The sequence below is a fragment of the Mycobacterium paraffinicum genome (genome assembly GCF_001907675.1).
GTDB lineage: Bacteria > Actinomycetota > Actinomycetes > Mycobacteriales > Mycobacteriaceae > Mycobacterium > Mycobacterium paraffinicum_A.
On the sequence record NZ_MPNT01000010.1, the window covers coordinates 57,263 to 172,605 of the forward strand.

Genomic DNA, 115,343 nt, shown 5'->3' on the forward strand with positions numbered 1-115,343 from the left:
TCGACTACGTGCGACCACGGGGCATCATCTACCACCGCTCGCTCGGCGCGCGGTTCGCCGACGTATTGCCCCCGATCGGTACGGAGTTGCTGATATCGATCGACGACGGCAGCACCGCTCCCCAACTGCCGAACGCGATCTCGCTCGACGCTGTCCTGGCGTCCGCCGGCCCCAACCGCGAAGATGCGGGCTCCCCGGATGACCTCGTCATGATGTGCACGGGCGGGACGACGGGACGCCCGAAGGGTGTGCTGTGGCGACAAAGCGACATGTACGTCTCGTCGATGGTGGGCGCCGACCATGCCAGCGTGACCGAGATCCACGACAAGGTCGCCGGGGGTGGGCAGCCGTGGTTCGCCGTCTCTCCGCTCATGCACGCGGCCGGCATGTGGACGGCCTTCGCCGCGCTCTGCGCCGGCCTGCCCGTGGTGCTCTACGACGACCGCAACAAGCTCGACGTACGGTCGGTGTGGGAAACCGCCGAGCGCGAGAAGGTGGCCATGATGACCATGGTGGGTGACGCGTACGCCGGGCCGCTGATCGAGGAGCTGCGCGCGCGTTCCTACGACCTATCCTCGTTGCAGGCGATCGGCACCGGAGGGGCCGCCACCAACGCGAAACACAAACGCGCACTGATGGAATGCCTGCCACACATCACCATTATCGAGGGTTACGGGTCCTCGGAGAGCGGGAACATGGCGTTCGGTCACAGCCGCGAAGGCCACGCCAGCGAGACGTTCCAGCCCAGGGAAGGGGCCACCGTCGTGTCGGCCGACCGCAGCCGGTTCTTGCGGCCGGGTGAGCGCGAGGTCGGCTGGGCCGCCAGGACCGGCCGCATCCCGCTCGGCTACTTCGGCGACCCCGAGGCCACGCAGCGGACCTTTCCGGAGATCGACGGCCGGCGGGTGGTGTTACCCGGTGATCGCGCATCGCTGGAACCAGACGGCACAATCCGCCTATTCGGCCGCGATTCGCTGGTCGTGAACACCGGCGGCGAAAAGGTTTTCGTCGAGGAGGTCGAGGAGGTGCTGCGCGCGCATCCGGGCGTCGTCGACGCCCTGGTGGTGGGGCGGCCAAGCGAGCGGTGGGGAGAGGAGGTCATCGCGCTCGTCGCGACCCGCCCAGATGCCCACCTGAGCGGGGACGCTCTGCACGCCGCGTGCACGACGCAGCTGGCTCACTTCAAGGCGCCCAAGGACTTCATCTTCGTCGACCAGATCGAACGCCTGGGCAATGGCAAGCCCAACTACCGATGGGCCAAAGAACGAGCCACTCAACAGGTTCCGGTGAAGCCATGAACACCAAAGCGATTGACTGCCTGGTGAACGTCCACTTCGGGGAAGCCGAATCCCAGCCGACGTGGATGCTCAAGGTCAGGGACGACTACTTCAAGGGCGCCGAGTCGATGTTCGCCCCGGTCGACCTCTCCGAGCTGCTCGCCGAGATGGACGAACAGGGCGTACAGAAGGCGATCCTGATGGACTCGCTCGCCAACCCGTCCACGACCGCGCGCAAATTCGTCGAGGCCAGGCCCGAGCGGTTCGCATTGGCGATGGGCGGGGTCAACCTGCTGCGCCCGGTGCGGTCGCTGCGTGAGTTGACCGCCGTCGCGGCCGACCTCCCCGTTGCGTATGCCGTGGTGGGGCCGAGCTTTTGGGGTGACGGTCAGTACCCGCCCAGCGACGCCGTGTACTACCCGCTCTACGCCAAGTGCGCGGAATTGGACCTGCCGCTCTGCGTCAACACCGGGATCCCGGGACCGCCCATACCCGGCGAGGTCCAGCACCCCATGCACCTGGACCGGGTCTGCGTGCGCTTTCCCGAGCTGCGACTGTGCATGATTCACGGTGCGGACCCGTGGTGGGACGTCGCGATCCGGTTGTTGCTCAAGTACGCGAACCTGCGGCTGATGACGTCGGCGTGGTCACCCAAGCGGCTGCCGGAGAGCCTGCTGCACTACATGCGGACCCGGGGCCCCAACAAGGTGATCTACGCGTCGGACTGGCCGGTGCTGCCCATGCGTCGGGTCATCCCCGAAGCGCGCGCGCTGGATCTACCCGCCGAGGTACTGGACAACTACCTTTACAACAACGCGCGAGACTTCTTCTTCGGGAAGGACGAGTAACGATGGACCGCTTCGAACTGCGCAGGCTTGATTACAGCCTGTCCGAGGACCACGTCGCCCTGCAGGCGGCCTACAAGCAGTTCTTCAAAACCCATTGTTCGATCGAAACGGTCCGTGCCGCAGAGCAATCCGGTTTCGACAAGAGCCTCTGGGAGAGGTTGTGCGGGATGGGCGGCACCACGATGGCGTTGCCGGAGTCGTGCGGCGGTGACGGCGCCACCCTGGTCGATCTCACCCTGGTGGCAGAGGAGATCGGCCGGTCGCTGGCGCCGGTCCCGTGGATCGACCACGTCTGCACCGCGCGGCTCCTTGGACGGCTCGGCGCGCTGGGTGCGGGCGTCGCCGGGGTAGCCGGGGGGGAACAGCTCGCCGCTCTCGACGCGCGAGTCGCCGACGGACCGGGCCCGCGGTTGATCCCTTCAGGGTCGATCGCCGATCACATCGTCGTCCGCGACGGCGACCAAGTCGTGCGCATGACCTTCGGCACCCGTCCGGCGAAGGTCGATAACATCGGCCGGCTGCCGATGGCCTGGGTGGATCCCGCCGCGGCTGACACCCGTGAGGTCGTCGCGGAGGGGCCTGAAGCGGTGGCCGGTTACCGGCTGGCCCTGGACGAGTGGCGGCTGCTGACCGCTGCGGCGCTCGTCGGGCTGGTGGAGGAGACCATGACCATCGCGGCCGAGTTCGCCAAGACGCGCTACACGTTGGGGGTGCCCATCTCCACGTTGCAGGCGATCTCGCACCCGCTTGCGAACATGGCGATCACCGTGCAAGGGGGCCGGAATCTGGCTCGACGCGCCGCCTGGTTCCTGGACAACGAACCCGACGAGCGACCCGAATTGGCGCCCTCCGCATTTGTATTCATGGCCGAGGAGGCCGCCAGGGCGGCGACGATGGCGGTCCACATTCAAGGCGGGCTAGGCGTTTCGGCCGAAGCCGCGGCGACGGCGTATCTGGTGCGCGCCCGGGGCTGGCCGCTGGCCGGCGGTGATCCGGGGGCGACGGCACAACGGGTGGCGGAGATCGTGGCCGCCCGCGAGGGCGCGGCGCAGCCGGCGTAGGAAGGGGCGACACAGTGGATTTCTCGCGCGTCGAACTGTCCGACGAGGACGAGGCGTTCCGCGACGAAGCGCGGAACTTTCTGGCCACCCACATGACCGAAGAGATCAGACGCCGGGACCGGGAAACAGGCGACAACTTCGACGAAGGCCTGCACCTGAAGTTCGGCGCCGCAGGCTATTTGGCGGCGGAGTGGAAACCGGAATCCGACGGCGGGTTCAGCCGGGTGCGGCGCCGCATCTGGGAGCTGGAGAAGCGGCGCGCACACGTTCCCTGGGTGACCTGGGGGACCACCGCAATGGTGGCCCGCTCGGTGGACAAGTTCGGTTCACCGCAGGTGCGCGACGAGGTGTTGCCTAAGGTCTTCAGCGGTGAAGTGAGGCTGTGTCTCGGCTACACCGAGCCCGAAGGCGGCTCCGACATCGCGACCTGTAAGACCCGCGCGGTCCGCGACGGCGACGAGTGGATCATCAACGGCTCCAAGATGTTCACGACCGGTGCGCATAACTGTCAGTACGTCTTCCTGATCACCAACACCGCCCCCGACGCGCCGAAGCACAAGAGCCTGACCATGTTCCTGGTGCCGCTGGATTCACCCGGCATTGAGATCCAGGGCATCCGGACGGTGGACGGCGACCGGACCAACATCGTCTACTACAGCGACGTCCGCGTGGACGACAAGTACCGGCTGGGCGAGGTAAACGGCGGCTGGACGGTGCTGCGGGAACCGCTCAACGTCGAGCACGGCGCCGTCGCCGCCGCCCCCGATGGGCTGCAGGACACGTCAATCATGATGCACCAGGCCGGGTTTCTGTCTCAGGCGGTCGACAACGCGGCGGCGAGCGTGACGCGGCCCGACGGCGACGGGCGCCGGCTCATCGACGACAAGTCGGTTGCGTACCGGCTGGGCCGCTGCGTCGCCCGACTGGAGACGGCGCTGGCCACCCCGGGCATCTTCGGCCGGGTCGCGATCGCACAAACCATGCGCGACATCTCCCCGGAACTCATGGACCTCCTCGGCGCCGCCTCGACGCTGCCCTTCGGGACCGATGGGGCCGCCGACGACGGCAGCGCCGAATACGCCTACCGATTCGCGCCGCTGGTCGGCATTTATGGCGGCACGCTGGAGGTATTCCGCAACATGATCGCGCAGTACATGCTGGGTCTGGGTAAGCCGGCGTATGCGCCGCTGGCGAAGAAGGTGGGTTGATAGCGCGCCGAACGTGGACTCAGGGCGAGAAATCGGCCAATTCTTCGCCCTGAGTGCACGTTCGGCGAAGTTTCGGATCGTCACGGTGGCGGTCGCCGACGCGGTTCACGCGATGGCGCCCGACTCCTTCAGTTCCTCGATGCGGTCCCAATCCATACCCAGCTCCATCAGCACGATCTCGGTGTGCTCGGAGGCCTGTGGTGCCCGCGTGGTCTCCAGCGGCTCGTGGTTGAACTGCACCGGTCCGCGCACGACGCGGAAAGGCTTTCCGCCGCTGGCGAGCTCGACCTCGCTGACCATGTCGTTGGCCAGGGCCTGTTCGTCTTCGACCAGGTCGAGCAGACTCTGAAACGGCGCCCATTGGCCCTTCATCGTCTTCAGGTGCTGCCGCCAATAGTCGAAGGGCTTGCCGGCGAAGGCCTTCGCGATCAGTTCGGCGGCCGCGCTGGCGTTTTGAATCAGGGGGAGCACCTCGGAGAACCGGGGATCGTCGGCGGCCTCGGGGATGCCGAGGTGCTCGAATGTGTCTCGGATCAAGCCGGTCGGGCTGATGATGCACAGGTTGATGGTGCCGCCGTCGGAGGTTTCGTAGTTGCCCATGAAGGGGTTAACCGACATCGCGCCCGCGGCGCCCGGCATCGGGGTGCGCATCACCTGTCCGGTCTCCATGCCCTGCGTCACGCTCGCTCCCGCCGCCCACCAGGCGGTGCTCAGCAATGACACGTCGAGCTCGACGGCTTCACCGGTGCGCTCGCGATGCAGCAGCGCCGCCGAGATGCCGCCGGCGATGAACATGCCGCCGATGGAGTCACCGAACGCTGGAATGCCCTGCCCCAGTGCGCCGCCCAGCTCCTCGGGGGTCAGCGCGTACCCGATGCCGCTGCGGGTCCAGAACGCCGTCCCGTCGTAGCCACCCACGTCACGCTCGGCGCCCTTGTCGCCGTACGCCGAACCTCGCGCGTAGACGATGTTCGGGTTCACCGCGCGAATGTGCTCCACGTCGAACTTGTGCTTCTGCCGCTGCGCCGGTTTGTAGTTGGTGAGGAACACGTCGGAGGTCTTGGCCAGTTCGTAGATCACCTCCTGACCGCCGGGCGACGAGACGTCGATGCCGACGCTGCGCTTGCCCCGGTTGGGGTGTTCCATCAGCGGGTGCCGCTCCGGATCGAGTTGGATGCCACCCATGTTGATGAACCCGCGTTGGGTGTCGCCGCGCAGCGGGTGTTCGACCTTGATGACGTCCGCGCCCCAGTCTGCGAGGATGGCGCCCGCCGCCGGGACGAACGTGAATTGCGCGAGTTCCAGGACCCGGAAGCCCGACATAACTTTGACCATTTTCGCGACCCTACTTGGCGTCGAACGTCACGGGAAGCGAAGTCGGTGAACGGAAGGGCTGGCCGTGGATGTGGGGGTCGTCGTCGGTCAGCAACCTGAGGTTGGTCACCCGATCCAGCAGGCACTCGACCGCGACGCGGGTCTCCAACCGCGCCAGGTGCAGACCCAGACACGTGTGCTCGCCGGCGGCGAAGGAGATGTGTGGCAGATGCTTGCGGAAGATGTCGAACTCCTCCGAACGCTCCCAGCGCCGCTCGTCGCGGTTCGCGGACCCGATGCACACGCCGATCACCGACCGCGCCGGAATCTCGACGCCTTCGAGTTCGGTGTCCTCGGTGGTGAAGCGTTGCACGGTGGTCAGCGGTGTCTCGAAACGCAACCCCTCCTCGATCGCCTGCGGCAGCAGCCCGCAATCGACCTGCACCGCGGCGAACTGGTCCGGATGGGTGAGCAGCAGGTAGAGCAGGTTGCCCGACGAGCGGTAGGTGGTCTCCAGCCCGGCCGGCAGCAGCAGCCGCAGGAAGGAGTAAATGGCTTCGTCGCTTAGCTTTTCGCCGTCGATCTCCGCGGTGACCAGGTCGCCGATGATGTCCTCGGTGGGTTTGGACTTGCGCTGTTCGATCTGCTCGACGAAGTAGTCCTTGAGCGCGGCCGACGCCTCGAAGGCGCGTTCGTAGTCGACGTGGTAGCTGATCAATTGCACCGCGCGCTTACGGAATGTCGGCAGGTCGTCGGCGGGCAATCCGAGCAGTTGGGCGATGACCCGGGTGGGAAATTCGAAGGTGAAGTTGCGGACCAGGTCGGCTTCGCCGGTAGCGATGAAGTCGTCGATCAGCGCATTGCAGATCGGCCGGACAATGGTGTTCTCCCAGCGGGCCAGCGCCTTGGACTTGAAAGCGGCGGAGACGAGGTTGCGATGCTCGCGGTGCTTCTTGCCTTCCATGGCCAGGATGGTCGGCCCCATGAATAAGCCGATCGTCTTGTCATACGGCGCGGAGCTGAAAATCCGGCCGTCGCGAAACACCGTGTTCACCGCATCAAAGGACACCGCGGAGTACTCGCGCTTGGGCATCAGTGACTCGGGCGTCTTGGAGTAATCCATCACCGTCCCGCGGAACACCCCGGATTCGTGACGCTTGCGGGCGAAGAACGGGTAGGGATCACGCAGGCTGACGGTGTGCCGGTCGGCGCCGGCGTGAACGTTGGTCGTCACCTTGGATCTCCAGCATCGTCAGCAAGAACGGCAAGCCATTGCGTAAGATCCTACTGTAATTCTTACAGTAGGCAATATGGGCGGCCGCGCGGGAAGCGATTGCCAGGCGGCCGGGTCAGAAGTCGGCGGGGCCGGTCAGCCGTTCATCGCCTGCTCGCGCGCCCATCGGTAGTCGGCCTTGCCCGATGGGCTGCGCTCGATTGCCGCGCGGAACACGATCGCCTTGGGGAGCTTGTAGCGGGCCAGCGATTGCCCGGCGTGGGCGACCAATTCTTCGGCTTCCGCACGAGCACCCTCGGCCAGCGCGACGACGGCGACGACCTCCTGGCCCCACCGCTCGCTGGGCCGTCCGGCGACCACCACGTCGGCCACCGCCGGGTGCGACGCGATCGCCGTCTCGACTTCCTCGACGAAGATCTTTTCGCCGCCCGAGTTGATCGTCACCGAATCGCGGCCGAGCAGTTCGATCCTGCCGTCGGCGCCGTGGCGGGCGCGGTCGCCGGGGATCGCGTAGCGCACGCTGTCGATCACGGGGAATGTCTTGGCGGTCTTGGCCGCATCGCCCTTGTAGCCGAGTGGGACGTAACCGCGTTGCGCCAGCCAGCCAATGCCGGCGTGGCCCGGCTCCAAGATGGTGGCTAGATCCTCGGCCGCCACGAACGTGTCCGGTCCGGCGTTGAAGGTGCCCGTCGACACCGCCCCCGACGTGGACATGTGGTGCATCTGCGCGCCGGTCTCCGAGGATCCGACGCCGTCGACCACCACAGCGTTCGGCAGGACTTCGATCAACCGTTGCTTGACGAACGGGGTGAGCAACGCGCCCCCATTGGCCACCACGGCCAGCGACGACACGTCCGCGATCCCCTTCTCGATGGCGGCGACCAACGGGCGAGCCATCGCGTCTCCGACCACCGTCACCGCGCTCACGCGTTCGCGCTCGATGGTGCGGACCACCTCGTCGGCATCGAGACGATCGACGACGGACGGGAAGACGACGGATTGCCCGGTCGTGATCGCCGTCATCACACTCCACTGGGCCGCGCCGTGCATCAGCGGCGGCAGGATCATCAGTTTGGTGCCGGGGCCCGCGAGTACGCCGGCCGTAATCTCCTCGACGGACCCGAACGGCTCGCCGGTCATCAGGTTGCGGCCGCCGAAGGAGGTCATGAAGATGTCGTGTTGGCGCCACAGCACGCCCTTGGGCATTCCCGTCGTGCCGCCGGTGTACAGGACGTAGAGGTCGTCCGGCGAGTGCTGCACCGGTGGTGGCTCAGGTGCGCAAGACGCGAGGGCTTTCTCGTAATCCACTGCGCCGTAGATCAAGTCGTTGCCGGAGTCGTCGGCGATCTGAATCAGCACCCGAAGCTGCGGGAGCTCCGGCAGGATTTCGGCGACCCTCGGAGCGAATGCGGCGTGATAGATCAGCGCGGTTGCCCCCGAATCCGCCAGCAGGTACTGCAGCTCGCTTTTGACGTACCGGAAGTTGACGTTGAAGGGGGCGACTCGGGCCTGGAACGAGCCCAGCAACGCCTCGACGAATTCGTTTCCGTTGTAGGCGTAGATGCCGAGCAGGTCTTGACCGACCTCATGGCCCGCCAGCCCGGAGCGTTCGGTGTGGCACCCGAGCCCACGGGAATGCAGGTAAGCGGCGAGGCGGTGCGACCGCTCGATTACCTGTTCGTAGCTGTACCGCCGTCCACCCTGGATCAGCAGCTCCCGATCGGGTATCGCGGCCGCGACGGCCGCCGCGACGGCGGGCACCGTGAATTGCGTTGCTGTGTCGGACATCAGGCCTCTCAAGGCTGGTGGGGGAGCAGTCGGACCATCAGGCCGTTGGCTTCGGTGAGCAGTGTGCCATCAGCGGCCGTCATCGTAGCGTCAATGAAAACCTTCCTGCCTTCGATCCGTGAGATTCGTCCCTGAGCTGTCAACGGCTCGTCGATGGGGGTGATGTTGCGGTAATCGACGTGGAGAAACGCGGTGCGGGTCGGCGGGATCTGCGCGGTGGTCACGACCATCCCGAACAGCCAGTCGTAAAAGAGCGGGATCATGCCGCCGTGGACGGCGTTGTTGCCGCCTATGTGTGCGGTGGTGAAATGACCGGTCATCCTCACACCGTCGGGGCCCGTCTCGGTGACCATCCACGGCGGCATCAAGGGATGGGCCAACCCGGGAAGGCTCAACACTCGGCCGGCTACTGCCTCCGTCTCCGGAACCTGGTGGCCGTCCAGCAGAGCGCACGCGTTCTCCAGGTACACGGTCGCGTCGGCCCAAAGCGCGGAGTCCGGCCTGGTGGATACGGTCAGATCCTGCAGGCGGCGCAGCGCGGCGACGAACGGACCCAGTTCCTCGGGGGCGTCCTCGACGGGCTTCATGTCGGGGAATCCGCCGCGAACCCCGGGCGCGGTGTCGGTCATCGCCGCGTCCATGCGCCGAGCAACTCGTCGGTGGTGGTGATGGTCGCGAGCAGCGACAGGGTGTTGTCGATGATGGCCTCTCCGTACTCGGTGGGTATCCCGGCAAGGGCGTTCCGGGGAACGATGACGCGATAGGCGGCATTGACCGCGTCCATCACGACGTTGGGGATGGCGATGTTCAGCGAGACCCCGACGACGACGATGGTCGACACCCCGAGATTGCGCAGTATCGCGTCCAGGTCGGTGCCGCCCATCGGCCCGACTCCGTGCCATCGGCTGAGCACCAGATCGCTTGGTTCCGGCCCTAATTCGGGTAACACGGATGCCCCCCGGGTGCCCGGGGTGATGTCGACCTGACCCTGCCCCATGGCGAAGAGCTTGGCGTTGTGGTTGGAGCCCAGCCCGTCGGGCCGTCGCTGCACCAGGCAATGCACGACGCCTACCCCGGCAGCCCGGGCCGCCGGCAACAGCCGAACGATATTGGGCAGGGCGACCCGGCGGGCCTCCTGCGCCAGCATCGGCAATCCGGCGTCCGGACCGATGCCCGCCCCCTGGCACTCTTGTGTGACGATCGCGGTGCGCTCGGGTGCTGCGACTTCGGCGAGTTTGGGTGTCATGCCGGCACTTCGTAGAATTGTTTAGCCCACTTCCGCAGTGCCATATACCCTTTCGCATCGACCTTGGACAGCGCAGGGTTCTCCACGTACTTCTGGTAGCGCCAGATCTGCAGGTCATCGAACACGGTCGACAGGAAGTGCTCTTCGATCATGTCGCGCAGCTTGCCTTGCGGTACGTCGGCGGTGTCGCCGGGGATCCGCGGCCACCAGATCGAATAGAACAGGTCGGAACACTCGTCGTCTACCGGTGTGCAGGCGAAGATCAGCCGATGGTTCTGCGCCCCCTCGAAGACGCTGATCGCTCCGCCCAGGCCGAACAGGTGGCTGTGGAACCGCAACGCGAGGTCTTCTTGATTGTCGCTGCGCGCGTCGGGCCATCCCGCGACGAATCGCCACTCGTGGTCGACGATCTTCCAGGACAGCACCCGCGGGGTCACCGTGGCGTGGTGGACGTATTCGAAATGGGCGCTGTCGGGGGCGTTCTCCGCAACGATCTGCGGATGCACTGGTTCGCGCTCGGTGCGCCGGGAGAACTCCGGATACGCGCGGTAGTACGCCGCGGGGTCGGTCTCGAATTGCGGAAACTTCTTGAAGATGTCCGGCATGTCCCACTGCGGCTCCTTGCCATCCGGCTGGTGCCAGATGAACACGCAGTCGTACTGCTCGCGCACCGGGTACACCCGCAGGCGCAGCGCGCGGTTGGGGCGGTCCGGTTGGTACGGGATGTACCGGTTGGTGCCGTCCGGGCCCCAGCGCCAGCCGTGGAACGGGCACTCGACGCAGTCGCCCAGCACCTTGCCGCCGTGGCCGATGTGGGCGCCAAGATGTTTGCAGTGCCCTTCGAGGACGTGCAGCTCGCCGGATTCGTCGCGGTAGGCGACCAGGTCCTCACCGAAATACTTCAGCGGCCGCACCTCGCCCATCGGGAACTCGGGAGACCATCCGACCATGAACCACCCGGTGACCTTCCAGGTGAAGGGCACTTTCACGCTGAAGCCTCCGATTGCCTGATACTAAGTCCGTTACAGTATAGATTTCAGCAGTCCGGCCCCCGCACGGCAAGGAGTGAAGTGACTCAGACCACCCCGCTGGTCGCGCCGACGGCGCCGGTCGACTCGCCTCGCAACTGGTGGCACACCGGCTTGAAGCTGGCTTAGGTGACCGGCATGTCGAAGCTGACGCGCGGGCTGGGGCCCGCCAGGGGCGCGACCCGCGAGCTCGGCATGTTGTTGCCCCGCACGGTGGCCGGCCTGAACGACTCCACCGGCTGGGCCCCGGTGTCGCCGCGCGGCGTGCGGCAATTCGGCGAGGTTATGCTGGACGAGCTTGTGCTGAGCGGCTTTTCGTTGCTCGGTGGGAGCCCGCCGGCTCTGCGCCCGCTGGCCGGCTGCACGGCCGCCGCGGAGGAGTTGTCCACGTTGGGCATCGACCGTGCACACGGGGACCCGATGCCGCTGCGCGCGACCTCGGTGCGGCGGCGGCGCATCGGCAATTTGGCGTACGAGCGGATGGCGTTCGAGCACGATCCGGCGCTGCCGAAGACGCTGGTGGCCGAGGGCCTGGGCGGACCGGCGAGAGCGGTGGTGCACCTGTGCCGGCACACCGACGGCCCGAGACCGTGGCTCATCTGGGTCCACGGCGCCGGTCAAGGGGGCACCGAAGACCTGCTGCTGTCCCGCATCGGCCGAATACATCGCCAGTTGGGATTCAACGTCGCGTTGCCGGTCCAGCCCGGTCACGGCTGCCGGCGCCGGGAATGGCCCGCCTACCCCGACACGGACCCCTTGGGCAACGTTGCCGGCATGATGCGCTCGGTGTCGGAGGTCCGCGCGCTGGTGCGGTGGGTCCAACCACGGGCGAGTGTGGTTGTGGTGGCCGGTATTTCGATGGGCACTCCGGTCGCGGCGCTGGTATCCCACCTGGAAAGGGAGATCGATGCGGTGGCGCTGTATACGCCGATCCTGGGGCTGAACGCGATGATCGCGCGGCACCTGGGGCGCTGGGGATCGTCGCGGGACGAATTCCGCGACCTGCTGGCCTCCCCGGAGGTGGGGAAGCTGACCTCGGTGATCGACCCGTTGCGGGCGGATCCGGCACCGCCGCCGCATCGCCGGCTCATCGTCGGCGCCTGGCACGACCGGATGGCGATGCGCGATCCCACGGTCGAATTGCAGCAGCGCTGGGGTGGCCGGCTGTACTGGTATGACGGCAGCCACGTGGGGCACATCTTCTCCCGGCGGGTGCAGAAGGTGACCGACCGGTTCCTGCGCGAGGTGGCCGGCGGATGAAGGCCCCGCGCACGGCACGTGAGGTGGTCGAGCTCTACAACCTAGTCGTCTGGAACGAGCAAAACCTCGCCCTGGCCGAGGAGCTGTTCGCGGACAAGGTGATTCGGCACGGGGTGGGGGAAGCGCACACCCTCACCCCGCGAACAGGCGGTCAGCCGGGTCAGGGACGTCTGGGCGATGCTCGATAGGTTGCGCTTCGATCTGAACGTCGTCGCCGCCGGCGATGACGGCGAGCACGTCGCGATCGTCTACGACTCGTCGATGACCACCAAGGACGGCACCAAAACCAACGTCGCCAGCATCGAGGTGTTCCGCGTCGTCGACGGGAGGATCACCGAAGTCTGGAATTGCGGCTATCAGCAAGGAGTTTGGAGTTGACTGATCGCACTCTCGGCGAATTGGGCTATTACCTTCTGGCCGGTGCCGGCGGGGAAGGCCCGGCGACGCTGGTCGACGAGGCCCGCCGGGGCGAGGAACTGGGCTTCGGCACCGCGTTCATCTCCGAGCGCTGGAACGTCAAGGAGGCGTCGTCGCTGACGGGGGCGGCGTGCGCGGTGACCAGCCGGATGCAGATTGCCACCGCGGCAACCAACCACAACACCCGCCACCCGCTGATCACCGGGTCGTGGGCCACCACCATGCACCGGCTCTCCGGCGGGCGCTTCACGCTGGGGATCGGCCGGGGCATCGCGGCGATCTATGGGGCCTTCGGCATACCGGCGGTCACGACCGCGCAGATGGAGGACTGGGCCCAGGTCATGCGCCGCCTGTGGCACGGCGAACTGATTTTCAACCATGACGGACCGATGGGCAAGTACCCGATCCTGTTCCTCGACCCGGACTTCAACGAGGACATCCGGTTGGCGCTGGTGGCCTTCGGCCCCAAGACCCTCGACCTCGGCGGCCGCGTGTTCGACGACGTCATTCTGCACACCTACTTCACCCCCGAGACGGTGCAGCGCTGCGTCAAGACCGTCAAGTCCGCGGCCGAGAAGGCCGGCCGCGACCCGGACAGCGTCCGGGTGTGGTCGTGCTTCGCCACGGTCGGTGACCACCTGCCCGAGGAGCTGCGGCTGAAGAAGACGGTCGCGCGCCTGGCCACCTATCTACAGGGCTACGGCGACCTGATGGTGCGGACGAACGACTGGGATCCGGCTGTGCTGCAACGATTCCGGGAAGATCGGGTGGTGACGTCGATCGCGGGTGGGATCGACCACAAGGCCACGCCCGAGCAGATCGAGCACATCGCGACGTTGATTCCGGACGAGTGGCTGGAGCCGTCGGCCACCGGGTCGGCCCGGCAATGCGCGGACCGCGTCCGCAAGGAATTCGATTACGGGGCGGACGCGGTGATCATGCACGGCGCCACGCCGGATGAACTCGAGCCTGTGGTCACGGCGTACCGGGGCGCCTGAACTCGAGAGTGCAGCCAGCGACGCATTTGCCGAAAGCGGCCGTCGGCAGTTGCACTTTCGCGAAGTACCTCAAGGCAGAATGACGGTCCGGCTGACCGGCTCGGCGGCGGCCTGCCGGCTGGACAGCCCGCGAAGCAGTGCACCGAGTAAGGCATCGCGGGTCTCGCGAGGATCGATGAGTTCGTCGAATCCCAGATGCTCGGCCGAGCGATAGGACGCTTGCAACTCGGCGTCACGCAGCTTCGCCGTGATGTCCTCACCGGCGTGCGTAGCACGGCCCAGCGCTGCCGCGCTCATCGCGCCCATGGTCGCACCCGGGTAAGCGAACGTCGCGCTCTGGTGGTCGAAACCCAACAGCGACATGACCATGGAGCCGAATCCGTACGCCTTGCGCAGCGTGATGTGTAACTTGATCGTGCTTGCCGCCGTCTGCGCGGCGAACATCCGCGCACCGGCGCGCAGCACGCCGCTGCGCTCGGACCGACTACCGGGCAGCATGCCGGGGTTGTCGGCAAGAAACACGATGGGCAGGTGGAACGAGTCGGCCACCATGATGAAGTGCGCCGCCTTGTCCGCCGCGTCAGCGTCGATGGAGCCCGCCAGCACATTGGGCTGATTGGCGACGACCGCGACCGGGTGGCCACCGAGATGGGCCAACGCGCAGATGATCGCCTTGCCGTACCGCGGCTGCACCTCGAACCAGTCGGGCCGGTCGAAGACCACGTCGAGCACGGCGCGCATGTCGTAGACGCGGCGGTTGTCGCGGGAGACGATGTCGAGCAGTTCGGGCGTCGCGCGCGGCTCGCTGTCCTCGTCCGGCGGCAGCTGCGCGGGGTACGACCACGCGCTCGGCGGGAAATACGCCAGGTACCGCCGAATGTCGGCGATCACGGCTTCGTCGTCTGCGGCGACGTTGTGGATGACCCCGCTCGGCACGGCGGTGCCGGGCCCGCCGAGGTCTTCCTTCGAGATCTCTTCTCCGGTGGACTCTTTGACGACCGGCGGTCCGGCGGTGAAGATCGCGCCCTGCTGGCTCATGATCCGGAAGTCACAGACTGGGGCGACGAGGGCGCCGTGTCCGGCCGAGGGGCCGAGCACGGCGGCGACGGTCGGTACCCGGCCCGAGCACTGCGCCTGGGCGAGCAGGTCGGTTGGGGCGCGGCCGTAATGTCCACCGCCAGGGCGAAAGCCGGCGCCTTCGAGCAGCATCACCAGGGGAACCTTGTCGCGTAGCGCGAGTTCGGCGATGCGGTAGCGCTTGGAGTTGCCGCCGGGTCCGATGCTGCCGGCCATGGTGGTGAAGTCCTCCGAGCCCAGCATCACCGGCGAACCGTTGATCAGTCCGGAGCCGACGACCAGCCCGTCGGCCGCGATGTCGCCGCCGACCAGCGTGCCGATTTCGCGGAAGGTCCCCGGGTCGAGGAGGTGCTCGATGCGCGCCCTGGCGTCGAGCTTGCCCTTGCCGCGGTGCTTGTCGAGCCGCTCGGGACCACCCATACCCCACGCGCGCCGCCGGCGACGATCGAGGTCCTCGAGCGTCTCCTGCCAATCCGGGGGTTTTGTCATGCCTATGTCCTACCTCACGGGAGATCCGTCGCGCGCCCTGACCAGCAGGGTCACATACTGGATTGCTTACTGTAAAGTTACCCGCATGGCCGACGCCGCCCGACTCAAGGTCGACGGGGGCATCCCCAATCAACTCGACCGGGTGACCGATGCGGCGGTCACCCTGGAGCGCGACGGGTACGACGGCGGCTGGACCGCGGAGACCAATCACGACCCGTTCCTGCCGCTGCTGCTGGCCGCCGAACACACGTCGCGGCTCGAGCTCGGCACCAACATCGCCGTGGCGTTCGCCCGCAACCCGATGATCGTCGCCAACATCGGTTGGGACCTACAGGCGTACTCGAGGGGCCGGTTTATCCTGGGGCTGGGCACTCAGATTCGGCCGCACATCGAAAAACGGTTCAGCATGCCGTGGAGCCATCCCGCGCGCCGGATGCGCGAGTTCGTCGCCGCCCTGCACGCGATCTGGGACGCTTGGCGGGACGGCGGGAAGCTGTGTTTCGAGGGCGATTTCTACACGCACAAGATCATGACGCCGATGTTCACCCCCGAGCCGCAGCCCTATCCGATGCCGAAGGTCTTCATCGCCGCGGTGGGCGAAGCGATGACCGAGATGTGCGGCGAGGTCGCCGATGGCCACCTGGGGCATCCGATGGTGTCCAAGCGCTACATCACCGACGTCACCACGCCCGCGCTGCTGCGGGGCCTGCAGCGGGCCGGCCGCCGGCGCGGCGACATCGAGTTGTCGGCCGAGGTCCTGGTGGCGACCGGTCAGACTGACGCCGAGCTGCGGACCGCAACGGCCGCGGTGCGCAAGCAGATCGCCTTTTACGGATCGACGCCGGCCTACCGCAGGGTTCTTGAGTTGCACGGCTGGGGCGGCCTGCATGACGAGCTGAACCGGCTGTCCAAGCAGGGGGAGTGGGACGCGATGGCCGGCCTCGTCGACGACGAGATGCTGGCGACCCTCGCCGTCGTCGGGCCGGTCGACGAGGTCGGCACCGCCCTGCGGCTTCGCTGCGAGGGTGTCGTGGACCGAGTCCTGCCGATCTTCATGACCGCTTCGCAATCCTGTATCACCGCCGCGACGAAGGAGTTTCGCCAGTGAGCACCACGACGATGGACGATGCCGGGAAGTTGTTGGCCGATCCACTGGCCTATACCGACGAGCGGCGGCTGCACGCGGCGCTGACCCACCTGCGCGCCAACGCACCGGTGTCGTGGGTCGAGGTGCCCGACTACCGGCCCTTCTGGGCGATCACCAAGCATGCCGACATCATGGACATCGAGCGCGAGAACATGTTGTTCACCAACTGGCCCCGCCCGGTCCTGACGACCGCCGAGGGCGACGAGATGCAGGCGGCCGCGGGCGTGCGAACGCTGATCCACCTCGACGATCCGCAGCATCGGGTGGTGCGCGCGATCGGCTCCGACTGGTTTCGGCCAAAGGCGATGCGGGCGTTGAAGCTTCGTGTCGATGAGCTCGCGAAGATCTATGTCGACAAGATGACGGCCGCGGGTCCCGAGTGCGACTTCGCCCAGGAGGTGGCCGTCAATTACCCGCTGTTCGTAATCATGTCGCTGCTGGGCTTGCCGGAGGCCGACTTCCCCCGGATGCTCAAGTTGACCCAGGAATTGTTCGGCAGCGACGACTCGGAGTTCAAGCGCGGCAGCTCCAACGAGGATCAGCTGCCGGCGTTGTTCGATATGTTTCAGTACTTCAACGGGGTGACCGAGTCGCGCCGCGAACACCCGACCGAGGATCTCGCCTCCGCGATCGCCAACGCCCGGGTCGACGGGGAACCGCTGTCGGACATCGACACGGTGTCGTACTACCTCATCGTGGCCACCGCCGGGCACGACACCACCAGCGCGACCATTTCCGGTGGGCTGCAGGCGCTCATCGAGAATCCCGACGAGCTCGCGCGGCTGCGCAATAACCTCGAGTTGATGCCACTGGCCACCGAGGAGATGATCCGCTGGGTGACCCCGGTCAAGGAATTCATGCGGACCGCCACCGCGGACACTACCGTGCGCGGAGTGCCCATCGCGGCGGGCGACTCGGTGCTGCTGTCCTACGTCTCGGCCAATCGCGACGAGGACGTGTTCACCGACCCGTTCCGATTCGATGTCGGGCGCGACCCCAACAAGCACCTGGCCTTCGGGTACGGGGTGCACTTCTGCATGGGCGCCGCCCTGGCCCGCATGGAGGTCAACAGCTTCTTCACCGAGCTACTGCCCAGGCTCAAATCCATTGAGCTGACCGGTGATCCGGAGCTGATCGCCACCACCTTCGTGGGCGGCCTCAAGCACCTGCCGGTGCGCTACTCGCTGACCTGAGTGGGGTTCTAGCCCGGTACTCCCGTGAGGTCCGCTGCGGCGGCCACCCGCGCTGAATGGCCCTCGCGTTGTTGAGCGGCCCGCTTACCGCGTGATCGCTACACTCCCCGGGGAGGTCTCGCAATGACGCGCAGGACGATTGTCATCACGGGTGCCAGCGACGGCATCGGCGCGGCCGCGGCTCGTCGCCTCAGCCGCACCGGCGACCAGATCGTCGTGGTGGGCCGCTCCGAAACCAAGACCGCCGCGGTGGCCGCCGAATTGGACGCGGACTACTTCGTCGCCGATTACGCCGACCTGTCCCAGGTGCGGGCGCTGGCCGACAAGATGCGTTCGCAATACCCGCGCATCGACGTTTTGCTCAACAATGCCGGCGGGATGGCCAGCAAGATCGAGCTGACGCCCGACGGCTACGAACGCACCTATCAGGTCAACTACCTGGCGCCGTTCCTGTTGACCGCCCAATTGCTGGATGTCCTGCTGAAGTCCCGCGCCACGATCGTCAACACGACCAGCTCGTCGCACAAGCTGATCTTCCGTGCGACTGTCGATGACCTGGAGAACACCGCCAACCGCCGGCCTGCCACAGCCTATGCGCTCTCCAAGCTCGCAATCATGTTGTTCACCAAGGAATTACACCGGCGCCACCATGCCGACGGCCTTTCCGTCGCGACCGTGCATCCCGGCAACGTCAACTCCAACATCGGCATTGCCTCGGGTTCGCGATTTCTCGTGTTCATGCAGCGGTACACCCCCGCGGTGCTATTCATCTCGAGCCCGGACCAGGGCGCCGACCAGTTGGTGCGGCTGGCGTCGAGCACGCCCGTTTCGGAGTGGACGCCCGGCGCGTACTACGCCAAGCGCAAGATCGCCAAAACCAGTCGCCTGGCGGACGACCCCCGATTGGCCGCCGAGCTGTGGGAGCGCACCGCGGCCAGGCTCGGCTGACGACCCCCGCCCGGGCGACTTTCGATACTCATTAGTATCTAACCGATACTGAGGAGTATGCTGCTGCACATGTCGCCAGTCAAACCGCCTCGCACCCGCCCCACCAGGGGCGAGGTCCGCGACCGGATCCTGGATGCGGCGACGAAGGTGTTCGCGGCCGAGGGTTTCGCCGGCGCCACCATCGACGCGATCGGTCAGGCCGCGGGCTTCACCAAGGGCGCGGTCTATTCCAACTTCGAGTCGAAGGACGAGCTGTTCCTGGCCCTGCTCGACCGCGAGTTCGAGCTACGCAGCGAGCAGATCGCGATAGCGCTGGACCGCAGCGACGGCGACACCGCCGCGGCCGCGCGCGAGGTGAGCCGGTCGGTGCTCGACTCGGTCCGCGATCATTCCGACTACTACGTGCTGCTTGTCGAATACTGGCTGCGCGCCCAGCGCGATCCGCAGCTTCGGGAACGCCTGATCGAGCGCCGTCGCGCCGCGGCCGACCAGGCGCTGCACATCGTCGAATCGACCGACACCGTGCCGGGCGACCGACGGCTGACCGACATCGCCCAGCTTGTCGTCACCCTCAACCTCGGCGTCGCGATGGAAGAGGTGCTGCGTCCGGGAACCATCAACCCCGATCTGCTCGCACGGCTGATCACCACACTGCTGGAATCGATTCCCGTCTCGGGCGATTAGGGAAAGCCACACCATGGATGCCAACGACGAACCGGACGACATCGCACCGGTGATCACCGCCGCCGGATTGGGGGTCGACGGTGAGCACGGGCCGCTGTTCTCGGGGGTCGACCTCGCCCTGACGCCGGGGTTTCACGCCATTCAGATGCCCGGGGGTCCGGGTCAGACAACGCTGTTGTTGACGCTGGCGGGACGATTCAAGGCCAGCCACGGCTCGCTGAGCGTGCTCGGAGAAACGACGCCGCGCGCGATCCGCCGCCTGTGCGCGATCGCGGCCTTCGACGACATCGATGAACTCGAAGAGTCGGTGACCGTGGCGACCGTACTCGCCGAGCAACGCCGGTGGCTGGCGCCGTGGTATTCGCTGGTGCCGCCGCAAGCGGGTCAGGCCGAGCTGACGGAGGTCTTCGGCGACATACCCCCGCCGTCCTCGGACACCTACATCGTCGAATTGTCCGACCTGGAACTGTTCTTGCTACGCATCACGCTCGCGCTGCTGTCGAATCGTCCGATTCTGGTGGTCGGCGACCTCGAGCAGGTTCGCGACAATTCCCGGCGCGCGACCGCCGTGGAGCGGCTGGGTGTGATCGCGAGAGAGCGCACCGTCGTCGTCGGAGTCACCAACCCGCTCGGCACCGACGCACCCGAGCACGAGCTTCACGATCGCCGCGTCCTGACCGGAGGAGATTGACGATGTTGGCTGGACTCGGATTCGGCTCGGAGATCAAGCGTTTCGGTCGCAGCCGTTTGACGCGCGTGGCGATCGTCGTGCTGATGTTGCTGCCGCTGGTGTACGGGGCGCTGTACCTGTGGGCGTTCTGGGATCCCTTCGGCCACACCAACAAAATGCCGGTGGCGCTGGTCAATTCCGACCGCGGCGCCGTCGTCTCCGGCGAGCAGTTCAACGCCGGCGATGAGATTGCCAAGAGCCTCACCGCGGACGGCGGGTTGGACTGGCACGTCGTGGACTTGGCCGATGCGCGCAATGGAGTCGACCACGGCAAGTACTACTTCATGGTCGAGTTGCCCCCGGACTTCAGCGCGGCGATCGCGTCGCCGGTGACGGGGCAGCCCAAGAAGGCCAACCTGATCGCCGTCTACAACGACGCCAACAACTACATCTCCACCAGCATCGGCCGTACCGCCATCAATGAGGTGCTCAACGCGGTGTCCAGCCGGATCTCCGGCCAGGCCGTCAATCACATGCTGTCGGTGGTGGTTTCGTCGGGCGCGGGCATCAAGCAGGCCGCCGAGGGCGCCGTTCGACTCGACGACGGCGCCGGACAGCTGGCCGGCGGCCTCGACACGGCCCGGTCCGGCTCGGCGCGCCTTGCCGCCGGGGCCCAGCAATTGTCCGACGGAATCAACCAGGCCACCGACCCGCTGCTGGCGGTAACCCGGGCGCTGTCACAGATCGGCGGCAGCACGCAGCAATTGCAGCAGGGCGCGGCCGCGCTGCAGCAGGCCAACGACCAGATCGGCGCCATCGCCACGGCGCAGGACGGCGCGGCGGATGCGCTGTCGCCGGTGATCGATCAGCTCACCGCGCGCCAGGATCCACTCGCGAACAACCTGCGCGGCATCCAGGATCAGCTGCGGGGCCATGAGTTCACGCCACAGATCCGCCAGCACCTCACCGACGCGCAAAACGCCGCGATCGCGATGACCTCCGCCCTGCGCACGCCCGGCAGCCCGCTGGGTTCGGCCCTCGACCAGGTCGGCAACAAAGGGCAGGAGCTGACGAACAAGCTCACTCAGCTCCGTGACGGGGCCCAGCAGGTTGCCACCGGCAACGCCGAGTTGGCAAGCGGCATAGTCAAGCTCGACGACGGGGCCCACCAACTCAAGGCGGGGTCGGCCGAGCTGGCCAGCAGGCTCGGGCAGGGGGCCAACCAGCTGCCCAACTGGACGACTCAGCAAAAGGACGCGGTCGCCGACACCATCGGCGGGCCGGTGCAGCTGGAAGCCTCGCACGAGAACGCCGCCCCCAACTTCGGCACCGGCATGGCCCCGTTCTTCCTGACGCTGGCGCTGTTCTTCGGCGCATTGGTGCTGTGGATGGTGCTGCGGCCCTTGCAGAGTCGTGCGATCGCCGCGGAGGTGCTCGAAATCCGGGTGGTGCTCGCCAGCTACCTGCCTGCGGCCACGATCGCGCTGTTCCAGGCGATCATTCTCTACTGCGTGGTCCGGTTCGCCCTCGGCGTGCACGCGGTGCATCCGGTCTCGATGCTGGGGTTCATGATCCTCATCTCAGCGACCTTCGTGGCCGCCACGCAAGCGATCAACGCGCTTGTCGGCCCGGCGGTCGGGCGCGTGCTGATCATGGCCCTGCTGATGCTGCAGCTGGTCAGCGCTGGCGGCCTGTACCCCGTGGAGACCACGTCGCGTCCGTTCCAGGTCCTGCACCGCTTCGACCCGATGACCTACGGCGTCAACGGACTGCGCCAGCTCATCCTCGGCGGCATCGACGGGCGGCTCTGGCAAGCGATCACGGTGCTGGTCGCGATAACGGCTGTCGCGCTGGCAATCTCATCGCTGTCCGCACGACGAGATCGCGTGTGGAACCTCAGCAGGTTGATCCCCGCGATCAAGATGTAGGCAAACGTTCCGCGTCAACAATCGACGTTGCATGATGGTGGGCAAGCTCTGCAATCGAGAGGAAGCCCATGTTAGGTGTGCATCATTCGGCGATTTGCACCTCCGATGTCGAACGGTCACTTCGATTCTGGTGCGAAGGCCTGGGACTGAGCCAGTTGATGGATTACGACTTCGTCGGCGATTGGCCGGAACTGTTCGGGGCCGGGAGCGATCGGCTGCGATCGGTGTTCGTCGGCGATCCGCAGGCATCGGGCAGCGGGTTTGTCGAACTGGTGGAGGTGGCCGGTGCCCTTGAGGCACTGCCGGATTCGACCTCGTTACGGCACGGGTTCATGTTGCTGTCACTGCAGCGTGAAGTCGACGAAACGCTCGCCGCTTTGGCCGCATTGGGTTTCACCGACGGCGTGCGGCGCATCGACGTCGTGGCCCCGGACGGAAGGACCGTCGCGATGGCGGTGATCGAAGCGCCGGACGGGGTACTCGTTGAGCTGATCGGGCGCGCGAAATGAGCACCGCGCTGGTCACCGGTGGCGGATCCGGAATCGGGCGTGAAGTGGGCGGCCGGTTGCGTGCCGCGGGTCACGACGTCGTCGTGTGGGATCTCGCCGATGCGGACATCAGCTGCGACGTCAGCGATCCCGCCGCGGTGTCGGCCGCGATGGAACGAACGGTGCGCGAGCACGGTGCGCCCACCCGGATCGTCACCTGCGCCGGAGTCGGTGCCTCGGGCCTGCTGCTCGAACAGTCACCCGCGGAATGGAATCGGGTGTTGGGTGTCAATCTCACCGGCACCTGGCTGACGATCCGCGCGGGGGCGCGGGCCATGGTCGACGCGGGGGTGGGCGGATCCATCGTCGCGGTGTCCAGCATCAGCGGCACGGTCGCCGACCGGGACATGGGCGCGTACTGCGTCTCGAAGGCGGGGGTGGACATGTTGGTGAAGGTCGCCGCCACCGAGTGGGGCGTGCACGGCATCAGGGTGAACGCCGTCGGGCCGGGCGTCACCCGCACACCCATGCTCGCCAAACCCGAACAACTGCCAGGCTGGGTGGACGCCCTGTCCGAACGCACGGCGCTCGGCCGGCTGGGAGAGGCCGACGACGTGGCCGGGGCGATCGTGGGCGTCCTCGAGTTGCCCTGGGTGACAGGCCAAGTCGTGCACGCCGACGGCGGCCTGGCGCTGCACAGCCCCATCGACGCCTACGGCCAACTGCAGCGGGTGCGCAGGCTTAGCCGGCTCGACCCAGCATCAGAGTGACTTGGCGCAGCAGCGCGGTCCGAAATTTATCCGCCGTCGGGTTTCGAAAGTGCAAGGTCCGGGGAACCATGGCGCCGGCAAGCCAGACCAGTAACAGGTCGACGACATCATCGGGGCTGGTGATGGGCGCGAAGGCCCCCGAGTCGCGACCCTCGGTCACCGCGTTCACGAACGGTGCGCGGTAGCGCGCCCAGCCCTCTTCGCTGTAGTCACGCAATTCCGCATCGCGCATGCTGGAACGCCAGACCTCAATTAACAATTGGTGATTGCTCAGAGGAGTGTTGAGGTTTCGATCGATCATGGTAACCAGGCGATTCCACGGATCTCGCTCAGCCTCGGCGACGGCCTCGAGCGCGACCGCCTCGACTTCGGTGGCGTGCCTGATGGCCTCGATAAGCATGTCCTCACGCGAGCCGAAGTAATTTTGCAGCGTGCTGATGGCCATACCGCTGGCCGCCGAGACATCGGCGAAGCGGGTGTTCTCGTACCCACGTTCGGCCAAGACGGTTGCGACCGTCTCGGTCACCTCGACTCGACGCGCTCCGCCCGCCCTGCGAGTTCGCCGCTGCATAGTCATGGGCATATGGTACGGCTATACCGACAGATTGCAATCGCATTCACGCCGAGCCGTGGGGCGGGATGTTGTGGTTGAGGCGAAACCTGTTGTGCGGGTCGTAATTCGTCTTGACCACCCTGAGCCTGTCGTACACCTCGGGATCGTAGGCCTTCCGTGCGCGTTCCTCCGTCGCGTCGCTGGGGCCCTGAAAACTGGGGCTGGCCATCTCGTGCAGCCACGGCTTCAGCGCTGTGAGAAGCTCGGAACCGCAGTGCATGTGATGCACCGGTTTGTGCCCGGGTGGCACGATGGTCAGACCGAAGAAGGCAAAGGCGGCGTGCCGCGCACCAACGGCGTTGGGGAACGGCGCCGGCCTGCCGAACGCGCCTTGCAGGTGTCGGATGTCAACGATGTTGATGGGGCTGCCGGAGTCTGGCCCGACGACATCGACGATCGCGGCGACGGTGTCTTGGGTCAGCTCCCGGAGGAGGCCGAAGTGTTCGACCGCCGCCGCCGGGTCCGTTGGATCGTTGCTGATCGACGCGAATTCGGTGTAGGGAATGCTTCGTACCGTGTCCGCCAGCGCGGGCGCGACCTGGCGCATCGAATCGATCAGCCGGGCGCCCACGGCACCATCTCCGGCGAAGGAGACGCGCAGTGAGATGGTCAACTGGCCCTGCATGAAGGACGGAAGGCCGGGCAGTGGAGGCAGGTTCAGCAGAGCCAGGCTCGTCGACAGCTCGTCGGGCGCTGTGGCCGTGAGCTCCCGGTAGGCGTCCAGTACCTGGCGGGCGTGCCGGCCCGAGTAGAAGATGGATCCCGCGTAGAGCGTCGTCACGGGAAAGAGGGAGAACTCCATCGCCGTCACGACCCCGAAGTTGCCCTTGCCGCCCAGCAATGCGCCGAATAGGTCGGCTTCGGAGTGCGGGGACACCCGGCGCAGCTGGCCGTCGCCGGTCACCACGTCGATGCGGGTGACATGGTCGGCGGCCCAACCGTATTTGCGTCCCATCGTCAGACTGGCGCCGCCACTGAGGGTGTAGCCGACGACGCCGACGCCGGACGACGATCCGGGTAGCGGTGCCAGTCCGTACTCGGCGGCGGCTTCCACCAGCGCCCCGAACCGCACGCCGGCGTCGACTCGCGCCAAGCGAGTCTCGGCGTTGATCGCGATGCCGGACATCCTCTTCGTGGTGATCATCAGCGTGTCGCCGTCGGAGGCGAGCGATGGTCCGTGCCCGGTATTGAGGACGGCGATCTTGAGGCCATGGCGCGCCGCAAACTTCACCGCCGTCGACACGTCGCCGGCACTGGCCGCACCCACCACGACGGCGGGCCGATGCTGCACCGCCGTATTGAAGACCGCCACTTCCTGCGTGTAGCCCAAGGTCCTCTCCGTCTCGACCGGACCCTGTACGGCCGCTTGCAGTTCAGAAAGTTTGTCGCCCCATGCTGCCATGGCAGATCCTCTCGACAGGTACCGTGATACGGTATCACCATACCGATCTTTCGGCTAGGCGATTATGGACCCGGTCACAAGAAAGGAGGCTGGGATGTATCGCGGAATGCGACGCGTGTGGCACAGACTAAATCGGCATGAGAACGAATTTGCCGGAGCGATAGTCCGGAATCTCATCTCCTCGGCGGCGCTGCTTGCCGTCGCGGCGTGGCTCGCCTACGCGCTGATCGGATCGGGTGCAAACTCACCTGCCGGCGTGGACTACGAAGTGGTAGCGCAAACTTCAGGCGAGGGAAGAACATTCGTCGTTCGCGATACCACGATCGCCCCCGGTGGTGCCATAGGTTGGCACTGGCATCGGGGCACCGTGCTCGCGGTGGTGAAGCAAGGAACCTTGTACCACTATGGCAACGACTGCACCGTCGACGGCATCTACCGGCCGGGCGACTCGTTTATTGAGCTCAGTGGTCCGACCCATGTGCACGATGGCCGCAATCACGGAACGACCCCGGTAGTGCTCGAGTTGCTGTTGATCGATCCGGTGGGCACGTCACCTGCGGAGGCGACTGACCCACCGCGGGCCTGCAGATGATCTCGACCGGCGGTGATTCACTCGATCCCGAAATCGATGATGCCCCTAATGATTCTGCCGTTGCGCAGGTCCTCGTAGGCGTCGTTGACCTCGTCGAGGTGATAGCGCTTGGTGATCATCTCGTCGAGCTGAAGTTGCCCCGTTTGATAAAGCCGGGCCAGCCGGGAGATGTCCGCCCTCGGATTGCACGAGCCGAATATCGTTCCGGCCAGCGTCTTGTTCATCAGGATGAAGTCCTGCAGGTCGATCTTCACCGACCGCGTGAGCTGCGACGTCATTCCGGTGAGCACACACGTCCCGCCCTTGCGGGTGAGCTGCAGCGCGTCGCGGACGTCGGCGGCGGTGATCAACGAAGGCGAGACCACCACCGCGTCGGCCATCACGCCGTACGTCAGCCCGCGCACCAGGTCCTGCGCTTCGGCGATCGTGGCGACGCTGTGGGTCGCCCCGAACTGCAGCGCCGATTTCTGTTTGAAGTCCACCGGGTCCACGGCGACGATCTGTGCGGCGCCGCTGATCCGCGCGCCCTGGATCGCGCCCGTACCTATTCCGCCGGCGCCGATGACGACGACGGTGTCACCGCCGCGCACGCCGGCACGATTGGCGGCCGAACCATAGCCGGTCGGAATGGCGCATGACAGCAACGCGCTCGGAGCCAGCGGCAGATCCGGCTCGATCTTCACCAGCGAATTCGTCGACACCACAGTGTGTTCGGCGAACGCCCCGATCTTGGACAAATGCCCCAGCGGCCGACCGTCAGCGGTGTGATGACGAAAGGTGCCGTCGGTCGGCATCCCCGGGGTCAGGGTGAAAGCCCCGACGTCGCAGATGTACTCCATGCCCGTCGCGCACCAGCGGCACTGCCCGCACACCGCCACGAACGACATCACCACGTGGTCTCCCGGCGCGAAATCCGTTACCCCCTCGCCTACTTGCCGCACGATGCCGGAGCCCTCGTGGCCGCCGATCGTGGGAAACATCGTCGGCAGGCCAAGCGAACGCATCACGTCGTTGGGTGCCGACATGTCGCCGTTGAGGATGTGGTCGTCGGAGTGGCACAGCCCGGCGGCCGCCATCTCGACCAGCACTTCGCCGGCCCGGGGTGGGTCGAGCTCGAACTCCTCGACCGACCACGGCCCGCCGACGTCGTGCAGGAGCGCTCCTCTAGTTTTCAAGCGGCTTCCCTATGCGACCGGGGAGAAGGTGACTGGAAGCTTGTTGGGGGAGCGGAAGGTAAGCCCGACGATCTTGGACTCCTGGCCGGTCCCGTCGTCGGCCACGAAGGCCAGATCCTTAACGCGATTGAACAGGCTGTTGAGCATCACCTGCGTCTCAAGGCGGGCCAGATGCATGCCGAGGCACATGTGGATGCCGCCGGCGAATGCGATGTGCGCCTGGCGCGGCCGGCGGATGTCGAAGGTATTCGGATCGCTCCAGCGACTCTCGTCGCGATTGGCCGAGCCCATGCACATGTCGATCTGCGCGTCGGCTGGGATTGTCTTGCCGCCGATTTCGACCTCTTCGGTCGTGGTCCGCATGACCATGGTCAGCGGGGTTTCATAGCGCAGGCCCTCTTCGATGGCCATCGGGATCAACGACCGGTCCTGGTAGACGAGCGCCAGCTGCTCGGGGTGGGTCAGCAGCAGGTACAGCAGGTTGCCCGACGAACGGTAAGTGGTCTCCAGCCCGGCGGGCAGCAGCAGGCGCAGGAACGCGATGATGGCCTCGTCGCTTAGCTTCTCGCCGTCGATCTCGGCGGCCACCAGATCCCCGATGATGTCGTCGGTGCGTTTGCGCCGCCGTTGCTCGACCTGATCGAGGAAGTAGCCGTGCAACTCCGCGGCGGCGTCGAGCCCGGCGACGATGTCGGTGGGGATGGAGATGAGGTCGAGGGACAACCGTCGGAAGAGGTCGAGATCCTCGGGGGGCAGGCCGAGCAGCGTGGAGATGATCCGGGTCGGGAACTCGAACGTCACCGCTTTGACGAGGTCCGCCTGCCCGTCGTTCTTGATTTCGTCAACCAGTTGATCGCAGACCGGTCCGATGACCGACGGCTCCCAGCGTTCCAGCGCGGTGGCGCGGAACGCCTTGGCCACCAGGTTGCGGTGATCGTGGTGTTCCTTGCCGCCCATCGCCAGGATGGTGTGGCCCATCACCAAGCCGATCGTCTCGTCGTACTTGTGGGAGCTGAAAATCCGGTCGTCGCGGAACGCCTGGAACAGCGGGTCATAACCGAACAGCACCCACTCGTCCTTCGGTCGCAGCTCTTCCGGCATCTGCGAGTGGTCCGCCAGGGCGCCGTGCCAGACCGGGTCCGTACGCCTCATGTACTCGAAGAACGGGTAGGGGCTGGTTTCGCCGGTGAAATCGAGGGTGACGGGCTGGTTGGCGGGGTCGGTGCTGAGCGTCATCAGCGCTCCTCCTGGGCAGCCGGTAAGCGGGTTGGTACGCTGGGAATATCGCTATCATAGTATAAATAGCAAGTAAGCCCAACGGGGCTTGTCGTGGTTACCGTAACGGGCACAGTATTGATGCTGCGTGGCGTCGAAGGCGGTGAGGCAATGCCTGAGCGGCGATTCGTATGCGCGCTGGACGATCTGCCGCCCGGCCAGATGAAGCTGGTCGACGTCGGCAAATTCGGCGTCGGCGTGTACAACGTGCGCGGCGAGCTTTACGCGATCGTCAACTACTGCTCCCATGAGGGCGCCCCGCTGTGCCTGGGTTTGATCGGTGGCACCAACGAGTACGCCCCGAATGAACCCGGTGGGCTGCGCCGCGTCCGCGACGGTCAAATCGTCCGATGCCCTTGGCACAACTGGGAATTCGACATCACCACCGGGCAAAACCTCGCCGACCCCAAGCGCCGCGTCCGCACCTACCCGGTCGACGTCACCGACGGGGAGGTGTACCTGACCGCATGACCCGCACGATCATTGACGCCAACGTGCAACCGCATTTCCGCTACAACGCGGAGATACGGCGCTATCTACCCCCCGCCCACCGGTTGCGGTCGATTCCCGACGTCGAACAGCAGTGGTACCAGGCGCCCGGCGGGGACTACCGGCAAGACCTTTATGGGGAGCACTACCCGGGATCGGATCCGGAGACGGTCAGCCGGCACCTGTTCGCAAACGGTGTCGAGTACGCCATCCTCAACCCGCTGACCCGCGGCAACATCGCCGACTACCTGCTCAACAGCCGCATCTGCGCGGCGGTCAACGATTGGCTGCTCGACCGCTGGCTCGAACCCGACTCCGCGGATCGGTTCCGGGGCACCATCCGCGTCAACCCGGAAGACCCCAAGGGCGCCGTCGCCGAGATCGAGCGGCTGGCCGACCACCCCAAACTGGTGCAGGTCGGCGTCCCGATGCAGTCGCGCGAGCCGTACGGCAAGCCGATGTTCGAGCCGATCTGGGAGGCCGCGGCCGCCCATGGGCTGCCGGTGGCGGTGCACATCAACGGCGGCAACGGCGTCGACTACCCGCCCACCTTCGCCGGGCACGCCCACACCTATCCGGGATATGCGGCATTCATGCCGCTGAACTACTTCGTGCACCTGGCCACCCTCATCGTCGAGGGTGTGTTCGGCAGGCATCCCGGCCTCAAGTTCGTTTTCGCCGACGGTGGCTACGACATCCTGACCCCGTTGATCTGGCGCCTCGATACCTTCTGGGTTTCGATGCGGGACCAGACCCCGTGGGTGGACCGCTATCCGAGTGAATACCTGCCCGGCCACGTGCGGTTCTGCTCTTCGGCGTTCGACGGGCCGACCGACGCCGCCGACGCGCAGCGCTGGATGGAGTTCACCGACAAGTCCGACCTGGTGATGTACGGGTCGGCGTATCCACACTGGTCCACGTCGCCACCCGAGAGCGTTGCCGAGGGCCTCGAGGCCGCGCAACGCGAGAAGGTGCTGTGGCGAAATGCCAGCGAGCTTTACGGATTGAAGGAGCGTGTCCGATGACGACGATCGAGCGGGTCGACCCTGCTGACTCGTTTAGGGGCCAAGAGGACGAAATAGCGGTCACCATCGTCGACACCGACGTGCACCCGCTGCCGGTCTCGACCGAGGTGCTCAAGTCCTACGCGGCGCCCGAATGGGTGGACAAGATCTGGCCGACCGGCAACGCGGTCGCCCCGGTGCCGCATTTCTACGACACACCCGACTCGTACAAGACGATGTCGCTGCGGCTGGACGCCGCCCCGCCCAACGGTGGGGTCGCGGGCAGCGACCCGGAATTCGCCGCCAAGCAGTTGCTGCTCGATGCCGGCGTCAGCATCGCGACGTTGGAGCCGATGTGCGACGCCCAGCTGCCGCAAGCCGAACACGCTCTCAAATCCGCTTACAACGACTGGCTCGCCGACGTCTGGCTCGACAAGAACAACCGACACGGCCGGTGGCGCGGATCGATCAGCGTCAGCGCGCAGACGCCCGAGCACGCGGCGCGCGAGGTCGAACGCTGGGCGGGACATCCCTACATGGCCCAAGTGCTGATGACGCCCCAGACGCGCGGAATTCCCTTTGGCAACCCACATTTCGATCCGCTCTACGAGGCCGCGGCCCGCAACGGATTCCCGGTGGCCACGCACCTGATGGGACAGACGCCCTTCGAGCTCATCCCGCTGTATCCGGTTGGCAATCCGGCACATTGGCATGACTTCTTCGCCTCCTGGCCACTGCTCTACGTCTCGCACCTGATGAGTTTGGTGTTCGACGGCGCGTTCGACCGCCACCCCGACCTGCGGGTGGTGTTCGTCGAAGGCGGCTTCACCTGGGCCATGCCGGTCATGTCGCGGATGGATCGCATCTGGGAGGCCCGCCGCGGCGACCTGCCGCACGTGCGCCGCCGCCCGTCGGACTATGTGCGCGAACATGTTCGGTTCACCACCCAGCCGCTGGAAGACATCGACACCGTGCAGTTCCGGGAGTACCTGGAGATGATGAACCTGGGTGACAACCTGATGTTCTCGACGGACTACCCGCACTGGAGCTACGACGCGCCGTCCTACGCGATCAACCGGTTCCCGGCCGACCAGCGCGAACGGATCATGCGCGGCAACGCGACCGCTCTGTATGGGCTACCGGCGACGGTCAAGGCGCTCCCCGGGGAACGCTGAGTCGGGGCCGGTGGCCCAAGCTCGGTCGGCAAGCACCTCGTCTTTCACCACACGGAATCACAGGTCTACCTTGAAGAGGGTTTCCGGCACGTCCCGCGCCGGGACAGGACGAGCCCGCCTGACGAGCCCGGAAGCTGAGAGGTATGACGCAAACGAATCTGACGCGCCCGCAGGGCCTTACCCGAATCGATCCGGTGCTCCGGGAGGCCGCCACCGCACTGGGCGTCGTCGAATTCCGCACCGAGACGCTGCCCGCCGAACGTGAGCACGCCAGCCGACTCGCCGCCGAGCGCGCCGCGGCAGTCGACACCGCCGATGTGGCCATCGAGACCCGCACCATCGCCGGCCCGGGCGGCCACCAGCTCAATCTTCGTCTTTATCGAGGTCCCAACCTCGAGCGAGCCGAGACGGGATCACCCCTTGTCCTGTACGCCCACGGCGGAGCCTTTGTGACCGGAAACCTGGACACCGATCACGCGCCATGCGTCGAGCTGGCCAGACAAGGCGGTTGCCTGCTGATATCGGTCGACTATCGGCTCGCGCCGGAGCACCCGTGCCCGGCGGCGTTGGACGACGTCGAGGCCGGCTTCTACTACGCCATCCGGAATTGCGCCGAGCTGAACGTGGACGTCAACCGCATCGCAGTGATGGGACGCGATGCGGGCGCGGCGCTGGTCGCGGGCCTGAGTCAGCGGATGTTCGATGACGAAGGCCCGCAGATCCTGGTGCAGATCCTGCACCAGCCGATGCTCGACTCCGACGCCACCCAGTCGCGGCGCGAGTTCCAGCGCACCCCGGGTCTCAACGGGCCGGCGGTGAGCCGGGCATGGGGTCATTACCTCGGGCACGCCAGGGCCAACGGTCAACACGTGCCCGCGCACCGGGCGAACCTCGAGGGCCTGCCGCCCACATTCATCAGCTGTGCGGAGATCGATCCGTGCCGCGACGAGGCCGTCGATTACGCGAACAGGCTGTTGCATGCCTACGTGCACACCGAATTACATGTGATCGCAGCGGCATTCAACGGGTTCGACTCTTTGGTTCCCGATTGGGTTGTTTCTCAGGAGAACCGGGCCTTGCATGCGCGCTCGTTACGCCGTGTGTTCGCCATGTAGCGGTACGCTATCGAGGGGACTCCGGTAGCTCTTACCGTAGTACTCGTTGCTACCATCGAGACGCCGGCAAATCCTCCACGAGAGGCAGCATGACGACACTCGACTCTCCCGAAAAGACGCTGTTCACCTCGACAACCCAAGCCTTCCTGGAAAAGGAAGCGCCGCTGCGCCGCGTGCGCGAGCTGCACGCCGCGGGGGAGGCCTTCGACCCGGCGTGGTGGCGGCGCGCCGCGGACCTCGGCTGGACGAGCTTGCTGGTCCCGGAGGAATTGGGCGGCGGCAGCGTTTCGGACAGCGGTTTGGCGGATCTGGCACTGGTTGCCGAACAGCTCGGCAAGACGGTGGCGCCCGGACCCTTGTATCCGGTTAGCGTCGTGCTGGCCGCGCTCGTCGAGTGTGCGGACCGGCAGCCGCACATCGCCACCATCGAGGCGTTGATGTCTGGCGAAGCCGTGGCCTCCTGGGCGGTTTCGGAGCCCGGTCGCGGATGGGCTCCGTTGGACCCGTCGGTGACGGCCACCCGCACCGAATCCGGCTACCGGATCGACGGCACCAAGGACCGGGTCGAGGCGGGCGCGCAGAGCGCCGTGCTGCTGGTGGTGGCGCGCTGCGGTGACGACCTGCGCCAGTTTCTGGTGCCGACGGACGCGCCCGGTGTCACGATCGTGCCGCAGCAGTCCGTCGACATGGTCAAGCAATACGCCCGGGTGGTTTTCGACGGTGTGGTGGTCGAGCCGTCCGCTGCCGTCGGCACCGCCGCCGAGACCGCCGCGCTCGTCGACCGGCAGGCGCAGATCGCCCAGATCCTGCAGTGCGCCGAGGTGGTCGGCATCCTGCAGACGGTATTCGACCTGACAGTGCAATGGGCGCTGGATCGGCACACCTTCGGTCGCCCGTTGGCGTCCTACCAGGCCCTCAAGCACAAGTTCGCCGACATGAAGCTGTGGCTGGAGGCCTGCCGCGCCACCACGACCGCGGCGGTCGCCGATGTCGCGGCCAACTCGCCCGGGGCGGGACTGTCGGCCAGCATCGCCAAGTCCTACGTGGGTGAGATGGCCGGCCAAATCGTCCAGGCCTGCGTCCAGATGCACGGCGGCATCGGCGTCACCTGGGAACACGACCTGCATCTCTACCTGCGCAGGGTCACGTTGTACCGCTCCATGTTCGGGACGCCGGAGGAACACAACCTGCGGGTGTACGAACACGAGAAGGCGGGCCGCTCGAACCCATGACGACCGAATCCGTTGCCGACTTTGCGGCCCGGGCCAGGGCATGGCTGGCGGACAACATGCCTCCCGTCGATCCCGAGTCGCCCCCGCCCGCCCCGCGCGACGACGAACGATCGTGGGTTCGGGCCCGAGAACTCCAAAAGCGCTTGTACGAAGGCGGATTCGCCGGGATCTGCTTTCCCCGCGAGTACGGTGGCCTCGGGCTCGACTACGAGTATCAGCAGGCCTTCGATGCGGAATCCCTCACCTACGAGATGCCGCTGATCCTCAACACCCCCACGTTCACTATCTGCTGTGCCACATTGCTCGACACCGGCAGCGAGGAGCAAAAGAAGCGGCACATTGCCGCGGCGCTGCGCGGTGACGAGGTGCTGGTGCAGTTGTTGTCGGAGCCCAGCGGCGGATCCGACCTGGCCGGGGTCATCACCCGGGCCGAACGTCAGGGCGACCGTTGGATACTCAACGGGGCCAAGACGTGGAGCACCAGCGCGTTCGCCGCCGACTACGGGCTGTGCCTGGCCCGCACCAATTGGGACGTGCCCAAGCACGAGGGTTTGACCATGTTCTTGGTGCCCATCGCCCACCCGGGAATCACCCTGCGCCGCATCACGATGCTGAGCGGTTCCACCGAGTTCTGCGAGGAGTTCCTCGACGGGGTGGATGTCGGCGACGACGCCGTCGTCGGCGAGGTCGACGGTGGCTGGGCGGTGGCGTCTCGCCAGCTGTACCACGAGCGCCGGGCGGTGGGTCAAGGGTCCGAGTTCGCCAGCGGCAGCGGCAGCGAGGGCGGCAACACGACACCGGTGGACTTCGTGAGCCTCATTGATAAGACGGGCCAGGCCGGTGACGAACGCGTGGAGCAACTGGCCGGCCGCGCACTGGTGCAGCGCGCGGTGGCCGAGCAGCTGGTCGGCCACGTCTACCGCAGCGTCCGGGACGGCACGCTGCCGCCCGCCGGCGGCACGCTCATCAGGTTGTTCCACGCCGAGACCGTGTTCGTGAATGTCGACACCGCCATGGCGATCGCGGGAAGCGCCGGCGTCGTCGGCGAGCCCGGTGAAGGGCTGGAAACCGGGCTGCGCTACCTAGCCCGCCAGACCGTCGCGATGGGCGGTGGCACCACGGAGATGGCGCGCAACGTCATCGGCGAGCGGGTGCTGGGCTTCCCGCGCGAGTTCGCGGCCGACCGCGGTGTGCCGTTCAAGCAGGTGCGGCACGGCCAGCGTTCCGACCGCCCCTAGGCCTCCGCGACGAGGTTCTCGGCGAGCCCACCGGCGACGGGGAGCTGCACCATCGACAAGACGTGGTGCGCCGGGCTTCCCGGCGGGGCCACCAGAACATACTCGCTGCCCTGTCGCTGCGCGCGGTCGCGGGCGGCGGCCAGTGCGCTGACACCGGCTGAACCGAGGTGCGTCACGGCGCTGAGATCGATCGTCAATGGTGCTACGCCGGAACGACTTTCGACGGCGATTTGGCGGTCCAGGGTTGATGCGGTGGTGGAGTCGACGTCACCGCTGACCACGATGCGGCCGGGTTCGGCGACCAAGGAGACAAACTCGGAGTTGACCGATTTCGGCTGATCTCCCCGACCGACGAGCGTGTCGGTGACGAAATTGGCCGGCCGCGACAGGCGGTGCGTCAAGCGGGCGGTGGTACCGCCGGGCCCGTGGCTGACATGCGCGTGTGACACCAGGGCCTCGGCCATGGCAAGGCCGCGGCCGCGGCCCTGCTCACCTTCCCGGTGATCCTTCCACTGCCCATGGTCGACGACCGCAGCGTAGAGGTTGCCGTCTCCGGCCAGCGACGCCTCCACGACCACCCCGTCGGAAACTTCTGTGGCGTAACCGTGTTCGACCGCATTCTCGACGAATTCCGAGATCGCGTGCACGATGTCGGAGATATCCTCGGCGGCGGCGCCGACGTCGGCAAGCCACTGACGCAGGCGGGAGCGCACGGTGCGTGCGGCGTGGATCGTGGCGTCCAGCGTCATGTGGAGCGGCGGCGGGGGCGTGCGCCGTTGCGCCGCAAGAAGCGTGATGTCGTCGTTGTAGCCGGTCGAACGCAGCAGCAATTCCAAAGTCTCCGAACAGATCCGGTCGATCGGCCGTGCCGTGGACTCGATGACGAATCCACCCTGGCCGGCGGCGATGTGCGCGGCCAAGTCGGCGAATTCGGCAGTGCTGGCCATGAGCGGCCGCCCGGGGCGTTCGATCAGGCCGTCGGTGTAGAGCATGATCGCGTCGCCGACGTCGAGGAACTCGGTGCGTACCGGGAAGCCCGTGCCGCTGCCGAGCGGGCCGGCGCCGGACGGCTCGAGGTAGCGCGCGTCGGCCTCCGTCTTGATCAGCAATGGCGGCGGGTGCCCTGCGGTGCAGTACTGGAATTCGCCGGTGCTGAAGTCGAGCGATCCCACGCACACGGTGGCCGACCTCGACCCGGGCACATGTTCGCGAAAGCGGTCAACCGCGGCCAGCGCCTCGGCGACCGGATACCCCGCCAAGATCTGCATCCGCAGCGCGGTGCGCAACTGCGACATGACCGCAGCCGCCTCGACGCCATGGCCGACGACGTCGCCGACAACGAGCACCAGTCGGTCCCCGAGGGGAATCGCATCGAACCAGTCGCCGCCGGCAGCGGTGTCCTGCGCGGCGACCAGATACTCGGCGGCGACGTCGGCGCCGGGAATGACGGGCACCGACGGCGCCAGCAACGCCTGCTGCATGACGATCGCCGAGTCCCGGACATTGCGGTAGCGCTCGGACAACTCCCGCATGCGCGACTCGGCGGCCAACCGTGCCCGCACTCGATCGGTGACATCGACGAAGGCGAGCTGCACGCCCTCGATCGACCCGTCGTCATCGCGCCGCGCCGTGACGATGAAGTCGAAGAAATGTTCTTGCGCAGACCCCGAGCCCTCGAAGTCGGCCTGAACCCGCCACTCGGTCCCCGACTGCGGCTCGCCCGTCTGATACACCCGGTCGAACATCTGCAGGATCTGTTGGCTCTCCAGCTCGGGATAGACCTCCCGCACCAGCAGCCCGATGCTGTCGATCGGCGGGCTGAGCGTGCGATAGGCGGCGTTGACCGCGACGAATCGGTGGTCGGGCCCGTCGAGGCCGACCAACAGCGCAGGGACACTCTCGAAAACGCGGCGCACGTCGTCGGCCGCACCCACGGTCTTGTCCCAGTCTCTCTCGGGCGCCATTGGTCGTCCCTCCTACGGACCCTTTCTCGGACCGAGTCCCGCAAGCTGACCCAAAAGTGCTAAGCACCGCCAGACACAGACATCAAGAGTAGCAATGTCGGCTCCGTGCTCGGTGCAACGGTTTCCTAGCGTGGCGTGCGGCGATTCCGCGTCCCGGTCCGAAGCGGCAACTCCACCGGGCCGGCTCGCACAGGATCGGTACGGGTGTTTCGAACGCCCCGGAACGAGTGGCTAGCTGTTGACGTGGTCGGCGCAGTCGACGCGGAGGTCGTTGGCGTGCATAGGCGTGTCGTAGAACTTGCAGTGGTAGCTTCGCGACTTCCCCGAGGTGGTCTCTAATTGCGCGCATGTGCTGCACGCGCGCACCACCGGAAGGAGTTGCGCCCCGTGCAGTTTTGCGATGACGACCAGCAGGCTGTCCAGCAACTGCTCGGCCTCGACGCGGTCCAGCTTGGATGTAGCGATCTCGGCGGGGGCGGTCCAGCGGGATAGTTCGGCCGCGGTCTTGCGGCCGGCTTGGGTGAGCGTCAGGTGGTGCCGGCGTCGGTCGTCCGGATCGAGGCTGCGCACGACCAAGCCTTTGCGGACGAGCGCGGCGACGGCATCACTGATGGTGGGGTCGGCGACGTTGAGTTCGCGAGCCAGGGCGGTGCTGCGCGCGGCGGGCGGCGGCCCAACGAAAAGCCAGATCAATACCCGCATCTGGGTGCTCGACAGATCGTGTGCTTCCGCTGCTCGCCTGGCCAGCACGTGCAGAGCATCCCCCACGCGGTCGAGGGCCGCGACGATTTTCGAGTCGAGACTGCGGTGGCGTGCTTCTCCGGGCTTCAGGGCGTGACCTCGTTCAGCTTGCCGATGGCCACCTCAAACACGAAGCCACGCAACGATTCATGCTTGGTCACGTCCTCTTTCAGGCCGAGCCCGCGGTAGGCGTCGACGCATTCAACCACCGCGACATGCTCGCTTGGCGGCAGCGGCAGTTGTCCGGTGGACCCGCGCGCGCAGGCACCGCTGTTGGCGAGGCACTCCTCGGTGACGCTCACTCGGACGTTCTCCTGTCCGCTTGCTGTCGGCTGGTTGTTCGCGCTGGATCGTATGCCCGGTGACTGGGCCGGATGAGTGATGTGAATCAGCCTGATTGTAAAGCTTAGGACTCCTCGACATGTGAGGGAGCATAGGTGCCGATCGCGTCAGCCACGCGGTCCAAGACGATTCACACGCAGCCACACCGAGGACGACAGATGCCGAAACTCTCCCGCAGCGATTGGTATGACCTCGCCCGTGACACCAACTGGACGTTCCGCTACGTCACCGAAGACGAGGTTTTCCCCGAAGAGCTTTCCGGGACGCACCGGGTCTCCTCCGAGGGCTGGCTCAAGTGGGACGAGCCGTACAAGATCGGCTACCGCGAATACGTCCACAACCAGGTGACCAAGGACACCACCACCTATTCGCTGAAGAACGCGATCGGGCGCTCGAAGCTGTTCGACAAACTCGACCCGGGCTGGAAATCGGTGATCGTCGCGCATTACGGCGCGATTACGATGCCCGAATACCTGGCGTCCATCGGCGAGGCCAGGATGGGGCGCTTCGGCCGCTCTGCCGCTTGGCGCAACACCGCGACGTTCGGCACCCTTGACGAGGTTCGCCACGGTCAGATCCAGGCGTTCTTTCCCTACGGCCTACTCGACAAAGAGCCGCGAGGGGACTGGGCGCTCAAGGCTTTCCATACCAATGACTGGATCGTCCTCGCGGTGCGTTACCTGTTCGACGACATGTTCGTCGCCAACGACGCGTTATCGATCGCTTTGCAGCTGACCTTCACGCTGGAGACCGGTTTCACCAACCTGCAGTTCCTCGGTATGGCCGCCGATGCCATCGACGTGGGTGACTTGGAGTTCGGCGCATTGATCAGCTCGATTCAAACCGATGAGGCCCGCCATGCCCAACAAGGCGAGCCGACCATCAAGGTGCTCATCGACAACGGTGAGGCCGAGTGGGGACAGTTCCTCATCGACCACATGTTCTGGCGGTCGTGGCGAATCTTTGCACTGCTGACCGGTCTGTCGATGGACTACTACACCCCGCTGGAAAGCCGCCGGATGAGCTTCAAGGAGTTCATCGAGGACTGGGTGGTGAAACAGTTCACCGACCAATTCCGCGACTACGGACTCGAATTCCCTTGGTATTGGGATGAGTTCATCAACGAGTTGACGTGGTATCACCACGCCATCCACCTCGGCGTGTGGTACTACCGGCCGACGGTGTGGTGGAACCCGGACGCCGGGGTATCTGAGGCCGAGCGGCTCTGGCTGGAAGAGAAGTACCCCGGCTGGAACCGTGACTTCGGCAAACTCTGGGACGTCATCACCGACAATGTTCGCAACGGCGATATCGCGGCGACCCTGCCCGAGACGCTTCCGATCACTTGCAATCTGTGCCAGCTGCCGATCGTTCGCGCCGCCGGGGTGATCGTCGGAGCCCACACCGATCCAGCGCCGCTCACGCATGTGCACAACGGCCGCAAATACCTGTTCTGCTCCGAGCCGTGCCGGTGGATCTTCACCCAGCGGCCCGACCGATTCGCCGGACACCAGTCGCTGATCGACCGCGTGCTCTCCGGCGAGATCAGCCCGCCCGATCTGGGCACGGTGCTGCGGTACTTCGGTCTGTCGGCCGATGAGCAGGGCCAAGACGCCGACGGATACAGCTGGGCGGCGCTGAACGGATCAACCAACGGATCGAAGGGCTGAAGGCCATGGCGCTGCTCCCGCTGACTGCCTTGTTTGACGGCGACGTTCTCGAACTGTTGATCCCTGTCGACGACACCGACACCGTCGATGCCGTCGGCGCGGCGATCGCACACCATGTCGTCGGGCACCGGGTGGCCCGCCGTGACGCTCCGATCCGGTTGCGGCACAACGGGATTATTCTGGACCCGCAGGCGGTCATCGGCGCGTCCGGGGTCGGCCCACTCGACCACGTCGAGGCCTTCTATGACTAGCGCCCCGACCTGGATTCCCGTCGCCACCGTCGACGACCTGTGGGAGGGTGAGATCGCAGAGTTTTTCGTCGGTGATCGGCCGATCCTGCTTGCGCACTTACGCAGCGGACAGATCCGTGCCTTCGATGGCTTGTGCCCGCACGCGGGTTTCCCGCTGGCCGACGGCGACGTCGATGGCGACGTCCTGACGTGTTCGGCGCACAACTGGGAATTCGACCTCTCGACGGGCGCCGGGATCAACCCCAACTCTTGCCGCCTGCGGAGTCACGCGGTGCGTCGCGAGGGCGACCAAATCGTGGTGTCGCTCACCGAAGAATGGAGCCAATGATGACCGCAGCAGCCGAGCAGGCCAAGCTGGTAGGTCCCATCGTGCGGGGCTTCGATCCCGAGATCGTGTCGGCCCTCAGCGAGGCCATCGAGATCGACAATCCCGGCGCCGCGATCACCGTCGAAGACCACGCCGGCTATGTGCGCATTCACGCACCTCGATTTCTGCGCGTCACGCGAGCCAGCTTGGAAACCGCTGCGGGGCAATCCTTCCCGCTCGCGGCGCTTGAGCCGGCCCTCGCGGGTTTCGCCGGCCGGATTCGCTACGTCGGCGACGACGAACTGCACTGGTACCTGGACCGAGAGGATTAACGAATGACCACCGCGGCACCCCGGCCGCTCAAGACGTGGAGTATCGCCGGCGACAGCCGGCGCAAGCCGACCGAGTACGAGGCGGTCACCGGCCAGTTTCACTACCACTTCAACCGCAAGCCGGCCCCTTTCGACCTGGACCCCGACAGCGCGATCAACCGCTGGTACCTCAAACATCGCGAAGGTTCACCGCTGCAAGCCGAAAGCTGGGAAGGCTTTCGCGATCCGGCCGCACTGAACTACCGTCGCTACATCGCGCTGCAACACGACCGCGAGGTCTATGCCGAGGGAGTCGTCGACCACTACGAGGCACTCGACCACGACACCAATCTTGGCTTCGAATGGGTCGAGACGCTCAACCGCATCTACGTGCCCGCCCGCTACCTGTTTCACGTTCTGCAGATCACCAGCCTCTACGTCGGCCAACTGGCGCCCAGCGCCTACGTCACCAACGCGGCGTTCTTCCAAGCCGCCGACGAATTGCGGGCTTTGCAATGGACCGCGTACCGAGCCAAATCGTTGTCGCTTGCCCACGGCGCGCACCTGGCCAACACCGAAGCGACGCGGCGGATTTGGGAGACCGACTCGGTGTGGCAGCCCGCCCGCGAAAACCTCGAACGCCTCTTGCTGGCTTACGACTGGGGTGAGGCGTTCACCGCGCTCAACCTGGTGGTCAAGCCGGCACTCGACGCGCTGTTCAAGGAAGCGTTCGTCGATCTCGCCAACGACCATGGCGACGGCCTGACCGCCGCCCTGCTGCAGGACTCGCGCGTCGATACCACCCGCAGCCGAGCCTGGAGCGCGGCCCTGGCCCGCTACGCGATCGCCGCCAATCCCGGCAACCGCGCAATCATCGACGGTTGGGCGGCAACGTGGCGGCCACTGGTGGACCGCGCCGTCGACGGCCTGACCGAGGCCTTCGCTGACCCCGCGGCGGCCCGTCGGCGCGTCGCCGACTCGGTTGCCGCATTCACCGCGCAATGGGCGGACTAAGGGCTATCCGCCAGCCGCACGAGGGAGCCCTACCCGCGCGACGGTTCGTCGACGGCCGCATCGGCGAAGCAACCGCAAGCGCTGCAGGCTGACTCGCTGACCGGTCAGGCCGAGACGGGCTTCTTCGCCGGCGCGGACACCTTCATGAGTTTCATCAGGTTGCCGCCCATGATCTTGGCGACGTCCGCCTCGTCGAAGTCGGTCAGCTCGTCAACGAAGGAAATGGGGTCCTTCAGGCCCTCGGGGTGCGGCCAGTCGGAGCCGAACAACACCCGGTCGGTACCCACCATCTTGACGATCTCGGTGAACCGGTCCTCCCAGAAGGGGGTGATGTAGACGCAGCGCTTGAACGCCTCGATCGGGTCCTCGCTGAACGACTGCGGCATTTTCTTGTAGACGCCCTTGAGGCCCCGGAACAGATCCGGCACCCAGTCGGCGCCGTTCTCGATGGACAGGATCCGCAGCTCGGGGTTGCGGGACAGCGCGCCGTGGCATACCAGGGCGCCCATCGCGTCCAGGATCGGCCGGTGGCCCATCACGAAGCTGCGGAACGGGGTCGGCTTGAACGGCAGGAACTCGTCGCCGGGTTCCCACACGTTCGCGAACTCCGAATAGCCGCTGTCCGAGGCGTGCATCGACACGGGGAGCTCGGCCTTGATGCAGGCCTGCCAGAACGGGTCGAACTCTTCGAGGCCGAACGACCGGCTGCCCTTGTAGCCGGGCACCGGCGCCGGGCGCACCAGGACCGTGCGTGCACCGCGCTCCAGGCACCATTCGAGTTCTTCGAGGGCCCGTTCGACGATGGGCAACGTGATCACCGGGGTGGCGAAGATGCGGTCCTGATAGTTGAACGACCACTGTTCGTACATCCACTGGTTTAGCGCGTGGATGACGTCGTGGGTCATCTCCGGGTCGTCCTTCATGCGCTCCTCGACCAGGCTGGCCAGGGTCGGGAACATCAGGGCGTAGTCGATGCCGAGCTCGTCCATGACCTCGAGCCGCGCGCCCGGTTCACGGAAGGCGGGGATGGCCTTCATCGGCTCGCCGAGGATCTCGCGGTAGGTCTTGCCCTGCGCGCCGTTGCGGAAGTAGTCCTCCTGCGCGCCGGGGCGCGCCACCACCTCGAACGTCGGGTTGGGGATGTATTCGCTGATGTGGCCGCGCACCACGATCTTGGTGCGACCGCGTACCTGGACGTAGTCGATGACGCGCTTGCGATTTTCCGGCAGGAACTTGGTCAGCGCTTCCTGCGGCTCGTACATGTGGTTGTCCGCGTCGAACACGGGGAAGGAAAGTTCGCGAGACGGCATGGCGATCTCCTCGGGACAAATCTCGGGTTCTCAGTAGGTGGTAATGACGTTACCACCTACTGCTCGCCGCGTGTAGCGCTGCCAGCGGCCCGGTCGTCACACTGGCCTTACGCTCGGCGCCTAGGTGCCCGGCCAGCTGGGCAGCTCCGGCGTCGTTCCGTTGATGACGGCGAAATTCACGGTCGCCGTCGCGACGAGCTCGTCCGCGTCGCCGTAGATGTCCACCTGCATCACCATCGCCCGCCGCCCGGACCGCAGCATCCGGGGCACCGCGTACGCGGAGCCCTGCCGGATCGGGCGCAGGTAACGAATGAAGAGGTCCGCCGTCGTCATCGTGGTGTCCGGCTGCAGGTAGCCCAGGCCGAAGTGGCCGCCCGCCACGTCGACGAGCGTCGCGATCAGGCCGCCCTGCAACGCGCCCGAAGTGTTGACGACGGCCGGGCTGACCGGCATCGTCATCGCGAATTCGCCGTTGCGGGTGCCCGGCCGCATGCCGATCTGGGCGAACAGCTCGGCCAGCGATGGCGAGCTCGCTTCTTCGCCACTGTCACGAATGCCCAGGGCGCGACTGCAGAACTCATACAGGTGTCCGACGTCGACCGGGGCTCCGACCAATTCCGTTCCCAGCCAATGCAATCGCTGCGCGCCCATCACCGCCTGCATGACGATCGCGGACGCCGCCCCGACGTCCAGCCCCGGGTCGAAGACGCCCTCGGTGATGCCCTGTCCGACGATGTCGTGGATCAGTCGATGCAGGGGCGAAAGCACCCGGGCGTAATCGCGGGGACGGGTCTCGGCCAGGTGCTGGTTGTAGAGGGTCAATGCACGATTGAGGCTGTCTTGGGTGCTCGATTCGGGTTGCTGGCCGATGCGGTCGATCACCAGCTTGAGCGCCGCGGTGCTGTCCAGCCCCTCGGTCTCGGCGCGCCAGGCCTCGACCGAGTGGGCGATGGTCCGGTCGAACAGCGCCAGCAATAACTCATCCTTGCTGCTGAAATGCTGGTAAAAGGCGCGCAGCGAGGTCTTGGACCGGGCGACGACCTCCTGCACCGTGAAGTCGGTGCGCCCGGTTTCGCCGAGGATCTCGACGGCCGTCTTGATGAAGCGGTCGCCGCGTGTCACTCCGACGTCGTCGCCAAGGTCGGCCATCAGCGCTTCGTCCCCTTCCTCGGCGCGGTGCTCGCGCTATGAGAATGAGGTTACCGCCCACCCGGCCGGCGGGCGCCTATGCCCTGGGGCAGAAAATCCCGAGGATCTGCTGGCAGTTGTCTTTGTTGATCAGGGCCGGCGGGGGCGGCGGCTTGGGCGGCGGGTTGTCCCCGTCCCAGATCATGCTGGACACGTTGCCCATCCCGGGCCACAGGTAGTAGTAGGTGTGGCACACGTTCATGTCCCAGCCCCGAAACGGGTCGGTTACGTGGTTGCCGGTGGCCGGCAGGGGTTGCCCCGGGCACCACTGGTGCGCTGGGCCCCAGTCCGGGTTGTCAGCCTGGGCCGGGCCCGCGGCGAGCCCGGTGCCGGTGACCGCCAGGCCGCCCGAGAGCAGTGCGCCGGCAAGGACCTTCTTCCACGTGCGGGTGTTCTTCAAGACGCTTCCTTTCGCTGTGTGATTGGCGAAAGTCTCGCGTCCGTCTTCGGTTACCGATCCCAATTACGGCGCGAAAGCAACCGAAGCCGGCAAGTGCACCGGCGTGCTGCGCACCCCGTCCTCGGCGACGAGCCGATCGAATAAATCACTCCGCCGGTGGGCCCGCTGTGGCACGGTTGGGATGTGTCGAGCAATGCCCTGCCTACCGCGGTAACCCTGCTGGCTGTCGGAACCGTCCTGTCCGCGCCGCCCGCCGCCGCCGACCAGGACAACTATGTGGCCTTCCTGTCTCCCTCGCGCAACATCAGCTGCGAAATCGACTACCAGCGCCGGGGCATCCCCGACGAGGCGTTCTGCTTCAGCATCTCTCCGCCGCAGTCGGTCACTATGGATGCCGCCGGCGTGCTGTCGCGCTGCACCGGTGAGGGGTGTCTGGCCAACCCGCCCGAAGGCACGCCGAGCCTCGGGTACGGAAACACGGCAGGAGCGGGGCCGTTCAGCTGCCGGTCCGAGACGGACGGCGTCACGTGCACTGTGGCCTCGGGTCGCGGCTTCACCATATCCAACGCCGGGATAACGGCGGTGGGCTGAGTTTCGGCTTTCAGCCGCCCCGCGCCTCGATCATCGCCGAGCGGTTGACCTTTGTTGCCGCGGTGCGGGGAATCGCGTCCACGAACTCCACCGTCTTGGGCGCCTTGTAGTGGGCGAGCCGGCTCTTGGCGTACTCGATCACGTCCTCTTCGGTGAGCGTCGCGTCGTCGGCGAGCTGCACCACCGCGTGCACCCGACGTCCCCACTGCGGGTCGGCGAGGCCGATGACGACGACATCGGCGATGCCGGGATGCCCCGCCAGGGCCGACTCCACCTCCGCGGGAAACACATTCGCGCCGCCGGTGATGATCATGTCGACGCGGCGGTCGACGATGTAGAGGTAACCGTCCTCGTCCAGGTAGCCGATGTCACCGGCGGACCGGAAGCCGTCTTCCGTCGCCGGTAACGGCGCCGCGCCGCCCACGTAGCGCGATCCCGCGCTCATCGGCGCGCGAAGATAGATCTCGCCGTGTTGGCCGGGACCGAGCTGTTTGGTTCCGGCGTCGAGAATTCGGATCTCGGTTTCCCGGAATCCGCGGCCGACGCTGCCCGGATGAGCGAGCCACTCGTCGCCCCGCAACGCGGTGAGCCCGAGATTCTCGGTCATGCCGTACGCCGACACGATCTGCTCCGGGCTCAGCAGCTCGAACCACGTGTGCATCAGCGACGGCGGCATCACCGCGGCGCCCTGCAGGATGAACACGATGCTGGACAGGTCGCGCTGCCGGACGTCCGGTCGGGCCGCGATGCGGGCCAGCATCGTGGGCGTGGCCGTGAAGTTGGTGATTTTGAAGCGTTCGATCACGTCCAGTGCCAGTGCGGCGTCGAACTTTTCGAGTATCACCAGGTGGTCGCCGGCCAGCAGGAAGAAGAAGGTGGCGAAGCCGTTGGTGTGGTACATGGGTGCGGGCACCATGATGGTCTGCGGCTGTGCCACGGGCGTCCAGTTCGACAGGAATGGTTCGCCGTGCTGCGGGGTCCACAGCGAGGGCGCCAGGCTGAGGATGACCTTCGGTATGCCGGTCGAGCCGCTGCTGCAGATGCCGTTGACGTTGGGGGAGACCGCCTCGGGCAGGGGGCCGGTGGGCTCGGCCCCGGCTTGAGCCTCGAGGCGCCACCGACTCGTCTCGTCGACGACGACGACGGGATCGATCACCTCGCGTACCCGGTCTCGCTCCCATTCGGGCAGGTCCCAGTGCATGGGAACGGGAACGGCGCCGATCTTCCAGCAGCCCAGCGTGGCCAGCACCAGGTGCATCGAGTTCGGGATCGCCAGCGCGACAAGGGAACCGGTCTCGGCGCCGTTGGCGGCAAGCGCGCGCCCCCATTGGTTGGCGTGGGCGTCGAGCTCACCGAACGTCAGCGACTGCGCGGTGCCGTCGAGGGCGACGATGGTGACCCCGGTGTCGCCACCGCGCTCCTCGGCGAGCTGACGAAGCTTGGCGCCGAATGGGATTCCCTCCGCCAACGGGTTCGCCGCCCCGTCGGCCGCGATCGGTTCGGTGGTGTTCACGCCGATACCGGCCCGCTGAACAATGTCTCCAGGGAGCCGTCCGGGACACCCGGGATGAGGCGCAGTGCGAGCGCCTCGGCGCCCAGCGGCAAGCGGATCAGCGGTTGCGTGTGCCGGTCGAGCACGCTGACGTCGGACTCGTCGCAGAAGCCGAGGGCGCCGAGCAGCTGATGAGAGGTGCGCAGCACCTGACGCGCGGTGTCGGACGCCTTCAGTCGCAGGACGAGTGCGTCCGCCGACCGCACCTGCAGCGGTAGCGACTCCGGCCGACAGACGGTGTATTTGGCCAACTCGTGCAGCCCACGCACGGCGACGGCGGCCTCCGCGATGGCGAACCTGACGGCCTGGAAATCCGCCAGCGGCTTACCGAACTGAACGCGGGCGCGCACATGATCCGTGACGATCTGCAGCGCCTGTTGCACCGACCCCAGGATCCGCCATGATCCGAGCACGAGGTGAAGGTTAACGTCGTCGCTCGGGATGGTTCCATCGGGTGCGCCGAGGGAAGCCGGCACCAGGAACGGCCCGAGTTTGGCGCTGGTCCGCGACGCCGGCTCTGGCCGGTAGCGGTTGCCGTCCAAGTCGGCGGCGATCCAGTCACCCGGTAGGTCGCCGTGGTCGATGCGTGGCGCCTCGGGGTTGACCAGGGCAAGGCGGGCGCCGTCGACCGTGAGCAACTCCTCGACAAGGGGATAGGGCAACACCGTCGCGCCGGCGGCCCGGCACAACACGGCGGCGGCCAGCAGGTCGTCGGGCGCGGACCGGACATCGAGCTCGAACGCGCCGACCTCGCGCAGGGCCTCGCGCGCGGCGTCCCGGATGCCGTCGTCGGTCTCGGCGCGTAACGCCGCTTGCGGCCCGCCCAGCCGGGCGAACCGCTTGGCCGCGACGGCGGCGAAGTCGCTGATGTCTTGTGGCAGATCAGTTTTCACCGGTGTTCTCCCAACACGTCCCGGGCCACCAACATCTTCTGCACTTCGATGGTGCCCGATGCGACGGTGGCGGCCTGTGCGTAACGCCAATGGTCCTCGATCGCGCCGTGCAACGCGGCGCCGCTGCCGCTGTCCAGCGCTGTCGGGCCCAGCACGTCGAAGAGGAGTTCGGCGACCTGTTGGTCGCATGTGGTGGTGGCGATGCGGGCGGCGCTGGCCGCGGCGCCCGCGGCCGGATCGTCCTGCAACGACACGGCCCGGTAGGCCAGCAACCGCGCCACCCGAAGATCGACGAGCGCCCGAACCCAGCGGGAGCGGAGCGATTCGGGCAGCGCGGACCAGTCGTCGCCGAGTTGGGTACACATCCGGTCGAGCAATGACTCGCAGCGCGCGTAGCGGGCGATGCCGACGCGCTCGAATGCCAGCGCCTCGCGCATCACGCGCCAACCGTCGCCCACGTCGCCGAGGACGTCACCGGGAAAGGCCTGCACGTCGTCGAGGAACATCTCGTTGAGGTGGTGCGGGCCCAGCATGGACCCGATCGGCCGGACGGTGAGGCCGGGACGGTCCATCGGAATCAGAAAGAGGCTGAGCCGCTTGGGCTTTGGCGCCTCGGGGTCGGTGCACGCCGCCAGCACACACCAGGACGCCATCTGCGCATAGGATGTCCACACCTTCTGGCCGGTGATGCGCCAACCGTCCCCGTCCGGCACCGCGCGGGTGCGGAGTGAGGCGAGGTCGGTACCCGCCTCCGGCTCGGAGAAGCCCTGGCACCAGATCACGTCGCCGGCGGCGATGGCCGCCAGGTGTTTGGCCTTCTGTTCGGCCGTCCCGTAGCGCATCAGCGCGGGGCCGACCCAGTTGATTCCCATGTACTGGGGGCCGCGCGGCTCGTGCTGGGCCCACATCTCCTCGCGCAGCACCGTCTGCTGCCAGACCGAACCACCGCCGCCGCCATGCTCTTTCGGCCAGGCCAGCGCCAGCAAGCCCTCGGCCGCCAGCAGTTTGCAAAACGTCTCGGTGGTGGCCAGATCCCGGGGGTTCTCGGTGCAGGCGCCCAGGAAATCGGCGGGGATGTGGTTGGCCACCAGTTCGCGCAGGTGGTGCCGCAGTTGTGCGGCGTCGTCGCCGAGGTCGTAATCCATCGTTGTCATCCCTTCGGCAGCCCGAGCACCCGCTCGGCGATGATGTTGCGCTGGACCTCCGATGTCCCGCCGTAGATGGTCGCGGCGAGCGCATCCTGGCGCTCGAAGAGCAGATCCGGGTCGCTCAGCGACCGCATTCCTTCGGCGGCCGCGGCGAGCTCCCAAACACGCTGCAGGGTAACGGATCCGAGCAGCTTCATGGTGTCGGCTTCGGGGCTCGGTCGTCCGGCCAGTTCGTTGCCCAGGGCGCGGTATCCGGTGGCGCGCAACGCCTCGGCGTCGGCAAGCAGGGAGCCGAGTTCAACGCAGATGTCCGCGGTCGGCCGCGCCCTGCGCACCGACTCGAGGCCGCGCATGATCTCGACCCAGTTCATGATCCAGATCATCTGGCGTTCGTGATGCAGCGACGAGAGGGCGACGTTCCACCCGCCGTGCAGGGGCCCCAGCAGGTTATCGGCCGGCACCTCGACGTCGTCGAGGAAGACCTCGCAGAAGGTCTCGTCGGAGATCGACGCCATCCGGATGGGTTCGATTCGCACCCCGGGGGAGTGCAGATCGAGGATCAGGCAGGAAATCCCGCGGTGTTTAGGCGCCTCCGGGTCGGTGCGGGCATACAGGGTGCACCACCGCGATTCGTGGGCTTGGGTGGTCCAGATCTTGTGCCCGTTGACCCGGAAGCTGTCCCCATCGCGTTCGGCGCGGGTGCGCAGGCCGGCGAAATCCGACCCGGCCTCCGGCTCGGACATGCCCAGCGCCCACCACTCGTCGCCGCGCAGCAGTGGGACAAGCAACCGCTCGATCTGGGCCGGGGTGCCGAACTGACGGATGCCGGGCGCGGCGACGTTGGGACCCGCGATGTTCGGCAGCTTCGGCGCCGAGCGCATCGCCGCCTCGAGCCGGACCTCCATCGCGTCGCGCAAGCCGAGCGATCGACCGCCGTGTTCTGGCGGCCAGGTCGGCTGGATCCATCCGGCCTCGAAGGCCGCCCGCTGGTAAGCGCGCCGCAGGGTCAAATCCCAGCGGTATTCGCGATAGTTCTCGTAGTAGTCGTTCGGCAGAAAGTCCGTCAACCAGGTGCCGAACTCGTCGACCACCGCGGTCATGCCGCGCCTCCCGCGAACCGCCGGCCGACCTCGTGGTAGAGGGCTCGGCTGTCGCCCAGCATCGCGGCGGCCTGCCAGGCGCGCCGGACGTAGAGGTGGGCGTCGTGCTCCCAGGTCTGCCCAAGCGCGCCGTGCACCTGGACCGCGGTCCTCGCGCAGTTGGTGGCCGCCTCGCCGGCCGCCGCTTTCGCGAGTGCCGCAGTGGTCCACGCGTCCGCGGGCGCCGTGGTCGGGTCGCTCAGCCGGGCCGCCGCGGCGTAGGTGAGACTGCGGGCGCGCTCCAACCCGACGTAGTTGTCGGCCAGCGCGTGCTTGATCCCCTGGAACGCGCCGATCGGCGTGCCGAACTGGCGGCGCGTTTTCGCGTGCTCGACGGCCCGGTTCAAGGCGGCGCTCGCCGTGCCGACCAGGTCGGCGGCCGCGGCCACCAACGGCGCCGTCAACGCCCACTCGGTGTCGACCGGCGCGGTGACCAACGGCTCGGCGTCGACCTCGACGTCTGCCAGCGGCTGCGCGGGATCGGTCGACTCGCCCGGGAGCACGGTCACCCCGTCGCTGCAGCGGGCGACCGCCACCACGGTGCCATTGGGGTCGGTGTCGGCGTGCGCCAGCGTGACGAGCAGCTCGGCGCGCGACAGGTTGGGGACGGCGACGGCCCGCCCCCGCAGGCGTCCCGCGCGCAACGTCATCGGCGCCCCAGGCAGTCGAGACCCCTTGGGGTGCACGGCCAGTGTGGCGACCACACCGCCGGCGATGTCGCCGAGGACCGCGTCGAGGCCCGCGCCCCGCAACGCGCCGGCGGCCAGCCCGACACTGCTCAACAGCGGGATCGGCGCGATGGCGGCACCGCATTCCTCGAGCACCACCGCGAGCTCGACCGGTCCGTAGTCGCCGGTCCCCGGGTCTGCCAGTTCGGTCCAACCGAGGTCGACGACGGTCTTCCATAGCGTGCGCCACCGCTCCGGATCCGTCATCGCCTGCCGGGCGGAGTCGGGCGGGCACTCGGTACGCAGGATGTCGCGCACGGCCTCGCGCAGCGACAGCTGCTCGGCGTTCAGTCCAACATCCATAAGACCCCTAACATAATAAAAATAGTAAACTAGCGGCCCGGTTCGCAATCGCAAGGGAATAGACGTATGGGTGGGCGCATGGTCGAGTGGTATTTGTTCCTGCCGCAGGTGCGGCTCTCGGCGGCCGACATCGTCGAGCGCGCCCGCCACGCCGAGGGCAGCGGATTCGACGGCGTGGCGTTCATCGATCATCTCGAGGCGCCAGGGCTGCCCGACGAAAGCATCTGGGAGGCCATGGGCATTGCCAGCTGGGTGGCGGCCAAGACGGAGCGGCTGCGAATCGGTCACCTGGTGCTGTGCGACGCTTTTCGTCACCCGGCCGTGCTGGCCAAACAAGCCGTCACCCTGTCGGACGCATCCGAGGGCCGGTTCGATCTGGGGCTGGGTGCCGGCTCCTGGCCCGCGGAGTTCGCCAGATTCGCTGTGGGTCAAGAGGACCCGAAGGCCAGGGTCGCACAACTCGGGCGCAATCTCGAGCTGATCCGGGAGTACTGGGGCGATGAGACGGGGGAGACCGTGCAGTCCCCCCGCAGGTCCCATCCGATACCGCTGGTCCTCGGGGGAACCGGGCCCAGGATGATGGAACTCGTTCGTAGGCATGCGGATTGGTGGAATGTGCCGGCGAACCACCTCGACCGACTGTCCAAGCTGGCCGCCGAAGCGGGGCCGGCCCAGGTGTCGATCCAGCAGATGGTGGGATTTGTCCGGGCGGGGGACGATCCGAAGGCGGTGCGCGAGGTGAGCGCTCGCCGATTCGGCAACCTGGGCGCGGGTCTGGCGTGCGGCGACGCCGACGAGCTGATCGGCCACTTCGGCGGTCTGGCCGCCCAGGGGGTCGAGCGGTTCTACGTGTGGTTCGCCGACTTCGCTAAGCCTGATTCCCTGCACGAGTTCGGCGAATCGGTGATCAAGGCGTTCCCTGGCGGCGCCGCCGCGCCTCGGTAGGAACGACCGGCGGCCGGGCGAACGGCCCGCGCTGCACCGCGCTGAGCCGGACCTCGGGCAGGTCGACGGACGGGTCGACGGTGTCCAGCCACGCGACGGCGTCCGCCACATCGGATACCCGAATCGCGTACATCTCGAAAGGCACCTCCTGGAGCATCTCGGTCTCCACCGGGCCGGGCGTCACGATGTGCACGGCGATGCCGTCGCGGTCGACCTCCAGCGCCAGGGCGCGGGCGAACGCGTTCATGCCGGCCTTCGACGCCGAGTAGGCGGTGCGGGCCATCATCGGTTCGTGCGCCGCCGACGACGAGATGAACACGAACCGCGAACCCGCACGCATCCTTGGCAACGCGGCGGAGGTGACCACGAAGCACGAGTCCAGGTTGGCCGAGATGATGGTCCGCCACTGCTCGAACGTCTGCTTGCGAGCGTACGTTCCGCCCAGCGTTCCCGCCGCGTGGACGACCAGATCGATGCGCTCCAAAGCGCTTGTGGCCGTGACGAATCCGTCCGGATCCGAGGCGTCGGCCACCACGTGACGCGCGCCAATCTCCTCGGCGGCGGCCCGCAACGGGGCCTCGCGGCGCGCCGTCAGCACCACGTCGTAACCCAGTTCGGCCAACTTGCGACCGCACGCTTTGCCGATCCCGCCGCTGCCGCCGGTGACCAATGCGGTTCTCAAGGGGCGCCTCTTACGGTTGCCGGAAATCCCGCGTCCGCGACAAAGCCTGCGGCGACAGCGCGTGGATACGTTGGTCGTGCCGATCGGAGAGCACGTACGTCTGCGTGTCGGCGAGGTGGCGACCCGCGATGCGGCGCGCCCGGTCGACGTCGCCCTCGGCGATGGTCTCGGTCAGCTTGACATGCGTGCCGAGGACGGCGCGGCGTTGAGCCAGGGAGGGGTAGGTGCCGCGCGCCGCGCTCTCGTCCGCCCACTGTTGTTCGTGGCTGGTCCACAGCGACTCCAAGCTGCCGACAACCGCGATGATGGTGTGGTTTCCGCACCCGCGCACCACGAGATCGTGGAATTCCCGCCCGATTTCGGTGAACAGCGCGCCGTCCTCAATGTTTTCGGCCATCGCGTCGTTCACCCGGTTGAGTTCTGGGACCAAGGTGTCCGCGCGGTCCGGACGCCGGGCGGCCAGGGCGGCGCACGCGGGCTCGAGTTCCTGCAACGCCATTCCGAGGTCGGCGACCGCGACCGACTCGCTCTGCAGCAAAAGCCCGAGCATGTACGCGGCGCTGGTCTTCGCCGGCGCGTGCACGACGGCACCGCCGCGATTACCCCGCCGGACCGACACCAGGCCCTCGGTCTCGAGGATGCGCAGCGCTTCGCGCAGCGAAACCAGGCTCACGTTGAACTGCTCGACGAGTACCTCTTGCCGCGGCAAAAGGTCGCCGTCCGCCAGGTCGCCGTTGATAATCTGGCGGCGCAGCTCGTCGGCTACGATCTCAGCGATCCGCGGCGCCGACAATCGGCGACGGGCGTCGGGCCCAATTCCCAAGTCGGTCATCCGATCCTCGAAACCAATCAACTCGCTGGCTTAGCTATTTTAGCAGTAATGGTATAAATAGCTTCTTCGATCGCGTGTCGATCGGGAGGGCGGGTGTAAGTGAGCGAGCGGTCCGACAGCCGACCCACACCGCTGCACGACCTGCGTGTCGTCGAGATCAGTGACCGGATCGCCGGCAGCTACTGCGGGAAGCTGCTGGCCGATGCCGGCGCGCAGGTGCGCAAAATCGAACCGCCGCAGGGCGATTGGTTGCGCGACTACTCCGCGACGCGATCGCCGGTGCCCGACGGCGAGAGCTCGCCCTTTTTCGCGTACCTGAACGCCGGCAAGCGCAGCATGACGTGCTCGCCCGGCTCCGCACGGTTTTCCGCGGAACTGGCCGCGGCGGACGTGGTGGTGATCACGGCCGGCCGCGAGCGGGCCGCGTCGCTGGGCGTCGAGCCGCAGCGGTTGATCGCCGCGGCTCCGGATGCGGTCGTCGTCACGATCTCCGACTTCGGCTGGACCGGACCGTACGCCGGGCGGGCCGCCAGCGAATTCACCCTGCAGGCGTGGGCGGGCTCGCCCGGCTTCCGCGGTGACCCGGCCGGGCCGCCGATCTCCATAGGCGGCGACCTCGGGGAGTACATGGGCGGGGTGTATGCCGCGTTCGGCGTGCTGGCCGTGCGTCGCCGCGTCGAACGCGGCGGACCCGGCGAGCACCTCGACCTGTCCATGCTCGAGGCGTTGACCGCGATGCAGAGCAGCGAATGGCTGCACTCTCAGTTGCTGCGCGTGCCGCCGATCCGCCGCACGCTCGAAGTCCCGTCCATCGAACCCGCCAAGGACGGCTACGTCGGGATCACCATGGTGACCGGCCAGCAATGGCTCGACTTCGTCGCGATGGTCGGATGCCCGCAGCTCGAGGAGATCGAACAGCTGCGCTTCCAGATCGGCCGGTGGGCGTACCGCGACCTGATCCGCGAACAGATCGGCCCCTGGCTGGCCGAGCGGACCGTCCAGGAGATCGTCGAGCTCGGCCAGCTGTTCCGGTTGCCCATCGCGGCGCTGGGTAACGGCTCCACGATCCGGGGGATGGAGTACGTGACTGCGCGCGGGGCCTTCGTCCGCAACCCCGCCGGGTTTCATCAGCCCCGGGCGCCGTGGCTGATGTCGAAGTGCGCGCCCGCCCCGCTGCGCTGCACCCCTGTGCTGGGTGAGGCTGACGATGAAAATCCTTGGCCCCCAAGGGAAATCACTCCGACGCCGTCGGCGACGGAATTGCCGCTGGCCGGTGTGCGCATCGTCGACCTGACCGCGTTCTGGGCCGGTCCGGCGGCGACCCACCTACTGGCCGCGTTCGGCGCCGACGTCGTCAAGGTGGAATCGATACAGCGGCCCGACGGCATTCGCTACTCGGGCGGCATGCGCACCGACGTCGACGATTGGTGGGAGTACGGCTGGGTGTTCCACGCCATGAACACCAACAAGCGTTCGGTGACACTGGATTTGGGATCCGAGGACGGGCGGCGCCTGTTCACCGAGCTGGCCGCCGGCGCCGACGTGGTGATCGAGAACTTCTCACCTCGCGTGATGGAACAATTCGGGCTGACCGCCGAGGTGCTGCTGGACGTCAACCCCAGGCTCGTGGTCGCCAGGATGCCGGCCTTCGGGCTGGACGGGCCCTGGCGAGACCGGGTCGGATTCGCCCCGACCATGGAGCAGATCGCCGGCCTGGCGTGGGTGACCGGGTTGCCCGACACCCCGCCGGTCACGCCGCGCGGGGCGTGCGACCCGCTGGCCGGTGTGCACGCCGCTTTCGCCGTGCTGGCCGCGCTGAACTTCGCCGAACGCACGGGCACGGGCCAGCTGGTCGAGCTGCCGATGCTCGAAACGGTGTTGAACGCCACCGCGATACAGGCAATCGAATCCGAGGTCTTCGGCACGATGCTGGACCGGCGGGGCAACCGCGGTTTCGGCCACGCGATTCAGAACATCTACCGCTGCGCCGGGGAAGACGATTGGATCGCGGTCACCGTGCGCAACGACCGGCAGTGGGCGGCGTTGGCCGAGCTGATGGATCGACCGGCCTGGTGTGAGGAGGAGCTGTCTACCGTCGCCGGGCGGCTTCAGCGGGCCGACGACATAGATCGCCGGCTGGCGGCGTGGTTCGGCCGGCAACCCCTTGGCCCGACGGTGGAGCGCTTGGCCGCCGCGGGCATACCCGCCGCTCCGGTGGTGTCGCCGTCGCTCGTCACCGACAATCCCCAACTACGCCACCGCGGCTTCCTGGAGACGCTGCACCACCCCCGCACCGGCGCGGGCCTCTACCCCTGCCCACCGTTCGCCCGGCTCGCCGGACAGGACAAGTGGCTGCGGCGACCACCGCCGCGGTTGGGCGAGCACAATGAGGACATACTGCGTGATCGGTGCGGGCTGACCGACGAAGAACTGACGCGCCTCGCGAGCAGCGGGGTGATCGGGACCCGACCCAAGGGCCTCTAGAGAAGTGGAGGGCATCTGATGCGTGTGACGGTTGACGAAAGCCTGTGCGAGGCCAACGGTTTCTGCGAATCGCTGGCGCCGGAAGTCTTCGAGCTGGGCGACGAGGACGTGGTGCAGATCGCGGACGGCCCCGTGCCGCCGCGGCTGGAGATCGACGTGCGTGCCGCGGTGGACCAGTGCCCCAAGGCCGCGCTGCGGCTGATCGACTGACGCCGCGCGCACATGTCGGTGGCGCACCATAGACTGCGTCTATGTCGTCGCGAGATATGGCCAAGTACGCGGCGATGCGGCCCTACTTCGAAGTGGTCGCTGGGGGTTTGAGTGGCTTGGTCGACGGGACGGACTTCTTCGACATGCACGCGGAAGACGTGGTGGTCGAATACGTCATCACCGTCCCGGACTACCCGCGCCGCATCGTCGGCCGCGAAGCGCTGGCCGAGCTGTACTCCGACTACGGGGATTCGATCGTCCAGAGCGGCAGCAGCGACGTGTACCGCTATTACGACCCGGAGAAGTCGGTGGTGATTCTCGAGTACACGATGCACGGGACGGTGGTGCGCACGGGCGCGCCGTACGTCAACCGATTCATCTCGGTGATCACCGTGAAGGACCGCAAGATCGTGCACTGGCGTGACTACCTGGACCCATTGGCCGTCCTCGCGGCCTTCGGGGATTCGCCGCCACCCTATTGAGCTTCTAACGCCGTTCCGTCAGCGAGATCGACATCTCGTCGTAGATCGACATGTTTGTCATCAGGTTCGGAAACGCCACCGTGGCCGGCCCGATCGCGATGTCGTCGCAGCGCAGCAGCAGCTCGTCGAACACCGCGCGGAGTTCCGCCCGCGCGAGCATGGCACCAAGGCAGTGGTGCGGTCCGCCGCCGCCGAAAGCCACGTGCGGATTGGGTTGACGGCCGATGTCGAAGGTGAACGGCGAGGAAAAGACCTCATCGTCGCGGTTCGCCGAACGCAGCATCGACACCACGCGCTCGCCCTTGGCGATGTGCTGGCCGTCCATCTCGACGTCGACCTTGGCGGTGCGCGTCCAGTAGGCCACCGGCGATGCCCAGCGCAACACCTCCTCGACCGCTGTCGCGCGCAGGCTTTCGTCCCTCCGATAGCGCTCGATCTGCTCAGGGTTGGCCAGAAAGGCCTGCAGCCCGATCGCGAGGGCGTTCTTGGTGGTGTCGCTGCCCGCGAAAGCCAGGACGAAGAAGAAGAATTCGAGTTCGTTGGGGGGCAACCTGAATTCCACACCGTCATCGCTGGTGACCACCGCCGACGCCAGTGTGCTCCAGATGTCGTCGGTGGGGTTACGCCGCTTCTGGGCGGTCAGCTCCATGGCGTAGTCGAAAACCGAGGCGAAGAGCTCGAGCTCCACCTGCCCGGACGGGCGGGCTTCGGGCGCAAGCGCCTTCAGGATGCGGTCGAAGAGGTCGAAGACGCGCGGTCGGTCCTCCTCGGGGATGCCGATGATGTCGCCGATCACCGTCATCGGCAATGCGTCGGCGACGTCCTCGATCCAATCGCCGCCGCCCGCTGCGAGCAGGTCGTCGATCATCCGTGCCGCACGCGCGCGGATGCCGTCCTCCAGCTTGGCGATCGCTCGCGGATTGAACGCATTAGAGATGAGTTTGCGGCGTTTGTTGAGGTCCGGGGGGTCCAGCGTGATGATCGTTGGCGACGACGAGAACATGGCGACCGGCTGGATGAGCGGGCCGTCGGCCGCGGTGAACGACTCGGTGTCCCGGTGCAGGCGAACGGCGTGCCGGTGTTTGGTCGCCACCCAGAAATCGCGGTGCACCGTCTTGGCGACGCCGGGAGTCAGTTCGTGCCGGAACAGTGGGCGGCTGTGCCGCAACTCCGCGAACACGTCGTCCGGAAAGCCGTTGCGCCACAGCGCGAAGTCGGAAAGGTCCACTGCCGCAGCCGTCATGTTCAAACCCCGCTCTGCCGGGCGCGCTTGGTGTCGCGTTGACGTTCAATGCTTAAAATAGTAAAAATAGACGTTGTCGTCGAACCGCGGTGAGTGAAGGGCGGCCCAGTTGCGCTCGGCTCGCCTGGGCAGGGCGGGATATGGAGAGCTTGTGACGCATACAATTTCGGACCCGACCTCGGATTCGGCCGGGGATCCCTCGGAACGCGAGTTCGGCCAGGCCGGCATCGCGCTGTCGACCTACCGATTCCCCACGGGATGGTTCATGGTTGCCTTCGGCTCCGACATCGCCGCCGGTCAGGTCAAGCGTGCCCATTACTTCGGTGAGGAACTCGTGATCTTCCGCACCGAGTCCGGCCAGGTGCACGTGATGGACGCCTACTGCCAGCACCTCGGCGCCAATCTGGGCGTCGGGGGCACCGTGGAAGGCGACAACATCGTCTGCCCCTGGCACGGCTGGCGCTGGCGCGGGGACGGCACCAATGCGCTGATTCCCTACAGCAAGATCGGTTGCAAGAACAACGTCCGCATCCGCACCTACCCGACAATGGAGTGGTACGGCTTCATCCTCGCCTGGCACGAGCGCCACGGTCGGGCGCCATACTGGCAGCCCCCCGTGTTGCCCGAATTGGAAACCAACGAGTTCTACCCGCTGCACCCGCACACCCAGATGGTCAACCGGGTGAAGGTGCACCCGCAGATGATCATCGAGAACGCGGCCGACCCCTACCACGTGCAATACGTGCACAAGGCCGCCAATCCCGCCACCACCGCGTCGTTCGAGGTCTCCGGCTACCACCTGCACGCGACCGTCAACGCCCATTTCGGCGGCGGCCGCGCGTCGACCTGGCTGACCCCCAACGGGCCGGTCGACGCCAAGATCATCTACGACAACTACTCACTGGGGCTGGGAGTCGTCCGCTTCCCGAGCGAGCTGGTGGCCACCGTCCAGGTCACCGGGCAGACGCCGGTCGACGAGGACTACACCGATTACTTCTACACGCAGGCGTCGGTCCGCGAGCCGGGCGACGCGGGCGACGTGCCGACCGGTCGCGCGGCCAAATTCCTGGCGCTGCAACAAGAAGTCATCAAACAGGACTTCTTCACGTGGGAGAACATGAAGTACCTGGAGAAGCCGAACCTGGCTCCCGAAGAGGCGCACGACTATGCGGCCCTTCGCCGCTGGGCGCACCGCTTCTACCCGGGCACGCAGCCGTCGCCGTCCGACTTCGGCTACACCGCGGCCGGTGAGCCCGATCCGGCGGCCGCGAAAGCCTAATCGGAAGCCCTGGAGGCCTCATGTGCCCCGACCCGAGCGGACCGCTTGGGCCCTCCCATTTCGGTGTCGAGAGTTTCACCGTTTCGGCGGTCCTCGACCGGCGCGCCGAGCAGTATCCCGACCAGGTGATGATGTCGATCGCCGGCGTCGACGTGACCTTCGAGCAGATGCGGCAGCGGTCCTGCGCCGCGGCGAACCTGCTCGCGGACTCAGGCGTTGGCGCCGGTGACTGCGTGGCCCTGTTCACCGGAACATGCCCGGAATGGGTGTACTTCTGGCTGGGCGCGGCGCGCCTCGGTGCGGTGAGCGCGGCCGTCAACGCCGCGAACAAGGGAGACTTCCTGCTGCACACCCTGCGGCTGTCGCAGGCCAAGGTGATCCTCACCGACGGCGAGCGGCGGGCCCGGGTCGAGCAGGTTGCCGGCGCGCTGGACGTCGCGCCCAGCCTTGTGCTGCAAGACGATTCACTCGATGCGGCGTTGAGCAGCGGCGGGCGTTCCCCGGATACGCGCACCGCGTCGGGGGAGGTGGGCGCTCTGTTTTTCACGTCCGGCACCACCGGTCCATCGAAAGCGGTTGCCACGACGTGGCATTACCTGTTCACGGTGGCCGCGACGGTCGCGTCGGCCTGGGAATTGCGTGCCGGGGAGGTGCTGTGGACGGCGATGCCGCTGTTTCACCTGAGCGCGGCTCCCGCCGTGTTGGCCCCGATGCTGCTCGGCGCCACGACCGTGCTGGCCCAGGCGTTCCACCCCAGCGAGGTCTGGGACGACATCCGCGCGTGCAATGCCGTCGGCTTCGCCGGCGCGGGCGCGATGGTGTCGATGCTGCATAACCTGCCCGCGGATCCCCGGGACGCCCAGTTGCCACTGCGGTTCATCTCCGCGGCTCCGATCGACGCCAAGGCGTATCGCGACATCGAAAAGCGTTACGGCTGCCGGATCGTCACGATGTACGGGATGACCGAGGCGTTCCCGATCGCCGTCAAGACCCTGGGTGACGATGGGGTGCCCGGGACGTCGGGCCGGCCGAATCCGAACTTCGACGTGCGCATCCTCGACGAAGCCGGCGATCCGTTGCCCGTCGGCGCGGTCGGGGAGATCGCCTGCCGTCCCCGGTACCCGGGCGTGATGAGCGAAGGCTATGTCGGCGAGGGCTCACGGGTGATTCCCCACCAGGAATGGTTTCGCACCGGCGACCTCGGCCGGCTCGACGCCGAAGGCAACTTGAGCTACGTCGACCGCCGCAAGGATTCGCTGCGCCGGCGGGGAGAAAACGTCTCCTCGGTCGAAGTGGAGGCCGTCGTCATGAGCCATCCGGCGGTGGCCGAAGCCGCCGCAGTCGGGGTGCCCAGTGCGTTGGGCGAAGACGACATCCTGCTGGTGCTGACGTTGCGGCCCGGGGCCACAGTGGATTATCCCCAGCTGCTCGATTTCTGTGCGGCCCGGATGCCGTACTTCTGTGTGCCGCGATTTGTGGAGACCGTCAGCGAACTTCCGAAGAACGTCATCGGGCGGATACGCAAGGACCTGTTACGCGAGCGGGGGGTGACCGAGGAGGCGTGGGATCGTGAAGCTCAGGGCTATATCGTTAGCCGGTAAGTTACGTCAATGTTACGCAATCGCCGGTAAGTTACTTTAATGTTACGTGCGTCCGCTCGTTGGCAGTCGTTTCCCGGGAGAATCTGGAGACCGCAATGACCATGTCCTATCAGGAACAGCAAATGCTGCAGGCCGCCACGGGCCGCGCCGCCATCCTCAACCTGAACGCCCGGCACAACCGGGCCTACTCCGACGGCGACCGTGAGCGCTGGATCGCCACGTTCCGCCACTCTGGGGCGACCTACCACCGCGACGGTGAGACGTTCGACGACCTGCGGGCGGCGTTCGACGGCGGCGATGGGCAACGGCTTGTCACCCTCGATCACGAGATCCGCGTGGACGGGGTCAACGCGACACAGCATTGCGTCGCCGTGCTTTTCGCCGCCATGTACGGCGACACCACGTTGCGGGCCACTGGGATCTTCCGGGACACGCTGATCTATGAGCGTGGCGGCTGGTACTTCACTTCCCGCACCCTGCAATGGGATTCGGTGCCCAGTAGGCACCCGCTCGTTATGTGAGTGGCGTGGATCCCGACCTCAGTTACCAGCTGGCCTTCGGCACCTACGAAGACGCGGTGCGGATGGTCGGCGCGACCAGCGAGCCGCGCACCGCGGCCACGGCGGTCAGCGGCGCACGCATCCAGTTGTTCGCGGCGATGGTCCACGACCGCAATCGTTCTTACTGGGACGTCGAGTTCGCGAATCGGGAATGGGGAGGCCTCCTCGCGCCCCCGGCCCTGCTGATGGGCTGGTTGATACCTCCGCCGTGGCAGCCACAGGGCACGCCGCCGGCTGCATCCCTGGTGCTGCGGGTCCCGTTGCCGGGGGCCACCTTCATCAACGCGGCCAACGACGTCGAGTTTATGGAGCCCATTGTCGAAGGCGACATCCTCACCGTCGTCGAGGAACTGGTGTCGGTGTCGCCGGAGAAGCGGACAAGGCTGGGTGTCGGCCACTTCGTGGAGACGTTGGAGACCTATCGCCGCCAGGACCAGACGGTGGTCGCAAGGTGCCGCAACACGTTGTTCCGCTTCACTCCGGGAGCATCCCCGTGACCGGCGACTTCTTGGACTTCGACGAGATCACCGTTCCGGTCGACCTGCCCGAGGTGGTCGATCACATCAGCTACCAGCGAGTGGTCGAGAACGCCGGCGCGACGTGGGATTACTTCCCGGGCCATTTCGACCCCGAATATGCGCGGCGCCAAGGTAATCCGACGATCTACGTCAACACGATGCACCTCGCGGGCTTCGCTGACCGCGTCGCGACCGATTGGGCGGGCCCGAGCAGTCGTGTGGTGCGGCGCTCCTTGCGGTTGACGGGTTCGGTCTATGCCGGCGACACCATGATCGGTCGGGGGCGCGCGGTGACCAAGCGTCGCGACGACTCGGTGGATCCGCCCCGTTGCCTCGTCGACATCGAGATTCAGGTGACCAACCAGCACGGCGCGCTGTGCTGCCCGGTGGAGCTGACGCTGCAGCTGCCGGCAAATGGCTGATGACGAGGTCGTCGAGGTGGCCGCGCTGCATCTCGCGGTCTGCCGACGATTCGGCCGGGCCGTGCAATCGGCGCACGGTCGGTGGGATCGTCGCTCGCCATGCGAAGAGTGGGATGCGCGAGGAGTGCTCGAGCACGTGATCGGTTTCCATGACGTGCTTGTGTTGCGCCCCTTGGATTTGAAGCCGGACCGACCGCGCGACGATCCGCAGGCGCGATGGCAACTGACCTACGAAGCGCTGACGGTGGCCGTCGAATCCGGCAGAGCGGCTCAACGGGATGAGTACAGGTCGATGCCGAACCTGACGCGCGATGTCTTGGTGCACACCTGGGATCTCGCTCGCGCGGTGGGGGCGGACGACCGGCTGGACCAGGCATGGTGCCGGCGGTTGTACGACGGCCTGCCCGCGGACCCGCGGGCGCTGAGTTTGTCCGGAATGTTCAGCGTTCCGGTTGCGGTGTCCGACGAAAGCGACGCGCAGACAAAGCTTCTCGCCCGTCTCGGGCGTGACCCGTCGTGGCGATCGGAGACTTCATAGCGGCGGCAGCTGCCCTTTGCACACCAACGTCTGCAGCTCGACGTATTCGTCAAGGCCCTCGGGGCCGAACTCGCGTCCGATGCCCGATTGCTTGAAGCCGCCGAACGGGGCCCCGATGTCGAGCGTGTACATGTTGATGCCATAGGTGCCGGTGCGCACACCCGCCGCAATCTCCAAGCCGTGCGCGATGTCGGAGGTCCACACCGATCCGGCCAAACCGTAGTCGGTCTCGTTGGCGATGCGGATCGCGTCGTCCTCATCGCGGTAGCGCAGCACGGTCAACACCGGACCGAAGATCTCCTCCCGGGCGATGCGCATGTCGTTGGTGGCGTCGGCGAACAGCGTCGGCCGCACATACCAGCCGCGGTCCGACGGGCTGTCCTGGCCACCGAGGACGACGCGGGCCCCCTCGGCCTGGCCGGACTTGATGTAGTCCTGGACGCGTCGCTGTTGCCGTTGCGCGACAAGGGGCCCGATGTCGGTGGCGTCATCGGAAGGATCGCCGATGTGGAGCGCCGACATCATGTCGGCCAGGGCGTCGACGACCTCGTCGTGCCGCCGGTCGCTGACCAGAATGCGGGTCTGGGCGACGCAGGCCTGACCGTTGTTCATCAGGCCGGCGGTTTTCAATCCGGCGACGGTCTTGCCGATGTCGGCGTCGTCGAGAATGATCGCCGCGGACTTGCCGCCCAACTCCAGGCTCACCCGCTTGAGCTGTTCGCCGCACAGGGCGGCGATGCGGCGGCCGACGGCGCTCGAGCCGGTGAACGCGATCTTGTCCACTCCCCGATGACGCACCAGCGCCTCGCCGATCTCGGGGCCACCGGGCAACACCGACACCACCCCGTCGGGCAGATCCAGCTGCTCGATCATCTCCGCCAACCACAAAGCGTCCAAGGGTGTTTCGGGCGCGGGTTTGACGACGACGGTGCAGCCCGCGATCAACGCCGGGATCAGCTTGGGCATGATCAGGAACTGCGGCACGTTCCACGGGACGATCGCGCCGACCACCCCGACCGGGGCCCTGCGCAGGTGCACTTCGCCGAGCACGCCCTGGCGCCGTTCCTGCCAGGGAAAGTCGCGCGCGGCGGCCAGCGCCAGATGGATCAGCGTCGCCGCGGCCGCCGCCTGGCCCATCCGGCTGAAGCTGCGCGGTGAGCCCATCTCGTCGGTGATCAGGTCGGCCATCTCCTCGATGTGGCCGGCGTAGATCGTGGCGAGCTGCTCGACCTTGGCCATACGCTCGGCGTGGGTCATCCGCGGCCACGGGCCGTGGTCGAAGGCGTGTCGCGCGGCGGCGACGGCCGCTTCGACGTCCTGGGGCCCGGCCACCTGGACGTGCCCGACCGGTTCTTCCGAATGCGGGGAGATGACGGCGAGCTGTTGGGGATTGGCGGGCTTGCGCCACTGCCCCCCGATGAAGAGTTCGTTGTAGGACCGGTGGTCGGCAATCGCTGTCATCGGACACTTCCTCGGAGGGTTGGGTGCACATGGCGCAGTGACCGTGATTTCGCTATTGACGCTAACATAGCGAAAAAAGCAGCGAGGGCCGATATGACCAGTGATTGGCGCAGTTACCCGTTCCAGTTGGTGCCCGGCGACAGCCAGCTGGATTTCCCCGCCGCCGAGGGGGAACACCCGGATCAGGAATCGGACACCTGGTTCATCGCCGGGCAGCTCGACGCCGAGACCGGCCGGTCGTTTGCCTTCCTGACGATCTTCAACAAGAACCGGCCCGGCGGGACCGTGGTCGCGGACTTCTACACGCTGGCACTGTTCGACCTCGACACCGGCGACTACGGCACCTACACCGACTACGACATGCCGCCGGCCAACATGCAGCCGGGAGCGCAGCGCAAGCTGAGCCTGGTGCCGGGCTACCTTGACATCCACTACTCCAGCGGGGCCGGTACCGCGTCGTGGACCACGTGTTCCGACGCCGACGGGGCGCTGCTGCCCTACACCTACCGCGTCAGCCTGGTCGGCCAGGACCAGTCGGGTCGCCCCATGCGCCTGGACCTGGCCGTAACACCCACGCGCGCACCGACACCGGTGGGTGCGTCGACATACAACGGGAAGATCTGCTGCTTCGGCCAGGCCGAGACCTACTCGTACTTCCAGACCGGCATGGCGATGACGGGCACGCTGCGCTGGGGTGACGTCGTCGAACAGGTTTCCGGCAGCAGCGGGCACATCGATCGGCAGTGGTTTCCGAAGTACGCAGGCGGCGGCGGGACCGGGGGAGACCCGAGGGCCCGGTCCCACGAATGGCGCACCATCAACTTCGACAACGGCGTGGACCTGAGCATCTGGCGGCAGTTCGACCGCACCAATGGCAATGCGCTGCAGCCGTTTACCGGAGTGACGATGAGTCATCCCGACCCGGCCATTGCACCGGAGTGCGCCGAAGACGTCGAGGTCACGGTCAGCAGCTACGTGCGATGGCCGGAGGCGGTGCAACCGTTGGTCCGGCCGCATGCGGCCGCGCGGTACCTGCCGGATCGTCATCGGATCACTTGCCACACCCTGCAACTCGACATCGTCGGCGAGCCACTGGTGCCCGTGCCCGCGCACGGCCTGCCCATCGAGTACATGGAGGGCCCGTACCGCTACAGCGGGACCCTATGGGGCAATCCCGTGACCGGCTTCGCGTTCAACGAGCGCTCGCTGGCCCTGTACCGGGACTGGGAGCTGGTGGAGGTGCTGACCGCCACCGTGGCGAACATGGAACCCGCCGACCGAGACTTGCAGATGGCCGCGGGTCTGCTGGTTCAGCTGTTGGCCCGCGGGCGTCGGGAGGAGGCGGTCGGACTGCTGACCACGGTCCGCGCCGCCCAAAGCGATGCGCTCGCAACACTATTGGACGACCTCGTGGCGGCGTTGTCCGTGGCCGATTGAGAGACGCCGCCTCGGAAACGACGCACACGTTCTGGGCGGCGTGTCGTGTGCGTGGTTCATGTGTCGCGAACCTCGGCGAGCGCCCGTGCCCAGGCGATGTGGCGGTGCTGCAATCCGGGTTCGTTGCGGCCGAACAGCAAGTGATCGCGGGCGCCCGACTCGAGATTGGTCTGCAGGCCCTCGACAAGCCGGTAATCCTCGTCGCGCACCGTGGCATGGGCGTATTCGAAGACGGCCTGCGCGCCGGCGGCCACCGATTCGTCGGAAATGTCCAGCGGCGTCGAATTCTGGTGCACGGTAATGGATCTGCCCGGGCGGTCGGCGGGGTAGATCCGAAACAGCTCGCCGTTGGCGATGGTCACCGACAGCACGATGTTGGGAAACAGCGCGTAGATGACGACCATGTTCTGGAACGGATCCCATTGATCTTCGGGGACTTCGTCCAGCCCGAGGATCGTGTTGAGCGGAAAGATCAACCGGTGGTGCGGCCCGAACGCGTCGAAGACCGTGCAATTACTACGCGCGATCGTGGCGAAGGTCTGCTGGTGGACGGTGGCGAAATGATAGTTCTCCGAGAAGGTGTCGACCGCGAGCTTCCAATTGATCGGGCAGTCGAGCACCTTCTCGCCCAGCGGTGACCAGCGCCCGATGCCCCACGAATCGAGCTCGGCGGCCAGGGGACCGAGGTGTGCGGCGACGTCCAGCGGGGCGCCGGGATGCAATGCGATCCAGAGGAATCCGGCGTACTCGGCGGCGGGGAGTTCGGTCAGGCCGTCGGCCTTGACGACCGCGGCGCCCGGCTTCGCCGCGCTTGCGATCGCCGCGTCGGTTTGATGGCGGCGACCCGCGGCGCCCGGCTTCGCCGCGCTTGCGATCGCCGCGTCGGTTTGATGGCGGCGACCCGCGGCGCCCGGCTTCGCCGCGCTTGCGATCGCCGCGCTCGGAAACCCCTCGCGTCCAGGCAGGCCGACCAAGCGCCCGGTGTTGTCATAGGTCCACGCGTGGTACGGGCAGGTGAATCGCTTCGCGCTGCCGCATCCCGTCACCACTTGTGACTGGCGGTGCAGGCAGACATTGTTGAACGCCTTGACCGATCCGTCGGCCGTCCGGGTCAACAAGACGGATCGGCCCATGACCGTCTTGGTGCAGTACGCGCCGGGGGCGGGCAGCTCCGAGGCATAGCCGACCAACTGGGGGCTGGCCAGCACCATGGCGCGGTCCTGTTCGTGGCGCTCCGCCGACGTGTAGGCGCGCGCCTCGACCCGGTGCTCCTGCGGGGCGAGATCGGTGGTCTTGTCGCGCGCCAACTTCAAGGCGCGGCGGGTGAGGTCGATCAGCTGGTCGCGTTCCATCTGATCAGTACAGACCTTGCCACAGTTGTAAGGTCAAGGAGTGGCTGAGCAGTTGCTGATCGGCGACGTCACGGCCCTGACCGGGATCGCTTCCGGTCGCATCCGCCACTACGAGAAAATCGGCCTACTGCGCGCCGAGCATCTGTCCAACGGTTATCGCGTCTTCGACGTGGATCAGGTGCTCGACCTGTTGCGCATCGATCTGATGAGAAGTCTCGGCGTCAGCATCAACGACATCCAGCGGCTGATCGCGGGTGGGCGAACCACGTTGGCGGGTGTGCTCGACGAGCACCGGACGTTGTTGATGCGTCAGCGCGACCGGTTGGACCAGCTGATCGCAGCCATCGACCGCTCCCGCGCCGCCACCGATCGCCCCGCCGAAGACGTCAACGAGGACATCCTGCGCAGGCTGGCGACCACCCACCGCGACAGCATCGGGGTCATCGGTCGGCTCAGCGCGCCGCTGTCCGAGCCCGTCGCCGCCATGTACGCCGACCTGTTCGAGGAGTGGGAGCTGCCGGTTCCGGTGCTCTTCGGGCAAATGGTCCTGCCGGCGGCGGCCAGCACGCTGCTGGCGGAACTGGCCGAGACTCCGGGGCGCCAGGAGCTGTTCGACCGGTTGCGCAACCTCGCCGGCGACGTGATCAAGTTGGCCGACGACGGCGCGGCGACGGAGCTTGCCCGGGGCTGGATCGACGAGCAGGTCGCCGACCCGCTGCCCGACGATGTGGTCGGCGTGCTGCGCGGAGTGCGGCCGTCGTTGGAGCGCGATCCGGTCATCGTCCAGGGATTCCGCGCCTGGGCGGGGTCGATCAACCCGGCCGCCGCCCACTTCCTTGACGAGGTCGCCCGGCAGACCGCTGGCCGCGGCCTGGAGGCGGTGAGCGTCATCGTGCTGCCCACGGCGCCATCGCCCCAAACCGAGGATGCGACACCGTGACGCAGATGTGACCAGTGTGGTCAATGTGTCGCATGGGGTTACTGTCGTACTCTGTCGCTTGTGTCCTCGGTTTCGCGACGCGACCTGCTCAGACTGGCGGCCGCAACCCCGGCTTTGGTGAGCCTGGGCGTCGCGGGCGCGTCCTGGGCAACCGCTCCGGCGTCGGCGTCGCTCGGCACCCTGCTGGACTATGCGGCCGGCGTCATCCCCGCCAGCCAGATCAGGGCCGCCGGGGCCGTGGGCTCGATCAGGTACGTGTCGGACCGGCGGCCCGGCGGCAACTGGATGTTGGGCAAGCCGATCCAGGTCGCCGAGGCGCGCGACCTCGACAGCAACGGGCTGAAAATCGTTTCCTGTTATCAGTACGGCAAGGGCAACACGGCCGACTGGCTCGGCGGAGCCAACGCCGGACTCCAGCACGGGCAGCGCGGAATGCAACTGCACGCCGCAGCAGGCGGGCCCGCCAGCGCGCCGATCTACGCCTCCATCGACGACGATCCCTCCTACGACCAGTACAAACAGCTGATCGCGCCTTATCTGCGGTCTTGGGAGTCGGTGATCGGTCATCAGCGCACAGGTGTGTACGCCAACTCGAAGACCATCGACTGGGCGCTGCACGACGGTTTGGGCTCCTACTTCTGGCAGCACAACTGGGGCTCACCCAAGGGATTCGCCCACCCGGCCGCCCATTTGCACCAGGTCGAGATCGACAAACGCAGCGTCGGCGGGGTCGGGGTGGACATCAACGAAATTCTCAAGCCGCAATTCGGCCAGTGGGCCTAGCCACCGGGTTTCCTCACCCCGCACCGTCGGGGCCGCGACTCTTAGAGATCCCAGCAAACACTCGTTCGCTCATTCTTCGCGGCGGCGGGCGCGAATGCCGCCCGAGCGGCGCGGCGGAGGCGGGCTCAGCGCGGTTCCGCGGCTCGAAATTTTTACATAACGATTACATAACAAAACTGCTTTGATCAGCGCAGTTATAGCTACTCGACCGTAACCACCTGCATGCAGCAGGTTTGTTCGCCGCGCCCTCGCCGCCGATTCCGGCCGGTGTTACCCACGACAGGGTTACCCGTGCGTAGAACTCACCAGTAACCAATCACCACGCAAAACGGCGGTCGATCCTTATGACACTCTTAGTACAGCCGATGCAGTCCGCCGCGCCCCGATCCACGGGCCCACCCACCCGACAAGACACCGGTCAGACGGATTTTCGGCCGCGATTCGATGCGGAATCGACGAACTCTGCGAGTTCCTGTCCCCTTCGGACCGGCTGAAGGCACTGATACGTAACACGTACATGAGGCATTGAGGGAGATAGACGTGACGATCCACGAGCATGACCGTGTGTCCGCCGATCGCGACGGAAAAGGCCCCCACGCACCCGGGGACACCCACGCTCTGGTCGACCGTCTGACGGCCGGCGAGCCGTACGCAGTCGCATTCGGCGGCCAGGGCAGCGCCTGGCTGGAAACCCTGGAAGAACTGGTGTCGTCGGCCGGGATCGAATCCGAGCTGGCAACGCTGGTCGGCGAGGTGGAGCTGCTGCTCGAACCGGTGGCCAAGGAGCTGGTGGTGGTGCGCCCGATCGGGTTCGAGCCGCTCACCTGGGTGCGGGCCCTGGCGGCGGAGGACACCGTCCCGTCGGACAAGCACCTGACGTCGGCCGCGGTGTCGATACCCGGCGTGCTGCTCACCCAGATCGCCGCCGTGCGCGCGCTGGCGCGCCAAGGCATGGACCTGAACGACACCCCGCCGGTGGCCGTGGCGGGGCACTCGCAAGGGGTCCTTGCGGTCGAGGCGCTCAAGGCCGCCGGCACCCGCGACGCCGAACTGCTGGCGATGGCCCAGCTGATCGGCGCGGCCGGGACGCTGGTCGCCCGTCGGCGCGGGATCTCCGTGCTCGGCGACCGCCCGCCGATGGTGTCGGTGACCAACGCCGACCCGGAGCGCATCGGCCGCCTGCTCGACGAGTTCGCCCAGGACGTCCGCACCGTGTTGCCGCCGGTGCTGTCCATCCGCAACGGCCGGCGTTCGGTCGTCATCACCGGCACACCCGAACAGCTGTCCCGGTTCGAGCTGTACTGCCAGCAGATCTCCGAGAAGGAAGAGGCCGACCGCAAGAACAAGCTTCGCGGTGGCGACGTCTTCGCACCGGTCTTCGACCCGGTGCAGGTGGAGGTCGGCTTCCACACGCCCCGATTGGCCGACGGCATCGACATCGTTGGCGGCTGGGCCGAGAAGGTGGGGCTCGACGTCGCGCTGGCGCGCGAGCTGACCGAGTCCATCCTGGTGCGTCGCGTCGACTGGGTGGAAGAGATCGGCCGGGTGCATGACGCCGGCGCGCGCTGGATCCTCGACTTGGGACCCGGTGACATCCTGACCCGGCTGACCGCGCCGGTGATCCGCGGCCTGGGTGTCGGCATCGTGCCCGCCGCCACCCGCGGGGGGCAGCGCAACCTCTTCACCGTTGGCGCCGTGCCCGAGGTGGCGCGGGCATGGTCGACCTATGCCCCCACCGCCGTTCGCCTTCCCGACGGCCGGGTCAAGCTCTCGACGAAGTTCACCCGGTTGACCGGACGCTCGCCGATCCTGCTCGCGGGCATGACCCCGACCACCGTCGACGCCAAGATCGTCGCCGCCGCGGCCAACGCGGGGCACTGGGCGGAGCTGGCCGGCGGTGGGCAGGTCACCGAGGAGATCTTCGCCGCCCGCATCGAGGAACTCGCCACGCTGCTCGAGCCGGGCCGCACCTACCAGTTCAACGCACTCTTCCTCGACCCCTACCTGTGGAAGCTCCAGGTCGGCGGCAAGCGATTGGTGCAGAAGGCGCGCCAGTCCGGGGCGGCGATCGACGGCCTGGTGATCAGCGCCGGCATCCCGGACCTCGAGGATGCCGTGGAGCTGATCGGGGAGCTGAACGACGTCGGCATCAGCCACGTGGTGTTCAAGCCCGGCACGGTCGAGCAGATCCGCTCGGTCATCCGCATCGCGACCGAGGTGCCCACCAAGCCGGTGATCGTGCACATCGAGGGTGGGCGTGCCGGTGGCCACCACTCCTGGGAAGACCTCGACGACCTGCTGCTGGCAACGTATTCGGAGCTGAGGTCGCGGCCCAACATCACGGTCTGCGTCGGCGGTGGCATCGGCACGCCCGAGCGGGCGGCCGAGTACCTGTCCGGGCGCTGGGCGCAGGCGTACGGCTTCCCGCTGATGCCCATCGACGGCATCCTGGTCGGCACCGCGGCGATGGCGACCAAGGAGGCCACCACGTCACCGTCGGTCAAGCGGATGCTGGTCGAGACGCAGGGCACCGACCAATGGGTGGGAGCCGGAAAAGCCCAGGGCGGCATGGCTTCCAGCCGCAGCCAGCTGGGTGCCGACATCCACGAGATCGACAACAGCGCCTCGCGGTGCGGGCGGCTCCTCGACGAGGTCGCCGGTGACGCGGAGGCCGTCGCGGCCCGCCGCGACGAGATCATCGCGGCGATGGCCAACACGGCCAAGCCGTATTTCGGTGACGTCGCCGACATGACCTATCTGCAGTGGCTGCGGCGCTACGTCGAGCTGACCATCGGGGAGGGCGACTCCACCGCCGACACCGCCGCACCGGGCAGCCCCTGGCTCGCCGACACCTGGCGCGACCGGTTCCAGCAGATGCTGCAGCGCGCCGAAGCGCGTTTGCACGCCAACGATTCCGGCCCCATCAAGACGTTGTTCGACGATGCGGCGTTACTGGAACGGCCTGCCGACGCGATCGCCGCGCTGCTCGCTCACTATCCCGACGCCGACACCGTGCAGCTGCACCCGGCCGACGTGCCCTTCTTCGTCACGCTGTGCAAGACGCTGGGCAAGCCGGTCAACTTCGTGCCGGTCATCGACAAGGACGTGCGGCGCTGGTGGCGCAGCGACTCGCTGTGGCAGGCGCACGACGCCCGCTACGACGCCGACCAGGTGTGCATCATCCCGGGCACCGCGGCCGTGGCCGGCATCACCCGGATGGACGAACCAGTCGGGGAGTTGCTGGACCGCTTCGAGCAGGCCGCCATTGACGAGGTGCTGTCCTCCAACGGGCAGCCCCGCGCCGTCGCGTCGCGTCGACTGGGTCGCCCGGACGTGACCGGACCGCTCGCCGTCGTGTTGGACGCCCCCGACGTGCAGTGGGCCGGCCGCACCGCGACCAACCCGGTCCACCGGATCGCCGAGCCTGGCGATTGGCTCGTGCATGACGGACCCGAAAGTCGTCGCGCCACACACTCATTCACCGGTGCGCGGCTTGAAGTCGACGGCGATCGAGTGGTGCTGAGCGTGCCGATCTCGGGAACCTGGATCGACATCCCGTTCAGCCTGCCGGCCAACACGGTCGATGGCGGCACACCCGTGGTGTCCACCGAGGACGCCGCCACCGCCATGCGCGCCGTCCTGGCAATCGCCGCCGGCGTCGAGGGGCCGGAGTTCCTGCCCGCCGTTGTCGACGGGACGGCCACCGTGACGGTGGACTGGGACCCCGAGCGGGTCGCCGACCACACCGGGGTCACCGCCACGTTCGGCGAGCCGCTGGCGCCCGGCCTCACCACCGTGCCCGACGCGTTGGTCGGCCTGTGCTGGCCCGCGGTCTTCGCGGCGATCGGCTCGGCGGTCACCGACGCCGGCGTTCCGGTCGTCGAGGGTCTGCTGAGCCTCGTGCACCTGGACCACGCCGCTCATGTGGTCGGCGCGCTGCCCAAGGTTGAGGCCGAATTGGCAATCAGCGCAACGGCTTCCCCGGCCGTTGACACGGACATGGGCCGCGTGGTCCGAGTCGCGGTGACGATCGCCGGCGCCGACGGCGCAACCATCGCCCGTCTCGACGAGCGCTTCGCGATCCTTGGTCGCACGGGCGCCGCCGAGCTCACCGACCCGGTGCGGGCCGGCGGAGCGGTGTCGCAGAACGCGACGGACACCCCGCGTCGTCGCCGCCGCGACGTCCGGCTGACCGCCCCGGTCGACATGCGACCGTTCGCCGTGGTGTCCGGTGACCACAACCCGATCCACACCGACCGCGCGGCGGCCCTGCTGGCCGGCCTGGAAACGCCGATTGTGCACGGCATGTGGTTGTCGGCCGCGGCGCAGCACGCGGTGACCGCCACCGACGGGCAGGCGCGCCCACCGGCCCGGCTGATCGGCTGGACGGCGCGATTCCTGGGCATGGTGCGCCCCGGCGACGAGGTCGATTTCCGCGTCGAACGTGTCGGAATCGACCAGGGCGCAGAGGTTTTGGAGGTTGCGGCCCGCATCGGGTCCGACCTGGTGATGTCGGCGACGGCGCGCCTGGCCGCCCCGCACACGGTGTACGCCTTCCCCGGCCAGGGGATTCAGCACAAGGGCATGGGCATGGACGTCCGCGCCCGGTCGAAGGCCGCCCGCAAGGTGTGGGACAAGGCGGACAAGTTCACCCGCGACACGCTGGGCTTCTCGGTGCTGCACGTGGTGCGCGACAACCCGACCAGCATCATCGCCAGCGGCGTGCACTACAACCACCCCGAGGGCGTGCTGTACCTGACGCAGTTCACGCAGGTCGCGATGGCGACCGTGGCGGCGGCTCAGGTCGCCGAGATGCGTGAGCAGGGTGCCTTCGTCGAAGGTGCGATAGCTTGCGGCCACTCCGTCGGCGAGTACACCGCGTTGGCCTGTGTCACGGGCATCTACGAGCTGGAAGCGTTGTTGGAGACGGTGTTTCACCGTGGTTCGAAGATGCACGATATCGTGCCCCGCGACGAGCTGGGCCGCTCGAACTACCGGCTGGCCGCCATCCGGCCGTCGCAGATCGACCTGCCCGACGAAGAGGTCCCCGGCTTCGTGGCCGGAATCGCCGAGCGCACCGGCGAATTCCTGGAGATCGTGAACTTCAACCTGCGCGGTTCGCAGTACGCGATCGCCGGCACGGTCCGCGGCCTGGAGGAGCTGGAAGCCGAGGTGGAGCGGCGCCGCGAGCTCACCGGTGGGAAGCGCTCGTTCATCCTGGTGCCGGGCATCGACGTGCCGTTCCACTCGCGGGTGCTGCGCGTCGGGGTGGCGGAGTTCCGCCGTTCGCTGGAGCGCGTGATGCCGCGCGACAAAGATCCCGACGTCATCATCGGGCGCTACATCCCCAACCTGGTGCCGCGTCCGTTCACCCTGGACCGCGACTTCATCCAGGAGATCAGGGATCTGGTGCCCGCCGAGCCGCTCGACGCGATCCTCGCCGACTACGACACCTGGCTGACCGAGCGCCGCAATGAGATGGCACGCATCGTCTTGATCGAGCTGCTGGCCTGGCAGTTCGCCAGCCCGGTGCGTTGGATCGAAACCCAGGACCTGCTGTTCACCGAGGAGGCGGCCGGCGGTCTGGGTGTGGAGCGCTTCGTCGAGATCGGCGTGAAGTCGGCGCCGACCGTCGCCGGGCTGGCGACGAACACTCTGAAGCTGCCCGAATATGCCCACAGCACAGTCGAAGTGCTCAATGCCGAGCGCGACGCCGCCGTCCTGTTCGCCACCGACACGGATCCCGAGCCGGAACCGGACGAGGTTGCGGTTGATTCCGACGCTGCCGCGTCGGACCTCGGGGCCAACCCCAATGTCGCCCCTGCCGTCGCTGCGGCTCCCGCCGCAGCTCCGTCCGGCGCTCCGCGGCCCGATGACATCGGGTTCGACGCCGCCGACGCCACCCTGGCGTTGATCGCACTGTCGGCAAAGATGCGCATCGACCAGATCGAGGAGCTCGACTCCATCGAGTCGATCACCGACGGTGCCTCGTCGCGGCGCAACCAGTTGCTGGTCGACCTCGGGTCGGAGTTGAACCTGGGCGCCATCGACGGCGCCGCCGAGGCCGACCTGGCCGGCCTGCGGTCGCAGGTGACCAAGCTGGCCCGCACCTACAAGCCCTTCGGCCCAGTGCTTTCCGACGCGATCAACGACCAGCTGCGCACCGTGCTGGGGCCCTCGGGCAAGCGACCCGCCGCCATCGCCGAGCGGGTCAAGAAGACGTGGGAGCTCGGCGACGGCTGGGCCAAGCACGTCACGGTGGAAGTGGCGCTGGGCACCCGCGAGGGCACCAGCGTTCGCGGGGGCGCCATGGGCCACCTGCACGAGGGCGCGCTGGCCGACGCCGCGTCGGTCGACAAGGTCGTTGACGCCGCGGTCGCCGCCGTGGCCGCCCGCCGCGGGATCGCGGTGGCGTTGCCCTCTTCGGGTGGCGGCGGCGGCGCGACCGTCGACGCGGCCGCGTTGAGCGAATTCACCGACCAGATCACCGGCCGCGACGGTGTGCTCGCCTCGGCGGCCCGCCTGATCCTGGGCCAGCTCGGCCACGACGACCCGGTGAGCGCGCCGCCCACGGCCACCGACGCCGAGCTGATCGACCTGGTCACCGCCGAACTGGGCGCGGACTGGCCGCGTTTGGTGGCGCCGGCTTTCGACGCCAAGAAAGCCGTCGTGTTCGACGACCGCTGGGCCAGCGCCCGGGAGGACTTGGTCAAGCTCTGGCTGGCCGACGAGGGTGAGATCGATGCCCAGTGGCAGAGCCTGTCCGAAAGGTTCGAGGGCGCAGGCCATGTCGTCGCGACCCAGGCAACCTGGTGGCAGGGCAAAGCACTGGCCGCCGGCCGCCAGATCCACGCCTCGCTGTACGGCCGCATCGCGGCCGGCGCCGAGAACCCCGACCCCGGCCCGTACAGCAGCGAAGTCGCCGTGGTGACGGGCGCTTCCAAGGGCTCGATCGCCGCATCGGTCGTCGCGCGACTGCTCGACGGCGGAGCCACGGTCATCGCCACGACGTCGAAGCTCGACGACGAGCGGCTTGCGTTCTACCGCGGGCTATATCGCGACCACGCCCGGTACGGCGCGGCGCTGTGGGTGGTCGCCGCCAACATGGCGTCCTACTCCGACATCGACGCACTGGTGGAATGGATCGGCACCGAGCAAACCGAAAGCCTTGGGCCACAATCCATTCACATCAAGGACGCGCAGACCCCGACGTTGCTCTTCCCGTTCGCGGCGCCGCGCGTCGCCGGGGACCTGTCGGAGGCCGGTTCGCGCTCCGAGATGGAGATGAAGGTTCTGCTCTGGGCGGTGCAGCGGTTGATCGGTGGGCTGTCCAAGATCGGTGCTGAGCGCGACATCGCGTCGCGGCTGCACGTGGTGTTGCCCGGCTCGCCCAACCGCGGCATGTTCGGCGGGGACGGCGCCTACGGCGAGGCCAAGTCGGCGCTGGACGCGTTGGTGAGTCGCTGGCACGCCGAATCCTCATGGGCCGCAAGGGTCAGCCTCGCGCACGCGCTGATCGGCTGGACCCGCGGCACCGGGCTGATGGGCCACAACGACGCCATCGTCGAGGCCGTCGAGGAGGCCGGTGTCACCACGTATTCCACCGAGCAGATGGCGGCCATGCTGCTGGATCTCTGCGACGTCGAATCCAAGGTGGCGGCGGCCGGCGCGCCGATCAAGGCCGACCTGACCGGTGGCCTCGCCGAGGCCAACCTCGACATGGCCGAACTGGCCGCCAAGGCACGCGAGCAGGCCACGCCGAGCGATCAGCTGGCGGAAGACGCTGCGGCCGAGGGCACCATCGCCGCGTTGCCGTCCCCGCCGCGGGGCGTCAAGCCGGCACCGCCGCCCGGATGGGCCGACCTGGACGTCGACCCGGCCGACCTGGTGGTGATCGTCGGCGGCGCCGAGATCGGCCCGTACGGCTCGTCGCGCACCCGGTTCGAAATGGAGGTCGACAACGAACTGTCGGCGGCCGGCGTTCTCGAGCTGGCCTGGACGACCGGGCTGATTCGCTGGGAGGACGACCCCCAACCCGGTTGGTATGACACCGAATCCGGTGACCTGGTCGACGAGACCGAGCTGGTCGAGCGCTACCACGACATCGTCGTCGAGCGGGTCGGCATCCGCGAGTTCGTCGACGACGGCGCGATCGACCCGGATCACGCGTCGCCGCTGTTGGTGTCGGTGTTCCTGGAGAAGGACTTCTCCTTCGTGGTGTCCTCGGAGGCCGACGCGCGCGCCTTCGTCGAATTCGACCCCGAGCACACGGTCATCCGGCCGGTGCCCGACTCCAGCGACTGGCAGGTGATCCGCAAGGCGGGCACCGAGATCCGGGTGCCGCGCAAGACCAAGCTGTCGCGGGTGGTCGGCGCGCAGGTCCCGACCGGGTTCGATCCGACCGTATTCGGCATCAGCCAGGACATGGCCAGCTCGACGGACCGGGTGGCGCTGTGGAACATCGTCGCGACGGTCGACGCGTTCCTGTCGTCGGGATTCACCCCGACCGAGTTGATGCGGTGGGTGCACCCGGGCCTGGTGGCGAGCACGCAGGGCACCGGCATGGGCGGCATGACGTCGATGCAGACGATGTATCACGGCAACCTGCTCGGCCGGAACAAGCCGAACGACATCCTGCAGGAAGTTCTGCCGAATGTCGTTGCCGCGCACGTTATTCAGAGCTATGTCGGCAGCTACGGCGCGATGATCCACCCGGTCGGCGCGTGCGCGACCGCGGCGGTGTCGGTCGAGGAGGGTGTCGACAAGATCCGTCTCGGCAAGGCCGAACTGGTGGTCGCCGGCGGCTTCGACGACCTGACGCTGGAAGCGATCATCGGCTTCGGTGACATGGCCGCCACGGCCGACACGTCCATGATGCGGGGCCGGGGCATCGAGGACTCGAAGTTCTCCCGGCCCAACGACCGTCGCCGGCTCGGCTTCGTCGAGGCGCAGGGCGGCGGCACCATCCTGCTCGCCCGGGGCGACCTGGCGCTCAAGATGGGCCTGCCGGTGTTGGCGGTGGTGGCCTACGCGCAGTCGTTCGCCGACGGCGTGCACAGCTCGATCCCGGCCCCGGGCCTGGGCGCGCTGGGCGCCGGCCGCGGCGGCAAGGACTCCCAGTTGGCACGGGCGCTCGGCAAGCTCGGCGTCGGCGCCGACGACATCGCGGTGATCTCCAAGCACGACACCTCGACGCTGGCCAACGATCCCAACGAGACGGAGCTGCACGAGCGGTTGGCCGACTCGCTGGGCCGCTCGGAGGGCGCCCCGCTGTTCGTGGTGTCGCAGAAGAGCCTCACCGGCCACGCCAAGGGCGGCGCGGCGGTGTTCCAGATGATGGGCCTGTGCCAGATGCTGCGCGACGGGGTGATCCCGCCCAACCGCAGCCTGGACTGCGTCGACGACGAACTGGCCGGCTCGGCGCACTTCGTCTGGGTGCGGGAGACGCTGCGGCTGGGTGAGAAGTTCCCGCTCAAGGCCGGGCTGTTGACCAGCCTCGGGTTCGGCCACGTGTCGGGGCTGGTGGCGTTGGTGCACCCGCAGGCGTTCATCGCTTCGCTCGATGCCGATCAGCGCGCGGACTACCAGCGGCGTGCGGAGGCGCGGCTGCTGGCGGGTCAGCGCCGGTTGGCCTCGGCCATCGCCGGCGGCGCGCCGATGTACGAGCGGCCGGCGGACCGTCGTTTCAGCCATGACGCACCGGAGAAGCGCCAAGAGGCGGCGATGCTGCTCGACCCGGCCTCCCGGTTGGGTGAGGGCGAGGCCTACGAGGTCTCGGCCGGATGACGTCTTCGACCGTCCGTTAGCCTGGCGTCCCATGGGAATTGTCGGTGTGGGGATCGACGTCGTCTCCATCCCTGATTTCGCCGAGCAGGTCGATCAGCCGGGAACCGTCTTCTCCGAGACGTTCACGCCGGGTGAGCGCCGCGACGCCTCGGACAAGAGTTCGTCGGCGGCGCGCCACCTGGCGGCCCGCTGGGCGGCGAAGGAGGCGGTCATCAAGGCGTGGTCGGGGTCCCGGTTCGCGCAGCGGCCCGTGCTGCCCGAGGACATCCACCGCGACATCGAGGTGGTTACCGACATGTGGGGGCGGCCCCGGGTGCGGCTGAGCGGCGACATCGCCAAACACCTGGCGGATGTGACGATTCACGTGTCGCTGACACACGAGGGCGACACCGCGGCCGCCGTGGCGATCCTGGAGACGACCTAGTGCCTAGCGCCTATCGCGAGCAGACGCAAAGTCGCATCTTGGCCGGGGCATTCATGCGACTTTGCGTCTGCTCGGCCCGAAAAAAGTGGGGACTAGCCTCGAGGTCATGACTGATCTTGTGGAGCGCGTCCGCGAGCTGTTGCCGTCGGTGCGCCGCGACCTCGAGGACCTGGTGCGCATCGAATCGGTGTGGGCCGACCCGGGCCGCCGCGACGAGGTGCACCGCAGCGCGCGGGTGGTGGCGGATCTGTTGTCGCAGGCCGGTTTTGGCGACGTGCGGATCGTCAGCGAAGGCGGCGCGCCGGCGGTCATCGCGCGCCATCCCGCGCCGCCGGGCGCGCCCACCGTGCTGCTGTACGCCCACCACGACGTGCAGCCCGAGGGCGACGCCGCCCAGTGGGCGTCGCCGCCCTTCGAGCCCACCGAACGCGGCGGCCGGCTTTACGGCCGCGGCAGCGCGGACGACAAGGCCGGCGTCGCAACGCATTTGGCCGCCTTCAGGGCACACGGCGGTCAACCGCCCGTCGGTGTGACCGTCTTCGTCGAGGGTGAAGAGGAATCCGGCTCGCCGTCGTTGGGCCGGTTGCTGGCCGCCCACCGCGACGCGCTGGCCGCCGACGTCATCGTCATCGCCGACTCGGACAACTGGAGCACCGACGTGCCGGCGCTGACGGTTTCGCTGCGTGGCCTGGTCGACTGCGTCGTCGAGGTCGCCACGCTCGATCACGGCCTGCACTCCGGCATCTGGGGTGGAGTGGTGCCCGACGCGCTGAGCGTCTTGGTGCGGCTGCTGGCGAGCCTGCACGACGACGACGGCAACGTGGCGGTCGCCGGCCTGCACGAAAGTACCGCCGCCGCTGTCGATTACCCGCACGATCGGGTGCGGGCCGACTCCGGGCTGCTGGACGGGGTGTCCGAGATCGGGTCCGGCTCGGCGCCGCAGCGCCTGTGGGCCAAACCCGCGATCACCGTGATCGGCATCGACACCACGCCGATCGAGAAGGCGTCGAACACGCTGATCCCGCGGGCGCGGGCGAAGATCAGCATGCGGGTCGCGCCCGGCGGCGACGCCAAGGCGCACCTGGACGCGTTGACGTCGCATCTGTGCGAGCACGCACCGTGGGGCGCGCGGGTCACTGTCACCCGCGGCGACGTCGGCGAGCCCTATGCCATCGACGCCAGCGGTCCGGTGTATGACGCCGCGCGGGCGGCCTTCCGGCAGGCGTGGGGCACCGAACCCGTCGACATGGGCATGGGCGGCTCCATCCCCTTCATCGCCGAGTTCGCCGACGCGTTCCCGCAGGCCAAGATCCTGGTCACCGGCGTCGAGGACCCCAACACCCAGGCGCACAGCGTCAACGAGAGCCTGCATCTCGGTGTGCTGGAACGCGCCGCGATCGCCGAGGCGCTGCTGCTGGCCAACCTGGCCTAACGGCGGCCCTTGCGTACCAACCGCTTTTACCGCCGCTGAGATACGGCGTTGTTGTTTCCGGTCTTCTCGATCTTCGGTGAGCCCGAGTGGTAGGTCACCGCGTTGTCGTCGCCGAAAACGTCGATGGTGTCGGCACTGTCGGCAGCGACGTGATTCCCGCTGCCGAAGACCTCGAGCCTCTTGCAGTGGCCGGTGACCGTGTAGTTGTTGTTGTCGCCGTCCAGCTTGAGGTTTCCGTTGTTGCAGTCGATCTTGTCCCTCGCGCCGCTATTGATCATCACGAGGTTCCCCTGCACGGTGGTGCCGGAGTGGCTCAAGAAGAACCCGATCGCGAATACCGCTACGACCGAGCACGCTCCCAAGATCACCTTGCCCCGCGGCGTATTCAGCGACTTGACGAAATCCGCGAACGCGCGTAAGCCGCCGGGCTGCCCGTCGCCGGACGTGCCGAACGGCCGCGGCTCGGACCCCGGTGTCTGGCCGGCGCCATGCTCGAGGTTGCGAATGTATTGCTCGGGGTCGTCCGCGTCCACGGCTAGATGATCCGCTTTGGCGCGCGCGGAGTGCAATGGCCGGCCGCCGCGACGCCACCAGAAATCATCGCCGCCCCGATGATCCGGCCGCGGGGTGTGCTCATCGGAAAGCCCTTTCGTTGCCGGTCGCGCCGTACGCTACGGCGAACCACTTGAGAAATTCTCGGCGTCGCGTGCGGCTACCGATCCCAACAGAGCTGGCCCCCCTTCGACTTTGCACTTCGCCCGCGTTCCCTTGAAGGGGTTAGCGGCGGCGGCATTGGAAGCTGCTTCAGTCAAGTTGCCGGCAGGCCACGACGAGCGCAGAGTACGGATCAGCGGGGGCAGAAGGAGCAACTGATGAAGACACAGTTTGCCGCGGCCTCCGCGGTATTGGTTTTGGCATCGCTGATAACTGCGCCGGGTGCGGTCGCCGCGCCGGGTGATGCGGTGGTGTACACCGTGACCTCCGACGCCCCGTTGGCCGCGGTGTCGTATATAGACGCGACGGGCACGCTGCAGATGGTGACTAATCAGCCCGTGCCATGGTCCATCTCGTTTACCAGCAAGGACGCCAGTCCCGCGGCGGTGCTCACCGTTGCCGCGAACCCGACCGGTCAAAAGACGACCTGCACGATCACGGTCAACGGGACGGTCAAGGACGCCAAGTCGACGACGGGCACGGGTGAAGCCGGCCTGGCGCAGTGCGCCGCCTAACCGCGGACGCTTCGGCGGTTCAGACTGACAGGTCGCGGCGCAGTTTGGCGACGTGGCCGGTCGCCTTCACGTTGTATTGCGCGACGGCGATCTTGCCCTTTTCGTCCACCACGAAGGTGGAGCGGATCACGCCCTGGACCGTCTTGCCGTACATCTGCTTCTCGCCGTAGGCGCCCCAGGCGGTCAGCACCTTGCGCTCGGGGTCAGACAGCAGCGGGAACGTCAGCTTTTCGGCGTCGCGGAACTTGGCCAGCTTCTCCGGCTTGTCGGGGGAGATGCCGATCACGTCGAGGCCGGCGCCGCTGAGTTCGTGCAGGTTGTCGCGGAAGTCGCAGGCCTGCTTGGTGCAGCCCGGTGTCGAAGCCGCCGGGTAGAAGTACACGATGACGCGACGCCCCTTGTAGTCGGCCAGCGACACCTTGTTGCCGTCGGCGTCGGGCAGGCTGAAGGAGGGCGCTTTGTCGCCCGGCGCAAGCCGCGTGGTCTCGGCCAATTTCGGGGCCCCTTTCTGTTCACCGGAGCGTTGGGGTTATCGCCAGCTGATCTAGGGTAGTGCCTCAGGTGCATCAGGCCGATTGGGAGGACAGACACGTGGCGGACCGGGACCCCGAGGCCATCAAGCGGGACATCGACGTCGCCCGCGACCAGCTGGCGGCCACCGTCGACTCGCTTGCCGTGCGCGCCAACCCGCGCCGCCTCGCCGATGACCTCAAGGTTCGGGTGATCGCCTTCGTCAAGAAGCCCGCGGTCACGGTCTCACTGGCCGGCGTCGGCGTCCTCGTCGTCGTGGTCGTGGTGCACCGGGTGCGCAACCGCTGACCCGTCAGGTCATGCCGGCGCCCGTGCCGGTCTGAACGTGCACCGGGAGGTCATCGGCCCAGGGCTGGGCAGTAGCCATGTCCTCGACCTCGACGTAGCCGCGCTCGAATTCGCCCGTCGCCGCGTCCACCAGGCGGTACTCCTGACGCTGGATGTGGATGGGCTGCGCGTCCAGGATCACCACCCGCACGTCACCGGGCCCAAAGTTGCAGCGCTGCTGTAGCGCCTCGATGAGGCATTCGTTGTGCATGTGCCCGTCGCCGAAGTTCCAGCCGAGGACCATTGCGCAGAGATTCTCACCCTCACAGAGGTTGTAGTCGGCCTCGTCGTACCCGGCCAACGCGCGGTGTACCAGGGTGTAGAGCGCGCGGCCGTGCGTGTTCATCCCTCGGAAGGCGTAGGCGAGATGGATGGGCACCAAGGTCTCTTCCTTGGTCTTGTAGAGACGCTCGAGCTGTAGGTGATACATCGGCCCGAGCGCGCGGGAGCCGGTGCGGATCTTCTCGTCGACCGACGGCTTGACGCACCACACGGTGGTGTCCCAGTTGCCCGCGTAATACCGCATGCCGGGCAGGAAGGACACCTTGCGCGGGTACAGGTTGCCGATGACGACGACGCCTGCGACGACCACGAACAGGATCGCCACCGGCAACGGGTTGGCCAGGTCGGACAATCCGAGGTGCGCGTGCGCGACGAACAGCGACAGCACCCCGAAGATCATGAACACGTTCCACTCCAGCGGCACCCCCATCGGAAAGGCGAGCAGGATGTTGAGGTGGAAGACGATCATCACGAACGCGGCGATGGCCGTTGGCCAGCCACCGTGCGAGAAGAGCAGCGCCAGCGGCACCAGGCCTTCCACGGCGGTGGAGAAGTGTGCGATGAAACCCGCCAGCGCACTGGGCCGCAGGTCGTCCGGATAGCGCTTGAACAGCGACCGCTTGAGCGCCCCGGATGGGATGAACGGGTTGTTCGCCAGCATCGTCGAGATCACGAATGGGAAGTGCCGGTTGAGCTTTGAGGTGGCGGCCCCGAGCCAGATCACCATGAAGACCACCTTGGCCCCGATGACGGAATCCGCCCCGGGGAACAGGAAGACCAGCGCGAGCGGCGCATAGACCTCGCCGCGCGCGGCCAAGAAGATCACCTTGTCGCGCAAACCGATGACGGACAGGACGGCCAGGATCGCGATTGTATGCCAGGGCGCCAGCACGCCAATTTCGGTGTGCAGGGCCGGAATTGGGCCGGTGCCGTCGGACACCAGCGCGACCGCGAGCAGCGCCAGGAGCGCGCCGTAGAGGATTGCGTCGATCGGGCTGCGGACGCTGCCCTTGGTCAGCGGCACCCGATCCGGCCACGGGGGCAGCCGGATGGTGCCGGGCCGCAACCAGTACAGGATGGAGCCCATCGGCGGGAAGTATCGGCCAGCCAGCGGCCCGAAGCAGCAGCCCAGGCCGATGACTTCGAACAGCATGGTGTACAGCACGGCCTTCTCGAACACGATCGGTTCCGACCACCAGGCGGCGACGCCCGTGAAGGCGCCGATGCCCGTTGTGCACCACCCGAACACCCAGCCGCCGAGGATGTAGAGCGCGATCTTCACGCCGTACATCACGTGCATGATCAGCGGGGTGCCGAACCCGTTCTCGGCGATGTGGCGCACCATCGGCACGATCCGCTGGGCGCGGGGTTGCGTGCTCCATTCGGCTACGTCGACGACGGGCAGATTCGGCTGGATGAACCCCATTGCAGCTCCTTCGGGCACGGCTCGTTCCACGGGGCACTCGCTGTGAAGGAGAAGCTACCTGCAGTGACATTCGTGCGGCAGCCGAATTACGCCGAAAAGTCGGGCGGGCCCAATCTGTGGGCGAACGGGAACGCCAAGAGGCGTCCTGGTGATTTTCAGTGGTGCGCCGTCAGGGTTTCGAACCCCGGACCCGCTGATTAAGAGTCAGCTGCTCTACCAACTGAGCTAACGGCGCTTTCGACGGCCGAGACCGCGTACGCGACAATAACAGGCGTCCTGCCGCGCTGTGAAATCCCCCGATCTCCTCCAGAATACCGACCGCCGGGGGGTGCCGGTTCCTGCCAGGGTGTCCCGGCGCTGCTCATCACGAATCGGGCTGCAGCGCAGGCCACTCAGAACAGCGTCCCGCAGTACGGTGCCCGCTCGGTCCTGAAGGCGGCGTCCAAGCGGTGTAGCGCGCCGGGTCGCTGTTCCGCTATCCGGCCCGCTCGGACGAGTTCGGGGACGCTGTGCGCGCCCATGTAGATGGTGGCCAAGTCGGCCAGGCCGATCTGGACATCGGTGGGCCCGTCATGGGGCGCGCACTTCCCCACACCGTCACGGGCCTGCAGCAGGAACCGCCCGCCCGCCAGCCCGAGCGGGTCGGTGACTTCGAGCGCGATTTCGATATCTGTGGCGTACGCGCGGGCGCCCAGCACCTCCGCGACGTCGTTGATCCGCACCCAGAGGAAGTCGCTCACGCCGGTCGTTTCGGCGGCCCGCAGGTCGGTGAGTTTGAGCGGCAGTGGATCGTCGACCGGTAGGTCGATCTCTACGGTGTCGAACATCTCCAAGACCAGCAGCGTCTGGAGCAACTCGGTGTGGGCCTCGTCCGTGATGGGGCAGAAGTCCTCGACAACCACGGTGCCCAACGGTGGCCGGTAACCGTGATTAGACCCACCGGCGACGCGGTATGTCAGGAAGCCGTCCGGATGGATCGTGAAATTCAGCGCAGTTCCATTGCCCCGCTGCGTCGGCCGGTCCTCCAAATAGTCGGCCCACCACGCGTCGCTGCGTGTTACCGCTCCTGGCGTTGCGGCGCACCAACGTTCGTAGATTTCCGGCAATAGCGACTTCGCTTCCGCGGCGTCGACCTCGCGCGCTCGGATGGCGCCGGGCGCGGCTCGTAACGTCGCGAAGCGGCGGTCGATGGAGTAACTGCGCGTGTAGGTGGCCACGCCGGCGCCAAAGCCGTCGTACATCGCGGTCTGCGTCGGCACGCCAAAGACGATGGGGTAACCGCGTTCCATCAGAATTCCCAGCCCCTGGGCGCTGAGCTGTCCCCAGACGCCCTTGCCCTGGTGGGTTGACGCGACGGCAATCATCGTCAGCCAGGCGGCCCGCAGGCTGGCCCCTTCCGGCACCGTCAGCTGGGTGTGGTAGATGATCGACGTTCCCACCAGGAACGGCCGTTGCGGATCGGAGACGTCCTCGGCCACCAGGATGTCGTCGACTTTGACGCGGCGCTTCCAAGCTTGCACGCTGGCCGGGTCGACCGGATCTCCGAATGTGCGAGCCTGATTCCGGTAAACCGCCTGCAATTCGTCCTCGGTCGGGTGCCGCATATTGATGGCGTTGTCGGTCGCGTTCACTGCTCATCCAATCCGCTTATAGCCCAGCCAAAACGGCGCTCCGCACTGCGAATGGCCTACTGATTGCGCCCCCTTCGTCCGATACCCGGGTGGTGGATTGCCAAACGTCACCGGCAGTAGCGGTGAATGTGGGTCAGGGCGTCTGGTTCGGGTATAGGGATACGCCGGGGGCTCTAACCGAAAGGACGGAAGATGCTGCAGGCGATCACCAGACTTGCCATCGCCGCGCCGCGCCGCATCATCGCGGGCGCCTTCCTGGTCCTCGTTGCGGCGGCGGTCTTCGGTCTTCCGGTGATCAACAAGCTGTCGGGCGGCGGTTTCCAGGACCCGACCTCGGAGTCCGCGCGGGCCACCGCGGTACTGCGGGACAAGTTCAACCAGACCGATCAGCAGATGATCATCGTCGTCACCGCGCCGGCCGGCGTCCAGAGCAGCCAGGGTCGCGATGTCGGAACCGATATCGCCAACCGCCTGAAGACCTCGCCGTGGGTGCTCAACGTGTCCTCGGCGTGGACATCGCCACCCCAGGCGGCCGCCCAACTCATCAGCAAGGATCAGAAGTCCGGGATGATCGTGGCCGGACTCAAAGGTGGCGAGAACGACGCCCAGAAGTACGCCGGCACGTTGACCGACGAACTGGTGCACGACCGCGAGGGTGTGACCGTGCGTGCCGGGGGCATGGCGGTCGCGTACGCCCAGATCAACGACCAGAACGAGCGCGACCTGCTGCTGATGGAGTCCATCGCGATTCCGCTCAGTTTTGCGGTGCTGGTATGGGTGCTCGGCGGAGTGGTGGCGGCGGCGCTGCCGATCGCCTTGGGCGCTCTGGCCATCGTCTGCACCATGTCGGTGTTGCGGCTGATCACCTTCGCCACCGACGTCTCGACGTACGCGCTGGACCTGAGCATCGCGATGGGACTCGCTCTGGCGATCGACTACAACCTGCTGATCATCAGCCGCTTCCGCGAGGAGCTGGCGCGCAGCGGCGACCGGGAGCGGGCGCTGATGCGAACGATGGCCACCGCAGGCCGGACCGTGCTGTTCTCCGCCACCACCGTCGGCCTGTCGATGGCGGTGATGGCGGTGTTCCCGATGTACTTCCTGAAATCGTCGGCCTACACCATCGTGGCCACCGCCGCCATCGTCGCGGTCGCGGCCGTCGTCGTGACCCCGGCGGCAATCGCCTTGCTGGGCCCCCGGCTGGACTCGCTTGACGGCCGTCGGGTGCTGCATCGCATCCTGCACGGGCAGCGGTCCTTCCGCGATCACGCGCACAAGCCGCTCGAGGAGCAGTTCTGGTACCGGTCGACCCGGTACGTGTTGCGCCACGCCATGCCAGTAGGCCTCAGCGTCGTCGCTTTGCTGCTGTTGCTCGGGGTTCCGTTCCTCGGGGTGAAGTGGGGCTTTCCCGACGAGCGCGTGTTGCCCCGGTCGGCGTCGGCGCGCCAAGTCGCCGACATGCTGGACAACGACTTCGCCAACGGATTCGGGAACGGCGTCACCGTCGTCGTACCGGACGCCCGCGGCGTGGGCCCCGCCGACCTGGACCGCTACGCCGCCGACCTGTCCCGCGTCACCGACGTGTCCGCAGTCACCGCGCCCACCGGAACGTTCGTCGGCGGTAACCGCGTGGGACCTCCCGCGGCGGCCACCGGCGCTGCCAACGGCGGCGCCTTCTTCACCGTGGCCAGCACCGCGCCGCTCTACTCGCAAGCATCAAACACGCAGCTCGACCAACTGCACAAGGTCGCCGGACCGGCCGGGCGGTCGGTGGAGATGACCGGATTGGCGCAGATCAACCGCGACAGCGTCGACGCGATCACCCTACGGCTCCCGCTGGTATTCGGGCTGATCGCCCTCGTCACCTTCGCGCTGCTGTTCCTGCTGACCGGCAGCGTGGTGCTGCCGCTGCAGGCGCTGGTGTGCAACGTGCTGTCGTTGACGGCCGCGTTCGGCGCCATGGTGTGGATCTTCCAGGACGGCAACTTGGGCGCGCTGGGAACGACGCCGAACGGGACGTTGAACGCCAACATCCCGGTGCTGTTGTTCTGCATCGCCTTCGGGTTGGCCATGGATTACGAGGTGTTTCTGGTGTCGCGGATCCACGAATACTGGCTGGCGTCGCAGGCGATCCAGGAGACGCCACCGACTCCGGCCGAGGCACGTGCGGCCACGGACGAGAGCACCGCCTTGGGCATCGCCGGCATCGGCCGGGTGGTCACCACGGCGGCGGTGGTGATGTCGATCTCGTTCGCCGCGTTGATCCCCGCGCACGTCTCGTTCATGCGAATGCTGGGTCTGGGCCTGACCCTCGCCGTGCTGGCCGACGCCACCCTGGTGCGGATGGTCCTGGTCCCCGCTTTCATCCACCTGCTCGGCCGGTGGACATGGTGGGCGCCCAGGCCGTTGGAGCGGCTGCGTGAACGGTCCGAGACGGGTGAAGACGCAGCCGCTGCGGTGGGGCGGCGCCGCTGGGCCGCTGACGCGCCCGAGCCGCAGGGCCCCTCGATCCGGAGGTGGCCCACCAAAGCGGCGACGTACCGTGGCTAACCCGCTTTCCTGTTGCAGCGCAACGGTATTCGACCCCGACGGAGAACCGTGATGCCCAAGACGGATGTCGCCGTCCTGCTCGCGCTGGCGTCCGCACTGTGCGTCGCGATCGGTGACGTGCTGCAGCAGCGAGCGGCGCATTGCATCGAGGACCGGACGGTGGGGCACGTCGAATTGTTCGCCAGCCTCTTGCGTAACCGGCGGTGGTGGTGCGGTGCGCTGTTGCTCGCGGCCAGCATCGGGTTGCAGGCCGCCGCGTTGGGCCAGGGTTCGGTGCTGCTGGTGCAGGCGCTGCTGATGTTCTCGCTGCTGTTCGCGCTCCCGATCAATGCCAGGCTGTATCACCGCAGGGTGACGGCGGCCGAGTGGATGTGGGCCGCGCTGCTGACCGCGGCGGTGACGGTGATCGTCATCGTCGGCAATCCGCAGGCAGGTCACGCCTCCGCACCGCTTCGCACCTGGGCCGTCGTGGCCGTCGTGCTGGGGCCGCTTCTGCTCGCCTGCATCGTGGCCGGCCGGATCTGGGGCGGCGCCGCGGCGGCGGTGCTGTTCGCCCTCGTATCCGGTTCGCTGTGGGGAATCTTCGCGGTGCTGGCCAAGGAGGTCGTCGCCCGGCTCGGCGAGGGCGGCTGGGCCGTGACCCGAACGCCGGAGCTCTACGCCGCGATTCTGGTGATCGCCGGCGGCGTGGTGTGGAGCCAGTCGGCGTTCCGGGCGGGGCCGCTGACGGCGTCGATGCCCGCCCTGCAGGTGGCGCAGCCGGTGGTGGGGGCGGCACTGGGGGTCGTCGTGCTTGACGAGGCGCTGGACGCGGGGCGCGCGGGCATGATCGCCCTGGCGGTGGCCGTCCTGGTGTCGGCGGCGGCCATCGTCAAACTCGCGCGTGTAGAGGCCGTCGCGACCCGTGATCGGGTCGAGGCGGAACTCCATGACGGGGTCGGCCAACCGGCCTGAGTGCGCCGTCCAGCCGGCCCTGCGCGACACCTGATCACGGACCTGTCAAGGTCGGCACGCGAGTGCCACAAAACGCATTACAATGCATGCACTGTTTCTGGTCAGCGGTGACCAACTACATCGGAATCCATGGAAGGTCGCTCGATGACGCCTTTGCGCAGACGACGATCGTGGCTGGCCGCCGCGATCGCATCGGTTGCTGTGTTCGGCGTCGCCTGCGGTGGCAGCCAGACCGCGGCCCCGGCGAAAGTGATCTTCGACAAGGGCACCCCGTTCGCCGACCTGCTCGTCCCGAAGCTGACCTCCTCGGTGACGGACGGCGCCGTCGGCGTCACCGTCGATGCCCCGGTGACTGTCAGCGTCGCCGACGGCGTTCTCGCGTCGGTGACCATGGTCAACGAGAACGGCAAGTCCATCGGCGGCCAGCTCAGCCCCGACGGACTGCGCTGGTCGACCACCGAGCAACTCGGCTACAACAGGCGCTACACCTTGAGTGTGAAAGCGCTGGGCATGGGCGGCGCTGCGAATCGGCAGATGACCTTCCAGACCAGCTCGCCCGCCCACCTGACGATGCCCTACGTCGCCCCGGGCGACGGCGAGGTGGTGGGCATCGGTGAACCGGTGGCGATCCGGTTCGACGAGAACATCGCGGACCGCGCCGCCGCGCAGAAGGCCATCAAGATCACCACCAACCCGCCCGTCGAGGGCGCGTTCTACTGGCTCAATAATCGCGAAGTTCGTTGGCGCCCAGAGCATTTCTGGAAATCCGGAACGGCCATCGACGTGGCGGTCAACACCTACGGCGTCGACCTGGGTGACGGAATGTTCGGTGAGGACAACGTCAAGACCCACTTCACCATTGGGGACGAGGTCATTTCGACCGCCGACGACACCACCAAGACGGTGACCGTGCGCGTCAACGGCGAAGTGGTCAAGACCATGCCGACGTCGATGGGTAAGGACAGCACGCCGACGGACAACGGCTTCTACATCATCGGCGGCCGGTTCAAGCACATCATCATGGACTCGTCGACCTACGGCGTTCCGGTCAACTCGCCCAACGGATATCGCACCGAAGTGGACTGGGCCACGCAGATGTCCTACAGCGGCGTCTTCGTGCACTCCGCGCCGTGGTCGGTCGGCGCACAGGGGCACACCAACACCAGCCACGGGTGCCTGAACGTGAGCCCCAGCAATGCCGAGTGGTTCTACGACCACAGCAAGACCGGCGACATCGTCGAGGTCATCAACACGGTGGGGCCGACGCTGCCGGGCACCGAGGGCCTCGGCGACTGGAACATTCCCTGGCCGCAGTGGAAAGCGGGCAACGCCAACACCTGACGTGCGGTTCAGTCGACCTTGTGCCAGGCCGCGCAGTTTCTGGTCATGAATGCGCGATCGGTCGGCAGAATCTGCACCACCTGCGGGCCGTCGTTGACGTTGTTGTCGATGATGTCGTTGGTATCCAGGCTGCGCAGCCTCGCCCAATAGCACCCGTATTTCCCAGCGCTGCGGTAGGTGCCCGCTGCAATGTCGCTGCCGACTATGAACGTGCCGTCGGACTCGATGGTCGTCTTCGGTCCCGGCGGGGGTGGTTGCGCGGCGGTCACGGTCACCGTCTTGGTCTCTGCGGGCACCGTCGACGTGACGGTGGTCGCCGTCTGGTTCGACCCCCCGCAGCCGGCGAGCAGGACAGCACAGGCCGCGTTCACGGCGAGGCGATGACGCTTCGGCGGCACGGCGCGCTGTCCCTCTCCTGTACGGGTGCAATCGCGTTGCAGGGGGCCGAAACGACCCGGCGGCCAGGAAGCGGCAACGGCTTCCTGCCGATTGGGGTGGCTGACGGGACTCGAACCCGCGACACCCAGGATCACAACCTGGTGCTCTACCAACTGAACTACAGCCACCATTGCCGCCAGCGGCCCCGAGGCCATCGAGCGGCGACGTCGATACTAGCCGGTCGGTGGCTCGGCGGCCGAATCCATTTCGGGTGGGGCGTCCCCCTCGCCCTCCAACTCGGCGACCACGGCCTCGATCTCGCTGGTAGAAGGTCCCGGCGGGGAAACGAAGGCGGTCCGGCGGTAGAACCGCAGCTCGCGGATCGATTCGTGGATGTCGGCCAGGGCGCGGTGCGCGAGGCCCTTGACCGGCTGGCCGAAGTAGATCCGCGGATACCAGCGCCGGCAGAGCTCCTTGATCGAGCTCACGTCGATCATCCGGTAATGCAGGAACGAGTCCAGCGCCGGCATGTCGCGGGCGATGAACGCGCGGTCGGTGGCGATGGAATTGCCCGCCAGCGGCGCCGTCTTGGGTTGCTTGACGTGCTTGCCGACGTAATCGAGCACCATCGCCTCGGCGGTCGCCAGGTCGACGGTGGACGCCCGCACCTCGTCGATCAGCCCTGAACGCGTATGCATTTCGGTGACCACGTCGATCATCGACGACAACGCCGCATCGTCGGCGTGGATCACCACGTCGACGCCGTCGCCCAGGATGTTCAAATCGGCGTCGGTGACCAGGGCCGCGATTTCGATCAACTTGTCCGAGCCGAGGTCCAGCCCCGTCATCTCGCAGTCGATCCACACCAACTCGTCTCGCACAGCGCTCAGAGTAGGCCCACGTGGCGCTCGCGCTGGCCATCGCCCCTAGTTGCGCCGGAGAAGTAGTGTGAGCGTTGCCGGACCGCATGCCGAACCACTGGGAACGGGAGCGCAGCACGATGAGCACCGAATCCGCGGAAACACCCGCGCGCCGGATCGCCAACGGGTACGCCGTCGACGGGCTGGCACTCGAATTGGGCGCGGTCGTCGTCGACGGCGCCGTCGACCAGACGGCGCAGATCCGCATCCCGCTGGCCACCATCAACCGGCACGGCCTGGTGGCCGGTGCGACCGGAACCGGGAAGACCAAGACGCTGCAGCTGATCGCCGAACAACTCAGCGCGGCGGGCGTGGCGGTGATGATGGCGGACGTCAAGGGCGACCTGTCGGGTCTGGCCCGGCCGGGGGAGGCCAACGACAAGACCGCCGCGCGTGCCAAAGACACGGGCGACCAGTGGGCGGCGACCGGATTCCCGGTCGAGTTCTTGTCGCTGGGCACCGGCGGACTGGGCGTGCCGGTCCGCGCGACGGTGGCCAGCTTCGGCCCGGTTCTGCTTTCGAAAGTGTTGGGGCTCAACGCTACCCAAGAGTCGACGCTGGGCCTGATCTTCCACTGGGCCCAGCAGGCCAACCGTCCGCTGGTCACCCTGGGCGACCTTCGCGGCGTCATCAGCCACTTGGCGAGCGACGAGGGCAAGGCCGACCTGAAAGACCTGGGCGGAGTTTCGCCGACGACGGCCGGCGTCATCCTGCGGGCGCTGGTCAACCTCGCCGGCGAGGGCGGTGACACCTTTTTCGGGGAGCCCAAGCTCGATCCCCAGGATTTACTGCGCGTCGACGACCAGGGTCACGGCATCATCTCGTTGCTGGAGTTCAGCGGTCAGTCGCTGCGCCCGGTCATCTTCTCCACATTTCTGATGTGGGTGCTCGCCGACCTGTTCGCGGTGCTGCCCGAAGTTGGCGACATCGACAAGCCCAAGCTGGTCTTCTTTTTCGACGAGGCGCACCTGCTGTTCGCCGACGCCTCCAAGGCGTTCCTCGAACAGGTCGAGCAGACCGTCAAGCTGATCCGCTCCAAGGGTGTCGGGGTGTTCTTCTGCACGCAACTGCCCACCGACCTGCCCAACGATGTGCTCTCCCAGCTGGGCGCCCGGATTCAGCACGCGCTGCGGGCGTTTACCCCGGACGATCAGCAGGCGCTCAGCAAGACCGTGCGGACCTATCCGAAAACCGATGTCTACGACCTGGAATCGGCGCTGACGTCGTTGGGCATCGGGGAGGCCGTCGTCACGGTGCTGTCCGAGAAGGGCGCGCCCACGCCCGTCGCGTGGACCCGCATGCGGGTGCCGCGGTCGCTGATGGCCTCGATCGGAAACGACGCGATCGCCGCCGCGGCGAAAAGCAGTCCGCTGCAACAGAAGTACGGGCATACGATTGAACAACCAGCGCAGCCGCCTGCACCGAACGCGCCCGGTCGGCGGGCCCAGCCGCCGCCAGCCCGGTCGGACTACCCGCCTGTACCCGCGAACGAGCCGCCGCCGCCGATGCCGCAGCCGGCGGAGCCGAGGGGTCCCGCCATGTGGGAGGAAGTGCTGAGTAACCCGACGGTGAAAAGCGGCATCAACACGGCGATACGCGAGGCAGTGAAGGGCATCTTCGGAAGCGGCCGCCGCCGGAAGTAACCGTCGGCACGCAAGGCGAGCGAATCGTGAGCGAACGCCGACCGGAGTCGGGTATTCAGTTTCTCGAATATCGCTGGTGCCGTGACGAGTTGGCACCAGCGGTGTCCAGGTGGCCCTGCTCGGCGATCGCGATCTGTCCGCCCGGTCGCCGCTGCCGGGGTGTCTTCGGTACCGACGAACGATTGACCGCACCGACTGGTCGAGGCCCACCGCTTTCATAGGCGCGTCTGCGCCGGTGAGGGCTTCGCCAGAGCCGGAAAGTGTAGGGGAATCCCTGATTTCCCGGCGCGCGTGACGCCATAGCATCACATCGCAGCAGGGCTGAAATCGACAGCGACGCACCGTCGCCAGTATCGCGGGGACCACGCCAGCCGCGGAGGGGATCAAATGACCAGGTTTTCGTCGACCACGTCGACCGGCGTTGTTCAGCGGATGCGGCGTGCGGGATACGGGCTGACGGCCTGCTTCCTCGGATTCGCTTCGGCGACAGTGGCGATGCCCGCCGCCCACGCCGATCCGCTGGACAACATCCGCGGCGCAGTCAACGGCGCCCGCACTCAATCCACCTGCCAGCCACTGGCGTATTCCCACCAACTCGAAACCTCGGCACAGATGTTTACCAGAAATGCCAACGTTGTCCCGAGCTCAAACCCGCAGGGCTATTGCGGCCATATCGTAGGTTTCCTGGGTATGGCCGATCCCACCGATAAAGCGACCTCGGCCGCGATGGACCATGCGACTCCGTACATCCATGACTGCACCTTCAAGGACTTCGGGGTGGGCATGTTCCGCGACCAAGGCCGCGACGAAAGCGACGTCGCCATCGTGTTGGGTCAACCGGCGGCACCTGCCGCGCCGGCGCCCGTGCCAGACTCCCAGAAGCGGGTCTTTTGCAGCGCCGGCGGGTACGAACTGCCGCCGGGCTCGGATTGCAGCAATACTCCCAACCCCAATCCGCCTCCCGCGCCGGCGCCCGTGACCAACGCGATCCAGTTGCAGTTCGGCCCTCCGCATCTGGGCAGCATCACCGCCACGATTACGAACTCGTCGGCCCTGACCGCCAAGTGCACCTATGACTCGACCCCTTCAATACTCACCGTGATTTCACGGTCAATCCAAACGGGCATACCGATTTGACCTTCAATGGTTTCAACACGAATACCAACTACCACGTGGTGGTCTCGTGCCACGACGCCAGCGGAAAGCAGACTCAGGAAATCGGTCACCAAGAGACGAATGTGGCGTTCTAGTCGGCTCGTCACCAGTGCGTGGGAACCAGGTCAGCCGCGGAGGGATCAGATGACCAAGTTTTCGTCTACCACGTCATTGTTCAGAGCATGCGAGGCTAGCTGCCGCCCAGCTTCTTGTAGAAGCTGCCGACGATGGGCGCGACGATAGCGCGCGGGGCGTACCCACTGGCCACTGACATCGCCTTCGACGTCAGGCCCGGCACGACGCGCATCTTGTTGCGCGCCAAGGCATCCAGCGACAGCTTGGCGGTGTGTTCGGTGGAGATCCACAGGAAGTCCGGCACCAGCCGCTCGACCAGCGACCGTTCGGCGTCGTCGGGCAGGTCGGTGCGTACCGGGCCGGGCGCCAGCAGCGTGACGTGCACGCCCGAGTTGCGCAGTTCGCCGCGGAGGGACTCGCTGAAGGTGTTCGCGAACGCCTTGCTGGCCGCATAGGTGGCGTTGTACGGGATCGGCGAATTGCCCGCCGCAGAGCCGGAAATCAGGATTCCGCCGGCCCTGCGCTCGACCATGCCCGGCAGCACCGCCAGCGTAAGGTCGTGCACGCCAAGCACATTCAGCTGCAGCTGGGCCTTCTCGACCGCCGGGTCCAGCGTGGCCACCGGACCGAAGGTCGCGGTGCCGGCGTTGGCGCACAGGATCGAGATGGGCCGGGCGGCCAGTTCCTCGCACAATTTCGCCCGCTCCGCGGAATCGGCAAGGTCGGCGGGACGCACGTCGACCGTGACGCGGTACTTGTCGGTCAGGCGGGCGGCGAGTTCGTTGAGCAGGTCTTCGCGTCGTGCGGTGACGATCAGGCTATGTCCGCGAGCCGCCAGTTCGGTGGCCAGCGCCTCGCCGATGTTCTGCGAGGCTCCGGTCACGACGGCACGCGCGTCTGGGCTGGGCGCGGGGATCGGCATGAACCAATCGTAGACAGCGAGCGCGGCGAAGCCGGGCGCGGCGGGTCGACTGCGAAACAAATTGCAGCGATCGCGAGCGCGGTGAAGCCGGGCGCGGCGGGTCGACTGCGGAACAAATTGCAGCGATCGCGAGCGCGGCGAAGCCGGGCGCGGCGGGTCGACTGCGGAACAAATTGCAGCGATCGCGAGCGCGGCGAAGCCGGGCGCGGCGGGTCGACTGCGAAACAAATAGAGTGCCGGGCATGGGCCAGCCGTCGTCGCGTTCACTCACGCCCGTGCCATCCCGGGTGGTGGCATGGGCGCTTTGGGACTGCGGCTCCACCGGCCTCAACGCGATCGTGGCAACCTTCGTCTTCTCGGTGTATCTGACCACCAGCGTGGGGGTGGGCATCTCCGGTCCCACCACGCCGGCAAGCTGGTTGGGCCGCGCCGCCGCCATCGCCGGATTGACGGTCGCGCTGCTGGCGCCGGCCGTCGGCGTCTGGGTGGAGTCCCCGCATCGCCGGCGGGTGGCCTTGAGCGTGTTGACCGCTTTGGCGGTCGCGCTGACGTGCGCGATGTTCTTCATCCACGACCGCCCCGGCTACCTGTGGGCCGGGCTCGTGCTGATGGGGGCGACGGCGGCCTGCAGCGACCTGGCCAGCGTCCCGTATAACGCAATGCTGCGCCAACTTTCGACGGCGCAGACAGCTGGCCGGATTTCCGGGCTGGGCTGGGCGGCCGGTTACGTCGGCAGCGTCCTGCTGCTGCTCGTGGTCTACAGCGGGTTCATTTCCGGCAAGGGCTCCGGGCCGGATGCGACGCGTGGGTTCTTGCGGGTGTCCATTCACGACGGCCTCTACGTCCGGGAGGCGATGCTGGTCGCGGCGGCCTGGCTGGCGATCTTTGCGCTGCCGCTGCTGTTCGTCGCGCATCGGCTTCCCGACTCGGCCGAGGTGTACGAGCCGACGAGCATGCTCGGCGGCTATCGCAAGCTGTGGACCGAGGTCTCCGCGGAGTGGCGGCGAGACCGTAACCTGGTCTACTTCCTGTTCGCCAGCGCGCTTTTCCGCGACGGCCTGGCGGCGATTTTCGCCTTCGGCGCCGTGCTCGGCGTCAACGTGTACGGCATCTCGCAGGGTGACGTGCTGGTGTTCGGTGTGGTGGCCAGCGTGGTGGCGGCCGTGGGCGCGGTGCTGGGCGGGTTCGTCGATCACCGGATCGGGTCGAAGCCCGTCATCGTGGCGTCCCTCGCTGCGATCGTCGTCCTGGGCATCACCCTGATGCTGCTGTCCGGTTCGGTGGCGTTCTGGATCTGCGGGCTACTGCTGTGCATGTTCATCGGGCCGTCGCAGTCGTCCTCGCGCGCCCTGCTGCTGCAGATGGCCAAACACGGCAGGGAAGGCGTCGCCTTCGGCCTCTACACGATGACCGGGCGGGCGGTCGCGTTCGTCGCGCCGTGGCTGTTCTCGGTGTTCGTGGACGTATTCGGCGCCGTGCGCGCCGGTCTGGGCGGCATCTCGCTGGTGCTGCTCGCCGGTCTGCTGGCGATGCTCGCGGTTCGGGTCCCGGCACGCGGCGCCCTCGCGGCCGAACCGTCGTAGGGCGCTCAGCCCCGCGCGTCGCAGATCGTCAGGCCCACGCCGACGCGCTTGCTCATCTGGACACCGTCGACGGTGACCGTGCACGTGACGTTGTGGCCGATGTTGACGATCGTGACGTTGGCCGGGTGCGCGGCCGTATTCGACAGGCTGACCTCTTTGGTCCAGGGCAGCGCGACGTTGAATTCGGTTTGGATCAGGTCGCCGGTGTCGATGTACATGATGCTGATCGCCCGGCCCTCGCCGGCGACGCTATAGACGATGTCTTGCATCGCGGCCGGGCCGGTGGACTCGGTGGGGGTCGGGGAGCCGCCGGTGGGCGGCACCGGGGCCGGAATGCGCGGCGTCGACGTGCGTGTCGACGGGCTCGGCATCGTCGGGGTCGTCTCCGGCATGGCGGGCAGCGGCGGGACGGCGGTCTGAGTCTTGATCGCGTTGTTCACCAGCACCAGGGCAATGACCAAGGCGACCACCAGCAGCACGGCCGCGCCGGCCACGATCCACAGCCACCGCGGCGGAGGTTTCGGGCCATCCGGCGGCGGGGGAGCCGAGCCCGCGGGTTGTCCCGACGAAGGCAGTTCGTGCTGCCAGTACGCCGGTAACTCTCTGGTGGTGTTGGTCTCGTTCATGTTGGACGACCACGGCGGAGCCTGCCCGCCATAGGTGGGCGCGTAGGGCGCCTGATCGGCGTATGCGGGATCGGCGGGCGGATACCACGGGCCCTGCGGCCCCGATCCTGGCAGAGAGGGGCTGATCCGCTCGGTGGGACGTGAATCGTTCATGTCCACCTCATGGAGTGCAGAGTACCTGCGCCGGGCGCCCGAACGGCGAATCACCTCACCAGCGGTGACTCAGGGGCACTGGTTCCGGGCGGCCAGTGCGGCGACGGTCATCGCCCGCATGACGGCGCGCGACCGCGCGGTGCGGGCCGACTTGCTACGTGAGGTGTCGGGGGATTTCATGCTGTGCGGCGTCGAATTGAGCAGGCCGAAGACCGCGTGGGCCGCCAGTCGGGCGTCGGCCTCGGCGAGGTCGGGGTCCAGCTCGCGCAGCACCCCAACCCACACCTCGACGTATTGGCGCTGCGCTTTGCGCACCTGCTTCTCGGCCGCTTCGGGCAGGTGGGCGAGGTCGCGGTCCTGGATGCGGATCAGGTCGGGCTCGCCGAACGCGAAGTCGAGGTGGAAGTCGATCAGGCCGTCCAGCGCCGTGGCCGCGTCGGGGCTCCGGGTCCGCACGTCCCGGGCGCCCGCGAGCAGGCGCGCGCTGATGCCCACCAGCAGCTCAACCAGTAGCGACTCCTTGTTGGGAAAGTGGCGGTAGATGGCGGGGCCGCTGACACCGGCGGCGGCACCGATGTCTTCTAGCCGCACGGCGAGAAAGCCGCGCTCGGCGAACAGGCGCTCGGCGGCCGACAGCAGCTGCAGGCGCCGGTCGGATTTCAACTGGCTGCGCCGATTTGGGGCATCCGGCGGGCCGGGCTGGCCGTCCGAGATGGACGTTGTCATGACGAACCCCCGTCCAGTTGGTTAATCGCCACTAACTTAGCACGAGTTTTTCACCGGTTTACCTGCCGCAATAGCGGGCGACGGCCAGGTGTCGTGGTCCCTGGACCGCGGGGATCGACGATGGTATTGTCACCGTGAGTTAATCAGCATTAACTCAAACCCCGCCCGACGGCAAGGAGGCTGCTGCGGCGATGGACAAGGTGGTGGCAACGGCCGCCGAGGCGGTTGCCGACATAGCCGACGGGTCGTCTCTGGCGGTCGGGGGCTTCGGGTTCTGCGGCATCCCCGAGGCATTGATCGCCGCGCTGGTGGATACCGGTGTCAGCGACCTGGAGACGGTGTCCAACAACTGCGGCGGCTACGGCGTCGGGCTGGAGGCGCTGTTGCACCACAAGCGAATTCGCCGCGCCATCGCCTCATACTTCGGTGACAACAAGGAGTTCACCCGCCAGTTCCTCGCCGGTGAACTCGAAGTTGAGCTCACCCCGCAAGGCACGCTGGCGGAGCGGCTGCGCGCCGGAGGCGCGGGCATCCCGGCGTTCTACACGCCCGCCGGGGTCGGCACTCCGGTCGCCGACGGCGGCCTGCCGTGGCGCTACGACGCCTCTGGCGGGGTGGCGTTGACGTCGCCGCCGAAGGAGACGCGCGAGTTCGACGGTGCGACCTACGTTCTCGAGCGGGCGATCCGCACCGACTTCGCACTGGTGCACGCCTGGAAGGGGGACCGGCACGGCAACCTCGTCTACCGCGCGGCCGCGGCCAACTTCAACCCCGACTGCGCCACGGCCGGCAGGATCACCATCGCCGAAGTCGAGCAGCTCGTCGAGCCGGGGGAGATCGACCCCGCCGCGGTGCACACGCCCGGCGTCTTCGTTCATCGGGTCGTGCACGTGCCAGACCCGGCCAAGCCAATCGAGAAGGTGACGGTGCGGTGAGCGCGCCGACGACGATGCCGTGGGGGCACGCCCCCACAAGTGGGAGGTACCCCCACCCGCTTGCGGGGGAGAGTGGCGCCAAGTGACGTGGAGCAAGGCGGGTTTGGCGGCGCGGGTGGCCGCCGAATTCGAAGACGGCCAATACGTCAACCTCGGCATCGGCATGCCCACTCTCGTCCCCAACCACATCCCGGCCGGTATCACCGTCGTCGTGCATTCGGAGAACGGAATCCTGGGTGTGGGCCCGTACCCCCGGCCCCAGGACGTCGATGCGGACCTGATCAACGCGGGCAAGGAGACGGTCACGACGCTGCCGGGTGCGGCGTTCTTCGGTTCGTCGACCTCCTTCGGGATCATTCGCGGCGGACACCTCGACGTCGCCGTGCTGGGGGCGATGCAGGTCTCGGCCACCGGCGACCTTGCCAACTGGATGATCCCCGGAAAGATGGTCAAGGGCATGGGCGGCGCGATGGACCTGGTTCACGGCGCCCGCAAGGTGATCGCGATGATGGAGCACACCGCCCGCGACGGCAGCCCGAAAATCGTTGCGCGGTGCACGCTTCCGTTGACGGGTGCGGGTTGTGTCAACCGCATCATCACCGACTTGGCCGTCATCGACGTATGCGATGACGGTTTGCACTTGGTCGAGACCGCCCCCGGCGTCTCGGTCGACGAGGTACGCGACAGGACCGAACCGCCGCTTGTGCTGGCGACTACTGGGAGGCATTCGTGAGTTCAGCTGTGATGACCGCGCCATCCTTCGCCGACGAGCATCGCCGCCTGGTGGCCGAGTTGAACGCCAAACTGGCGGCCGCGGCGCTGGGCGGCAACGAACGCGCCCGCGAACGTCACGTCAGCCGCGGCAAGCTGCTGCCGCGCGAACGGGTGGATCGACTGCTCGACCCCGGCACCCCGTTCCTGGAGTTGTCCCCGCTGGCCGCCAACGGCATGTACGACGACGAATCCCCGGGCGCCGGAATCATCACCGGGATCGGCCGGGTGTCGGGGCGCGAGTGCGTGATCGTCGCCAACGACGCGACGGTCAAGGGCGGCACCTACTACCCGATGACCGTCAAGAAGCACCTGCGCGCACAGGAAGTCGCGCTGCAAAACCGGCTGCCCTGCATCTACCTGGTGGACTCCGGGGGTGCCTTCCTGCCGCGCCAGGACGAGGTGTTCCCCGATCGCGAGCATTTCGGCCGGATCTTCTACAACCAGGCGACCATGAGTGCCAACGAGATCCCACAGGTGGCCGCCGTGCTGGGTTCGTGCACCGCGGGCGGCGCCTACGTGCCGGCCATGAGCGACGAGGCCGTCATCGTGCGCGAACAGGGGACGATCTTTCTCGGCGGCCCGCCCCTGGTGAAGGCCGCCACCGGCGAGGTGGTCTCGGCCGAGGACCTCGGCGGCGGCGACCTGCATTCGCGGGTCTCCGGTGTCACCGACCACCTCGCCGACGACGACGAACATGCGCTGCGCATCGTGCGGGCCATCGCCGCGACCTTCGGCCCGCGCGAACCCAGCCAGTGGGACGTCCGGCCCGCGGTCGACCCCAAGCACCCGCAGGGCGAGCTCTACGACGTGGTTCCGCCGGATCCGCGGGTGCCCTACGACGTGCACGAGGTGGTCGTTCGGCTGGTCGACGGTGGCGAATTCAGCGAGTTCAAGGCCAATTACGGCAAGACGCTGATGACCGCGTTCGCCCGCATCCACGGACACCCGGTCGGGATCGTCGCCAACAACGGGGTCCTGTTCAGCGAATCCGCTTTGAAGGGAGCCCATTTCATCGAGCTGTGCGACAAACGCAAGATCCCGTTGCTGTTCCTGCAGAACATCGCCGGTTTCATGGTCGGCCGCGACTACGAGGCGGGCGGCATCGCCAAGCACGGCGCCAAGATGGTGACCGCCGTGGCCTGCGCCCGGGTGCCCAAGCTGACGGTCGTGATCGGCGGATCCTATGGCGCGGGTAACTATTCGATGTGCGGGCGGGCGTACTCGCCGCGCTTCCTGTGGATGTGGCCCAACGCCCGGATCTCGGTCATGGGCGGTGAGCAGGCGGCCTCGGTGCTGGCGACGGTGCGCGGCGAGCAGCTCGCCGCGGCCGGCAAACCGTGGCCACCCGACGAGGAGGAGGCGTTCAAGGCGCCCATCCGCGCCCAATATGAGGACCAGGGCAACCCGTACTATTCGACCGCCCGGCTCTGGGACGACGGCATCATCGACCCCGCCGACACCAGAACTGTTGTCGGCCTGGCCCTTTCGGTATGCGCCCATGCCCCGCTAGATCCGGTCTCCTACGGCGTCTTCCGGATGTGATGACCATGTTCGAGACCGTCTTAGTGGCCAACCGCGGCGAGATCGCGGTACGCGTGATGCGTACCCTGCGCCGGCTGGGCATCCGATCGGTCGCGGTGTACAGCGACCCCGACGCCAACGCCCGCCATGTCCTGGAGGCCGACACGGCCGTTCGCCTCGGCCCCGCCGCCGCGCGGGAGAGCTATCTCGACATCGGCAAGGTGCTCGCTGCGGCGGCGCGCACCGGCGCCCAGGCGATCCACCCGGGCTACGGATTCCTTTCCGAGAACGCCGAGTTCGCCGCCGCCTGCGAGCGGGCCGGCGTGGTGTTCCTCGGCCCCCCGGCGCGGGCCATCCAGGTGATGGGCGACAAGATCACCGCCAAGAACGCGGTCGCCGCCTTCGACGTGCCGGTGGTGCCCGGGGTGGCAAAGCCGGGGCTGGGCGACGACGAGTTGGTCGCGGCGGCCGAGGAAGTCGGCTACCCGGTGTTGATCAAGCCCTCGGCGGGCGGCGGCGGCAAGGGCATGCGCCTGGTGGAAGATCCGAGCCGGCTGCGCGACGCGCTGGTCGGCGCGCGACGGGAGGCCGCCGCGTCGTTCGGAGACGACACCCTGTTCCTGGAGCGATTCGTCTTGCGCCCCAGGCACATCGAGGTGCAGGTGCTCGCCGACACGCACGGCAACGTGGTGCACCTCGGCGAGCGCGAGTGCAGCCTGCAGCGCCGCCACCAGAAGGTGATCGAGGAGGCGCCGTCCCCCCTGCTCGACCCGCAGACCCGCGCGCGCATCGGGGCGGCAGCGTGCAACACCGCCCGCAGTGTCGATTACGTCGGCGCGGGCACCGTGGAGTTCATCGTCTCCGCCGACCGGCCGGACGAGTTCTTCTTCATGGAGATGAACACCCGCCTGCAGGTGGAACATCCTGTCACCGAGGCGATTGCCGGCCTGGACCTGGTGGAGTGGCAGCTGCGGGTGGCCGCGGGCGAGAAGCTGGGGTTCGCCCAGGACGACGTCGAACTGCGGGGCCACGCGATCGAGGCCCGAGTGTACGCCGAGGATCCCGCGCGGGGATTCCTGCCCACCGGCGGCAAGGTGCTGCGGGTATCCGAACCGTCGGGCGCCGGCGTGCGGGTCGACTCGTCGCTGCTGGCCGGCACGGTGGTCGGAAGTGATTACGACCCGATGCTGAGCAAGGTGATCGCCTACGGCCAGGACCGCGCCGAGGCGTTGGCGAAGCTCGACACGGCGCTGGCCCAAACCGCGATCCTGGGTGTGCAGACCAACATCGAATTCCTTCGGTTCCTGCTCGCCGACGAGCGGGTGCGCGCCGGCGACCTCGACACGGCGCTGCTAGACGAGCGGGTGGCGGACTTCGCGCCGCTGCCGCCGCCCGACGACGTGCTCGCCGCCGGGGGCCTTTATCGCCAGTGGGCGCTGGACCGCCGCGCGGCGGGCAACCCCTGGGCCGTGCCCACCGGGTGGCGGGTCGGGGGTGCGCCCGCTCCCGTGCGGACCGAGATGCAGACCCCGCTGCGCAGCGCCACCGTGTCGGTGTGGGGGTCACCGGCCGACGCCCGGGTACAGATCGGTTCGGCCGAAACCTCCTCCGCCAGTGTGCAAGTCGATAACGATTGGATGGACGTCACGCTGGACGGGGTGCGCCGCGAATACCGCTGGGCGGAGGCCGATCGTCACCTGTGGATCGCCGACGAACGCGGAGCGTGGCACCTGCGCGAGGCCGAGGAACACAAGATTCACCGCACGGGCGGCGCGCAGCAGGCCGAGATCCTCAGCCCCATGCCCGGCAGCGTGATCGCGGTCCAGGCCGCCTCAGGCACAGAGGTGTCCGAGGGCGACGTGGTGGTGGTCGTGGAGGCGATGAAGATGGAGCACTCGCTCTCCGCGCCGGTTTCGGGACGTGTGGAACTCATGGTGTCCGTCGGCGACCAGGTCACGGTCGACCAGGTGCTGGCCCGGCTGGTGCCCGAAGAACCCCAAGCAGCAGCAGATTCGAGTGAGGACGAAACATGACGACATCCATAACGGCGGGAACGCTGACCAAGGAATACGAGGATCTTCGCGACACGGTCGCCGAGTTCGCGCGCACCGTGGTCGCGCCGGTGTCGGCCAAACACGATGAAGAGCACACCTTCCCGTACGAAGTCGTCGCCAAGATGGGCGAGATGGGGTTGTTCGGCCTGCCGTTCCCCGAGGAGTACGGCGGCATGGGTGGTGACTACTTCGCCCTGTCGCTGGCGCTCGAGGAACTCGGAAAGGTCGACCAATCGGTGGCGATCACCTTGGAGGCAGGCGTCAGCCTCGGCGCGATGCCGATCTACCGCTTCGGCTCCGAAGAGCAGAAAAGCAAGTGGCTGCCGGACTTGACGGCCGGCCGGGCGTTGGCCGCCTTCGGGCTCACCGAGCCGGGCGCCGGTTCCGACGCGGGCGCCACCCGGACCACGGCCCGCCTCGACGACGGCGAGTGGGTGATCAACGGCAGCAAGCAGTTCATCACCAACTCCGGCACCGACATCACGAAACTGGTCACCGTCACCGCCGTCACGGGAACGATCGGTGACGGCAAGAAAGAGATCTCGACGATCATCGTGCCCAACGGCACACCGGGATTCACCGTCGAGCCCGTCTATAGCAAGGTCGGCTGGAACGCGTCGGACACGCACCCGTTGAGCTTCGCCGACGCCCGCGTGCCGGAGGAGAACCTGCTCGGCCCCCGCGGCACCGGCTATGCGAACTTCCTGTCCATCCTCGACGAGGGCCGCATCGCGATCGCCGCGCTCGCGACCGGCGCCGCCCAGGGCTGCGTCGACGAGAGCGTCAGGTACGCCACGCAACGCCAGTCCTTCGGCCAGCCGATCGGCTCCTACCAGGCCATCAGCTTCAAGATCGCGCGGATGGAAGCCCGGGCCCACGTCGCCCGCACGGCGTATTACGATGCGGCCGCAAAGATGTTGGCCGGCAAGCCATTCAAGAAGGAGGCGGCCATCGCGAAGATGATCGCGTCGGAAGCGGCCATGGACAACGCGCGAGACGCCACCCAGATCCACGGCGGTTACGGCTTCATGAACGAGTATCCGGTGGCGCGCCACTACCGCGACAGCAAGATCCTCGAGATAGGCGAGGGGACCACCGAGGTCCAGCTGATGCTCATCGCGCGATCGCTGGGGTTGTCGTGACCGACAAGTCGATCATCCAGCGGGGACTGTGGTTCGAGGAATTCGAGACCGGCACGACCTACCTGCACCGGCCCGGCCGTACCGTCACGGAGGCCGACAACGTCTTGTTCACCACGCTGACGATGAACACCCAGTCGTTGCACCTGGATGCGGCGTGGGCCGCGGAGCAGCCGGGCTTTCGGGGCGAGCGGTTGGTCAACTCGATGTTCACCCTGTCCACGCTGGTCGGGCTGTCCGTCTCGCAGCTCACGCTCGGCACTATCGTCGCCAACCTGGGCTTCTCCGAGGTGTCGTTTCCCAAACCGGTCTTCCACGGCGACACCCTGTACGCCGAAACGGTGTGCACCGGCAAACGCGAGTCGAAGAGCCGGCCCGGCGAGGGGATCGTCACCCTCGAGCACACGGGACGCAACCAGCACGGCGACGTCGTGGCGCGGGCGGTGCGGACCACGCTGGTTCAGAAACGGCCCGACGGGGAGGAGTCCCGATGAACCTGCAAGCCGCTGGTCCGGGCTGGTTGTTCTGCCCGGCCGACCGCCCCGAGCGATTCGCCAAGGCCGCGGCCGCGGCCGACGTGGTGATCCTCGACCTCGAGGACGGTGTGGCCGAGGCGGACAAGCCCGCCGCGCGAAAGGCCTTGCGCGAAACCCCGCTGGATCCCGAGCGCACCGTGGTGCGCGTCAACGCGGCCGGCACCGAGGAGCACGGCCGCGACCTGGACGCCCTGGCGGAGACCCCGTACACGACGGTGATGCTCTCCAAGACGGAATCGGCCGCGCAGGTTTCAGCGCTGGCGCCGCGCAACGTCATCGCGCTGATCGAGACTCCCCGCGGTGCCGTCTTCAGCACCGAGATCGCCGCCGCGGAAGGAACCGTCGCCATGATGTGGGGCGCCGAGGACCTCGTCGCGGCCCTCGGCGGTAGCTCCAGCCGCCGGGCCGACGGCACCTACCGCGACTTCGCCCGCCACGTCCGGTCGACGGTTCTGCTGGCGGCGTCCACCTTCGGCCGGGCCGCGCTCGATGCGGTGCATCTGGACATCCACGACGTCGAAGGCTTGCGGGCCGAGGCCGCCGATGCCGTCGCGGTGGGTTTCCACGGGACCGTCTGCATCCACCCGACCCAGATCGCGATCGTGCGCGACGCCTACCGTCCCAGCGAGGAGAAACTCGACTGGGCGCGAAGGGTATTGGCTGCGGCGCGCACCGAGCGCGGCGTTTTCGCGTTCGAGGGGCAGATGGTGGATTCGCCGGTGCTCAAGCACGCGGAGATGCTGGTGCGCAGGGCCACCGCCGGGTGAATTTCGCGAAAGCACCATCACCGGCGATATCGACCAGCCTCGCCGCAGCGCGCTGCCGATGAGCGCGACACGTTCGCGATCAACGCGGTCTCCTCTCGATCGGGCGCATAATGGTGAGTACGCCAGTGTCGCGGCGAGCGAGGCCTTTCGGGTAGCTGGCGATCGACTTCGGCTCGCGGTAGGTCTCGGCTGAGCTCTTTGCTGTGACCCTGCGGCACCGAAGTAGGGAGACGGTATGGCGATGGTGCCCCAAATGCCGACGACCGTCGACCTCGAGCCCGTGCAACTCGTCGCCGCCGACGGCACACCGACCCCCCAAGCCCGGTACGGCCGCGACCTTCCGGCCGAGACATTGTGCTGGCTCTACGAAATGATGGTGGTCACCCGCGAGCTGGACACCGAATTCGTCAACCTCAAGCGCCAAGGGGAGTTGGCGCTGTTCGCGTCCTGCCGCGGTCAGGAGGCCGCCCAGGTCGGCGCGACGGCCTGTCTGCGCAAGACGGACTGGCTGTTTCCGCAATACCGCGAGCTTGGTGCTTATCTGGTCCGCGGGATCCCGCCCGGGCACGTCGGTGCGGTTTGGCGCGGAACCTGGCACGGCGGACTGGAATTCACCAAGAAATGCTGCGCCCCGACCTCGATCCCGATCGGCACCCAGACCCTGCACGCCGTCGGCGCCGCGATGGCCGCCCAGCGCCTCGGCGAGGATTCGGTGACGGTGGCCTTCCTCGGTGACGGCGCGACCAGCGTCGGGGACGTGCACGAGGCGCTGAATTTCGCGGCCGTGTTCGCCACGCCGTGCGTGTTCTTCGTGCAGAACAACCAGTGGGCGATCTCGATGCCGATCCACAAACAGACCGCGGCACCGTCCATCGCGCACAAGGCAATCGGCTACGGCATGCCCGGAATCCGGGTGGACGGCAACGATGTGCTGGCCTGTTACGCGGTGATGGCCGAGGCCGCCGCCCGCGCCCGGGCCGGCGGTGGGCCGACGCTGATCGAGGCGGTGACCTATCGGCTCGGCCCGCACACCACTTCCGATGATCCCAGCCGCTATCGGACGCAGGAGGAGGTGGACCGCTGGGCGGCACTCGATCCGATCCCGCGCTATCGCAGCTACCTTCAGCACCAGGGTCTGTGGTCTGTCCGCCTGGAGGACCGGGTCGCCGCCCGCGCAAAGCGGATGCGGGCGGAATTGCGCGGCGCGGTGTTCGGCGCACCCGATTTCGACGTCGACGAGGTATTCACCACGGTGTACGCCGAGATGACGCCCGGGTTGGAGGCGCAGCGCCGACAGTTGCGGGCCGAACTCGACCGCGGCGGTGGGGAGGCCTGAATGACTCAGCTCGCCGATCGTCCGGCCGCCGGTTCCACGAACAACCTGGGTGCCGCAGCGCGGAACGTCGCGCAGTCACTGACGATGGTGCAGGCGCTCAACCGTGCCCTGCACGACGCGATGGCCGCCGACGACCGGGTGCTGGTGTTCGGGGAGGACGTATCGGTCGAGGGGGGAGTGTTCCGGGTAACCGAGCGGCTGGCCGAAACGTTCGGCGAGAAACGCTGTTTCGACACCCCGCTGGCGGAATCGGCCATCATCGGCATCGCGGTCGGGTTGGCGCTACGCGGGTTCGTGCCGGTGCCGGAGATCCAATTCGACGGGTTCTCCTACCCCGCCTTCGACCAGGTGGTCAGCCATCTGGCGAAGTACCGCACCCGCACCCGCGGCGAGGTCAACATGCCGGTGACGGTGCGGATCCCGTCGTTCGGCGGAATCGGTGCGGCCGAACATCATTCGGACTCCACCGAATCGTATTGGGCGCACACCGCCGGCCTGAAGGTGCTGGTTCCATCCAGCCCGGCGGACGCGTACTGGCTGCTTCGCCACGCGATCGCCTGCCCGGACCCGGTGATGTACCTCGAGCCCAAGCGGCGCTATCAGGTGCGCGGAGTGGTCGACACCGAGCGGCCCGAGCCGCCGATCGGCCGGGCGATGGTGCGTCGGCCCGGCTCCGATGTCACCGTCGTGACCTACGGCAGCTTGGTCAGTACCGCGGTCGGTGCCGCGGAAGAGGCAGAGCGCCAACGGGGTTGGAGCCTGGAGGTCATCGACCTGCGGTCACTCGTTCCACTGGATTTCGAAACCGTCGCGGCGTCGATTCGTCGGACGGGGCGTTGCGTGGTGATGCACGAGGGGCCGCGCAGCCTGGGGTACGGCGCCGGCTTGGCCGCCAGGATCCAAGAGGACATGTTCTACGAGCTCGAGGCGCCGGTGTTGCGTGCCTGCGGGTTTGACACCCCTTACCCGCCGGCCCGACTGGAGCGGCTGTGGCTGCCCGGCCCCGACCGGCTGCTGGACTGTGTCGAGCGTGCGCTGGAGTTGCCATGAGCGCCGAGATCAAGGAATTCCGGGTCCCCGACCTCGGTGAGGGATTGCAGGAAGTGACGGTGACGCACTGGAACGTCGGCGCGGGTGACGACGTCGAACTCAACCAGGTGTTGTGCTCAGTGGAGACCGCCAAGGCCGAGGTCGAGCTGCCCAGCCCCTACGCCGGGCGCATCGTCGAAACGCACGGCGCCGAAGGCGATGTGCTCGACGTGGGGGCGGTCCTCGTTCGCATCGCCACCGCACCGGTCAATGGGGACATCCCCCCGACGGCAGAGGCGGTGCCCACACTCGTTGGCTACGGGGCGGACGACGGCATCGACACCAGCCGACGGGCGGGCCGCCCGCTCGCCGCCCCTCCGGCGCGCAAACTGGCCAAGGAACTGATGGTCGACCTGCGCTCGCTGCAGCGCGATCCCGACAGCATCATCACGCGCGCGGACGTGCTCGCGGCCGCCGACCAAAACGGGGCCGACGCTCGACCGGTCCGCGGGGTACAGGCCCGAATGGCCGAGACGATGACGTTGTCGCACCGGGAGATCCCCGCCGCCAAGGTCAGCGTTGCGGTGGACTGCCACGAACTCCTGCGGCTGTCGGACCGAACGGCGGCGGACCACAAGATCACGCCGTTCGTCCTGACCATGCGGTTGTTGCTGATTGCGCTGCGGCACAACGAGATTCTCAACTCGACATGGGTCGACTCGGCCGACGGCCCGCAGGTCCGCATCCACCGTCGGGTGCATCTGGGATTCGCAGTGGCCACCCCGCGGGGCCTGCTGGTCCCGGTGATCACCGACGCGCACGACAAGACCACCCGCGAACTGGCAACTCGGGCGGCCGAGTTGATCGACGGTGCGCGGGCGGGCACGCTGACGCCGGGGGAGTTGCGCGGCTCCACCTTCACCGTGTCCAACTTCGGGGCGCTGGGCGCCGACGACGGCGTCCCGGTGATCAACCACCCCGAAGCGGCCATCCTGGGGATGGGCGCCATCAAACCGCGCCCGGTCGCCGTCGATGATCAGGTCGTGGTGCGCCCGACGATGACACTGACATGCGTCTTCGACCACCGCGTCGCCGACGGCGCCCAGGCGGCCCGTTTCGTCACCGAGCTGCGGGACCTGGTCGAGTCACCGATGACCGCGTTGCTCGACCTGTAAGAGCTCAGGGGTGCGGCGGTACGGGGCACCAGAACAGGCCGCAGTTGAAGCTGGGCGCGCGCGAAGGAGGCGGGGGAGGGTAGTGCGGCGGGTTGTCGGTGTCCCAACACTGATTCCAGTACTTGTTCTCGCCCCATGCCGGGTTCCACGGCTGGTTCGGGCACCAGTACACCTGGGGGACGGGAGCCGGCTGCGCCTCGGCGACGCCTTCGACCAAAGCCGATCCGGCCGACGCGAGACCGCTGGCCAATAAGGCCCCGGCGGCAATTCGGGTAAGGGTGCGGTTGATCTCCACGTGCACGTCCTTCGCTAGGGCGCCGCGTTCGCCGGCGTCTTCGTAGCAAAGCACACGTCGGCCGAATCGCTACCGATCCCAATCTACGGAACTGCGGCGGGGCTACCGGCGCTGTGCCGCAGCCAGTCGCTGAGCGAATTCGGGCGACTGGATGGAGTACGCCTGCGGGCCGAGTTCAGTGCGCATGGCGAAGACGTGCTGCTCGTGCTCCATCGAGCCCGGGCTGATGGTGGCGCGCATCGTCGCCTTCGTCGCCAGCACCACCTCGCGCGGGGCGGCCGCCGGCCCGGCGGCCAACTCCAGCGCCGCGGCAACCGGATCGTCGGCGACGGCGAGCGCCAAGCCGTGCCGCACGGCGGCCTCGGCGTCGAAGCCCATGCCGAAGAGCAAGGCCGCGCGGGCGACCTGGGGGCCCACCGCCCGCTGCAGCATCCAGGTCGCGCCGCCGCCGGGGTGCAATCCCAGCTTCTGGAATCGGGCGTCGAACAGGGCCCCCGGGCCCGCGATGCGCACGTCGGCGGCCAATGCAAGGTTCAGACCCGCCCCCACCGCCGCGCCGTTGACGGCGGCGATGGTGGGCAGCCGGCAGCCGCCGATGGCCATGAATCCGTCGTAGAGCTGCTGCAGGCCCGTCTCGGCTCGGTCGCCGCCCGCGGCGCCGAGCGCGCTGAGGTCCGCGCCCGCGCAGAAGGCCTTGCCGGCGCCGGTGATCACCACGGCGTGCACGTCGGGGTCGGCCTCGGCCTGTTCGACGGCCGCGCGCAGGCGCGCCGACATTTCGGCGGTCACGGCGTTGCGCCGATCGGGGTCGTTGACGGTGATGAGCGCGACGCGATTGTCGACGGTGGACAAGACGAGGTCGGATTGGACCATCGGGCACCTCCGCGGCTTGGGCTTTGACGGGTCCGGGCGACGCACGAATGCTGTGCCGTCGGCTGTGACTCCGGGGCAGGGTCAGGGTACTGCGCGGCGTGTTCACCGACGGTGGCCGGTGTGCCCCGCTGCGGCACTTGGGTCAATTAACGGAATCGTATTGCGCCTGCCGGCCGCCGATTTGCTTAACGCCGAGGATCCGAGTGCCATTGCCGCCCGGTCGGGTTTCCAAAGAATGGCTCCGCAACGCGAATGCCTTTTCGCTCGGCGGTGAGTGTTCAATCGCGGGCGCTTGATTACAAGGAGATAATTAAGCGGCTTAATGGTGAAAGCGACTCGCCGCCGGGACCCCCGCCCGCCTCGCGTCACCCAGCCTCGGGTCGCGCCAACCTCTTAGCCAGCTGATCGAGCGCCGCCTGGCGACGTCGCACCGCGCATGCTCGTTGGTCGCGCAGCGACCCCTGCATCACCGTCTTGGGCAAGGTATCGTGGCGCAACCTGGTATTCGCGTAGTGGATTGCGGCATCGATCATTTCGATATAGCGCTCCGCCTCATCGACGGCACACGTGCCCTCGATGCGCTGGACCTCATCCCAACACGGGTACGACGAGTATCTGGCATCCAGCCGTTGCTGCGATACCTGCAGACCGAAGTAGCTGCGCCAATCTCGGCTTAGCCACCCCCGCGTCTTGACCTCAACTTTGATCCTGTTCCCAAGGCCGGCTACGAACTTTGGTTCTCCAACTCGCACCACCGGTTGCCAGTCGTCCGACGTCACATCGACCACCCCTCGAATAGAGACGCCCTAAGTCATGATCCCCCTGCAGGCGTCATCTGCTCGCACGACACGCTAATTGTTATTCCCTAGCCGTCTAATTGGCAAACTCTGGGCGACAACGCGCACCGCGGCACTTGTTAAGAGCCATTTACGCCGCCGCGTCTTCCGGCGCGCCGACCGGTCGCCGGGTCGCCAAGGAGCTTTTGAGAATCCCCCAAGGCCCGCCGCCGATGCTGATCCCGGGCCGCAGAAGGCGCCCACCCAAGGCATCGATGGCAGGAGCTCTTAATGCGAACCGTGGCGGAGAAGAACACCGACAAGAAAATCGGCTACATCCGCCTGGGCATCGTCTCTGCCGTAATCGCGGTCCTGATTGGGCTCGGTTTGGCTCTCATCGCCGCGAACAAGCCTGCCGCCGGCCACCCGTGTTCCATGCGGAATGTGACCACGAAGGACGCGGCCGGCCACACGGTGTCGTGCGACCGGACGACCGCGAGTGCGCGTGACCTCGTGTGGCAGCTGGCACCGGCGTCGTAGTGGCGGTTGCACGCCGGGCATCGGATGGGTGACGCTTAGGCGGGTCAATCCGGTGCACGCTGACGAGGGGATACGCGATGGCGAAAGTTCTGTTTGTCGTGACCGGCGCAAGTTACTGGACCCTCAAGGACGGCACCAGGCATCCGACCGGCTACTGGGCCGAGGAATTCGCGGCCCCGTACCGCGAGCTCACCAACGCCGGTCACCAAATCGTGGTCGCCACGCCGAAAGGCGTTGTGCCGCATGTGGACGTGATGAGCCTGCGTCCGTCGATGGCCGGCAGCGAAGAGATCGCCCTTGAGCTCGAGGAGATCCTGCGATCCGCCGAGGAATTGCGCCGCCCCATCGAGTTGGCCGACGCCCGCCTCGAGGACTATGACGCCGTCTACTACCCGGGCGGCCACGGCCCGATGGAGGACCTGTGGCAGGACGCCGACTCCGGTCGCTTGTTGACCGCGGCGCTCGCATCCGGCAAGCCGCTGGCCATCGTCTGCCACGCCCCGGTCGCCATGATGGCAACTCGGCGAAACGGGATTTCACCGTTCGCCGGCTACCGGGTCACGGCCTTCACCAACGACGAAGAGGATGGCGTCGGGCTGCGGGCGAAGGCGCGGTGGACGGCCGAGGACGAACTGGTGAAGATGGGCGTCGACTTCTTGCGCGGCGAAGTTTGGAAGCCCTACACGCTGAAAGACCGCAATCTCTTCACGGGACAGAACCCCGCCTCGGCTGGGCCGTTGGCGAAGGAGTTCATGAAGGAACTCGGTTAGGGGAGTGCCGGCCCGCGGGGCGCCCCGAGCGCTCCGCTTTCGCGTGGCCGTGCGCGGGTCCACACTTGGGGAATGACGGTATGTGATCGCAACACTGACACGCTGACTACACCCTCGGCGGAGGCGTCGACGTCAGCGCGGGTGGGGTGATCGTGCCCGGGTCGGAGCGGCGCGCCCCACTCAAAGGCCTCTCGGACGTCCGCGCGTTCTTCCACACCAACAAGGTGCCGCTGTTCTTCATCTCGCCGACCCCGTTCAACCTGCTAGGCGTTGACCGCTGGATACGAAACTTCTTCTACCTCACCTACTTTGACTCTTTCGAGGGCACCCACTCGCGGGTGTTCGTGCCGCGGCGGCGCGACCGTCGTGATTTCGACTCCATGGACGAAGTGTGCAGCCACCTGCTGTCCGATCCCGAGACGCTCGAGTTCATCGCGGGCAAAGGGCCCGGCGGTAAGTGCTGTTTTGTGATGCTGAACGAGGAAATCCAGGCCCTCGCGCGGTCGGCCGGCCTCGAGGTCATGCATCCGCCGATCGAGCTGCGCCAGCGACTGGGCTCCAAGATCGTCATGACGCGCCTGGCCAACGAGGCGGGCATACCCAGCGTGCCCCACGCAATTGGGAGGGTCGGCTCCTACGACGAACTGCTGACGCTGGCGCAAAGCGCCGGACTGGGCGATGACCTCGTGATCTCGATCGCGTACGGCGCAGCCGGCAGCGGGACGTTCTTTGTGCACGGCCAGCGCGACTGGGACGAACATGCCGGTGCTCTGACCTCGCAGCAAGAAGTCAAGGTCATGAAGCGCATCCGCAATGTCGAGGTGTGCCTCGAGGGCGCCGTGACCCGCCAGGGCACCGTGGTCGGCCCCGCGATGACGAGTCTCGTCGGTTATTCGGAGCTGACTCCGAGCCGGGGCAGCTGGTGTGGGAACGACATCTGGCGCGAGGTGCTGCCGCCCGCTCAGACCCACGCCGCGCGGGAAATGGTGTCCAAGCTGGGCGACGTCATGCGCCGCGAGGGTTACCTCGGCTACTTCGAGGTGGACCTGCTGCATGACCTCGACTCCGACCAGCTCTACCTCGGCGAGGTGAACCCGCGCCTGAGCGGCGCCAGCCCGATGACCAACCTGACCACCGAGGCTTACGCCGACATTCCGCTGTTCCTCTTTCACCTGCTCGAGTACATGGATGTGGAGTACGAGCTCGATATCGACGAGATCAACTCGCGCTGGGAGCGGGGCTATGGCGAAGACGAGGTCTGGGGCCAGGTAATCATCACGGAGACGTCGCCGGACATCGAGATCTTCACCGCGACGCCGCGCACCGGGGTATGGCGTATAGACGACGACGGTCGGGTCTCCTTTTCGCGGACCGCCAACGACTGGGCCACGCTGCTCGACGGCTCCGAGGCCTTCTACCTGCGGGTCGCGGCACCCGGCGACTTGCGTTCCGAGGGCGCCCAACTCGGTGTGCTCGTCACTCGCTCGCACCTGCAGACCGACGACTACAAGCTCAGCGAGCGCTGCCAGCGCTGGGTCAAGGGCATGAAGGCGAAGTTCGTTTCGACGCCCCTTACCCCCGCCGCGCCGATCGTCTCTCGGCTCGTCGCGCGCGCGTGAGCGCCCCGGCCGGTATCTCCCTGGACAACTGGCTGACGGCGCCCTACTCGCATTGGTCGTTCCAGCACGTCGACGACTTCGTGCCCACGGTCGTCATCCCGCGCGGGACGGGGCCGGTCGCCCCGTTGCCAGCGGCCAGCGCGCCCGTCGCCGAGATCCCGGTGATCGCCACGGACGGGGGCCCCACCACGGTCGGCGCGGTGATGACCGCCACCTCCACCGACGGGTGGGCCGTCGCCCACCGCGGTGTCATCGTGGCCGAGGAGTACCTCCACGGCATGGCGGCCGACACCCGGCACCTGCTGTTCTCGGTGAGCAAGTCGCTGGTGGGTGCCGTTGCCGGCGCGCTGCACGACGCCGGTGCGATCCAGCTCGACGCGCCGGTCACGGCGTTCGTTCCCGACTTGGCGACCTCCGGCTACGCCGGTGCGACGGTGCGCCACCTGCTGGACATGAGGTCGGGTATCAAGTTCTCCGAGAACTATGACGACCCGGCCGCCGAGATTCATCTGCTCGACCAGGTGATGGGGTGGGCACCACGGCGAAACCCGGACGCCCCCGCCACGCTGCGCGACTTCCTGCTGACCCTGCGGCGGAAGTCGGCGCACGGCGGCCCGTTCGAATACCGCTCGTGTGAAACGGACGTACTCGGCTGGATCTGCGAGGTCGCCGGCGGTCGACGCATGCCGGAGCTGATGTCGGAGCTCCTGTGGAGCCGGATCGGCGCCGAGTACGACGCCACCATCGCCGTCGACGCCGCCGGCACCGGCTTTTTCGACGGCGGCGTCAACGCCTGCCTCACCGACCTGATCCGGTTCGGTTCGCTGTTCCTGCGCGACGGTGTTTCGTTGACCGGCCGACAGGTGGTGCCGACGGGGTGGCTCGCCGATACCTTCGACGGCGGACCCGACTCGCGTGAGGCGTTCGCCGCCAGCCCCGACCACGACGCCGATCTGCCCGGCGGGATGTACCGCAACCAGATGTGGTTCCCCTATCCGGGCGCCAATGTTGTGTTGTGCCTTGGTATGTGCGGCCAGATGGTCTACGTCAACCGTGCCGCGGACGTCGTCGCCGCCAAGGTGTCCACCCAGGCCCACTCGCACGAG

At 67.3% G+C, this 115,343-nt stretch carries 101 protein-coding genes, 2 tRNA genes and 5 pseudogenes (2 of these 108 running past the window's edge); 66 read left to right on the forward strand and 42 right to left on the reverse strand.

The window, feature by feature from the left end:
• The 4 genes in view from BRW65_RS12975 to BRW65_RS12990 are tightly spaced (at most 14 nt apart) and all read left to right on the forward strand, a layout consistent with a single transcriptional unit that may run on beyond the window.
• Positions 1 to 1,298, forward strand: the 3' portion of a protein-coding gene (locus tag BRW65_RS12975; RefSeq protein ID WP_073875192.1) for an acyl-CoA synthetase. 325 nt of this gene lie to the left of the window's left edge; 1,298 of the gene's 1,623 nt are visible here — the last part of the coding sequence; the start codon falls outside the window, past its left edge; it ends in the stop codon at positions 1,296 to 1,298.
• Complete coding sequence (locus BRW65_RS12980; protein ID WP_073875194.1) at positions 1,295 to 2,125, forward strand: amidohydrolase family protein; 831 nt, start codon at positions 1,295 to 1,297, stop codon at positions 2,123 to 2,125. Before BRW65_RS12975 ends, BRW65_RS12980 begins: the two co-directional genes overlap by 4 nt.
• A 2-nt stretch (positions 2,126 to 2,127) precedes the next feature.
• Positions 2,128 to 3,186 carry an acyl-CoA dehydrogenase family protein gene (locus tag BRW65_RS12985; RefSeq protein ID WP_073875196.1) on the forward strand — a complete coding sequence of 353 codons (1,059 nt, stop codon included), beginning with the start codon at positions 2,128 to 2,130 and terminating at the stop codon, positions 3,184 to 3,186.
• Between the two features lie 14 nt (positions 3,187 to 3,200).
• Positions 3,201 to 4,394: an acyl-CoA dehydrogenase family protein gene (locus BRW65_RS12990; RefSeq protein ID WP_073875198.1), complete on the forward strand. Its 1,194-nt coding sequence runs from the start codon at positions 3,201 to 3,203 to the stop codon at positions 4,392 to 4,394.
• Positions 4,395 to 4,499: 105 nt separating this feature from the next.
• Here the strand turns inward: BRW65_RS12990 and BRW65_RS12995 are convergent, their stop codons facing one another.
• The 6 genes from BRW65_RS12995 to BRW65_RS13020 all read right to left on the reverse strand — a co-directional run bounded on the left by BRW65_RS12995 (position 4,500) and on the right by BRW65_RS13020 (position 10,965).
• Positions 4,500 to 5,717 (reverse strand): CaiB/BaiF CoA transferase family protein, encoded by a 1,218-nt coding sequence (locus BRW65_RS12995; protein ID WP_073875200.1) that lies wholly within the window; start codon positions 5,715 to 5,717, stop codon positions 4,500 to 4,502.
• Between the two features lie 22 nt (positions 5,718 to 5,739).
• On the reverse strand, positions 5,740 to 6,942 hold the full coding sequence (locus tag BRW65_RS13000) for a cytochrome P450 (protein WP_073875202.1): 1,203 nt from the start codon (positions 6,940 to 6,942) through the stop codon (positions 5,740 to 5,742).
• A gap of 135 nt (positions 6,943 to 7,077) precedes the next feature.
• The gene (locus BRW65_RS13005; protein WP_073875204.1) at positions 7,078 to 8,730 is read right to left on the reverse strand and encodes an acyl-CoA synthetase; all 1,653 of its coding nucleotides are present in this window, start codon (positions 8,728 to 8,730) and stop codon (positions 7,078 to 7,080) included.
• 8 nt (positions 8,731 to 8,738) lie between these two features.
• Entirely contained in the window at positions 8,739 to 9,359 is a 621-nt protein-coding gene (locus BRW65_RS13010) for a PaaI family thioesterase (protein WP_073875394.1), read from the reverse strand.
• Positions 9,356 to 9,976, reverse strand: coding sequence for a cysteine hydrolase (locus tag BRW65_RS13015; RefSeq protein WP_073875206.1), 621 nt, complete (start codon positions 9,974 to 9,976; stop codon positions 9,356 to 9,358). Before BRW65_RS13015 ends, BRW65_RS13010 begins: the two co-directional genes overlap by 4 nt.
• Entirely contained in the window at positions 9,973 to 10,965 is a 993-nt protein-coding gene (locus BRW65_RS13020; protein ID WP_073875208.1) for a Rieske 2Fe-2S domain-containing protein, read from the reverse strand. Before BRW65_RS13020 ends, BRW65_RS13015 begins: the two co-directional genes overlap by 4 nt.
• Positions 10,966 to 11,142: 177 nt before the next feature.
• Here BRW65_RS13020 and BRW65_RS13025 point away from each other — a divergent pair, with 177 nt between their 5' ends.
• From BRW65_RS13025 to BRW65_RS13035, 3 genes and pseudogenes are all read left to right on the forward strand, one after another.
• Complete coding sequence (locus tag BRW65_RS13025; protein WP_073875396.1) at positions 11,143 to 12,264, forward strand: PHB depolymerase family esterase; 1,122 nt, start codon at positions 11,143 to 11,145, stop codon at positions 12,262 to 12,264.
• A pseudogene (locus tag BRW65_RS13030) lies at positions 12,261 to 12,642 on the forward strand (nuclear transport factor 2 family protein). The gene BRW65_RS13025 and the pseudogene BRW65_RS13030 overlap by 4 nt, the downstream one beginning before the upstream one ends.
• The gene (locus BRW65_RS13035) at positions 12,639 to 13,679 is read left to right on the forward strand and encodes a TIGR03857 family LLM class F420-dependent oxidoreductase (RefSeq protein ID WP_073875398.1); all 1,041 of its coding nucleotides are present in this window, start codon (positions 12,639 to 12,641) and stop codon (positions 13,677 to 13,679) included. Before BRW65_RS13030 ends, BRW65_RS13035 begins: the two are co-directional and overlap by 4 nt.
• 69 nt (positions 13,680 to 13,748) lie before the next feature.
• Here the strand turns inward: BRW65_RS13035 and BRW65_RS13040 are convergent, their stop codons facing one another.
• Positions 13,749 to 15,245, reverse strand: a complete 1,497-nt coding sequence (locus tag BRW65_RS13040) for an acyl-CoA carboxylase subunit beta (RefSeq protein ID WP_073875209.1) — start codon at positions 15,243 to 15,245, stop codon at positions 13,749 to 13,751.
• An 85-nt stretch (positions 15,246 to 15,330) separates the two neighbouring features.
• Between BRW65_RS13040 and BRW65_RS13045 the strand changes: the two genes are divergently transcribed.
• From BRW65_RS13045 to BRW65_RS13080, 8 genes are all read left to right on the forward strand, one after another.
• On the forward strand, positions 15,331 to 16,353 hold the full coding sequence (locus tag BRW65_RS13045; RefSeq protein WP_073875211.1) for an LLM class F420-dependent oxidoreductase: 1,023 nt from the start codon (positions 15,331 to 15,333) through the stop codon (positions 16,351 to 16,353).
• Between the two features lie 11 nt (positions 16,354 to 16,364).
• Entirely contained in the window at positions 16,365 to 17,585 is a 1,221-nt protein-coding gene (locus tag BRW65_RS13050; protein ID WP_073875400.1) for a cytochrome P450, read from the forward strand.
• A gap of 123 nt (positions 17,586 to 17,708) precedes the next feature.
• Complete coding sequence (locus BRW65_RS13055; protein ID WP_073875213.1) at positions 17,709 to 18,533, forward strand: SDR family NAD(P)-dependent oxidoreductase; 825 nt, start codon at positions 17,709 to 17,711, stop codon at positions 18,531 to 18,533.
• 57 nt (positions 18,534 to 18,590) lie between these two features.
• A complete protein-coding gene (locus tag BRW65_RS13060; protein ID WP_073875215.1) occupies positions 18,591 to 19,217 on the forward strand; it encodes a TetR/AcrR family transcriptional regulator in 627 nt (208 codons plus the stop codon).
• Positions 19,218 to 19,230: 13 nt separating this feature from the next.
• Entirely contained in the window at positions 19,231 to 19,908 is a 678-nt protein-coding gene (locus BRW65_RS13065) for a hypothetical protein (RefSeq protein ID WP_073875217.1), read from the forward strand.
• Between the two features lie 2 nt (positions 19,909 to 19,910).
• Entirely contained in the window at positions 19,911 to 21,815 is a 1,905-nt protein-coding gene (locus BRW65_RS13070) for a YhgE/Pip domain-containing protein (protein WP_073875219.1), read from the forward strand.
• Between the two features lie 68 nt (positions 21,816 to 21,883).
• Positions 21,884 to 22,324, forward strand: coding sequence for a VOC family protein (locus tag BRW65_RS13075; protein WP_084187811.1), 441 nt, complete (start codon positions 21,884 to 21,886; stop codon positions 22,322 to 22,324).
• Entirely contained in the window at positions 22,321 to 23,073 is a 753-nt protein-coding gene (locus tag BRW65_RS13080) for an SDR family NAD(P)-dependent oxidoreductase (RefSeq protein ID WP_073875223.1), read from the forward strand. The genes BRW65_RS13075 and BRW65_RS13080 overlap by 4 nt, the downstream gene beginning before the upstream one ends.
• Here BRW65_RS13080 and BRW65_RS13085 read toward each other — a convergent pair.
• Entirely contained in the window at positions 23,045 to 23,599 is a 555-nt protein-coding gene (locus BRW65_RS13085; protein WP_073875225.1) for a TetR/AcrR family transcriptional regulator, read from the reverse strand. The genes BRW65_RS13080 and BRW65_RS13085 overlap by 29 nt on opposite strands.
• 91 nt (positions 23,600 to 23,690) lie before the next feature.
• Positions 23,691 to 25,088: an FAD-binding oxidoreductase gene (locus BRW65_RS13090; protein ID WP_073875227.1), complete on the reverse strand. Its 1,398-nt coding sequence runs from the start codon at positions 25,086 to 25,088 to the stop codon at positions 23,691 to 23,693.
• 94 nt (positions 25,089 to 25,182) lie between these two features.
• Between BRW65_RS13090 and BRW65_RS13095 the strand changes: the two genes are divergently transcribed.
• Positions 25,183 to 25,680, forward strand: coding sequence for a cupin domain-containing protein (locus BRW65_RS13095; RefSeq protein ID WP_167374038.1), 498 nt, complete (start codon positions 25,183 to 25,185; stop codon positions 25,678 to 25,680).
• Between the two features lie 17 nt (positions 25,681 to 25,697).
• Here the strand turns inward: BRW65_RS13095 and BRW65_RS13100 are convergent, their stop codons facing one another.
• Together BRW65_RS13100 and BRW65_RS13105 are read right to left on the reverse strand one after the other, a co-directional pair.
• The gene (locus tag BRW65_RS13100) at positions 25,698 to 26,855 is read right to left on the reverse strand and encodes a Zn-dependent alcohol dehydrogenase (protein ID WP_073875229.1); all 1,158 of its coding nucleotides are present in this window, start codon (positions 26,853 to 26,855) and stop codon (positions 25,698 to 25,700) included.
• Positions 26,856 to 26,864: 9 nt separating this feature from the next.
• On the reverse strand, positions 26,865 to 28,091 hold the full coding sequence (locus BRW65_RS13105; protein ID WP_073875231.1) for a cytochrome P450: 1,227 nt from the start codon (positions 28,089 to 28,091) through the stop codon (positions 26,865 to 26,867).
• Positions 28,092 to 28,241: 150 nt separating this feature from the next.
• Between BRW65_RS13105 and BRW65_RS13110 the strand changes: the two genes are divergently transcribed.
• The 6 genes from BRW65_RS13110 to BRW65_RS13135 all read left to right on the forward strand — a co-directional run bounded on the left by BRW65_RS13110 (position 28,242) and on the right by BRW65_RS13135 (position 34,383).
• Entirely contained in the window at positions 28,242 to 28,601 is a 360-nt protein-coding gene (locus tag BRW65_RS13110; protein WP_084187814.1) for a Rieske (2Fe-2S) protein, read from the forward strand.
• Complete coding sequence (locus tag BRW65_RS13115; RefSeq protein WP_073875235.1) at positions 28,598 to 29,644, forward strand: amidohydrolase family protein; 1,047 nt, start codon at positions 28,598 to 28,600, stop codon at positions 29,642 to 29,644. The genes BRW65_RS13110 and BRW65_RS13115 overlap by 4 nt, the downstream gene beginning before the upstream one ends.
• Complete coding sequence (locus tag BRW65_RS13120; protein WP_073875237.1) at positions 29,641 to 30,798, forward strand: amidohydrolase family protein; 1,158 nt, start codon at positions 29,641 to 29,643, stop codon at positions 30,796 to 30,798. The genes BRW65_RS13115 and BRW65_RS13120 overlap by 4 nt, the downstream gene beginning before the upstream one ends.
• 143 nt (positions 30,799 to 30,941) lie before the next feature.
• Positions 30,942 to 31,913, forward strand: a complete 972-nt coding sequence (locus BRW65_RS13125) for an alpha/beta hydrolase (RefSeq protein WP_073875239.1) — start codon at positions 30,942 to 30,944, stop codon at positions 31,911 to 31,913.
• A gap of 89 nt (positions 31,914 to 32,002) precedes the next feature.
• Complete coding sequence (locus BRW65_RS13130; protein WP_073875241.1) at positions 32,003 to 33,145, forward strand: acyl-CoA dehydrogenase family protein; 1,143 nt, start codon at positions 32,003 to 32,005, stop codon at positions 33,143 to 33,145.
• Positions 33,142 to 34,383: an acyl-CoA dehydrogenase family protein gene (locus tag BRW65_RS13135; RefSeq protein ID WP_073875243.1), complete on the forward strand. Its 1,242-nt coding sequence runs from the start codon at positions 33,142 to 33,144 to the stop codon at positions 34,381 to 34,383. The genes BRW65_RS13130 and BRW65_RS13135 overlap by 4 nt, the downstream gene beginning before the upstream one ends.
• Here BRW65_RS13135 and BRW65_RS13140 read toward each other — a convergent pair.
• From BRW65_RS13140 to BRW65_RS32905, 3 genes and pseudogenes are all read right to left on the reverse strand, one after another.
• A complete protein-coding gene (locus BRW65_RS13140) occupies positions 34,380 to 36,347 on the reverse strand; it encodes a SpoIIE family protein phosphatase (RefSeq protein ID WP_073875245.1) in 1,968 nt (655 codons plus the stop codon). The genes BRW65_RS13135 and BRW65_RS13140 overlap by 4 nt on opposite strands.
• A gap of 231 nt (positions 36,348 to 36,578) precedes the next feature.
• Positions 36,579 to 37,115 (reverse strand): MarR family winged helix-turn-helix transcriptional regulator, encoded by a 537-nt coding sequence (locus BRW65_RS13145; protein WP_244168080.1) that lies wholly within the window; start codon positions 37,113 to 37,115, stop codon positions 36,579 to 36,581.
• Positions 37,116 to 37,174: 59 nt separating this feature from the next.
• Positions 37,175 to 37,252, reverse strand: a pseudogene (locus BRW65_RS32905) (carbonic anhydrase); the annotation flags it as partial.
• Between the two features lie 336 nt (positions 37,253 to 37,588).
• Here BRW65_RS32905 and BRW65_RS13155 point away from each other — a divergent pair.
• The 5 genes from BRW65_RS13155 to BRW65_RS13175 are packed head-to-tail and all read left to right on the forward strand — an operon-like array spanning position 37,589 to position 40,983.
• Positions 37,589 to 39,100: an aromatic/alkene/methane monooxygenase hydroxylase/oxygenase subunit alpha gene (locus BRW65_RS13155; protein ID WP_073875257.1), complete on the forward strand. Its 1,512-nt coding sequence runs from the start codon at positions 37,589 to 37,591 to the stop codon at positions 39,098 to 39,100.
• A gap of 5 nt (positions 39,101 to 39,105) precedes the next feature.
• Positions 39,106 to 39,351 carry a toluene-4-monooxygenase system B family protein gene (locus tag BRW65_RS13160; protein ID WP_073875259.1) on the forward strand — a complete coding sequence of 82 codons (246 nt, stop codon included), beginning with the start codon at positions 39,106 to 39,108 and terminating at the stop codon, positions 39,349 to 39,351.
• Positions 39,344 to 39,679, forward strand: coding sequence for a Rieske 2Fe-2S domain-containing protein (locus BRW65_RS13165; protein ID WP_073875261.1), 336 nt, complete (start codon positions 39,344 to 39,346; stop codon positions 39,677 to 39,679). The genes BRW65_RS13160 and BRW65_RS13165 overlap by 8 nt, the downstream gene beginning before the upstream one ends.
• Positions 39,679 to 39,990 carry an MmoB/DmpM family protein gene (locus BRW65_RS13170; RefSeq protein ID WP_139273064.1) on the forward strand — a complete coding sequence of 104 codons (312 nt, stop codon included), beginning with the start codon at positions 39,679 to 39,681 and terminating at the stop codon, positions 39,988 to 39,990. Before BRW65_RS13165 ends, BRW65_RS13170 begins: the two co-directional genes overlap by 1 nt.
• Positions 39,991 to 39,993: 3 nt before the next feature.
• A complete protein-coding gene (locus BRW65_RS13175) occupies positions 39,994 to 40,983 on the forward strand; it encodes a toluene hydroxylase (RefSeq protein WP_073875265.1) in 990 nt (329 codons plus the stop codon).
• A 104-nt stretch (positions 40,984 to 41,087) separates the two neighbouring features.
• Here the strand turns inward: BRW65_RS13175 and BRW65_RS13180 are convergent, their stop codons facing one another.
• The 3 genes from BRW65_RS13180 to BRW65_RS13190 all read right to left on the reverse strand — a co-directional run bounded on the left by BRW65_RS13180 (position 41,088) and on the right by BRW65_RS13190 (position 43,881).
• Positions 41,088 to 42,293 carry an amidohydrolase family protein gene (locus BRW65_RS13180; protein WP_073875267.1) on the reverse strand — a complete coding sequence of 402 codons (1,206 nt, stop codon included), beginning with the start codon at positions 42,291 to 42,293 and terminating at the stop codon, positions 41,088 to 41,090.
• Positions 42,294 to 42,413: 120 nt separating this feature from the next.
• Entirely contained in the window at positions 42,414 to 43,442 is a 1,029-nt protein-coding gene (locus BRW65_RS13185; protein ID WP_073875269.1) for a hotdog fold thioesterase, read from the reverse strand.
• 76 nt (positions 43,443 to 43,518) lie between these two features.
• Positions 43,519 to 43,881, reverse strand: coding sequence for a hypothetical protein (locus BRW65_RS13190; RefSeq protein WP_073875271.1), 363 nt, complete (start codon positions 43,879 to 43,881; stop codon positions 43,519 to 43,521).
• A 183-nt stretch (positions 43,882 to 44,064) separates the two neighbouring features.
• Here BRW65_RS13190 and BRW65_RS13195 point away from each other — a divergent pair, with 183 nt between their 5' ends.
• Positions 44,065 to 44,472, forward strand: a complete 408-nt coding sequence (locus BRW65_RS13195) for a hypothetical protein (protein ID WP_244168081.1) — start codon at positions 44,065 to 44,067, stop codon at positions 44,470 to 44,472.
• Between the two features lie 10 nt (positions 44,473 to 44,482).
• On the opposite strand, the gene BRW65_RS13200 is transcribed toward BRW65_RS13195, so the two are convergent.
• From BRW65_RS13200 to BRW65_RS13220, 5 genes are read right to left on the reverse strand one after another with little or no spacing between them, the layout of a single operon-like run.
• Positions 44,483 to 45,985 carry a class I adenylate-forming enzyme family protein gene (locus BRW65_RS13200; protein ID WP_073875273.1) on the reverse strand — a complete coding sequence of 501 codons (1,503 nt, stop codon included), beginning with the start codon at positions 45,983 to 45,985 and terminating at the stop codon, positions 44,483 to 44,485.
• The gene (locus BRW65_RS13205) at positions 45,982 to 46,917 is read right to left on the reverse strand and encodes an acyl-CoA dehydrogenase family protein (RefSeq protein WP_073875275.1); all 936 of its coding nucleotides are present in this window, start codon (positions 46,915 to 46,917) and stop codon (positions 45,982 to 45,984) included. Before BRW65_RS13205 ends, BRW65_RS13200 begins: the two co-directional genes overlap by 4 nt.
• Positions 46,914 to 48,071, reverse strand: a complete 1,158-nt coding sequence (locus BRW65_RS13210) for an acyl-CoA dehydrogenase family protein (RefSeq protein WP_208611804.1) — start codon at positions 48,069 to 48,071, stop codon at positions 46,914 to 46,916. Before BRW65_RS13210 ends, BRW65_RS13205 begins: the two co-directional genes overlap by 4 nt.
• Positions 48,068 to 49,165: an acyl-CoA dehydrogenase family protein gene (locus BRW65_RS13215; protein ID WP_073875277.1), complete on the reverse strand. Its 1,098-nt coding sequence runs from the start codon at positions 49,163 to 49,165 to the stop codon at positions 48,068 to 48,070. The genes BRW65_RS13210 and BRW65_RS13215 overlap by 4 nt, the downstream gene beginning before the upstream one ends.
• The gene (locus BRW65_RS13220; protein ID WP_073875279.1) at positions 49,162 to 50,235 is read right to left on the reverse strand and encodes an acyl-CoA dehydrogenase family protein; all 1,074 of its coding nucleotides are present in this window, start codon (positions 50,233 to 50,235) and stop codon (positions 49,162 to 49,164) included. Before BRW65_RS13220 ends, BRW65_RS13215 begins: the two co-directional genes overlap by 4 nt.
• A gap of 78 nt (positions 50,236 to 50,313) precedes the next feature.
• On the opposite strand from BRW65_RS13220, the gene BRW65_RS13225 reads away from it, so the two are divergent.
• Positions 50,314 to 51,180, forward strand: a complete 867-nt coding sequence (locus BRW65_RS13225; RefSeq protein WP_073875281.1) for an LLM class flavin-dependent oxidoreductase — start codon at positions 50,314 to 50,316, stop codon at positions 51,178 to 51,180.
• Here BRW65_RS13225 and BRW65_RS13230 read toward each other — a convergent pair.
• Positions 51,143 to 51,862, reverse strand: coding sequence for an SDR family oxidoreductase (locus BRW65_RS13230; RefSeq protein WP_073875283.1), 720 nt, complete (start codon positions 51,860 to 51,862; stop codon positions 51,143 to 51,145). The genes BRW65_RS13225 and BRW65_RS13230 overlap by 38 nt on opposite strands.
• Positions 51,863 to 51,872: 10 nt before the next feature.
• On the reverse strand, positions 51,873 to 52,694 hold the full coding sequence (locus BRW65_RS13235; protein ID WP_073875285.1) for a FadR/GntR family transcriptional regulator: 822 nt from the start codon (positions 52,692 to 52,694) through the stop codon (positions 51,873 to 51,875).
• A gap of 99 nt (positions 52,695 to 52,793) precedes the next feature.
• On the opposite strand from BRW65_RS13235, the gene BRW65_RS13240 reads away from it, so the two are divergent.
• Genes BRW65_RS13240 through BRW65_RS13250 form a run of 3 tightly spaced genes read left to right on the forward strand, consistent with a single transcriptional unit; the run spans position 52,794 to position 55,870 of the window.
• Positions 52,794 to 55,178 (forward strand): CaiB/BaiF CoA-transferase family protein, encoded by a 2,385-nt coding sequence (locus BRW65_RS13240; protein ID WP_073875286.1) that lies wholly within the window; start codon positions 52,794 to 52,796, stop codon positions 55,176 to 55,178.
• An 18-nt stretch (positions 55,179 to 55,196) separates the two neighbouring features.
• A complete protein-coding gene (locus tag BRW65_RS13245) occupies positions 55,197 to 55,388 on the forward strand; it encodes a ferredoxin (RefSeq protein ID WP_073875288.1) in 192 nt (63 codons plus the stop codon).
• A gap of 41 nt (positions 55,389 to 55,429) precedes the next feature.
• The gene (locus BRW65_RS13250) at positions 55,430 to 55,870 is read left to right on the forward strand and encodes a nuclear transport factor 2 family protein (RefSeq protein ID WP_073875290.1); all 441 of its coding nucleotides are present in this window, start codon (positions 55,430 to 55,432) and stop codon (positions 55,868 to 55,870) included.
• A 4-nt stretch (positions 55,871 to 55,874) separates the two neighbouring features.
• On the opposite strand, the gene BRW65_RS13255 is transcribed toward BRW65_RS13250, so the two are convergent.
• On the reverse strand, positions 55,875 to 57,113 hold the full coding sequence (locus tag BRW65_RS13255; RefSeq protein WP_073875292.1) for a cytochrome P450: 1,239 nt from the start codon (positions 57,111 to 57,113) through the stop codon (positions 55,875 to 55,877).
• Between the two features lie 151 nt (positions 57,114 to 57,264).
• Here BRW65_RS13255 and BRW65_RS13260 point away from each other — a divergent pair, with 151 nt between their 5' ends.
• From BRW65_RS13260 to BRW65_RS13285, 6 genes are all read left to right on the forward strand, one after another.
• Positions 57,265 to 58,392 carry an aromatic ring-hydroxylating oxygenase subunit alpha gene (locus tag BRW65_RS13260; protein ID WP_139273066.1) on the forward strand — a complete coding sequence of 376 codons (1,128 nt, stop codon included), beginning with the start codon at positions 57,265 to 57,267 and terminating at the stop codon, positions 58,390 to 58,392.
• A gap of 20 nt (positions 58,393 to 58,412) precedes the next feature.
• Positions 58,413 to 59,993, forward strand: a complete 1,581-nt coding sequence (locus BRW65_RS13265; protein WP_073875294.1) for an AMP-binding protein — start codon at positions 58,413 to 58,415, stop codon at positions 59,991 to 59,993.
• A gap of 95 nt (positions 59,994 to 60,088) precedes the next feature.
• Positions 60,089 to 60,514 (forward strand): nuclear transport factor 2 family protein, encoded by a 426-nt coding sequence (locus BRW65_RS13270; RefSeq protein WP_073875296.1) that lies wholly within the window; start codon positions 60,089 to 60,091, stop codon positions 60,512 to 60,514.
• Positions 60,515 to 60,576: 62 nt separating this feature from the next.
• Positions 60,577 to 61,050: a MaoC family dehydratase gene (locus tag BRW65_RS13275; protein WP_208611805.1), complete on the forward strand. Its 474-nt coding sequence runs from the start codon at positions 60,577 to 60,579 to the stop codon at positions 61,048 to 61,050.
• A complete protein-coding gene (locus BRW65_RS13280; protein ID WP_073875300.1) occupies positions 61,047 to 61,493 on the forward strand; it encodes a MaoC family dehydratase in 447 nt (148 codons plus the stop codon). Before BRW65_RS13275 ends, BRW65_RS13280 begins: the two co-directional genes overlap by 4 nt.
• Entirely contained in the window at positions 61,486 to 62,031 is a 546-nt protein-coding gene (locus BRW65_RS13285; RefSeq protein ID WP_073875302.1) for a maleylpyruvate isomerase family mycothiol-dependent enzyme, read from the forward strand. The genes BRW65_RS13280 and BRW65_RS13285 overlap by 8 nt, the downstream gene beginning before the upstream one ends.
• On the opposite strand, the gene BRW65_RS13290 is transcribed toward BRW65_RS13285, so the two are convergent.
• Positions 62,026 to 63,492, reverse strand: a complete 1,467-nt coding sequence (locus tag BRW65_RS13290) for an aldehyde dehydrogenase (protein ID WP_073875304.1) — start codon at positions 63,490 to 63,492, stop codon at positions 62,026 to 62,028. The two genes, BRW65_RS13285 and BRW65_RS13290, sit on opposite strands and share 6 nt — an antisense overlap.
• A gap of 93 nt (positions 63,493 to 63,585) precedes the next feature.
• Between BRW65_RS13290 and BRW65_RS13295 the strand changes: the two genes are divergently transcribed.
• Positions 63,586 to 64,929, forward strand: a complete 1,344-nt coding sequence (locus tag BRW65_RS13295; protein ID WP_073875306.1) for a lipocalin-like domain-containing protein — start codon at positions 63,586 to 63,588, stop codon at positions 64,927 to 64,929.
• Between the two features lie 56 nt (positions 64,930 to 64,985).
• Here the strand turns inward: BRW65_RS13295 and BRW65_RS32775 are convergent.
• Positions 64,986 to 65,702: pseudogene (locus BRW65_RS32775) on the reverse strand (SRPBCC family protein); the annotation flags it as partial.
• A 147-nt stretch (positions 65,703 to 65,849) separates the two neighbouring features.
• Positions 65,850 to 66,281, reverse strand: a pseudogene (locus BRW65_RS32780) (aromatic ring-hydroxylating oxygenase subunit alpha); the annotation flags it as partial.
• A gap of 40 nt (positions 66,282 to 66,321) precedes the next feature.
• Here BRW65_RS32780 and BRW65_RS13305 point away from each other — a divergent pair.
• The 5 genes and pseudogenes from BRW65_RS13305 to BRW65_RS13330 all read left to right on the forward strand — a co-directional run bounded on the left by BRW65_RS13305 (position 66,322) and on the right by BRW65_RS13330 (position 79,646).
• Positions 66,322 to 67,221 (forward strand): MerR family transcriptional regulator, encoded by a 900-nt coding sequence (locus BRW65_RS13305; protein ID WP_073875310.1) that lies wholly within the window; start codon positions 66,322 to 66,324, stop codon positions 67,219 to 67,221.
• 60 nt (positions 67,222 to 67,281) lie between these two features.
• Positions 67,282 to 68,004, forward strand: a complete 723-nt coding sequence (locus BRW65_RS13310) for a DUF1906 domain-containing protein (RefSeq protein WP_073875312.1) — start codon at positions 67,282 to 67,284, stop codon at positions 68,002 to 68,004.
• A 540-nt stretch (positions 68,005 to 68,544) separates the two neighbouring features.
• The gene (locus BRW65_RS13320; protein WP_073875314.1) at positions 68,545 to 77,790 is read left to right on the forward strand and encodes a type I polyketide synthase; all 9,246 of its coding nucleotides are present in this window, start codon (positions 68,545 to 68,547) and stop codon (positions 77,788 to 77,790) included.
• A 31-nt stretch (positions 77,791 to 77,821) separates the two neighbouring features.
• On the forward strand, positions 77,822 to 78,214 hold the full coding sequence (gene acpS, locus BRW65_RS13325; protein ID WP_065444533.1) for a holo-ACP synthase AcpS: 393 nt from the start codon (positions 77,822 to 77,824) through the stop codon (positions 78,212 to 78,214).
• A 12-nt stretch (positions 78,215 to 78,226) separates the two neighbouring features.
• Positions 78,227 to 79,646 (forward strand): annotated as a pseudogene (locus BRW65_RS13330) (dipeptidase).
• 26 nt (positions 79,647 to 79,672) lie between these two features.
• On the opposite strand, the gene BRW65_RS13335 reads toward BRW65_RS13330, so the two are convergent.
• Positions 79,673 to 80,179 (reverse strand): DUF3060 domain-containing protein, encoded by a 507-nt coding sequence (locus tag BRW65_RS13335; RefSeq protein WP_073875318.1) that lies wholly within the window; start codon positions 80,177 to 80,179, stop codon positions 79,673 to 79,675.
• 339 nt (positions 80,180 to 80,518) lie between these two features.
• On the opposite strand from BRW65_RS13335, the gene BRW65_RS13340 reads away from it, so the two are divergent.
• Positions 80,519 to 80,875, forward strand: a complete 357-nt coding sequence (locus tag BRW65_RS13340) for an MmpS family transport accessory protein (protein ID WP_073875320.1) — start codon at positions 80,519 to 80,521, stop codon at positions 80,873 to 80,875.
• A 19-nt stretch (positions 80,876 to 80,894) separates the two neighbouring features.
• Here the strand turns inward: BRW65_RS13340 and bcp are convergent, their stop codons facing one another.
• Positions 80,895 to 81,368: a thioredoxin-dependent thiol peroxidase gene (gene bcp, locus BRW65_RS13345; RefSeq protein ID WP_073875322.1), complete on the reverse strand. Its 474-nt coding sequence runs from the start codon at positions 81,366 to 81,368 to the stop codon at positions 80,895 to 80,897.
• A 98-nt stretch (positions 81,369 to 81,466) separates the two neighbouring features.
• On the opposite strand from bcp, the gene BRW65_RS13350 reads away from it, so the two are divergent.
• Positions 81,467 to 81,694: a DUF3618 domain-containing protein gene (locus tag BRW65_RS13350; RefSeq protein ID WP_067760600.1), complete on the forward strand. Its 228-nt coding sequence runs from the start codon at positions 81,467 to 81,469 to the stop codon at positions 81,692 to 81,694.
• A gap of 4 nt (positions 81,695 to 81,698) precedes the next feature.
• Here the strand turns inward: BRW65_RS13350 and BRW65_RS13355 are convergent, their stop codons facing one another.
• The 3 genes from BRW65_RS13355 to BRW65_RS13365 form a co-directional block, all read right to left on the reverse strand.
• Entirely contained in the window at positions 81,699 to 83,441 is a 1,743-nt protein-coding gene (locus tag BRW65_RS13355) for a DUF3556 domain-containing protein (RefSeq protein WP_073875324.1), read from the reverse strand.
• A 159-nt stretch (positions 83,442 to 83,600) separates the two neighbouring features.
• Positions 83,601 to 83,676 (reverse strand) — tRNA-Lys (locus BRW65_RS13360).
• A 157-nt stretch (positions 83,677 to 83,833) separates the two neighbouring features.
• Positions 83,834 to 85,045 (reverse strand): GNAT family N-acetyltransferase, encoded by a 1,212-nt coding sequence (locus BRW65_RS13365; protein WP_432206423.1) that lies wholly within the window; start codon positions 85,043 to 85,045, stop codon positions 83,834 to 83,836.
• Positions 85,046 to 85,264: 219 nt separating this feature from the next.
• Here BRW65_RS13365 and BRW65_RS13370 point away from each other — a divergent pair, with 219 nt between their 5' ends.
• The 3 genes from BRW65_RS13370 (at position 85,265) to BRW65_RS13380 (ending at position 89,917) form a co-directional block, all read left to right on the forward strand.
• A complete protein-coding gene (locus tag BRW65_RS13370) occupies positions 85,265 to 87,622 on the forward strand; it encodes an MMPL family transporter (protein ID WP_073875328.1) in 2,358 nt (785 codons plus the stop codon).
• A 51-nt stretch (positions 87,623 to 87,673) separates the two neighbouring features.
• A complete protein-coding gene (locus BRW65_RS13375; protein ID WP_073875330.1) occupies positions 87,674 to 88,576 on the forward strand; it encodes a DMT family transporter in 903 nt (300 codons plus the stop codon).
• Between the two features lie 129 nt (positions 88,577 to 88,705).
• Positions 88,706 to 89,917: a L,D-transpeptidase gene (locus tag BRW65_RS13380; protein WP_073875332.1), complete on the forward strand. Its 1,212-nt coding sequence runs from the start codon at positions 88,706 to 88,708 to the stop codon at positions 89,915 to 89,917.
• 8 nt (positions 89,918 to 89,925) lie between these two features.
• Here BRW65_RS13380 and BRW65_RS13385 read toward each other — a convergent pair whose 3' ends face one another.
• The 3 genes from BRW65_RS13385 to orn form a co-directional block, all read right to left on the reverse strand.
• Complete coding sequence (locus tag BRW65_RS13385; RefSeq protein WP_139273070.1) at positions 89,926 to 90,315, reverse strand: hypothetical protein; 390 nt, start codon at positions 90,313 to 90,315, stop codon at positions 89,926 to 89,928.
• Positions 90,316 to 90,407: 92 nt separating this feature from the next.
• Positions 90,408 to 90,483: transfer RNA gene (locus tag BRW65_RS13390), tRNA-His, on the reverse strand.
• A 45-nt stretch (positions 90,484 to 90,528) separates the two neighbouring features.
• Positions 90,529 to 91,176, reverse strand: a complete 648-nt coding sequence (gene orn, locus BRW65_RS13395; RefSeq protein WP_073875336.1) for an oligoribonuclease — start codon at positions 91,174 to 91,176, stop codon at positions 90,529 to 90,531.
• 119 nt (positions 91,177 to 91,295) lie between these two features.
• On the opposite strand from orn, the gene BRW65_RS13400 reads away from it, so the two are divergent.
• On the forward strand, positions 91,296 to 92,858 hold the full coding sequence (locus tag BRW65_RS13400) for a helicase HerA-like domain-containing protein (RefSeq protein ID WP_073875409.1): 1,563 nt from the start codon (positions 91,296 to 91,298) through the stop codon (positions 92,856 to 92,858).
• Positions 92,859 to 93,347: 489 nt separating this feature from the next.
• Entirely contained in the window at positions 93,348 to 93,995 is a 648-nt protein-coding gene (locus BRW65_RS13405; RefSeq protein WP_139273072.1) for a hypothetical protein, read from the forward strand.
• Between the two features lie 208 nt (positions 93,996 to 94,203).
• Here BRW65_RS13405 and cmrA read toward each other — a convergent pair whose 3' ends face one another.
• The gene (cmrA, locus tag BRW65_RS13410; RefSeq protein ID WP_073875411.1) at positions 94,204 to 95,010 is read right to left on the reverse strand and encodes a mycolate reductase; all 807 of its coding nucleotides are present in this window, start codon (positions 95,008 to 95,010) and stop codon (positions 94,204 to 94,206) included.
• Positions 95,011 to 95,252: 242 nt separating this feature from the next.
• Between cmrA and BRW65_RS13415 the strand changes: the two genes are divergently transcribed.
• Entirely contained in the window at positions 95,253 to 96,593 is a 1,341-nt protein-coding gene (locus BRW65_RS13415) for an MFS transporter (protein WP_073875340.1), read from the forward strand.
• 5 nt (positions 96,594 to 96,598) lie between these two features.
• Here the strand turns inward: BRW65_RS13415 and BRW65_RS13420 are convergent, their stop codons facing one another.
• Together BRW65_RS13420 and BRW65_RS13425 are read right to left on the reverse strand one after the other, a co-directional pair.
• Complete coding sequence (locus BRW65_RS13420; RefSeq protein ID WP_073875413.1) at positions 96,599 to 97,372, reverse strand: MmpS family transport accessory protein; 774 nt, start codon at positions 97,370 to 97,372, stop codon at positions 96,599 to 96,601.
• 69 nt (positions 97,373 to 97,441) lie between these two features.
• The gene (locus BRW65_RS13425; protein ID WP_073875342.1) at positions 97,442 to 98,098 is read right to left on the reverse strand and encodes an SACE_7040 family transcriptional regulator; all 657 of its coding nucleotides are present in this window, start codon (positions 98,096 to 98,098) and stop codon (positions 97,442 to 97,444) included.
• A gap of 191 nt (positions 98,099 to 98,289) precedes the next feature.
• Between BRW65_RS13425 and BRW65_RS13430 the strand changes: the two genes are divergently transcribed.
• The 10 genes from BRW65_RS13430 (at position 98,290) to BRW65_RS13475 (ending at position 109,364) form a co-directional block, all read left to right on the forward strand.
• Positions 98,290 to 99,033, forward strand: a complete 744-nt coding sequence (locus BRW65_RS13430; RefSeq protein ID WP_073875344.1) for a CoA transferase subunit A — start codon at positions 98,290 to 98,292, stop codon at positions 99,031 to 99,033.
• Between the two features lie 82 nt (positions 99,034 to 99,115).
• Complete coding sequence (locus tag BRW65_RS13435) at positions 99,116 to 99,766, forward strand: CoA transferase subunit B (RefSeq protein ID WP_073875346.1); 651 nt, start codon at positions 99,116 to 99,118, stop codon at positions 99,764 to 99,766.
• An 11-nt stretch (positions 99,767 to 99,777) separates the two neighbouring features.
• Positions 99,778 to 101,349, forward strand: coding sequence for a carboxyl transferase domain-containing protein (locus BRW65_RS13440; protein ID WP_073875348.1), 1,572 nt, complete (start codon positions 99,778 to 99,780; stop codon positions 101,347 to 101,349).
• 5 nt (positions 101,350 to 101,354) lie between these two features.
• Positions 101,355 to 103,361, forward strand: coding sequence for an acetyl/propionyl/methylcrotonyl-CoA carboxylase subunit alpha (locus BRW65_RS13445; RefSeq protein WP_073875415.1), 2,007 nt, complete (start codon positions 101,355 to 101,357; stop codon positions 103,359 to 103,361).
• Positions 103,358 to 104,524 carry an acyl-CoA dehydrogenase family protein gene (locus BRW65_RS13450; protein ID WP_073875350.1) on the forward strand — a complete coding sequence of 389 codons (1,167 nt, stop codon included), beginning with the start codon at positions 103,358 to 103,360 and terminating at the stop codon, positions 104,522 to 104,524. The genes BRW65_RS13445 and BRW65_RS13450 overlap by 4 nt, the downstream gene beginning before the upstream one ends.
• Positions 104,506 to 105,015: a MaoC family dehydratase gene (locus BRW65_RS13455; RefSeq protein ID WP_073875352.1), complete on the forward strand. Its 510-nt coding sequence runs from the start codon at positions 104,506 to 104,508 to the stop codon at positions 105,013 to 105,015. Before BRW65_RS13450 ends, BRW65_RS13455 begins: the two co-directional genes overlap by 19 nt.
• Entirely contained in the window at positions 105,012 to 105,824 is an 813-nt protein-coding gene (locus BRW65_RS13460; protein WP_073875353.1) for an HpcH/HpaI aldolase/citrate lyase family protein, read from the forward strand. The genes BRW65_RS13455 and BRW65_RS13460 overlap by 4 nt, the downstream gene beginning before the upstream one ends.
• Positions 105,825 to 106,059: 235 nt before the next feature.
• Positions 106,060 to 107,160, forward strand: coding sequence for a pyruvate dehydrogenase (acetyl-transferring) E1 component subunit alpha (gene pdhA / locus BRW65_RS13465; protein WP_073875354.1), 1,101 nt, complete (start codon positions 106,060 to 106,062; stop codon positions 107,158 to 107,160).
• A complete protein-coding gene (gene bkdB / locus BRW65_RS13470) occupies positions 107,161 to 108,210 on the forward strand; it encodes a 3-methyl-2-oxobutanoate dehydrogenase subunit beta (RefSeq protein WP_073875356.1) in 1,050 nt (349 codons plus the stop codon). It begins immediately after the preceding gene.
• On the forward strand, positions 108,207 to 109,364 hold the full coding sequence (locus BRW65_RS13475; RefSeq protein WP_073875358.1) for a dihydrolipoamide acetyltransferase family protein: 1,158 nt from the start codon (positions 108,207 to 108,209) through the stop codon (positions 109,362 to 109,364). Before bkdB ends, BRW65_RS13475 begins: the two co-directional genes overlap by 4 nt.
• Positions 109,365 to 109,368: 4 nt before the next feature.
• Here the strand turns inward: BRW65_RS13475 and BRW65_RS13480 are convergent, their stop codons facing one another.
• The 3 genes from BRW65_RS13480 to BRW65_RS13490 all read right to left on the reverse strand — a co-directional run bounded on the left by BRW65_RS13480 (position 109,369) and on the right by BRW65_RS13490 (position 111,311).
• Positions 109,369 to 109,659 (reverse strand): hypothetical protein, encoded by a 291-nt coding sequence (locus tag BRW65_RS13480; protein WP_139273076.1) that lies wholly within the window; start codon positions 109,657 to 109,659, stop codon positions 109,369 to 109,371.
• Positions 109,660 to 109,761: 102 nt separating this feature from the next.
• Positions 109,762 to 110,532 (reverse strand): enoyl-CoA hydratase, encoded by a 771-nt coding sequence (locus BRW65_RS13485; protein ID WP_073875362.1) that lies wholly within the window; start codon positions 110,530 to 110,532, stop codon positions 109,762 to 109,764.
• Positions 110,533 to 110,897: 365 nt separating this feature from the next.
• Positions 110,898 to 111,311 (reverse strand): hypothetical protein, encoded by a 414-nt coding sequence (locus BRW65_RS13490; RefSeq protein WP_073875417.1) that lies wholly within the window; start codon positions 111,309 to 111,311, stop codon positions 110,898 to 110,900.
• Positions 111,312 to 111,608: 297 nt separating this feature from the next.
• Between BRW65_RS13490 and BRW65_RS13495 the strand changes: the two genes are divergently transcribed.
• From BRW65_RS13495 to BRW65_RS13510, 4 genes are all read left to right on the forward strand, one after another.
• Positions 111,609 to 111,848, forward strand: a complete 240-nt coding sequence (locus BRW65_RS13495) for a hypothetical protein (RefSeq protein WP_139273078.1) — start codon at positions 111,609 to 111,611, stop codon at positions 111,846 to 111,848.
• 77 nt (positions 111,849 to 111,925) lie between these two features.
• Positions 111,926 to 112,618 (forward strand): type 1 glutamine amidotransferase domain-containing protein, encoded by a 693-nt coding sequence (locus BRW65_RS13500; protein ID WP_073875365.1) that lies wholly within the window; start codon positions 111,926 to 111,928, stop codon positions 112,616 to 112,618.
• A gap of 146 nt (positions 112,619 to 112,764) precedes the next feature.
• The gene (locus tag BRW65_RS13505; protein ID WP_073875367.1) at positions 112,765 to 114,237 is read left to right on the forward strand and encodes a biotin carboxylase; all 1,473 of its coding nucleotides are present in this window, start codon (positions 112,765 to 112,767) and stop codon (positions 114,235 to 114,237) included.
• A protein-coding gene (locus tag BRW65_RS13510) for a serine hydrolase domain-containing protein (protein WP_073875369.1) crosses the window boundary here: on the forward strand, positions 114,234 to 115,343 show its 5' portion. The gene runs 69 nt beyond the window's last position; 1,110 of the gene's 1,179 nt are visible here — the first part of the coding sequence; the start codon lies at positions 114,234 to 114,236; the stop codon falls past the right edge of the window. The genes BRW65_RS13505 and BRW65_RS13510 overlap by 4 nt, the downstream gene beginning before the upstream one ends.

Coding starts and splice junctions, on each gene's coding strand:
- BRW65_RS13340 (WP_073875320.1), top strand. CDS start 80,519: ATGAAGACACAGTTTGCCGCGGCCTCCGCGGTATTGGTTTTGGCATCG.
- BRW65_RS13005 (WP_073875204.1), bottom strand. CDS start 8,730: ATGTCCGACACAGCAACGCAATTCACGGTGCCCGCCGTCGCGGCGGCC.
- BRW65_RS13050 (WP_073875400.1), top strand. CDS start 16,365: ATGGACGATGCCGGGAAGTTGTTGGCCGATCCACTGGCCTATACCGAC.
- BRW65_RS13430 (WP_073875344.1), top strand. CDS start 98,290: ATGGACAAGGTGGTGGCAACGGCCGCCGAGGCGGTTGCCGACATAGCC.
- BRW65_RS13010 (WP_073875394.1), bottom strand. CDS start 9,359: ATGACCGACACCGCGCCCGGGGTTCGCGGCGGATTCCCCGACATGAAG.
- acpS (WP_065444533.1), top strand. CDS start 77,822: ATGGGAATTGTCGGTGTGGGGATCGACGTCGTCTCCATCCCTGATTTC.
- BRW65_RS12995 (WP_073875200.1), bottom strand. CDS start 5,717: ATGTCGGGCTTCCGGGTCCTGGAACTCGCGCAATTCACGTTCGTCCCG.
- BRW65_RS13090 (WP_073875227.1), bottom strand. CDS start 25,088: ATGGCAGCATGGGGCGACAAACTTTCTGAACTGCAAGCGGCCGTACAG.
- BRW65_RS12980 (WP_073875194.1), top strand. CDS start 1,295: ATGAACACCAAAGCGATTGACTGCCTGGTGAACGTCCACTTCGGGGAA.
- BRW65_RS13140 (WP_073875245.1), bottom strand. CDS start 36,347: ATGGCGCCCGAGAGAGACTGGGACAAGACCGTGGGTGCGGCCGACGAC.
- BRW65_RS13380 (WP_073875332.1), top strand. CDS start 88,706: ATGGAAGGTCGCTCGATGACGCCTTTGCGCAGACGACGATCGTGGCTG.
- BRW65_RS13110 (WP_084187814.1), top strand. CDS start 28,242: ATGCCTGAGCGGCGATTCGTATGCGCGCTGGACGATCTGCCGCCCGGC.
- BRW65_RS13170 (WP_139273064.1), top strand. CDS start 39,679: ATGACCGCAGCAGCCGAGCAGGCCAAGCTGGTAGGTCCCATCGTGCGG.
- BRW65_RS13135 (WP_073875243.1), top strand. CDS start 33,142: ATGACGACCGAATCCGTTGCCGACTTTGCGGCCCGGGCCAGGGCATGG.
- BRW65_RS13440 (WP_073875348.1), top strand. CDS start 99,778: ATGACCGCGCCATCCTTCGCCGACGAGCATCGCCGCCTGGTGGCCGAG.
- BRW65_RS13445 (WP_073875415.1), top strand. CDS start 101,355: ATGTTCGAGACCGTCTTAGTGGCCAACCGCGGCGAGATCGCGGTACGC.
- BRW65_RS13265 (WP_073875294.1), top strand. CDS start 58,413: ATGTGCCCCGACCCGAGCGGACCGCTTGGGCCCTCCCATTTCGGTGTC.
- BRW65_RS13285 (WP_073875302.1), top strand. CDS start 61,486: ATGGCTGATGACGAGGTCGTCGAGGTGGCCGCGCTGCATCTCGCGGTC.
- BRW65_RS13165 (WP_073875261.1), top strand. CDS start 39,344: ATGACTAGCGCCCCGACCTGGATTCCCGTCGCCACCGTCGACGACCTG.
- BRW65_RS13055 (WP_073875213.1), top strand. CDS start 17,709: ATGACGCGCAGGACGATTGTCATCACGGGTGCCAGCGACGGCATCGGC.
- BRW65_RS13225 (WP_073875281.1), top strand. CDS start 50,314: ATGGTCGAGTGGTATTTGTTCCTGCCGCAGGTGCGGCTCTCGGCGGCC.
- BRW65_RS13130 (WP_073875241.1), top strand. CDS start 32,003: ATGACGACACTCGACTCTCCCGAAAAGACGCTGTTCACCTCGACAACC.
- BRW65_RS13415 (WP_073875340.1), top strand. CDS start 95,253: ATGGGCCAGCCGTCGTCGCGTTCACTCACGCCCGTGCCATCCCGGGTG.
- BRW65_RS13095 (WP_167374038.1), top strand. CDS start 25,183: ATGTATCGCGGAATGCGACGCGTGTGGCACAGACTAAATCGGCATGAG.
- BRW65_RS13295 (WP_073875306.1), top strand. CDS start 63,586: ATGACCAGTGATTGGCGCAGTTACCCGTTCCAGTTGGTGCCCGGCGAC.
- BRW65_RS13180 (WP_073875267.1), bottom strand. CDS start 42,293: ATGCCGTCTCGCGAACTTTCCTTCCCCGTGTTCGACGCGGACAACCAC.
- BRW65_RS13420 (WP_073875413.1), bottom strand. CDS start 97,372: ATGAACGATTCACGTCCCACCGAGCGGATCAGCCCCTCTCTGCCAGGA.
- BRW65_RS13160 (WP_073875259.1), top strand. CDS start 39,106: ATGGCGCTGCTCCCGCTGACTGCCTTGTTTGACGGCGACGTTCTCGAA.
- BRW65_RS13270 (WP_073875296.1), top strand. CDS start 60,089: ATGACCATGTCCTATCAGGAACAGCAAATGCTGCAGGCCGCCACGGGC.
- BRW65_RS13355 (WP_073875324.1), bottom strand. CDS start 83,441: ATGGGGTTCATCCAGCCGAATCTGCCCGTCGTCGACGTAGCCGAATGG.
- BRW65_RS13235 (WP_073875285.1), bottom strand. CDS start 52,694: ATGACCGACTTGGGAATTGGGCCCGACGCCCGTCGCCGATTGTCGGCG.
- BRW65_RS13015 (WP_073875206.1), bottom strand. CDS start 9,976: ATGACACCCAAACTCGCCGAAGTCGCAGCACCCGAGCGCACCGCGATC.
- BRW65_RS13040 (WP_073875209.1), bottom strand. CDS start 15,245: ATGACAAAACCCCCGGATTGGCAGGAGACGCTCGAGGACCTCGATCGT.
- BRW65_RS13450 (WP_073875350.1), top strand. CDS start 103,358: ATGACGACATCCATAACGGCGGGAACGCTGACCAAGGAATACGAGGAT.
- BRW65_RS13045 (WP_073875211.1), top strand. CDS start 15,331: ATGGCCGACGCCGCCCGACTCAAGGTCGACGGGGGCATCCCCAATCAA.
- BRW65_RS13185 (WP_073875269.1), bottom strand. CDS start 43,442: ATGGCCGACCTTGGCGACGACGTCGGAGTGACACGCGGCGACCGCTTC.
- BRW65_RS13105 (WP_073875231.1), bottom strand. CDS start 28,091: ATGACGCTCAGCACCGACCCCGCCAACCAGCCCGTCACCCTCGATTTC.
- BRW65_RS13400 (WP_073875409.1), top strand. CDS start 91,296: ATGAGCACCGAATCCGCGGAAACACCCGCGCGCCGGATCGCCAACGGG.
- BRW65_RS13460 (WP_073875353.1), top strand. CDS start 105,012: ATGAACCTGCAAGCCGCTGGTCCGGGCTGGTTGTTCTGCCCGGCCGAC.
- BRW65_RS13425 (WP_073875342.1), bottom strand. CDS start 98,098: ATGACAACGTCCATCTCGGACGGCCAGCCCGGCCCGCCGGATGCCCCA.
- BRW65_RS13255 (WP_073875292.1), bottom strand. CDS start 57,113: ATGACGGCTGCGGCAGTGGACCTTTCCGACTTCGCGCTGTGGCGCAAC.
- BRW65_RS13245 (WP_073875288.1), top strand. CDS start 55,197: ATGCGTGTGACGGTTGACGAAAGCCTGTGCGAGGCCAACGGTTTCTGC.
- BRW65_RS13290 (WP_073875304.1), bottom strand. CDS start 63,492: ATGACAGCGATTGCCGACCACCGGTCCTACAACGAACTCTTCATCGGG.
- pdhA (WP_073875354.1), top strand. CDS start 106,060: ATGGCGATGGTGCCCCAAATGCCGACGACCGTCGACCTCGAGCCCGTG.
- BRW65_RS13120 (WP_073875237.1), top strand. CDS start 29,641: ATGACGACGATCGAGCGGGTCGACCCTGCTGACTCGTTTAGGGGCCAA.
- BRW65_RS13210 (WP_208611804.1), bottom strand. CDS start 48,071: ATGACAACGATGGATTACGACCTCGGCGACGACGCCGCACAACTGCGG.
- BRW65_RS13125 (WP_073875239.1), top strand. CDS start 30,942: ATGACGCAAACGAATCTGACGCGCCCGCAGGGCCTTACCCGAATCGAT.
- BRW65_RS13475 (WP_073875358.1), top strand. CDS start 108,207: ATGAGCGCCGAGATCAAGGAATTCCGGGTCCCCGACCTCGGTGAGGGA.
- BRW65_RS13250 (WP_073875290.1), top strand. CDS start 55,430: ATGTCGTCGCGAGATATGGCCAAGTACGCGGCGATGCGGCCCTACTTC.
- BRW65_RS13155 (WP_073875257.1), top strand. CDS start 37,589: ATGCCGAAACTCTCCCGCAGCGATTGGTATGACCTCGCCCGTGACACC.
- BRW65_RS13485 (WP_073875362.1), bottom strand. CDS start 110,532: ATGGTCCAATCCGACCTCGTCTTGTCCACCGTCGACAATCGCGTCGCG.
- BRW65_RS13275 (WP_208611805.1), top strand. CDS start 60,577: ATGGTCGGCGCGACCAGCGAGCCGCGCACCGCGGCCACGGCGGTCAGC.
- cmrA (WP_073875411.1), bottom strand. CDS start 95,010: ATGCCGATCCCCGCGCCCAGCCCAGACGCGCGTGCCGTCGTGACCGGA.
- BRW65_RS13370 (WP_073875328.1), top strand. CDS start 85,265: ATGCTGCAGGCGATCACCAGACTTGCCATCGCCGCGCCGCGCCGCATC.
- BRW65_RS13500 (WP_073875365.1), top strand. CDS start 111,926: ATGGCGAAAGTTCTGTTTGTCGTGACCGGCGCAAGTTACTGGACCCTC.
- BRW65_RS12985 (WP_073875196.1), top strand. CDS start 2,128: ATGGACCGCTTCGAACTGCGCAGGCTTGATTACAGCCTGTCCGAGGAC.
- BRW65_RS13065 (WP_073875217.1), top strand. CDS start 19,231: ATGGATGCCAACGACGAACCGGACGACATCGCACCGGTGATCACCGCC.
- BRW65_RS13070 (WP_073875219.1), top strand. CDS start 19,911: ATGTTGGCTGGACTCGGATTCGGCTCGGAGATCAAGCGTTTCGGTCGC.
- BRW65_RS13060 (WP_073875215.1), top strand. CDS start 18,591: ATGCTGCTGCACATGTCGCCAGTCAAACCGCCTCGCACCCGCCCCACC.
- BRW65_RS13220 (WP_073875279.1), bottom strand. CDS start 50,235: ATGGATGTTGGACTGAACGCCGAGCAGCTGTCGCTGCGCGAGGCCGTG.
- BRW65_RS13115 (WP_073875235.1), top strand. CDS start 28,598: ATGACCCGCACGATCATTGACGCCAACGTGCAACCGCATTTCCGCTAC.
- BRW65_RS13365 (WP_432206423.1), bottom strand. CDS start 85,045: ATGCGGCACCCGACCGAGGACGAATTGCAGGCGGTTTACCGGAATCAG.
- BRW65_RS13075 (WP_084187811.1), top strand. CDS start 21,884: ATGTTAGGTGTGCATCATTCGGCGATTTGCACCTCCGATGTCGAACGG.
- bkdB (WP_073875356.1), top strand. CDS start 107,161: ATGACTCAGCTCGCCGATCGTCCGGCCGCCGGTTCCACGAACAACCTG.
- BRW65_RS13025 (WP_073875396.1), top strand. CDS start 11,143: ATGTCGAAGCTGACGCGCGGGCTGGGGCCCGCCAGGGGCGCGACCCGC.
- BRW65_RS13375 (WP_073875330.1), top strand. CDS start 87,674: ATGCCCAAGACGGATGTCGCCGTCCTGCTCGCGCTGGCGTCCGCACTG.
- BRW65_RS13080 (WP_073875223.1), top strand. CDS start 22,321: ATGAGCACCGCGCTGGTCACCGGTGGCGGATCCGGAATCGGGCGTGAA.
- BRW65_RS13215 (WP_073875277.1), bottom strand. CDS start 49,165: ATGACCGCGGTGGTCGACGAGTTCGGCACCTGGTTGACGGACTTTCTG.
- BRW65_RS13175 (WP_073875265.1), top strand. CDS start 39,994: ATGACCACCGCGGCACCCCGGCCGCTCAAGACGTGGAGTATCGCCGGC.